At 66.2% G+C, this 108,764-nt stretch carries 112 protein-coding genes, 1 tRNA gene, 1 pseudogene and 1 riboswitch (2 of these 115 only partly in view); of the genes and pseudogenes, 42 read left to right on the forward strand and 72 right to left on the reverse strand.

Translation table 11 applies throughout. The features are described 5' to 3' along the window. Window positions 1-277 carry the 3' end of a GGDEF domain-containing protein gene (locus ACYZGB_RS08220; RefSeq protein WP_462387769.1) on the forward strand. The gene continues 1,142 nt to the left of window position 1, outside the view, so 277 of the gene's 1,419 nt are visible here — the last part of the coding sequence; the start codon falls outside the window, past its left edge; its stop codon occupies window positions 275-277. 175 nt (window positions 278-452) lie between these two features. Here the strand turns inward: ACYZGB_RS08220 and ACYZGB_RS08225 are convergent, their stop codons facing one another. From ACYZGB_RS08225 to ACYZGB_RS08255, 7 genes are all read right to left on the reverse strand, one after another. Continuing rightward, complete coding sequence (locus ACYZGB_RS08225) at window positions 453-1,889, reverse strand: FAD-binding oxidoreductase (RefSeq protein ID WP_462387770.1); 1,437 nt, start codon at window positions 1,887-1,889, stop codon at window positions 453-455. Continuing rightward, window positions 1,889-2,944, reverse strand: a complete 1,056-nt coding sequence (locus ACYZGB_RS08230) for a serine endopeptidase (protein WP_462387771.1) — start codon at window positions 2,942-2,944, stop codon at window positions 1,889-1,891. Before ACYZGB_RS08230 ends, ACYZGB_RS08225 begins: the two co-directional genes overlap by 1 nt. Window positions 2,945-3,021: 77 nt before the next feature. After that, window positions 3,022-3,831 (reverse strand): DUF2145 domain-containing protein, encoded by an 810-nt coding sequence (locus tag ACYZGB_RS08235; RefSeq protein ID WP_462387893.1) that lies wholly within the window; start codon window positions 3,829-3,831, stop codon window positions 3,022-3,024. A 137-nt stretch (window positions 3,832-3,968) separates the two neighbouring features. Continuing rightward, complete coding sequence (locus ACYZGB_RS08240; RefSeq protein WP_462387772.1) at window positions 3,969-4,454, reverse strand: hypothetical protein; 486 nt, start codon at window positions 4,452-4,454, stop codon at window positions 3,969-3,971. Window positions 4,455-4,576: 122 nt separating this feature from the next. Continuing rightward, window positions 4,577-5,065, reverse strand: coding sequence for a YiaA/YiaB family inner membrane protein (locus tag ACYZGB_RS08245; RefSeq protein ID WP_462387773.1), 489 nt, complete (start codon window positions 5,063-5,065; stop codon window positions 4,577-4,579). Between the two features lie 187 nt (window positions 5,066-5,252). After that, on the reverse strand, window positions 5,253-6,905 hold the full coding sequence (locus tag ACYZGB_RS08250) for a patatin-like phospholipase family protein (protein ID WP_462387774.1): 1,653 nt from the start codon (window positions 6,903-6,905) through the stop codon (window positions 5,253-5,255). A 115-nt stretch (window positions 6,906-7,020) separates the two neighbouring features. Further along, on the reverse strand, window positions 7,021-7,695 hold the full coding sequence (locus ACYZGB_RS08255) for a hypothetical protein (RefSeq protein WP_462387775.1): 675 nt from the start codon (window positions 7,693-7,695) through the stop codon (window positions 7,021-7,023). A gap of 369 nt (window positions 7,696-8,064) precedes the next feature. On the opposite strand from ACYZGB_RS08255, the gene ACYZGB_RS08260 reads away from it, so the two are divergent. After that, on the forward strand, window positions 8,065-9,249 hold the full coding sequence (locus ACYZGB_RS08260) for a saccharopine dehydrogenase family protein (protein ID WP_462387776.1): 1,185 nt from the start codon (window positions 8,065-8,067) through the stop codon (window positions 9,247-9,249). A gap of 103 nt (window positions 9,250-9,352) precedes the next feature. After that, on the forward strand, window positions 9,353-10,255 hold the full coding sequence (locus ACYZGB_RS08265) for an EamA family transporter (RefSeq protein ID WP_462387894.1): 903 nt from the start codon (window positions 9,353-9,355) through the stop codon (window positions 10,253-10,255). 15 nt (window positions 10,256-10,270) lie between these two features. Here ACYZGB_RS08265 and ACYZGB_RS08270 read toward each other — a convergent pair whose 3' ends face one another. After that, on the reverse strand, window positions 10,271-10,786 hold the full coding sequence (locus ACYZGB_RS08270) for an Lrp/AsnC family transcriptional regulator (RefSeq protein WP_462387777.1): 516 nt from the start codon (window positions 10,784-10,786) through the stop codon (window positions 10,271-10,273). A gap of 161 nt (window positions 10,787-10,947) precedes the next feature. On the opposite strand from ACYZGB_RS08270, the gene ACYZGB_RS08275 reads away from it, so the two are divergent. Together ACYZGB_RS08275 and ACYZGB_RS08280 are read left to right on the forward strand one after the other, a co-directional pair. Further along, entirely contained in the window at window positions 10,948-11,964 is a 1,017-nt protein-coding gene (locus ACYZGB_RS08275; RefSeq protein WP_462387778.1) for a 1-aminocyclopropane-1-carboxylate deaminase, read from the forward strand. Between the two features lie 112 nt (window positions 11,965-12,076). Beyond that, a complete protein-coding gene (locus tag ACYZGB_RS08280; RefSeq protein ID WP_462387779.1) occupies window positions 12,077-13,075 on the forward strand; it encodes a Bug family tripartite tricarboxylate transporter substrate binding protein in 999 nt (332 codons plus the stop codon). Between the two features lie 15 nt (window positions 13,076-13,090). Here the strand turns inward: ACYZGB_RS08280 and ACYZGB_RS08285 are convergent, their stop codons facing one another. Both ACYZGB_RS08285 and ACYZGB_RS08290 read right to left on the reverse strand, forming a co-directional pair. Then, window positions 13,091-15,049 carry an MFS transporter gene (locus tag ACYZGB_RS08285; protein ID WP_462387780.1) on the reverse strand — a complete coding sequence of 653 codons (1,959 nt, stop codon included), beginning with the start codon at window positions 15,047-15,049 and terminating at the stop codon, window positions 13,091-13,093. Between the two features lie 55 nt (window positions 15,050-15,104). Beyond that, window positions 15,105-15,947 carry a hypothetical protein gene (locus ACYZGB_RS08290; RefSeq protein WP_462387781.1) on the reverse strand — a complete coding sequence of 281 codons (843 nt, stop codon included), beginning with the start codon at window positions 15,945-15,947 and terminating at the stop codon, window positions 15,105-15,107. A gap of 152 nt (window positions 15,948-16,099) precedes the next feature. Between ACYZGB_RS08290 and ACYZGB_RS08295 the strand changes: the two genes are divergently transcribed. From ACYZGB_RS08295 to ACYZGB_RS08325, 7 genes are all read left to right on the forward strand, one after another. Then, window positions 16,100-16,831 (forward strand): helix-turn-helix domain-containing protein, encoded by a 732-nt coding sequence (locus tag ACYZGB_RS08295; protein WP_063462411.1) that lies wholly within the window; start codon window positions 16,100-16,102, stop codon window positions 16,829-16,831. A 182-nt stretch (window positions 16,832-17,013) separates the two neighbouring features. Continuing rightward, entirely contained in the window at window positions 17,014-17,862 is an 849-nt protein-coding gene (locus tag ACYZGB_RS08300; protein WP_462387782.1) for a TetR/AcrR family transcriptional regulator, read from the forward strand. Continuing rightward, window positions 17,859-18,434 (forward strand): DUF2867 domain-containing protein, encoded by a 576-nt coding sequence (locus ACYZGB_RS08305; protein WP_462387783.1) that lies wholly within the window; start codon window positions 17,859-17,861, stop codon window positions 18,432-18,434. Before ACYZGB_RS08300 ends, ACYZGB_RS08305 begins: the two co-directional genes overlap by 4 nt. Beyond that, complete coding sequence (locus ACYZGB_RS08310; protein WP_462387784.1) at window positions 18,421-19,761, forward strand: ABC1 kinase family protein; 1,341 nt, start codon at window positions 18,421-18,423, stop codon at window positions 19,759-19,761. The genes ACYZGB_RS08305 and ACYZGB_RS08310 overlap by 14 nt, the downstream gene beginning before the upstream one ends. Before the next feature lie 37 nt (window positions 19,762-19,798). After that, a complete protein-coding gene (locus tag ACYZGB_RS08315) occupies window positions 19,799-20,206 on the forward strand; it encodes a DUF6463 family protein (protein WP_462387785.1) in 408 nt (135 codons plus the stop codon). Window positions 20,207-20,236: 30 nt separating this feature from the next. Then, window positions 20,237-20,617, forward strand: coding sequence for a hypothetical protein (locus ACYZGB_RS08320; RefSeq protein ID WP_462387786.1), 381 nt, complete (start codon window positions 20,237-20,239; stop codon window positions 20,615-20,617). Between the two features lie 159 nt (window positions 20,618-20,776). Continuing rightward, window positions 20,777-21,232 (forward strand): YXWGXW repeat-containing protein, encoded by a 456-nt coding sequence (locus tag ACYZGB_RS08325; RefSeq protein WP_462387788.1) that lies wholly within the window; start codon window positions 20,777-20,779, stop codon window positions 21,230-21,232. An 82-nt stretch (window positions 21,233-21,314) separates the two neighbouring features. Here ACYZGB_RS08325 and ACYZGB_RS08330 read toward each other — a convergent pair whose 3' ends face one another. After that, a complete protein-coding gene (locus tag ACYZGB_RS08330) occupies window positions 21,315-22,109 on the reverse strand; it encodes a 2-keto-4-pentenoate hydratase (RefSeq protein WP_462387789.1) in 795 nt (264 codons plus the stop codon). Window positions 22,110-22,334: 225 nt separating this feature from the next. Further along, window positions 22,335-22,447: riboswitch (glycine riboswitch) on the forward strand. A gap of 91 nt (window positions 22,448-22,538) precedes the next feature. On the opposite strand from ACYZGB_RS08330, the gene ACYZGB_RS08335 reads away from it, so the two are divergent. After that, the gene (locus ACYZGB_RS08335) at window positions 22,539-23,858 is read left to right on the forward strand and encodes a D-amino acid dehydrogenase (RefSeq protein WP_462387790.1); all 1,320 of its coding nucleotides are present in this window, start codon (window positions 22,539-22,541) and stop codon (window positions 23,856-23,858) included. Window positions 23,859-23,911: 53 nt separating this feature from the next. Here ACYZGB_RS08335 and sorU read toward each other — a convergent pair whose 3' ends face one another. Then, window positions 23,912-24,250: a SorU family sulfite dehydrogenase c-type cytochrome subunit gene (sorU, locus tag ACYZGB_RS08340; RefSeq protein WP_462387791.1), complete on the reverse strand. Its 339-nt coding sequence runs from the start codon at window positions 24,248-24,250 to the stop codon at window positions 23,912-23,914. Window position 24,251: 1 nt separating this feature from the next. Further along, a complete protein-coding gene (gene sorT / locus ACYZGB_RS08345; protein ID WP_462387792.1) occupies window positions 24,252-25,466 on the reverse strand; it encodes a SorT family sulfite dehydrogenase catalytic subunit in 1,215 nt (404 codons plus the stop codon). 235 nt (window positions 25,467-25,701) lie between these two features. Here sorT and ACYZGB_RS08350 point away from each other — a divergent pair, with 235 nt between their 5' ends. Together ACYZGB_RS08350 and ACYZGB_RS08355 are read left to right on the forward strand one after the other, a co-directional pair. Then, window positions 25,702-26,889 carry a rhodanese-like domain-containing protein gene (locus ACYZGB_RS08350; RefSeq protein ID WP_462387793.1) on the forward strand — a complete coding sequence of 396 codons (1,188 nt, stop codon included), beginning with the start codon at window positions 25,702-25,704 and terminating at the stop codon, window positions 26,887-26,889. Between the two features lie 90 nt (window positions 26,890-26,979). Beyond that, window positions 26,980-28,305, forward strand: coding sequence for a hemolysin family protein (locus ACYZGB_RS08355; protein ID WP_462387794.1), 1,326 nt, complete (start codon window positions 26,980-26,982; stop codon window positions 28,303-28,305). 29 nt (window positions 28,306-28,334) lie between these two features. Here ACYZGB_RS08355 and ACYZGB_RS08360 read toward each other — a convergent pair whose 3' ends face one another. The 6 genes from ACYZGB_RS08360 to ACYZGB_RS08385 form a co-directional block, all read right to left on the reverse strand. Next, entirely contained in the window at window positions 28,335-29,666 is a 1,332-nt protein-coding gene (locus ACYZGB_RS08360; protein WP_462387795.1) for an FIST signal transduction protein, read from the reverse strand. Between the two features lie 78 nt (window positions 29,667-29,744). Next, window positions 29,745-30,617 (reverse strand): PhaM family polyhydroxyalkanoate granule multifunctional regulatory protein, encoded by an 873-nt coding sequence (locus tag ACYZGB_RS08365; protein WP_462387796.1) that lies wholly within the window; start codon window positions 30,615-30,617, stop codon window positions 29,745-29,747. Window positions 30,618-30,717: 100 nt separating this feature from the next. Next, window positions 30,718-31,215, reverse strand: a complete 498-nt coding sequence (locus ACYZGB_RS08370) for a copper chaperone PCu(A)C (protein WP_462387797.1) — start codon at window positions 31,213-31,215, stop codon at window positions 30,718-30,720. 67 nt (window positions 31,216-31,282) lie between these two features. After that, the gene (locus ACYZGB_RS08375) at window positions 31,283-31,843 is read right to left on the reverse strand and encodes a YcnI family copper-binding membrane protein (protein ID WP_462387798.1); all 561 of its coding nucleotides are present in this window, start codon (window positions 31,841-31,843) and stop codon (window positions 31,283-31,285) included. 14 nt (window positions 31,844-31,857) lie between these two features. Continuing rightward, complete coding sequence (locus ACYZGB_RS08380) at window positions 31,858-34,176, reverse strand: TonB-dependent receptor (RefSeq protein WP_462387799.1); 2,319 nt, start codon at window positions 34,174-34,176, stop codon at window positions 31,858-31,860. Between the two features lie 80 nt (window positions 34,177-34,256). Further along, window positions 34,257-34,625, reverse strand: coding sequence for a DUF2946 family protein (locus ACYZGB_RS08385; protein ID WP_462387800.1), 369 nt, complete (start codon window positions 34,623-34,625; stop codon window positions 34,257-34,259). A 123-nt stretch (window positions 34,626-34,748) separates the two neighbouring features. Here ACYZGB_RS08385 and ACYZGB_RS08390 point away from each other — a divergent pair, with 123 nt between their 5' ends. The 4 genes from ACYZGB_RS08390 to ACYZGB_RS08405 all read left to right on the forward strand — a co-directional run bounded on the left by ACYZGB_RS08390 (window position 34,749) and on the right by ACYZGB_RS08405 (window position 36,921). Further along, on the forward strand, window positions 34,749-35,396 hold the full coding sequence (locus ACYZGB_RS08390) for a glutathione S-transferase (RefSeq protein WP_462387801.1): 648 nt from the start codon (window positions 34,749-34,751) through the stop codon (window positions 35,394-35,396). A gap of 107 nt (window positions 35,397-35,503) precedes the next feature. After that, window positions 35,504-35,875: a TraR/DksA family transcriptional regulator gene (locus ACYZGB_RS08395; protein ID WP_462387802.1), complete on the forward strand. Its 372-nt coding sequence runs from the start codon at window positions 35,504-35,506 to the stop codon at window positions 35,873-35,875. 42 nt (window positions 35,876-35,917) lie between these two features. After that, window positions 35,918-36,331, forward strand: coding sequence for a VOC family protein (locus tag ACYZGB_RS08400; protein WP_110961797.1), 414 nt, complete (start codon window positions 35,918-35,920; stop codon window positions 36,329-36,331). Beyond that, entirely contained in the window at window positions 36,328-36,921 is a 594-nt protein-coding gene (locus tag ACYZGB_RS08405; protein ID WP_462387803.1) for a MarC family protein, read from the forward strand. Before ACYZGB_RS08400 ends, ACYZGB_RS08405 begins: the two co-directional genes overlap by 4 nt. Window positions 36,922-36,960: 39 nt before the next feature. Here the strand turns inward: ACYZGB_RS08405 and ACYZGB_RS08410 are convergent, their stop codons facing one another. After that, on the reverse strand, window positions 36,961-37,509 hold the full coding sequence (locus ACYZGB_RS08410) for an Rrf2 family transcriptional regulator (RefSeq protein WP_462387804.1): 549 nt from the start codon (window positions 37,507-37,509) through the stop codon (window positions 36,961-36,963). Between the two features lie 171 nt (window positions 37,510-37,680). On the opposite strand from ACYZGB_RS08410, the gene nhaR reads away from it, so the two are divergent. Beyond that, complete coding sequence (gene nhaR / locus ACYZGB_RS08415) at window positions 37,681-38,577, forward strand: transcriptional activator NhaR (protein WP_063462386.1); 897 nt, start codon at window positions 37,681-37,683, stop codon at window positions 38,575-38,577. A gap of 283 nt (window positions 38,578-38,860) precedes the next feature. Here nhaR and ACYZGB_RS08420 read toward each other — a convergent pair. The 25 genes from ACYZGB_RS08420 to ACYZGB_RS08540 all read right to left on the reverse strand — a co-directional run bounded on the left by ACYZGB_RS08420 (window position 38,861) and on the right by ACYZGB_RS08540 (window position 56,025). Then, window positions 38,861-38,937, reverse strand: a tRNA-Met gene (locus tag ACYZGB_RS08420). 22 nt (window positions 38,938-38,959) lie between these two features. After that, the gene (gene rplQ, locus ACYZGB_RS08425) at window positions 38,960-39,352 is read right to left on the reverse strand and encodes a 50S ribosomal protein L17 (protein WP_063462385.1); all 393 of its coding nucleotides are present in this window, start codon (window positions 39,350-39,352) and stop codon (window positions 38,960-38,962) included. A 167-nt stretch (window positions 39,353-39,519) separates the two neighbouring features. Next, on the reverse strand, window positions 39,520-40,512 hold the full coding sequence (locus ACYZGB_RS08430) for a DNA-directed RNA polymerase subunit alpha (protein ID WP_005793666.1): 993 nt from the start codon (window positions 40,510-40,512) through the stop codon (window positions 39,520-39,522). A 113-nt stretch (window positions 40,513-40,625) separates the two neighbouring features. Then, entirely contained in the window at window positions 40,626-41,249 is a 624-nt protein-coding gene (rpsD, locus tag ACYZGB_RS08435; RefSeq protein WP_026435318.1) for a 30S ribosomal protein S4, read from the reverse strand. Window positions 41,250-41,341: 92 nt separating this feature from the next. Then, window positions 41,342-41,746 (reverse strand): 30S ribosomal protein S11, encoded by a 405-nt coding sequence (rpsK, locus tag ACYZGB_RS08440; protein ID WP_005793662.1) that lies wholly within the window; start codon window positions 41,744-41,746, stop codon window positions 41,342-41,344. A 16-nt stretch (window positions 41,747-41,762) separates the two neighbouring features. Next, the gene (gene rpsM / locus ACYZGB_RS08445) at window positions 41,763-42,128 is read right to left on the reverse strand and encodes a 30S ribosomal protein S13 (protein ID WP_008906516.1); all 366 of its coding nucleotides are present in this window, start codon (window positions 42,126-42,128) and stop codon (window positions 41,763-41,765) included. Window positions 42,129-42,151: 23 nt separating this feature from the next. Continuing rightward, window positions 42,152-42,265 (reverse strand): 50S ribosomal protein L36, encoded by a 114-nt coding sequence (gene rpmJ, locus ACYZGB_RS08450; RefSeq protein WP_005793651.1) that lies wholly within the window; start codon window positions 42,263-42,265, stop codon window positions 42,152-42,154. 146 nt (window positions 42,266-42,411) lie between these two features. Further along, a complete protein-coding gene (gene secY / locus ACYZGB_RS08455) occupies window positions 42,412-43,731 on the reverse strand; it encodes a preprotein translocase subunit SecY (RefSeq protein ID WP_462387805.1) in 1,320 nt (439 codons plus the stop codon). A 24-nt stretch (window positions 43,732-43,755) separates the two neighbouring features. Then, window positions 43,756-44,187, reverse strand: coding sequence for a 50S ribosomal protein L15 (rplO, locus tag ACYZGB_RS08460; protein WP_056420309.1), 432 nt, complete (start codon window positions 44,185-44,187; stop codon window positions 43,756-43,758). Between the two features lie 10 nt (window positions 44,188-44,197). Then, window positions 44,198-44,380: a 50S ribosomal protein L30 gene (rpmD, locus tag ACYZGB_RS08465; protein ID WP_063462383.1), complete on the reverse strand. Its 183-nt coding sequence runs from the start codon at window positions 44,378-44,380 to the stop codon at window positions 44,198-44,200. A 14-nt stretch (window positions 44,381-44,394) separates the two neighbouring features. Beyond that, on the reverse strand, window positions 44,395-44,913 hold the full coding sequence (rpsE, locus tag ACYZGB_RS08470) for a 30S ribosomal protein S5 (protein ID WP_034711783.1): 519 nt from the start codon (window positions 44,911-44,913) through the stop codon (window positions 44,395-44,397). 17 nt (window positions 44,914-44,930) lie between these two features. Then, entirely contained in the window at window positions 44,931-45,296 is a 366-nt protein-coding gene (rplR, locus tag ACYZGB_RS08475) for a 50S ribosomal protein L18 (RefSeq protein ID WP_005793639.1), read from the reverse strand. Between the two features lie 11 nt (window positions 45,297-45,307). Next, entirely contained in the window at window positions 45,308-45,841 is a 534-nt protein-coding gene (gene rplF, locus ACYZGB_RS08480) for a 50S ribosomal protein L6 (RefSeq protein WP_063462382.1), read from the reverse strand. Between the two features lie 25 nt (window positions 45,842-45,866). Beyond that, entirely contained in the window at window positions 45,867-46,262 is a 396-nt protein-coding gene (rpsH, locus tag ACYZGB_RS08485; protein WP_008906523.1) for a 30S ribosomal protein S8, read from the reverse strand. Between the two features lie 20 nt (window positions 46,263-46,282). Next, window positions 46,283-46,588 carry a 30S ribosomal protein S14 gene (gene rpsN / locus ACYZGB_RS08490; protein WP_462387806.1) on the reverse strand — a complete coding sequence of 102 codons (306 nt, stop codon included), beginning with the start codon at window positions 46,586-46,588 and terminating at the stop codon, window positions 46,283-46,285. Window positions 46,589-46,596: 8 nt separating this feature from the next. Continuing rightward, a complete protein-coding gene (rplE, locus tag ACYZGB_RS08495; protein WP_063462381.1) occupies window positions 46,597-47,136 on the reverse strand; it encodes a 50S ribosomal protein L5 in 540 nt (179 codons plus the stop codon). A gap of 9 nt (window positions 47,137-47,145) precedes the next feature. Continuing rightward, the gene (rplX, locus tag ACYZGB_RS08500) at window positions 47,146-47,466 is read right to left on the reverse strand and encodes a 50S ribosomal protein L24 (protein WP_462387807.1); all 321 of its coding nucleotides are present in this window, start codon (window positions 47,464-47,466) and stop codon (window positions 47,146-47,148) included. 9 nt (window positions 47,467-47,475) lie between these two features. Next, window positions 47,476-47,844, reverse strand: coding sequence for a 50S ribosomal protein L14 (rplN, locus tag ACYZGB_RS08505; protein WP_007861702.1), 369 nt, complete (start codon window positions 47,842-47,844; stop codon window positions 47,476-47,478). Between the two features lie 195 nt (window positions 47,845-48,039). Beyond that, complete coding sequence (locus ACYZGB_RS08510; protein WP_462387808.1) at window positions 48,040-49,632, reverse strand: glycerol-3-phosphate dehydrogenase/oxidase; 1,593 nt, start codon at window positions 49,630-49,632, stop codon at window positions 48,040-48,042. 183 nt (window positions 49,633-49,815) lie between these two features. Continuing rightward, window positions 49,816-51,549, reverse strand: coding sequence for an ABC transporter substrate-binding protein (locus tag ACYZGB_RS08515; RefSeq protein ID WP_462387809.1), 1,734 nt, complete (start codon window positions 51,547-51,549; stop codon window positions 49,816-49,818). Window positions 51,550-51,684: 135 nt separating this feature from the next. Continuing rightward, window positions 51,685-51,993 (reverse strand): DUF2160 domain-containing protein, encoded by a 309-nt coding sequence (locus ACYZGB_RS08520; protein WP_063462377.1) that lies wholly within the window; start codon window positions 51,991-51,993, stop codon window positions 51,685-51,687. 12 nt (window positions 51,994-52,005) lie between these two features. After that, entirely contained in the window at window positions 52,006-52,818 is an 813-nt protein-coding gene (locus ACYZGB_RS08525; protein ID WP_055395662.1) for a carbohydrate ABC transporter permease, read from the reverse strand. Beyond that, window positions 52,811-53,707, reverse strand: a complete 897-nt coding sequence (locus ACYZGB_RS08530) for a carbohydrate ABC transporter permease (protein ID WP_462387810.1) — start codon at window positions 53,705-53,707, stop codon at window positions 52,811-52,813. The genes ACYZGB_RS08525 and ACYZGB_RS08530 overlap by 8 nt, the downstream gene beginning before the upstream one ends. Window positions 53,708-53,855: 148 nt before the next feature. Beyond that, window positions 53,856-54,932, reverse strand: a complete 1,077-nt coding sequence (locus ACYZGB_RS08535; RefSeq protein WP_462387811.1) for an ABC transporter ATP-binding protein — start codon at window positions 54,930-54,932, stop codon at window positions 53,856-53,858. A 1-nt stretch (window position 54,933) separates the two neighbouring features. Further along, window positions 54,934-56,025 carry an ABC transporter ATP-binding protein gene (locus ACYZGB_RS08540; RefSeq protein ID WP_462387812.1) on the reverse strand — a complete coding sequence of 364 codons (1,092 nt, stop codon included), beginning with the start codon at window positions 56,023-56,025 and terminating at the stop codon, window positions 54,934-54,936. Window positions 56,026-56,222: 197 nt separating this feature from the next. Between ACYZGB_RS08540 and ACYZGB_RS08545 the strand changes: the two genes are divergently transcribed. The 3 genes from ACYZGB_RS08545 (at window position 56,223) to proC (ending at window position 59,709) form a co-directional block, all read left to right on the forward strand. After that, complete coding sequence (locus ACYZGB_RS08545) at window positions 56,223-56,987, forward strand: DeoR/GlpR family DNA-binding transcription regulator (RefSeq protein WP_462387813.1); 765 nt, start codon at window positions 56,223-56,225, stop codon at window positions 56,985-56,987. Between the two features lie 192 nt (window positions 56,988-57,179). Then, entirely contained in the window at window positions 57,180-58,673 is a 1,494-nt protein-coding gene (glpK, locus tag ACYZGB_RS08550) for a glycerol kinase GlpK (protein WP_462387814.1), read from the forward strand. A 190-nt stretch (window positions 58,674-58,863) separates the two neighbouring features. After that, complete coding sequence (proC, locus tag ACYZGB_RS08555; protein WP_462387816.1) at window positions 58,864-59,709, forward strand: pyrroline-5-carboxylate reductase; 846 nt, start codon at window positions 58,864-58,866, stop codon at window positions 59,707-59,709. Between the two features lie 94 nt (window positions 59,710-59,803). Here the strand turns inward: proC and ubiA are convergent, their stop codons facing one another. The 8 genes from ubiA to recG form a co-directional block, all read right to left on the reverse strand. After that, a complete protein-coding gene (ubiA, locus tag ACYZGB_RS08560; protein WP_462387817.1) occupies window positions 59,804-60,691 on the reverse strand; it encodes a 4-hydroxybenzoate octaprenyltransferase in 888 nt (295 codons plus the stop codon). 112 nt (window positions 60,692-60,803) lie between these two features. Further along, entirely contained in the window at window positions 60,804-61,439 is a 636-nt protein-coding gene (locus ACYZGB_RS08565) for an SGNH/GDSL hydrolase family protein (protein WP_462387818.1), read from the reverse strand. A gap of 9 nt (window positions 61,440-61,448) precedes the next feature. Beyond that, on the reverse strand, window positions 61,449-61,952 hold the full coding sequence (locus tag ACYZGB_RS08570) for a Dps family protein (protein WP_063462452.1): 504 nt from the start codon (window positions 61,950-61,952) through the stop codon (window positions 61,449-61,451). A 119-nt stretch (window positions 61,953-62,071) separates the two neighbouring features. Next, the gene (locus ACYZGB_RS08575; RefSeq protein WP_462387819.1) at window positions 62,072-63,817 is read right to left on the reverse strand and encodes a dipeptidase; all 1,746 of its coding nucleotides are present in this window, start codon (window positions 63,815-63,817) and stop codon (window positions 62,072-62,074) included. Between the two features lie 156 nt (window positions 63,818-63,973). Further along, window positions 63,974-64,939, reverse strand: a complete 966-nt coding sequence (locus ACYZGB_RS08580) for a LysR substrate-binding domain-containing protein (RefSeq protein WP_094290364.1) — start codon at window positions 64,937-64,939, stop codon at window positions 63,974-63,976. An 18-nt stretch (window positions 64,940-64,957) separates the two neighbouring features. Beyond that, the gene (locus ACYZGB_RS08585) at window positions 64,958-65,275 is read right to left on the reverse strand and encodes a hypothetical protein (RefSeq protein WP_462387820.1); all 318 of its coding nucleotides are present in this window, start codon (window positions 65,273-65,275) and stop codon (window positions 64,958-64,960) included. Window positions 65,276-65,433: 158 nt separating this feature from the next. After that, entirely contained in the window at window positions 65,434-66,207 is a 774-nt protein-coding gene (locus ACYZGB_RS08590) for a ubiquitin family protein (RefSeq protein WP_462387821.1), read from the reverse strand. A gap of 76 nt (window positions 66,208-66,283) precedes the next feature. Further along, window positions 66,284-68,440 carry an ATP-dependent DNA helicase RecG gene (gene recG, locus ACYZGB_RS08595; protein ID WP_462387822.1) on the reverse strand — a complete coding sequence of 719 codons (2,157 nt, stop codon included), beginning with the start codon at window positions 68,438-68,440 and terminating at the stop codon, window positions 66,284-66,286. 99 nt (window positions 68,441-68,539) lie between these two features. Here recG and ACYZGB_RS08600 point away from each other — a divergent pair, with 99 nt between their 5' ends. The 4 genes and pseudogenes from ACYZGB_RS08600 (at window position 68,540) to ACYZGB_RS08615 (ending at window position 72,958) form a co-directional block, all read left to right on the forward strand. Continuing rightward, the gene (locus ACYZGB_RS08600) at window positions 68,540-69,817 is read left to right on the forward strand and encodes an HD-GYP domain-containing protein (protein WP_462387823.1); all 1,278 of its coding nucleotides are present in this window, start codon (window positions 68,540-68,542) and stop codon (window positions 69,815-69,817) included. 57 nt (window positions 69,818-69,874) lie between these two features. Beyond that, window positions 69,875-70,831, forward strand: coding sequence for a 1-phosphofructokinase family hexose kinase (locus ACYZGB_RS08605; protein ID WP_462387824.1), 957 nt, complete (start codon window positions 69,875-69,877; stop codon window positions 70,829-70,831). Between the two features lie 90 nt (window positions 70,832-70,921). Further along, entirely contained in the window at window positions 70,922-72,067 is a 1,146-nt protein-coding gene (gene queA / locus ACYZGB_RS08610; protein ID WP_462387825.1) for a tRNA preQ1(34) S-adenosylmethionine ribosyltransferase-isomerase QueA, read from the forward strand. After that, a pseudogene (locus tag ACYZGB_RS08615) lies at window positions 72,064-72,958 on the forward strand (DMT family transporter). The gene queA and the pseudogene ACYZGB_RS08615 overlap by 4 nt, the downstream one beginning before the upstream one ends. 77 nt (window positions 72,959-73,035) lie before the next feature. On the opposite strand, the gene ACYZGB_RS08620 reads toward ACYZGB_RS08615, so the two are convergent. Together ACYZGB_RS08620 and ACYZGB_RS08625 are read right to left on the reverse strand one after the other, a co-directional pair. Further along, window positions 73,036-74,649 (reverse strand): gamma-glutamyltransferase family protein, encoded by a 1,614-nt coding sequence (locus ACYZGB_RS08620; RefSeq protein WP_462387826.1) that lies wholly within the window; start codon window positions 74,647-74,649, stop codon window positions 73,036-73,038. A gap of 143 nt (window positions 74,650-74,792) precedes the next feature. Beyond that, window positions 74,793-75,776: a Bug family tripartite tricarboxylate transporter substrate binding protein gene (locus ACYZGB_RS08625; protein ID WP_462387828.1), complete on the reverse strand. Its 984-nt coding sequence runs from the start codon at window positions 75,774-75,776 to the stop codon at window positions 74,793-74,795. Window positions 75,777-75,931: 155 nt separating this feature from the next. Between ACYZGB_RS08625 and ACYZGB_RS08630 the strand changes: the two genes are divergently transcribed. Then, a complete protein-coding gene (locus ACYZGB_RS08630; protein ID WP_462387829.1) occupies window positions 75,932-76,843 on the forward strand; it encodes a LysR family transcriptional regulator in 912 nt (303 codons plus the stop codon). A 27-nt stretch (window positions 76,844-76,870) separates the two neighbouring features. Here the strand turns inward: ACYZGB_RS08630 and ACYZGB_RS08635 are convergent, their stop codons facing one another. From ACYZGB_RS08635 to trpE, 7 genes are all read right to left on the reverse strand, one after another. Next, window positions 76,871-77,587 carry a uracil-DNA glycosylase gene (locus tag ACYZGB_RS08635; protein ID WP_462387830.1) on the reverse strand — a complete coding sequence of 239 codons (717 nt, stop codon included), beginning with the start codon at window positions 77,585-77,587 and terminating at the stop codon, window positions 76,871-76,873. A gap of 69 nt (window positions 77,588-77,656) precedes the next feature. Next, window positions 77,657-78,457, reverse strand: coding sequence for an indole-3-glycerol phosphate synthase TrpC (trpC, locus tag ACYZGB_RS08640; protein WP_462387831.1), 801 nt, complete (start codon window positions 78,455-78,457; stop codon window positions 77,657-77,659). A gap of 22 nt (window positions 78,458-78,479) precedes the next feature. After that, window positions 78,480-79,520, reverse strand: a complete 1,041-nt coding sequence (trpD, locus tag ACYZGB_RS08645; protein WP_462387832.1) for an anthranilate phosphoribosyltransferase — start codon at window positions 79,518-79,520, stop codon at window positions 78,480-78,482. Window positions 79,521-79,537: 17 nt separating this feature from the next. Beyond that, window positions 79,538-80,203 (reverse strand): LysE family translocator, encoded by a 666-nt coding sequence (locus ACYZGB_RS08650; RefSeq protein WP_462387895.1) that lies wholly within the window; start codon window positions 80,201-80,203, stop codon window positions 79,538-79,540. Further along, on the reverse strand, window positions 80,203-80,787 hold the full coding sequence (locus tag ACYZGB_RS08655; protein ID WP_462387833.1) for an aminodeoxychorismate/anthranilate synthase component II: 585 nt from the start codon (window positions 80,785-80,787) through the stop codon (window positions 80,203-80,205). Before ACYZGB_RS08655 ends, ACYZGB_RS08650 begins: the two co-directional genes overlap by 1 nt. Continuing rightward, window positions 80,784-81,131 (reverse strand): chorismate mutase, encoded by a 348-nt coding sequence (locus ACYZGB_RS08660; protein WP_462387835.1) that lies wholly within the window; start codon window positions 81,129-81,131, stop codon window positions 80,784-80,786. The genes ACYZGB_RS08655 and ACYZGB_RS08660 overlap by 4 nt, the downstream gene beginning before the upstream one ends. Next, entirely contained in the window at window positions 81,128-82,627 is a 1,500-nt protein-coding gene (trpE, locus tag ACYZGB_RS08665; RefSeq protein WP_462387837.1) for an anthranilate synthase component I, read from the reverse strand. Before trpE ends, ACYZGB_RS08660 begins: the two co-directional genes overlap by 4 nt. 365 nt (window positions 82,628-82,992) lie before the next feature. Between trpE and ACYZGB_RS08670 the strand changes: the two genes are divergently transcribed. Both ACYZGB_RS08670 and ACYZGB_RS08675 read left to right on the forward strand, forming a co-directional pair. Beyond that, complete coding sequence (locus tag ACYZGB_RS08670; RefSeq protein WP_462387838.1) at window positions 82,993-83,580, forward strand: chalcone isomerase family protein; 588 nt, start codon at window positions 82,993-82,995, stop codon at window positions 83,578-83,580. A 262-nt stretch (window positions 83,581-83,842) separates the two neighbouring features. Further along, complete coding sequence (locus ACYZGB_RS08675) at window positions 83,843-85,492, forward strand: methyl-accepting chemotaxis protein (RefSeq protein ID WP_462387896.1); 1,650 nt, start codon at window positions 83,843-83,845, stop codon at window positions 85,490-85,492. A gap of 37 nt (window positions 85,493-85,529) precedes the next feature. Here the strand turns inward: ACYZGB_RS08675 and gph are convergent, their stop codons facing one another. From gph to ACYZGB_RS08695, 4 genes are all read right to left on the reverse strand, one after another. Further along, entirely contained in the window at window positions 85,530-86,234 is a 705-nt protein-coding gene (gph, locus tag ACYZGB_RS08680) for a phosphoglycolate phosphatase (protein ID WP_462387839.1), read from the reverse strand. 81 nt (window positions 86,235-86,315) lie between these two features. Continuing rightward, window positions 86,316-86,615, reverse strand: a complete 300-nt coding sequence (locus ACYZGB_RS08685) for a putative quinol monooxygenase (RefSeq protein ID WP_462387840.1) — start codon at window positions 86,613-86,615, stop codon at window positions 86,316-86,318. 51 nt (window positions 86,616-86,666) lie between these two features. Continuing rightward, a complete protein-coding gene (locus ACYZGB_RS08690) occupies window positions 86,667-88,187 on the reverse strand; it encodes an SH3 domain-containing protein (protein ID WP_462387841.1) in 1,521 nt (506 codons plus the stop codon). A 2-nt stretch (window positions 88,188-88,189) separates the two neighbouring features. Beyond that, a complete protein-coding gene (locus ACYZGB_RS08695) occupies window positions 88,190-89,536 on the reverse strand; it encodes an SPFH domain-containing protein (protein ID WP_462387842.1) in 1,347 nt (448 codons plus the stop codon). Between the two features lie 229 nt (window positions 89,537-89,765). On the opposite strand from ACYZGB_RS08695, the gene ACYZGB_RS08700 reads away from it, so the two are divergent. Further along, window positions 89,766-90,464 (forward strand): response regulator transcription factor, encoded by a 699-nt coding sequence (locus tag ACYZGB_RS08700; RefSeq protein ID WP_462387843.1) that lies wholly within the window; start codon window positions 89,766-89,768, stop codon window positions 90,462-90,464. After that, a complete protein-coding gene (locus tag ACYZGB_RS08705; protein WP_462387844.1) occupies window positions 90,461-92,647 on the forward strand; it encodes a sensor histidine kinase in 2,187 nt (728 codons plus the stop codon). The genes ACYZGB_RS08700 and ACYZGB_RS08705 overlap by 4 nt, the downstream gene beginning before the upstream one ends. A 45-nt stretch (window positions 92,648-92,692) precedes the next feature. On the opposite strand, the gene rpe is transcribed toward ACYZGB_RS08705, so the two are convergent. Then, window positions 92,693-93,376, reverse strand: a complete 684-nt coding sequence (gene rpe / locus ACYZGB_RS08710; RefSeq protein WP_063462344.1) for a ribulose-phosphate 3-epimerase — start codon at window positions 93,374-93,376, stop codon at window positions 92,693-92,695. Between the two features lie 89 nt (window positions 93,377-93,465). On the opposite strand from rpe, the gene apaG reads away from it, so the two are divergent. The 4 genes from apaG to ACYZGB_RS08730 all read left to right on the forward strand — a co-directional run bounded on the left by apaG (window position 93,466) and on the right by ACYZGB_RS08730 (window position 98,511). Continuing rightward, window positions 93,466-93,873 (forward strand): Co2+/Mg2+ efflux protein ApaG, encoded by a 408-nt coding sequence (apaG, locus tag ACYZGB_RS08715; RefSeq protein WP_462387845.1) that lies wholly within the window; start codon window positions 93,466-93,468, stop codon window positions 93,871-93,873. Window positions 93,874-93,955: 82 nt separating this feature from the next. Further along, window positions 93,956-95,965, forward strand: a complete 2,010-nt coding sequence (locus tag ACYZGB_RS08720; protein ID WP_462387846.1) for a site-specific recombinase — start codon at window positions 93,956-93,958, stop codon at window positions 95,963-95,965. A 172-nt stretch (window positions 95,966-96,137) separates the two neighbouring features. Then, on the forward strand, window positions 96,138-97,397 hold the full coding sequence (locus tag ACYZGB_RS08725; protein WP_462387847.1) for a cation:proton antiporter: 1,260 nt from the start codon (window positions 96,138-96,140) through the stop codon (window positions 97,395-97,397). Continuing rightward, window positions 97,387-98,511 (forward strand): YbdK family carboxylate-amine ligase, encoded by a 1,125-nt coding sequence (locus tag ACYZGB_RS08730; RefSeq protein WP_094290392.1) that lies wholly within the window; start codon window positions 97,387-97,389, stop codon window positions 98,509-98,511. Before ACYZGB_RS08725 ends, ACYZGB_RS08730 begins: the two co-directional genes overlap by 11 nt. 188 nt (window positions 98,512-98,699) lie before the next feature. Here the strand turns inward: ACYZGB_RS08730 and ACYZGB_RS08735 are convergent, their stop codons facing one another. After that, complete coding sequence (locus ACYZGB_RS08735) at window positions 98,700-99,098, reverse strand: tautomerase family protein (protein WP_462387848.1); 399 nt, start codon at window positions 99,096-99,098, stop codon at window positions 98,700-98,702. Beyond that, entirely contained in the window at window positions 99,080-99,301 is a 222-nt protein-coding gene (locus tag ACYZGB_RS08740) for a hypothetical protein (protein WP_462387849.1), read from the reverse strand. The genes ACYZGB_RS08735 and ACYZGB_RS08740 overlap by 19 nt, the downstream gene beginning before the upstream one ends. A gap of 112 nt (window positions 99,302-99,413) precedes the next feature. On the opposite strand from ACYZGB_RS08740, the gene ACYZGB_RS08745 reads away from it, so the two are divergent. From ACYZGB_RS08745 to ACYZGB_RS08760, 4 genes are all read left to right on the forward strand, one after another. Then, the gene (locus ACYZGB_RS08745) at window positions 99,414-100,322 is read left to right on the forward strand and encodes a LysR family transcriptional regulator (protein WP_462387851.1); all 909 of its coding nucleotides are present in this window, start codon (window positions 99,414-99,416) and stop codon (window positions 100,320-100,322) included. 45 nt (window positions 100,323-100,367) lie between these two features. Then, complete coding sequence (gene thiL, locus ACYZGB_RS08750) at window positions 100,368-101,342, forward strand: thiamine-phosphate kinase (RefSeq protein WP_462387852.1); 975 nt, start codon at window positions 100,368-100,370, stop codon at window positions 101,340-101,342. A 126-nt stretch (window positions 101,343-101,468) separates the two neighbouring features. Then, window positions 101,469-101,672, forward strand: coding sequence for a YgaP family membrane protein (locus ACYZGB_RS08755; RefSeq protein WP_462387853.1), 204 nt, complete (start codon window positions 101,469-101,471; stop codon window positions 101,670-101,672). 168 nt (window positions 101,673-101,840) lie between these two features. Then, window positions 101,841-102,392: an RNA polymerase sigma factor gene (locus tag ACYZGB_RS08760; RefSeq protein WP_462387854.1), complete on the forward strand. Its 552-nt coding sequence runs from the start codon at window positions 101,841-101,843 to the stop codon at window positions 102,390-102,392. 23 nt (window positions 102,393-102,415) lie between these two features. Here the strand turns inward: ACYZGB_RS08760 and ACYZGB_RS08765 are convergent, their stop codons facing one another. From ACYZGB_RS08765 to ACYZGB_RS08775, 3 genes are all read right to left on the reverse strand, one after another. Beyond that, window positions 102,416-103,732, reverse strand: a complete 1,317-nt coding sequence (locus ACYZGB_RS08765; RefSeq protein ID WP_462387855.1) for a ferredoxin reductase family protein — start codon at window positions 103,730-103,732, stop codon at window positions 102,416-102,418. Between the two features lie 153 nt (window positions 103,733-103,885). Further along, entirely contained in the window at window positions 103,886-105,073 is a 1,188-nt protein-coding gene (locus tag ACYZGB_RS08770; RefSeq protein ID WP_462387856.1) for an Acg family FMN-binding oxidoreductase, read from the reverse strand. 42 nt (window positions 105,074-105,115) lie between these two features. Beyond that, window positions 105,116-106,165: an NAD-dependent epimerase/dehydratase family protein gene (locus tag ACYZGB_RS08775; RefSeq protein WP_462387858.1), complete on the reverse strand. Its 1,050-nt coding sequence runs from the start codon at window positions 106,163-106,165 to the stop codon at window positions 105,116-105,118. A 131-nt stretch (window positions 106,166-106,296) separates the two neighbouring features. Between ACYZGB_RS08775 and ACYZGB_RS08780 the strand changes: the two genes are divergently transcribed. Together ACYZGB_RS08780 and ACYZGB_RS08785 are read left to right on the forward strand one after the other, a co-directional pair. After that, window positions 106,297-107,181: a LysR family transcriptional regulator gene (locus tag ACYZGB_RS08780; protein WP_462387859.1), complete on the forward strand. Its 885-nt coding sequence runs from the start codon at window positions 106,297-106,299 to the stop codon at window positions 107,179-107,181. A gap of 136 nt (window positions 107,182-107,317) precedes the next feature. After that, window positions 107,318-108,764, forward strand: partial view of a DUF4139 domain-containing protein gene (locus tag ACYZGB_RS08785; RefSeq protein WP_462387898.1) — the 5' portion only. The gene runs 173 nt beyond the window's last position; 1,447 of the gene's 1,620 nt are visible here — the first part of the coding sequence; it begins with the start codon at window positions 107,318-107,320; the stop codon falls past the right edge of the window.

Here is a 108,764-nt window from a genome sequence, read left to right on the forward strand (position 1 = left end):
CCGCCTGGGCGGCGAGGAGTTTGCGGCAGTGCTGCCCGAGGTGTCGCCCGCCGAAGCCCACGCCATGGCCGAGCGCCTGCGCAGCGCGGTGGAGCAGCAGCCTTTTGCCACCGCCCCCGGCGACCAGGGGCCCACCCAGCGCGCCACCGTGAGCATTGGCCTGGTGCACAGCGCCACCATGGGCGGCAACGCCGACATGGACATGCTGCTGCTGGCCGCCGACGCCGCGCTCTACCGCGCCAAGGCCGAGGGGCGCAACCGGGTGGCGCTGGCCTGAACCATCGCCCCAGGGATGTCCTGCATAACCCTCGCGGAGCGGTGGTAGTGCGGATCGGGATGGGGCGCAAGGCGTCTTTTTGCAGCCAATAGCCCAGCTATTGGCAAAAAAAGCAACGCAGCGAACCGCCCGAGGCCGCGCTATCACCGACCGCAGGGAGTTGTGCAGGACATCCCTAAAGATACTGCGCCCAGAGCATGTTGCGCATGCGCCCCTGTGGGTCCCACACCGCCTTGGTGGCGCGAAACCGGTCGGCCTGCGGGTAGGCCGCCGCAAACTGCGCCTGCGTGGCATGGCGCTGGTACGGCAGGTAGTAGGCGCCGCCGTGCTGCAGGGCCAGGTCGATCAGCGCACGCGTCCACAGGCCCACAGCCTCCTGCGCCTCCGTGCTGGTGCCCTGTTTGTAATACAGCACCCACGAAAACACCTCCTCGCGCGCCCAGGCCATCACGGCATCAGGGTCGGGTGGTGCGTGGCGCACCGAGATGTTGAGCACCTGCGCCCCATGCTGCTGCAGGATGCGGGCCAGCCCCCGCGTGAAGGCGGCGAAGCGGGCCACCGGCACAAAATATTCCTGCAGCACATAGGTGGACTGCGCGCGGCTGGCGGGCTCCAGCGAGGCGGCATCCAGGCTGGCCTCGTGGTTGCGCCACACCACCGGCTGGCCGCGCAGCAGCGCCGGTCGCACCACCTTGTGCTGCAGCTGGTGGCCGCCCGGCAGCTCGGTCAGGGCCCAGATCACGGTTTTGTCCAGGTCATAGCGCTGGCCGCGTGGCACCAGGCGTTCGGGCACTGTCACGGGCTTGTCGGTAGTCGCCCAGGTCACGGCGGTGGCGCGGTCAAAGTGCGGGGGCAGCAGGTCGGCGTTGTGCATCACGGCCCGGGTGTTGGCGCGCACCTTGGCAGCGAAGAAGCCGGGGTAGTCGTCCAGCGCCACCTGGGCCACGCTGCGCTCCATGGCGGTGTTGGGGTCGAGGTCCAGTTCCACCTCGGTGATCACACCCAGCCCGCCGTAGCCACCCAGGGCCGCGCAGAACAGGTCGGGGTGCTGCTGGCGGCTGGCTTCGCGCACCTCACCGCTGGCCAGCACGATCTGCAGCGCCCGCACCGATGCGCCGATGGGGCCGTGCCCCACATAGCGGCCATGCACGTTGACAGACACCGACCCGCCGACGGTGAAGTTCGAGTAACTCTGCATGGTCCGCACCGCGAGGTCGTGCGGGTCCAGGTGGTCCTGCAGATCGCGCCAGCGCATGCCGGCTTGCACGCGCACCGTGTGGGACTTGGCGTCCAGCCACACCAGGGCGTTCATGCGGCGCATGTCGATGTGCAGGCCACCCTCCACTCCAATCTGCCCGCCCATGCTGTAGCGCCCGCCCCCCACGGCCACGGCGCCGGGCCAGTGCTGCACGGCCTGCACCACCTCCTGCACGCGGGTGGGCACCACCACCCGCGACACCCGCACGGGGTACAGGCGGGTCACGTTCTCGATCAGCGCGCCGGGGGCGCTGTGGGCGGGCCAAGGCACGGCGCCCAGCAAGCCTGCGGCAGCCAGCGCGCCCAGCAGTTCACGGCGGCGCAGCCCCTGGGGCACGGTGCTTACACCCCCCATCAGTCTTCGCGCGCCAGCTTGACGCCGGCACCCGTGCCACAGGCGTGGCAAAACCGTGCGAAGGCGCTCTTGCGGGTGCTGCAATGGCCGCAGTGGTCAAACAGGCCGATACCACAGTGCGGGCAAAAGTCGATCTTCTCGTTCTTCAAATCCACGGGCCGCTCGCAGCCCGGGCACACGTTCTTCGCCAGGCGGGCCAGGGCCACGTCGTAGCTCAGTTCCTTGCGGCGCTCCTGGTCGGGCAGGGCCTCGGCCAGCTTCTGGCGCTCCAGGTAGCGGTTGAGCGCCTGGATGGCATAGCGCCCCACCACGGCCGTCACGGCAATGCCCACCACGTAGCGCACGTAGCCGCCATAGCTGGGCAGGTAGGGCACCAGTTCGACGAAGAAGGCAAACAGCGCGAAGAAGATAAAGCCCCACACAAACGGCCAGTAGGTGCTCTTGCGCTGCTTGGCGAACAGCCAGCCCGCAATGGCCAAGAGCGGCAGGGTGAGGGCCAGGCGGTAGAGGAACACGCGCAGCTCGACCTTGCGGCGCTCGGACGCAAGCTTCTCGTAGCCGTCGGACTCCATGCGGCGCAGCTGCTCCTGCCGGGCGGCTGCGGCCTGGCGCGCATCCAGCGCAGCCTGCTGCTGCGCCTCGACCGCCTGCTGGGTCTTGCGTTCGGCGAGCTTGAGCACGTCCAGCGCCTGGGTGCGCGCCAGCACCTCGGGGTCCTGGTCGGCGCGCTGCGTGGCGCTGCGGGTGGACAGCCAGTTGTTGAAGCTGTCCCTCTCGGCCTGCACCTCGCTGCGCACCTTGCTGCGCTGCAGCTGGGCCTGCTCCAGCGCGGTCTGCGCATCTTGCTCGGTCTGGCGCGCGGCCTTGACTTCGGCGCGCAGCTTGTCGGCAGCGGTTTTGTCGAGGAAGTCATCCACCCGCAGCGGGGTTTCGACCTTGGGCAGATCGCCCACGATGGTGCCGCCCAGGCCGATGAGGAAACTGGCAAACACCAGCGCCACCAGCCACAGGCCCCGGCGGAACCATTTTTCGGACAAACGCAGCGATTTGCTCATGGTGATCCCTCTCCTCAAACACTACTGATTTGATAGCTAAAACCACTTACCAGACAGGCGCAGAGGCCGGTTTTTATTCAGTTTTTCAGTACAAGCACCACCGAAGGCGTTGCCAGCTGGGTGCGCTGCAGCCAGGCCAGCACCGAGTCCACCGTGACAGTCTCGATGCGGTCCGAGAAGCGCTTTTCGCCCGGGTGGTCGTCAAACGCAATGTTGGCCGAGCCCACCCGCCCACCCATGCGCGTGAGCGGCCCGAGCTTGAGCGCAGTGGGCTCATAGCCCTTGAACTGCAGCCAGGCCTGCGCCTGGTCGCGTGTGCGCACGGTGCTGGGCTCCATGGCCATCGCCAGGGTCTCCAGCGCCCACTGGTTGGACTGCTGGTATTTGCGCCCCCACGCATAGCTGACCATGCTGTATGGCAGGTGCTGCAGCGCCTTGGTGCGGCCTTTGTCCTGCAGCACGGCCAGCAGGCGCTGCTGCACCTCGGGCGTGGGCACGGCATAGACGGCTTCGTAGCGCCACAGGTCGTCCAGGAAGAACTCCCCCAGGCCCTGGCGGTACAGGTGCCCCACGGCGGTGCCACATTCGTTGAGCTTGTGCGCCACGCGCCAGGGGCCTTCGGCCGTCTTGTAGGCCCAGCCCATGTGCGAATAGCGCAGACCGTATTTGGAGAGGTCCTGCCCCGCACGGGCCAGCGCCACCACCTGTGCGCCCGACCTGGCGTGCTCGGCATCCAGCGCGGCCGAGGTCTGCTCGGCCAGTTTCATGCCGCGCTCGATCACCTGCGGGGGCACGGGCTTGCGGGATTCGCAGGAGCGCCCAGCGTGGGCAGGAACGGTTGCCACGATCGCGACAACAGCAGTCAGTACCGCGAGCCCATGGCCCATGAAACTGGCGCGACCAAGGCGAGGGATGCCGAGCAAGGGCCGCCCCGCAGTGAGGGCATCGTCCCCCTTCCCGTAGCGCGCAGCGCGTAGAGAGAAGGGGGAAGCCGCGCAGCGGCTCAGGGGGTTGTACTTCATATTCACAGGCGCTCGTTGTGCAGCAGCGCACGGCCGATGGCGTTGGGCACAAAGGCAATGGCCTCGCCCGCCGCCGACAGGATCACGCCCGTGCCGATCACGCTGCAGGTCACCACCGTGCCCACCGCATAGGCCGAGCCCGCCACGCCACGACCGACCACTTCCACGCTCACCTGGGCGCCGTCCGAGGCACGCTCCAGCAGGTACACCGTGCCCACGGCCGAGGCCTCCACCGCCCGCACCGTCAGCACCGCGCCACCCACCGACAACGCGGCTGGCACCGTCACCACCGCACCTGCGGCGGCCGACGCGACAGACGCCGTGCCCACCACCGAGGCCAAGGGCAGCAGCGACAGCGCGGCAGAAGCCTCGCTTTGCGCCCGGGCTGGGGCGGCAACCACCAGGGTCGCACACACCAGGCTGGCGGCCAGCAGGGCGCGGGGCAGGCGGGCAGCAAAGCCCCACGAGGAAAACTTGGCATTCATCATCATTCACTCCTCAAGGTACGGCCCGCCCACACACCCAAGGTACGGAACAGACCGGGTCGAAAGACCAGAAAGAAATTCATCCACAACGGCGGCTGGTTGCCGCCTGCGCATACCGGTTGCGATCAGTTCGCGCTGTGGTTCTGGGCGGCTGCCTGGGCAGCTTCGCGGCGGCCTTGCAGGCGGGCTTCCATCAGATCGGCTTCGTGGCGGTCACGCAGCATCTTGGCCAGCGTGAAGGCGGTGGTGATGAGGTACAGCCAGCTCACGCCCAGAAAGGCCTTGTAGGTCACGTTGATGTCCATGCTCAGCAGGCCCCAGCCCGTGAGACCCATGGCCACCGCAAAACCGCCCCACACCACCAGCTTCCACATGGGGGTGTCGCCACCGCCCCGGCGCGAGGCGCTTTCGTTGTCCCGCACAAACTTGGCCAGCACAAACGCGGCCGAGAGGCAGAACACATAACCCATCACCATGAACGCCTGTTCCAGCTGTTCGCCGGGCAGCCACGCCAGGCCCACGGCACACAGAAAAATTGCGATGCCGAACGAGACCCACACCTGCAGCTGCCAGGCCTTGGTGTCACGCTGAACAACGATGGGAGAAGAAGACATTGCTGTGGTGCCCCGGGGGGCGTTGGTTGAACACGGCCCGGATGATGCAGGCAACCGCCGACCAACCCGCCTCCCGAACGTCAAAGTACCCGCCCTAACGCCAAAAAGTAGCGAAATCCGATACCAGATTGCCGCCAGAGGCTGTTCAGACTTCGCCAGCAGCGCCTGGTCAGCCCACCGCACGGCGTCAACGCATCAGCAAAGGCTCCGGCAGGGCCACGGGCAGGCGCCCACCGGCCGGACCGGACGCGCACTTCACGAACCGGTCGGTGTTCTGCTCAGACTCGGTCAAATTCAACGGACGGCGTATGGGGGTGACCGCCAGCTCGGGGCGGAACAGGGGCTCGTCCTCCAGACGGCACTGGCCACCTTGGTCCAGCCCGCGTTGCCCGAACCATCCACATACATCGACCAGCGACATCCGGTCTTGCCGCACGGCGATTCGCGCTGCGTCGTAGAGGAGGTCCTGAAGCTGGGCCTGGCTGCAGTTGGGCGCGCCACTGAGGCGGTAGCTGGTGGCCACCTGGCTGATCAGGCGCCCCAGGCGGGAGCGGTAGGCAAATACCTCCTTGTCCGCTTCCACGTTCAGATCCAACGGTTTGCCCTCTCCCCCCTGAACCCGCCAAGGCACGATGGCTTGTATGTCGTCCAGTGCGATGTGCCACACCTGGCAATCAAACTGGCGCCGCTCGGGCATCCTGGCGGCCGACAGGTCCAGCGCGTTGGCCTGTGTGAAGTAGCGCGCATCGGTGAAGGCCCGGCCGTCCAGGTGGTAGTAATCAACCGGGAACTGGCTGATGCGGCGATAGGGCCGGATCTTGTAGTCCCACAAGCCAGGCGCCAGTTCTACGTTGAATTGTCCTTGGGGCGCGTCCCGCCGGATGCCCATCTGCGACAGGGTCTGGTCCCGGCGGTTGGACAGCATCGCGTCGATGGCGTCCAGGAAGTTCAGGTCTATCAACACCGAGCCGAAGTTGCGCCGGTCCGACTGACGCATCTCCGTCACCCCGGCGTTGGGCACGTGCGAGTCCACCATCATGATCATGCAGCCTTGCGAAGGCTGCCCCGCGTTCAGGCGGTTGACATGGTGTTCACGGGCCAGACGGATCAGGGTTTCAACCCCCAGGTTGTCGCTGGGCCCGCCATCGATCAGGTGCAGGTAGCGCTTGTCGCCAGGGTCGTCCCCACCTTCCCGGCGTTTCACCGGGTCCAGGCTGTAACGGCGCAGGGTCACCGAGTTGAACACCCCCGGAAATGCCCCGGAAGATGCCATGGCCCAGGCAATAGGAAACTGGCTGAGATCGGAGCCCGTGGAGCGGAGAAATTGCCGGTCGCTGAAAACAAAACGGACACCACCATTGGTGGTGTCCGTGGCATTGAAGTACACCGCTGGGCGGCGCGGCCCGCGTGGCCCCAGGTCGGCAAAAGTCACCCGTTTGCCATCAAAGAGCTTTTCCTCGAACAGCTCGGCGAGATGGTCGCTGCGGTCCAGATCCGAGAAAGTCGTCGCCATCAGGTTGACGGGGTTGAGCAACTTTCCGATGAGGGGCATGGCGAAGTCTGTCGACGCCATCTGGCGTCCTTGCTCTGCCCAATCCGGCTTTTCGCCATGGATCGCAAAGTAAGCCGCAGGGATCGATCCGCCGCTGACGGCAGAGACCGCGTCCACATTCCCCAGGATGCCCAGCTTGTCCAGCTCTTCCAGGGCCGCCATGCCGAAGTTGGCCGAGCGGCTGCCTCCGCCGCTGAGGGCCAGACCCACGAACTGGGGCCGGTCAGCCACCCATTCAGTGGCCGCACGCGGGACCGGCACCTGCGGGCGCACAAAGGAGCGCCCCATGTCCGGCTCATTGCGATAGCTCAGCCCAGGGCGGCTACCCACCACTGTGCAGCCCGCCAGGCAGGCGGCCGCGAGCAGAACGCACCAGGCGGCGCGCCAACGTGTCCCCCACCACTCAATCATGGAAGAACGTCAGCATCACGGCGTTGGTGCTGAGGTTGGTCACCACCACACGCACGTCCGGGGCTTCACCCGATACCCATTCACACAGCAACTCCCCTCCTGCGTGGGCAGGCTCGCAAAGGGCCTCGTTCTTGGGCCCTTTGACGGACAACGCGATGTCCTGCATCCGGTCGCTGGCAATCCCGAAGAAGGCTTTTTGCCCGGGCTTGTAGGACAACAGGATGGGTTTTGTATCCCGCGCACCCATGAGGATGGGCTGAACCTGCGGGCCGATCAGCGTGCCACGGCTGCGGCGCGCTGCCGATGCCTCGTCAATCAACGCCAGCAGCTCAGGCCGCCCCTGGGCCAGCTTCTTCGCCTGGGCCAGCAGGCTGGCTGCGTCCGTTTGATCCACCATGCCCCCGCGGTCTCCGTCCACACGCGCCTTCGAAGGCTGCAAGCCCGAGGCGCGCTGCAGTCTCGCAGCTGCCAGCAAGGCCTGGGGGTCGTTCTGCGCAAGACCGTAGCGACCCAGCTCCTGCCCCAGGCGCCACTGCTGCAGCATCAATGGCGTGACTGGTGCCGCCGTCTGTGCGGCGGCCGGTAGCACCAGGCCACTGGCCGCAAACGCCACCAGGGCGCCCGCCAGCAGGCGCCGGGGATACAGGGTCCTGCAAAGGTTTCTCATCGCTTGGTTTCTCCAGAGTGAGTCAATCTGACCAATCCAATCTACCGCCACACATGCCGACCACGGATTCGGGCTTTTCCGAATGACCTGGCGGCCCCGCTGCCGATGGTAGTTTGCCTTGGCTTCTGCCGCAGACAACCATCCATTGCAATCCCGTCGCCCATGGGTTGAGCATGGCGCACATGATCCTGCACGAAATCCCCGCCCCCGTGGCAAAGCCTGGGAGAACCATCCAGCACCCTGTCAAGTATCGAATTTCTGTACTTTCGATACTCACACCAACTGCCAAGTCTGCACTTGCGCGACACCACATGCTTCACTCGCCCATCACAATCCATGCCCAATTCCCCTTACCGCCATTCAGCCTCCATGTCTCAGAAACCCTTTGACCTCGTCGTGCACGGCGCCACCGGCTTCACCGGCCGCCTGGTGATCGAATACCTGCTCCAGCGCTACCCCGCAGGCAGTGGCCTGCGCTGGGCCATGGGCGGACGCAATGCCGACAAGCTCGCCGCCGTGCGCGACGAAGTGGGCGCCCCGGCCGACACCCCGCTGGTCGTGACCGACACCAGCAACCCCGCCAGCTTGCAGGCGCTGATGGACGCCACGCGCCTGGTGCTGACCACCGTGGGCCCGTACCAGCTGTATGGCAACGAACTCGTGGCCGCCTGCGCGAAGGCTGGTGTGGACTATGTGGACCTGTGTGGCGAGCCCGCCTGGATGCGCCAGATGATCGACGCGCACGAAGCCACGGCCAAGGCCAGCGGCGCGCGCATTGTGTTCTCGTGCGGGTTCGACTCCATCCCGTTCGACCTGGGCGTGTTCCTGCTGCAAAAAGAATTTGCCCAGCGCTTCGGCCACCCCGCCCCGCGCGTGCGCGGCCGGGTGCGCAAGATGAAGGGCACCTTCTCTGGGGGCACGGCCGCCAGCCTCAAGGCCACCATGGCCGCGGCTGCCACCAACCCTGCGGTGCTGGATCTGCTGAAGAACCCGTTCTCTCTCACGCCCGGGTTTGAAGGGCCGCGCCAACCCACCGGCAACAAGCCCATGGTGGACGAGACGCTGGGCGATGGAGTCTGGGTGGCGCCGTTCGTGATGGCCGCCATCAACACGCGCAATGTGCACCGCTCCAACTTCCTGCTGCAGCACGCCTACGGCACAGACTTTGTCTACGACGAAATGCTGATCACCGGCCCCGGTGAAAAGGGCGAGGCCATCGCCAACGCGGTGGCGGGCGACAAGTCGCTGGGCTCGGACAAAGGTCCCAAGCCCGGCGAAGGCCCTTCGCGCGAAGAACGCGAGAACGGGTTCTACGACGTGCTGTTCCTGGGCACCGACGATGCGGGCAACAGTTTGCGCGTGGGCGTGAAGGGTGACCGCGACCCGGGTTATGGCTCCACATCCAAGATGATCACCGAGGCGGCTGTATGCCTGCTGCAGGATGCCACGGCGACCCCGGGCGGCATCTGGACCACGGCGCCTGCGCTGGGCGACAAGCTGATCGCGCGACTGCAGGCCAACGCCGGGCTGGGCTTCGCCGTCGAATCGGCGTAACGCCCCAGGCTCGGCCGGTTTGTCCGTTTTTGCACCAGGACGGTCCTGAAACGCACGGCCGCCCGCCCGGTGGTCCCGCAAAATGCAGGGCATGAACACTGCTCTGCGCCCCCGTGACCTGGCCCTTGCCCTGCTTGTCATCGTCGTCTGGGGGCTGAACTTTGCGGTGATCAAAGTCGGTGTGGCCGATGTGCCGCCCATGCTGCTGGGCGCGCTGCGCTACCTGCTGGCAGCCTTCCCGGCACTGCTGTTCGTCAAGCCACCCAAGGTGCCGCTCAGGCTGTACCTGCTGTATGGCATGACCATGGCCGTGGGCCAGTTTGCGCTGCTGTTCACCGCCATCCACATCGGCATGCCTTCGGGCATGGCTTCGCTGGTGCTGCAGGCGCAGTCGTTCTTCACCCTGCTGCTGGCGGCCTGGTGGCTGCGTGAGAAATGGCAGGGCAACCAGGTGGCCGGCCTGGTGCTGGCGGGCGTGGGGCTGGTGCTGATTGGCAGCGCACATGGTGCCTCGATGCCGTTGGCAGGTTTTGCACTGACCGTGGCGGCCGCTGCGCTGTGGGGCTGCGGCAATATCGTCACCCGCGCCGTGGGGCGTTATGGGCCGATGAACCAGTTTGCCTTTATCGTCTGGTCCAGCGTGGTGGCGCCACTGCCTTTCGTGGCACTGTCGCTGTGGATCGACGGCCCGGGTGCCGTGCTGTCCGCCGTGCAGCACCTGTCGCTGAAATCCATGGCCGCCGTGGCCTATATCGCCTGGATTTCCACGTTGCTGGGCTTTGGCCTGTGGACCTACCTCATGTCGCGCTACCCCGTGAACCGCGTGGCGCCCTTCACGCTGCTGGTGCCCGTGGTGGGCCTGACCACGGGCTGGGTGGTGTTTGGCGAGCAGTTGCTGCCTGTGCACTTTGCGGGGGCCGGGCTCTTGATGGCAGGGTTGGTGGTCAACGTGTTTGGGGGGCCCGCCTGGGCGGCCGTGATGGTGCGGCTGCGCGGCGCCCAGTGAATCCGTCCACGGCCGCTACACGGCCAGCGGCAACTCGGTGGTCGAAAGCACATTGCGCAGCACCATGAACGAGCGTACCTGGCGCACCCCGGGCAGGTAGAGCAGCTGCTCGGCATGCAAACGGTTGAAACTGTCGTTGTCGCGCGTGCGCACCAGCATGAAGTAGTCAAACTCGCCGGTGACCACATGGCATTCCATGCAGCCGGACACCCTGGCCGCAGCCTTTTCAAACTCGGCAAATGAATCGGGCGTGGAGCGGTCCAGCACCACGCCAATCATCACCAGCATGCCCGCGCCCACGGCCTGGGGGTTGAGCAGCGCCACCACCTTGTCGATGAGCCCCAGGCGCCTGAGGCGCTCTACCCGGCGCAGGCAGGCAGGCGGGCTCAAGTGCACCTTCTCGGCCAGGGCCACATTGGACAGCGACGCATCGCGCTGCAGCTGGCGCAGGATGGTTTTGTCGGTGCGATCCAGCTCGGCCGACACATCGGCCTGCGGCACATTCTTGGGACGAACTTTTGTTGCGCACATTGTTTTTTCTAAAAAATATTAGTCAACATCATTCTGATCCAGAAGCAAATATCTCCGAAATTTCACCAAACTTTGCAACCACGTGATGCGTGTGTTTTTCTACGATGAAGGCACTGCAAGCCCTGCGCTTGCGCCCCTTCTTCATCGACCGGAACACCGCCTTGAATCTGCAAAAATTCCCCCGCCACCCGCTCACCTTTGGCCCATCGCCCATCACGCCGCTGCCTCGCCTGTCGGCGCATCTGGGCGGCAAGGTGCACCTGTATGCCAAGCGCGAGGACTGCAACTCAGGCCTCGCCTTTGGCGGCAACAAGACGCGCAAGCTCGAATACCTGATCCCCGAAGCCATTGCGGGCGGCTACGACACGCTGGTGTCGATTGGCGGCATCCAGTCCAACCAGACGCGCCAGGTGGCCGCCGTGGCCGCACACCTGGGCATGAAGTGCGTGCTGGTGCAAGAGAACTGGGTGAACTACTCCGACGCGGTGTACGACCGCGTGGGCAACATCGAGATGAGCCGCATCATGGGCGCCGACGTGCGTCTGGACGCTGCAGGCTTCGACATCGGCATCCGCCCCAGTTGGGAGCAGGCCATGGACGACGTGAAGAAGGCCGGTGGCAAGCCCTTCCCCATTCCCGCAGGCTGCTCCGAGCACCCGTACGGCGGCCTGGGCTTCGTGGGCTTTGCCGAAGAAGTGCGCCAGCAAGAGAAGGAGCTGGGCTTCCAGTTTGATTACATCGTCGTGTGCTCGGTCACCGGCAGCACGCAAGCAGGCATGGTGGTGGGCTTTGCGGCCGACGGCCGGGCGCGCAAGGTGATTGGTATCGACGCCTCGGCCAAGCCCGCACAAACCCACGCGCAAATCCTGCGCATCGCCCAGAACACCGCGAAGCTGGTGGAGCTGGGCCAGGAACTCACCGCCGAGGACGTGGTGCTGGACACGCGCTACGGCGGCCCCGAGTACGGCCTGCCCAGCGAGGGCACGCTCGAAGCCATCCGCCTGTGCGCACGCCAGGAAGGCATGCTCACCGACCCGGTGTACGAAGGCAAGTCCATGCACGGAATGATCAACATGGTGCGCAAGGGCGAATTCCCCGAAGGCTCCCGCGTGTTGTATGCGCACCTGGGAGGGGTGCCGGCGCTCAACGCCTACAGCTTTCTTTTTCGCAACGGCTGATGCGTCCAGCGAGCAGCACCGGCTGGCACAGCTGGCCGGGCTGTCGCTGATCTGAAGAGGCCCTTGCCGCTAGGCGGGGGGCCCGCCCATTCCCCCGATCCAAGGAGTCCCCATGAAGTGCTTGCAGCTTGTCAGACGGCGTCGCGTGGTCCTGTTGGCGGCAGCCCTCGCTGGGCTGGGGCTGGGCCCGCTGCAGCTGGCCCATGCCGATGGCTATCCCGCCAAACCGGTGCAGCTCGTCGTGCCCTTCCCGCCGGGGGGCGCCGTGGACATCGTGGGCCGGACGATCAGCAAGAAACTGGGCGACCGCCTGGGCCAGCCCATCGTGGTGGAGAACAAGGCGGGCGCGGGCACCGTGGTGGGCGCGGCCTATATGGCCAATGCGCCTGCCGATGGCTATACGCTGCTGATCAGCTCCGGCTCCACCTTCACCGTGAACCCTGCGTTGAACGCCAAGCTGCCCTACGACCCCGTCAAAAGCTACGAGCCCGTGGGCCTGGTCGCCCGTGTGCCGCTGATTCTGCTGGCCCACCGCGATGTGCCTGTGAACAACCTCCGGCAGCTGATCGCCGCCGTACAGCGCACGCCCGACAAATTCTCGTACGGCTCGTTCGGCAACGGCACCACAGGGCATTTCGCGGCCGAGCTGGCCTGGTCGGCAACTGGCATCAAGCTGATGCACGTGCCCTACCGGGGCAGCGCCCCCGCCATGGCCGACCTGATGGGCGGGCAGATTCCCTTCACCATCGACACCGTGGCGGCAGCGTTGCCACAGCTCAAGGCGGGCAAGATCAAGGCCATTGCCGTCACGGGTGCAACGCGGGCCACGCAGCTGCCCGACGTGCCCACGGTGGCGGAAAGTGGCTTCCCCGGGTTCTCGGCCGACTCCTGGCTGGCCGTGGTTGCGCCACGCGGCTTGCCCGCCGAGGCCAAGGCCAAACTGCACAAGGCCCTGGCCGACACCCTGGCGGACACGGAGGTCCGCAGCAAGCTCATCGCCGTCGGGCTGGAGCCGTCGTACGCCACGGGCGGTGCCGTGCTTACGCAGATCGAAGACGAGTTGCCGCGCATGCGCGCCATTGCCCAGCGCGCGCAAATCCGGGCGGACTGAACCCACCCGGGACCGTCAGGCCGCCAGCAGCTTCTGCACCCGCTCGCGCAGCAGCGTGGGCTGCACCTCGGTCGGGGCCACGGCAGAGCCCACATTCAGGCCCACGCGGCTGTAGAAGCCCCGGCGGAACGGCCGTACCATGGCGCCGCCCTGCTCAATGCGGCTGAAGTACGAGCCCCACAGGTTGGTCAGTGCCATGGGGATCACGGGGGCCTCGATGCCCTCGGCACGCGCGCGCTCGATGATCTTCATGATGCCGCCCTTGAACTCCTGCAGCTGCCCGTCCTTGGTGATGCCGCCTTCGGGGAAGATGGCGAGCAGGTCGCCCTCGCGCAGCACCTGGGCTGCACGGTCAAAGGCCGCTTCGTAGGTCTTGGGGTCTTCTTTGTAGGGCGCAATCGGGATCGCCTTGGCCAGGCGGAACAGCCAGCCCAGCACGGGCACGCGGAAGATGCGGTGGTCCATCACGAAGTAGATGGGGCGTGGGCTGGCTGCCATGAGCAGCACGGCATCCACAAAGCTCACATGGTTGCAGGCCAGAATGGCGGCGCCCGCTGAAGGCAGGTTCTCGTCGCCCTGCACCTTGAAGCGGTAGACGAAACGCGACGACACCCAGGCTACAAACCTCAGCAGGTACTCGGGCACCAGCATGAAGATGTAGAACGCCACCACCGCGTTGGCGATGCCGGTGAACAGGAAGATCTGCGGCACCGTGAAGCCCGCGCCCAGCAAGGCGCCTGCGATGAGCGAGCTGGCGATCATGAACAGCGCGTTGAGGATGTTGTTGGCCGCGATGATGCGTGCGCGGTGCGTGGGCTGGCTGCGCATCTGGATCAGCGCATACATGGGCACGCTGTACAGCCCCGCAAACAGGCTGAGCAGCAGCAGGTCCATCATCACGCGCCAGTGGGCGCCCTGGGCCATGAAGGCGGCCAGGCCCATGATTTCAGACGGCGGCAGGCTGCGCGACGCAAAGTACAGGTCGATGGAGAACACGCTCATGCCGATGGCGCCCAGCGGCACCAGGCCGATCTCCACATGCCTGCGCGAGAGCACCTCGCACAGCAGCGAGCCGATGCCGATGCCAATCGAAAACACCACCAGCAGCAGCGAAGCCACCTGCTCGTTGCCATGCAGCACGTTCTTGGCGAGGCTGGGGAACTGGCTCAGGAACACCGCACCAAAGAACCACATCCAGCTGATGCCCAGCAGCGAGCGGAACACCACGATGTTGCCGTGCGCGAGCTTGAGGTTGCGCCAGGTTTCGGTGAAGGGGTTCCAGTTGATGGTGAGGCCAGGGTCGGTGGCAGGCACCGAGGGGATGAAATGCGCCACCGCGCGCCCAACCAGTGCCGCCAGTACACAGGCCACGGCCACCGTGGTGTGGCCAATGCCAGGGATGGCCACCAGCAGGCCGCCCGCCACATTGCCCAGCAGGATGGCCACAAAGGTGCCCATCTCGACCATGCCGTTGCCACCCGTGAGTTCGCGCTCGCTGAGCACCTGAGGCATGTAGGCGAACTTGACCGGTCCAAACAGCGTGGAGTGCACGCCCATGAGGAAGGTGCACAGCAGCAGGATGGGGATGTTGCCGCCGATGAAGCCCACGGCCGCCACCAGCATGATGGCGATCTCCATGTTCTTCACGAAGCGGATCATCTTCGTCTTGTCGTACTTGTCGGTGAGCTGGCCCGACGTGGCCGAGAACAGCAAAAACGGCAGGATGAACAGCGCACCAATCACCAGCCCGGCCATGGCGGGCGGCAGCCAGTCCACGCTGAGCTGGTAGGTCACCATCACGGTGAACGCGAACTTGAACAGGTTGTCGTTGGCCGCGCCGGAGAACTGCGTCCAGAAAAACGGGGCGAACCGCCGCTGGCGCAGCAGGGCAAACTGGTTCGGGTCCTCATGGGTCTGCGTGGGCGTTGGCACGGATGCTGGCGCCGCGCTGGCTGAGGGGGTCTCGGGATGCATGCGTTTCTCCTCGTTTCCGATGGGTTGGCTTATTGGAATTTTCCGCGCCCGCGCTTCACACACGTGAACTGCGGGCGACACCCACGGCGTGGGCGCCATTCTGCACAAACAGCGTGACTTGCGGACCGCCGGATGCCGGGCGGGGGTGCCGTGCCGCCAGAGCCGTCAACACGGGCCAGGCCGCACCTGCGGCAAACAGGTGCTTGAGGCTGTGGCCCGACACCGCCTGGTAGGTAGCGTCGAACACCGAGTGGTCTGCCGCCTCGAACAGCTTGGCCACGGCATACAGGCCGATGACCGCGCCCAGGTGCACCGCCAGCGCGCCATCGCGCCGGGGCAAACACGCCAGGGCCAGCACCACCAGCATGCCGCCCAGCTGCACCACGGCCCAGGGCAACAGGTTGCCGGTGTGCGCCCACCACACCACGGCCAGCGGCCCGGCCAGCAGCACCACACCGGCGGCGGCCCACCCGGCGCGCTCGCTCACGCGGCTGGTGGCCGCCAGCCCCAGCAGGCCTGCAAAGGGCAGCACCATGCCCAGCCTGTCCCACAGCAGGCCCGCGTCGTGTGGCTGCCAGTGGTACAGCATGGAGCCCGCTGCCGTGCACAGCAGGCCCGCAAAAAACAGCCCGGCCAGCCACCGCGAGGCCCCGTCCAAGCCCACCGCCCGGCGCAGCGCCACCAGCCCCCAGACACCGGCCAGTGCAAACAGCAGATTGCTCAGCACATCGAGTGCGCAGGGAATCCCCAGCCACACCCGCTGGTCGGCAAACGCATGCTGGTGTTCGCTGGCGGGCAGCACCGGCCCCCAGACGGCCAGGGCGATCAGGGCAGCAGCGCCCAGCAACAAGCCAGTCTCGGCCCGGTTGAGAGGAGTTGCGGAAGAAAACAACGGCATGGCGGAAATCCTGCGGGGTTGGAATGCCGCGCAGTGTGGGCAGGCCATCGCGTCTGGGCCCCGTAAAAGTCGCACAAAGGGCTACCCATGCCACCCTGGGTATTGATAATTGATACCTAACACCCACCAATACCCGCCAACCGCCCCCAGCCATGAGCACCACCGCCGACCTCGTCACCGCCCTGAAAAAGGAACTGAAAACCGCGCAGATGACCTACGCCGACCTGGCCCAGGCGCTGGGCATGGCCGAGTCCAGCGTCAAGCGCATGCTGGCCAAGGGCGACATGCCGCTGTCGCGCATCGACGCCATCTGCCGCGCACTGGCGCTGGACTTTGCCGACTTGGCGCGGCGCGTGGCCGATGCGCAGCCGCTGCTCAAGGAGCTGAGCCAGGAGCAGGAAAAGGCCGTGGTGGGCGACAAGAAGCTGCTGCTGATGGCGATCTGCGTGCTCAGCCAATGGACGCTGGAGCAGGTCGTCACCACCTACCGTCTCACCGAGGCCGAGGGCATCAAATACCTCGCGCAGCTCGACCGCATCGGCATCATCGAGCTGCGGCCGCTCAACCGCTACCGCCTCAAGCTGGCCAAGACCTTCCGCTGGCGGCCCCATGGCCCGGTGATGAACTACTTTCGCGAGCACGCGCTGCTCGACTACTTTGCGGGCGGCTTTGACGGCACGGGCGAAGGCGTGCTGCTGGTGCACGGCAACATCAGCCGCAGCCTGGCCCCCGCCTTCATGGAGCGCATGCAGCGCGTGGCCCAGGACTTTGCCCAGCAGCACCTGGCCGACCAGAAGCTGCCCGAACGCGAGCGCGAGGGCTACACCCTGCTGCTGGCCATGCGCAGCTGGGAGTTCGAGGCGTTCTCCAGCATGCGCAGGTAGCCGAATGCTCACTTATTGATAGCTTAATCCGCTTTACCCATGCGCGGAGAAGGCCAAAAAAGTGCATCAAAAGGAGCCTCACAGGCTCTCAAAACAAGCCACAGCGGCCCACGAGGCTTGACCCCTCAAAGAGAAACAACTATTCTTTAAATAACAAATTTTGTTAATTTAAAGATAGTCAAATGAAAACCACCCGCCAGCAACAAGATGCCACGCGCCGCCAGATCGTGGCCAGCGCGGTGGACCTCATGACCCGCCAGGGCTTTGACGGCACGACGATGAAGGACATCGCGCGTGCCGCAGGCATTGGCGACGCGACCATCTACAAATACTTCCCCACCAAGGACCGCATCGTGGTCGGCTACCTGGACGACACCGTCCAGCAGGCGCTGGCCGACACGCTGCAGACCCCGGGGTTTGATGGCTACGGCCTGCAGGAAAAGCTGCAGCGCCTGACCGACGCGGTGCTGGAGCGCCTGTTGGCCGACCGCGAGTTCGTGGCCCAGGTGCGCGGGCTGGCGCGGCGCTCGCCGCTGTCGATGCTGGCCGAGCCCCTGGCGGCGCGCCAGGGCCTGCGCGATGCGGTGAGCAGTTTTCTGGAAGCCGCCGAGGCCAGCGGCGAGATCGAGCCCTGCGACTTCAAGGGCCTGGCGGGCAGCCTCTATACCGATTACCTCGCGGGCGTGGTGAGCTACTGGCTGGCCGACACCTCCGACGAGTTCGCTGACACCACGCAGCTGGTGGACCTGTCGCTGGGTGTGCTGGTGCAGGCGCTGCGCGTGGGCCTGGTCAACCGCGTGGCGCAGCTGGGCGGCTTTGTGCTGCGCAGCCAGATGGCGCGCATGGCCCAGCACGGAAGCGGCCTGCTGGGCATGCTGCAACTGGCGCGGCAGACGCTGGGCAGTGCCCCGGCTGCCCCATCCGCGCGCAGCCCCGAGCCCCCGGCGCCGCCCCCACGCCGCGCCACACGCGCGCCCCGCACCCCGGCGGCGGCACCCGCCGCCACCCACAAAAAGAAGAGCACACCATGAATTCGCCCGCCGCTATCGCAGCCCCCACCACCGCGCGCGCCACCCAGGTGCCACAGGGCACGGCCATCCACGCCACGCTGCCCGGGGCCGATTTTTTTGACGCCTACGAGGTGACCGACCGACACCCCGCACGCTCGGCCCTGCAGTCGTGGCTGGATGTGGCGGCCCGCACCCCGGCATGGACACGCGCCCTCATGTTTGTGCGCAACAAGGCCGTGCGCCTGGTGGGCCTGAAGGACCTGGGCCAGTTGCACGACGGCCACCCGCCCGCCAGTGGCCGCGCACTGCGCGACGCGCGCAGCTACCGCGTGGGCGACCGGGTGGGCATCTTCCGCATCCGGCACCTGAGCGACACCGAGGTGGTGATGGGCCAGGACGACAAGCACCTGGACGTGCAGGTGTCCATCTGCAAACAGCCCGCGGCTCCCGGCGCCGCGCCCCGGGTGGTGCTGAGCACGGTGGTGCACATCCACAACACACTGGGCCACGCGTACATGGCGGTGATCACGCCGATCCACCGCGTGATTGCACGCGGCACGGCGCAGCGCCTGGCAAACCATGGCCAAAACTGAAACGGACGCCCCGCGCACCGGCAAGCTGGCCCGCAGCGCCATCACCGGGCTGGCGGCAGCGCGCATCGGCATGGCCGAGCTCTCGCACCGCACGCGCAAGCGTTCAGCCCAGGCGCAGGCCGAGCACGAGGCAGCGCTGGGCCGCATCTTGTTCGGCGCGCTGGGGCAGTTGCGGGGTTCGGCGCTCAAGGTGTCGCAGCTGCTCAGCATGCACCCGCAGCTGCTGCCCGAGGGCGTGCGGCGCGAGCTGGCCCGCGCCCACCACCAGGCCCCACCGCTCAACCGCGCACTGGTGGGCCGCGTGTTCCGCCAGGCCTTCGGGCAAGAGCCCGAGGCGCTGTTCGACCACTTCGAGCCCACCGCATTTGCCGCCGCCAGCCTGGGCCAGGTGCACCGCGCACAGCTGACGGGCCACGGCACGGTGGCCGTGAAGGTGCAGTACCCCGGCATCGCCGCCACCATTGCCAGCGACATGCAGCTCATGCGTGCCGCGCTGCGCGCACTGGCCCACACCGATCTGCCCCTGCCCACCGACGCGGTGATGGACGGCGTGATGGCCGAGATCGAAGCCACCCTGCTGCGCGAGGTGGACTACCTGCAGGAGGCCGAACAGCTGCAGTGGTTTGCAGAGCACGCCGCGCAGCCGGGGGTGGTGATGGCCCGGCCCATCCTGTCGCACACCCGCGCCCAGGTGCTCACGCAGCAGTTTCTGCCGGGCCAGCCGCTGCAGGCCTGGCTGGCCACCCAACCCACGCAGGTGCAGCGCGACCAGGCCGGGCAGCACCTGTGGGACTGGTTCATGCACTGCCTCTTTGTGCTGGGGCGGGTGCATGCCGACCCGCACCCGGGCAACTTTGTGTTTGCGCCCGATGGCACGGTGGGCGTGCTGGACTTTGGCTGCACGCGCAGCCTGTCCGCAGGGTTTCGCGCCCAGGTGGCGCAGGCTTGGTCGGCGCTGCTGCGGCCTGCGGACGACCCGCAGCGCCATGCACTCGTGCTGCAGGCCTACCAGGCCCTGGGTCTGGCCGGGGCCGATGTGAGCCTGCCCACCTACTGCACTGACCTGGCCCCCGCGCTGGCCGAGATGCAGGCCTGGCAGATCGAGCCCTTCACACAGGCGGTGTTTGACTTTGGCACCAAGACCCCACCGCCGCTGACCCCACCCGCCGACCAGCGCGTGCTGGGCCGCCACCTGCAGCAAGTGCCCTGCGAAATGCCCGCGTTCGAGCGCATGTGGATGGGACTGATGCACCTGCTCACGCAACTGGGCGCACGGGTGCACACCCGGGGCGCGCACTGGCTCGCCCGCACCACCGCCAAGCCCTGACCACCTGACCATGCCCCCTTCACGGAGCTTGCCCGCCATGACCCTCACCCCCCCACCTCCTTTTACGCTTCGCACCGCCTGGAAGGGCCTGTGGCTGCTCGCCGTGGCCGCCATCCACACGCTGTTTGCCGCCATCGTGTTCCCGCCCCAGTTGGAGGAGATCGTTCGGCGCGGCGTGATCGACAGCGTGGGCACCGACCCCATGGCGGGCGCTGTGGCCTGGTTCGTGCTGTTTGGCGCCGTGCTGGCCCTGCTGGGCTGGGCCGTGCTGCTGATCGAGCGCCATGCGGCGCCAGCCCCCGGCTTGCTGCGTCCACTGGGTCTGGGGGTGCTGGCCCTGGCACTGCTGGGCATCGCGCTCATGCCCGCATCGGGCTTCTGGCTGGTGCTGCCACCCGCGCTGGCAATGTGCTGGTCCCCCGGCCAACGGACCCTGGCCGCCTGAGCAGTGCCCAGTCCCAAGAGGAGACAAAACATGAACACTTCGCTGGTGCTTGCAGCCGTGGGCCTGGCCCTGGTGGGCGCCGTCCATTCCGTGCTCGGAGAAATCCTGGTGTTCCGCACCCTGCGCCTGCGTGGCGTGGTGCCCACAGGCGGCCAGCCCGTGCTGCGCGAGCAGCATGTGCGCATCCTCTGGGGCAGCTGGCACCTGGTGACGGTGCTGGGCTGGGCCTTCAGCGCCCTGCTGTGGCGCCTGGGCATGGTGCCCGTGGACGCGGGCCTGGGCGCCTGGGTAGCGGATGTGGCGGCAGGCGCCACGCTGGCCTGCGGGCTGCTCGTATTTTTTGCCACCGAGGGGCGGCACCCCGCATGGGTAGCGCTGATGCTGCTGGCGGTGGTGATCTGGTGGCGCTGAGCCCTGCCGCGAGCGTGACAAAAATCACACTCCTCCCATGCGCCTCCGCCCCAGGAAACACAACTTCACAAGACTTCGCAATCCGACTACACCGGCTTGACGCAGGGCCCGCAGCATCAAGGCTCCGGTTCCGACAGGGACCATTTTTAGGAGTTCACCATGGCCCGCAATGCACTCGCCGCTGTATCCATCGCCCTGCTGACGCTGGCTGCCGCCACGGCAGCGCACGCGCAGCACACCAGCGCCACCGTTGTCATCGGTGCGGACGCGCCCCGCTACCACGGCCCGGCGCCTGTGGTGGTGCAGTACCAGGCGCCCCCACCACCCCGCCATGAGGCCGTGCCCCACCCACGCCGGGGCATGGTCTGGGTGCCCGGCCACTGGGAGTGGCGTGGCCACCGCCATGTCTGGCAGCAAGGCCACTGGGTCAAGGCCCGCCCCGGGTACCACTACCGCGAACCGCGCTGGGTGGAACATGGCGGCCGCTGGGACATGCAGCGTGGCGGCTGGGACCGCGACCGGGATGGTGTGCCCAACCGCCACGACCGGGACCGCGATGGCGACGGTGTATCCAACCGCCACGACCGCAGCCCCGACAACCCTTACCGCAACTGAGAGCCTGTTTACGATCTCGCAGGAGATCACAAACAGGCGCTGAAAGGCGCGGCGGACTGGGGCAGCGTTGGCTGGGTGCTGTTCAGTCGAACACCAGCTCCGCCAGGCCCAGGCCCGGGAAATCCGCCACCACCCGGGTGCCCGGCGCCACCAGCACGGTGCCGGTGCACGAGCCCGTCGTCACCCACTGGCCTGCGCGCAGCCCGCCCAGGCTGTGTGCGCCTTCGTTGGCCAGCCACACCAGCAACCGCAGCGGGTCGCCCGCCGGGTTGCCCCAGGTGGTGTGCTGCACGGCCACCGATTCGTTCACCCACAGCCTCACCCCTTGCGCCAGCGGCTGCACTGCCGCTAGATCGGCCGTCCCGGCGCCCACCACCAGGGCGCCATGGCAGGCTTGATCGGCCAGGCGGCTCCATTCGCCCTGCTGGGCCCAGGCGGCAAAACGGGTGTCGCACACCTCGATGGCAGCGCGCACCGACACCAGGGCCGCACGCACCTCGTCCAGGCTGTAGGGCGCGGCGCGCGGGGGCAGATCGGCGCCCAGTTCGTAGGCCAGTTCCGCCTCCACCCCCAGCACCACAAAACCGGCGGCGGGCAGGTGCACAGCGGCTTGCCCGGCGTGCTGGGCCTGCGCCACCCAGACCGAATCGCGGGTGAGCGCCGCGCGCGCGGGCAGTGCATCGGGCGATGCCGCGCCCACCTTCCAGCCCGCGACCTCGCCGCGCTCGCGCACCACCGCGTCCTGCACCGCATAGGCTTGGGCCGCGTTCTGCGGGCGCAACCCAGCGGGCAGGTCCAGCGGGCGGGGCGTGCGCCCCTGGCGGGCCATGGTGAGCACGGCGGCACTGGTCTGCGGGTCAAAGGCGGTATCGGGCATGGGGCGGTTCCAGGGTCAGGGAGATCGGCAAATTATGGCCACCAGCCACCGGGGGCCCACGGCCCCAGCATCAGCAACGATTGCGGCCCATTAGCGCACAGGAGTCGGTTTTCGCGTGTCGTGCGCTCCTAGAATGGCCCCCGCAGGAGAGCGCAGTGGCACCGCCCGCTGTGCACCGAAGGCGCAAACTCCCATACACGCTCAGGTTCCGTACTGCACCATTTTTCAAAGCCGTCTGGAGAGCCGCTTCGCGCAACGCGAAGCGCACCGAAGGAGCAAGCCGCAGCCCGGGTGGGATGGCGGTGAATCTCTCAGGTACCAAGGACAGGGGGAGCGGCAGCCTGGCGGACATGCGCCAGCTGCTTGCTATTGATTTAGTAGCTGCAATCGCATACCCATCAGGCGCAGACCCCTTAAAAGGCTTCAAAAATGCGCGTGATCGTTCTCGGCGCCGGCTTGCTCGGCGTGACTTCGGCTTATTTCCTCTCGCAACTCGGTCACGAGGTGACCGTCATCGACCGCCAGGGTGCGCCCGGCGCCGAAACCAGCTTTGCCAACGGCGGCCAGATCTCGGTGAGCCATGCCGAGCCCTGGGCCAACCCCAGCGCGCCGCTCAAGGTGCTGCAGTGGCTGGGCAAGGAGGACGCGCCTCTGCTGTTCCGCATCCGAGCCGACATGCGCCAGTGGCTGTGGGGCCTGTCTTTTTTGCGCAACTGCACGCCCGCGCGCACGCGCCACAACATCGAGCAGATCGTGCGCCTGGGCACCTACAGCCGCGACACGCTGCAGCAGCTGCGCGCGGCCACCGGCCTCCAGTACGACCAGCGCACGCAGGGCATCCTCCACTTCTATACCAACCAAAAGGAATTCGACGGCGCACTGGCCCCGGCCGAGCAGATGCGCCAGCTGGGCTGCGAGCGCCAGGTCATCAGCGCCGACGAGGCCGTGCGCCTTGAACCCGCGCTGGCCCACATCCGCCCGCAGCTGGCGGGCGCCACCTACACGGCCGAGGACGAATCGGGCGATGCCAACCAGTTCACGCGCGAGCTGGCCAAGCTGTGCGAGGCGGCGGGCGTGCAGTTCCGCATGGGCCACCACATCACCGCACTGCGCGAGGCAGGCGGCCGCATCGACCACGTGGAAGTGACCAACGCCGAGGGCCGGTTCGAGCGCGTGCGCGGCGATGCGTTTGTGCTGGCCATGGGCTCGTTCAGCCCGCTGCTGGCACAGCCGCTGGGCATCCAGCTGCCCATCTACCCGGCCAAGGGCTACTCGGTGACGATGCCGGTGAAAGACGCCAGCAAGGCGCACCAGGTGAGCCTGACAGACGACGAGTTCAAGCTCGTGTTCTCGCGCTACACCAGCGAACGCGGCGGTGATCGCCTGCGCATTGCAGGCACGGCCGAGCTGAACGGCTACGACCGCCACCTGAACCAGGTGCGCTGCGAGGCCATCGTGCGGCGTGTGGAACAGCTTTTCCCTGGCGCGGGCGACGCGAGCCAGGCCCAGTTCTGGAGCGGACTGCGCCCGGCTACACCGAGCAACGTGCCGCTGATCGGCAAGACGAAGGTGGGCAACCTGTTCCTCAACACCGGCCACGGCACGCTGGGCTGGACGCATGCCTGCGGCTCGGGCAAGGCCCTGGCCGACATCGTGAGCGGCCGCGTGCCCGAGGTGGACTTTGCGTTCCAGGGCTTGCAGGGGCGTGCGGCGGGCGCGGCGTTGGTGCCGTCGCGCACGGCGGCCTGAAGCAGCGCGCGGTTGCAGCGAGGCAGCGCTGCAACCGCCACGAAAGCCCGCGCCTACTTGGCCGCGCCCGTGGCGTGCGCCACAAACTGCGCCACGGCCAGCATGTCCTTCTCGCTCATGCGCTCGGCATACGAGGGCATCACGCCGATGCCTGCCTTCAGCGCGCGCAACACGCGGCCCGCGTCGGGTTTCAGCTCATCCAGCACCGGGCCCACCTGGCCCTCGGCCCCAGCGGCCTGCAGCGTGTGGCACACCGCGCAGGCGGGCTGGATCTTGGTGAACAGCTCCTTGCCACGCGCCAGTTCGGCAGGGTCGGCGGCCCAGGCCGCCGCACAGGCACCGACAGCCCACAGCGCCACCCCGAGGTGGCGCGCTCGGTTCCACCGCCCCATGTCAGGCGACAGCCACCGTGACAGCGTGGTCGCGCCAGCTGGCGTTGTTGTAGCCGCCCAGGTTTTCCTCGCGCTGCTCGGCCTGCACATTGCCCGCCGTGTCGGTGGCGCGGCTGGCCAGCACATGGCTGCCTGCCTCCAGACGCACGGGCAGCGCAAACTGCCGCCAGGCAAACGGGCCCAGGTCGGGGCCGATGAGCTTGGCCGCCAACCAGGTTTTGCCACCATCGACCGAGACTTCCACACCCTTGATGCCGCGTGTGCCGCCAAAGGCCACGCCATGCACCTGCACCTGCCCGGGCTTGAGCGCGCCCTTGTCGGGCAGCGGCCCGTTGATCCAGGACTTGACGCCCATCTCCCACACCGAAGGCTGGTCGGGGCTGGCCTTGCTGCCGGGGGGCGACATGCGGTAGCCGTGCGACATGATGCGTGCCTGTGACTGTGCGCTGGTAAACGCCACGCGCTTGACGTACTTGATGTTGTTCACGCCCTGGTAGCCCGGCACCACCAGCCGCAGCGGGCCGCCGTGCGCGAGCGACAGCAGCTCGCCATTCATCTCCCAGGCCAGGAGAGCGTCATCCAGTGCCTTCACGGGCACCGAGCGCTCCACCAGCACGGTGAGCGGGTCCACGCCCTCGGGCAGTTTTTCGCCGCCCGTGCCGGTCAGGTAAGCAGCACCATCGGCCAGGCCACCCAGGGCCGCCACCACGTTGCGCAGCGGCACACCGCTCCAGACCACACAACCTGCCGCACCCACCTGCCAGGGTGTGCCGCTGGGCTTGCTGGGGAAAAAGCCCCGCCCATTGCCCGAGCACTGCAGCACCGTGGCCACGGTTTCCACGCCCAGGGTGCGAAGTTCGGCCAGCGTCAGGCTGCGCGGGTTTTTCACCCCTTCGACGGATACGCTCCAGGCATCGCGGTTGTCCAGAATGGCCGCGTCGGGCGCAGGCAGGTTGTTACGCACGTACAGCTGGTTGGACGGCGTGATGACGCTGGTGCCGAATGCAGAGCGGCGCGTCTCCAGCGTGCTGGTGCTGTGCACGATCAGGGCTTCGGGCGTCTTCCAGCCTGCATAGGCGGGCAGCGGCTTGGCGGCCGGGGCAGCGGCCGCCTGGGCCCGGGCGTTGCCCGTCCACCCTGCCAGGCCCAGCGCGCCCAGGGCGGCGGCGCTTCCAGCCAGCAGGTGGCGGCGCGGCAAGGTCGTGGAATGTGTCATGGGAGGGTCTCCAAACTAGGGGGGGTGGGATGGGCAGGCAAGGGGGCCCGGCCCGGTGGCAGCCCCCTCTGGCCGATGGAGGCAGCCCGCATTCTGTGGGGCAGCTCCGGCCCGGCGCACGCAACATTGCGTTAACAGAAGTAACAGATACAAAACATCCGAAACATCTGCACGCATGTCAGATGGCGTGGGCATATTCGCCGCTTCGGAGAGAGAACGAAGAAAGGGCGACACCATGAACATCCAGAAAAAATCCAAAGCCCACCGTGCGAGCGCCCAGCTGGCCGTGCTGCTCTGCTGGGGCCTCGGCTGCAGTTCGGCACTGGCACAGCTCACGGCCATGGTGGCGGTGGAGCCCACCGCGCGCAAAGCCGCCCATTCCATCCTGCGCACGGCGGCCGAGTCGGGCCTGGCCAAGGCCTCGGGTCAGTCTGTGGCCCTGGCCACCAGCGACGACATGGCCGATGTGATGCGCGCCACCCGCAGCGCGGGCTACGACATCTTCATCGGCCCGGCGCAGGTGGCAGCCTCGGCGCTGCAGCGGGGCTATGAGCTGGTGGGCGCCACGCACAAGTCCGACAAGTACCTGCTGGTGGGGCTGGCGCAGATCGACGCCGTGCCCGCCATGAAGGGCCGCCGCCTTTACCTGCCGCAGCAGGACTCCATCTACACCTACATGGCGCGCGGCATGCTCAACGAGGCTGGGCTGTCGTTCCAGGACCTGCGTGCGGTGCAGTATGAAAAGTTTCCCCAGGCCGGGCTCACGGCCCTGACCCTGGGCTCCACCGACGCCACCGTGGTGCGCGAGGACGACTGGGCCGAGTGGGCAGCCGCACACCCCGGCACCGCGCGTGTGCTGGCCACCTCGCAACCCGTGCCAGGAGGGTTTTCGGTGGTCGTCAAGAAGGACCTGCCCACCGATGCGCGCAACCGGCTGGCCCAGTGGTTTGGCGCCACGCCGGCATCCACCGGCCTGCCGCCCGTCACCCTGCGCCCCGAAGCCACCGAATACCGCCGCGTGGCCGAGCTGGGCCTGTTCACCCCCACCAGCCTGCCGGGTGTGAGCCGCATCACCGCACGCGAGGCCCAGACCCTGCTGGCGCAGGGCGCCACCCTGGTGGACACGCGCACCGAGAAGGAATTCAAGGCCAAGCGCATCCGGGGCGCGGTGTTTGCGGCCTATGTGGAAAAAAGCCTCAAGGACGTGGCCTTCAATGCGGCGCAGGACGACTTCCAGGCGCTGGACAAGCTGCCGGGTCTGGACAAGGCCAAGCCGGTGATCTTTGCCTGCAATGGCGCCGAATGCTGGAAGTCCTACAAGGCGGCCAAGGTGGCGGCCGCCAAGGGCTACAAGTCGGTGTACTGGCTGCGCGGCGGCCTGCCCGAGTGGGATGCCACCGGCCTGCCCACAGAGGGCGGTTGAGCACTCCGCAACGGAACAACCGGGGCTTTTGCCCCGTTCCGTACAATCACTTGCAACTCAACACCCAAGGGCGCGCAAGGCGCCCTTTGTATGGAAATAGCAATACTGTTCGCCCTCATCTGTCTCAATGGCCTGTTTGCCATGTCAGAAATTGCACTGGTCACGGCCCGCAAGGCCCGGCTGCAAAAGCTGATTGATGAGGGCGATAGCGGCGCCGCCGCAGCCGTGAAGCTGGGCGAAGACCCCACGCGTTTTCTCTCCACCATCCAGATCGGCATCACGTCGATTGGTGTCCTGAACGGTATCGTGGGCGAGGCCGCGCTGGCCGCCCCGCTGGCGGCCTGGCTGGAACGCCTGGGCGTGCCCCTGCCCTACGGTGGCTACGCGGCCACCGGTCTGGTGGTGGTGCTGATCACCTACTTCTCCATCGTGGTGGGCGAACTGGTGCCCAAGCGCATCGGCCAGTCGTACCCCGAGACCTTTGCCCGCCTGGTGGCGCGCCCCATCAACCTGCTGGCGCTGGCGACCAAGCCGTTTGTGCTGCTGCTGTCCACCTCCACGCGCACGCTGCTGCGCCTCCTGGGCGTGAAGGAAACCAGCGGCAGCCCGGTGACCGAAGAAGAAATCCACGCCATGCTGGTGGAGGGCACCACGGCCGGTGTGATCGAGTCGCACGAGCACACCATGGTGCGCAACGTGTTCCGGCTGGACGACCGCCAGATCGGCTCGCTGATGGTGCCGCGTGGTGATGTGGTGTGCCTGGATGCCGATGCGTCGTTTGAAGACAACCTCAAATGCATCGAAGAATCCGACCATGCACGCTTTCCGGTGGTGCGCGGTGGCATGGACAACATCCTGGGCGTGATCAACGCACGCCAGTGGCTGTCGCGCACGCTGCGCGACAAGGCGCGCGGCAGCCTGGCCGACCAGCCGCTGCAGACCGCGCTGTATGTGCCCGAGACCATCACCGGCATGGAGCTGCTGGACAACTTCCGCCTGTCGGATGTGCACATGGCATTTGTCATCGACGAATATGGCGAGGTGCAGGGCATCGTCACGCTGCAGGACCTGATCGAGGCAATCACAGGCGAGTTCCAGCCGCGTGACCCGGAAACCTCCTGGGCGCTGCAGCGCGAAGACGGCAGCTGGCTGCTGGACGGCCACATCCCCGTGCCCGAGCTGAAGGACCGCCTGAACCTGGACGCCGTGCCCGAGGAAGAGCGTGGCCGCTACCACACCCTGAGCGGCATGATCATGCTGCTGACGGGCCGCCTGCCCAAGGTGACCGACACGGTGCAGTGGGAAGACTGGAAGCTGGAAGTGGTGGACATGGATGGCAAGACCATCGACAAGATCCTGGCCACGCGCCTGACGCCCGAGGAAAAGGCCGAGGCAGAGGACAGCCCGGTCTCCTGACCGGGGCCGGGCCCCGCAGTGCAGGGCGCTCAGCCCTGCGGCCCGTTGTCCACAAACACGGTGAGCACCCCGGTGTAGCCGTAGAGGTGGTGGTGGGCGATCTCGCCGCCCGCAAAAAATCCGGCCAGCGGCACATCACCCAGCGCATGGCGCACGATCTGCAGCTCGGCGCTGGGCCCGCCAAAATGCGGCCCTCCCCGGCCCGAGCAGCTCACATAGATCGCGCCACAGATGCGCCGCCCGGTCTGGGGCAACACCCCGGCGCCGGGCGTTCCGGGCGCCGGAGCGGGTCCGCCCCGCGCCTCGGATGACGATTCCAGCGGCGCGGGCTCCAGCTCTTCGGGCGACAGCTCCTCGCGGATTTCGGCGCAGATGCGCATGAGGTCGGCACGCGCGGCCGCCACATTGCGCTGGCAGAACGCCAGGTGCATGCCCGGCTCCACCTGGTCAGCCAGGGCCACGCCCCGGCGGCTGCCGTCCAGCCCCACGATGTGGCGCACACGCGTATCGGTGCCAAAGTGGCCCGTGCGGCGCTGGCCCTGGGGTTGTTCGCCCGCACTCACCAGCCCGGCCAGTGTGGCGCGCACCTTGCGCAGCGCGGGCTGCGGGTCGCCGCCATCGAGCGACACCTGCAGCGTGTCGAGCAGCACATCGAGCGCGGGCTCGCCGTCGAGCGTGAGCACGACGTTGTCCTGCGCGGCGGTGATGGTGTGCAGTGCGCCCACGGGCTGGCAGCCCTGCGTGACACGCGACACCAGGGCCACCCCGGCATCAAACGCCACGCCCGACAGGCCGCCATCAAACACCCCGCTGGCGCCGCCCTGGCCGGCCATGTTGCCGTCGCCACCCACGGCAAACTGCACGCTGGCCGTGCGGCTGGCGCTGAGGCCGCCAAACAGGTAGCCGGACTCGGTGCGCGCCGCCATCTCGGCCAGCAATTCAGCCAGCTCGGGTGTGTGGCCGTCGGCATGCACCAGCGCCGTGTGCGCCACAAAACCGCTGCCCGGGCGGGGGGCATGCGCGGGCAGCGGCGCCACGCCCGAGAACACGCGGTACTGGTCGGCGGGCACATCCAGAAGCATCACCGACAGCGCGGGCTCGTCAAAATACTCGGCGTTGTTGGCCGACACGCCCACGCCCACGGTGCCGCTCCAGTCGGTCACCTCGGGCAGCTCGGCGCTCAGGTGGTCGAGCAGCGCCTGGGCATCGTTGCCGTAGTGGTCGGTGATGTAGAGCAGGCCCAGCGTGGGCGCCGAAGCGTATTCGGGCAGCGCCATCTGGGCGCGCAACTGCGCCAGCACCAGCGCAGCGGCCATGCGCCACTGCGGGTGGGTGGCATGGCCGGTGGGAAAGAGTTTCATGGTGATGGTCTCCGTGCCAGAGCGGGGGTGGGCCAATGTGGCGCCACCTGCGTGCTGCCGCACCCGCCCGGGTTGGCGTCAGCCCGCCCGCTTGCGAGCAGCCGGGCTGCGGGTGCTGCTGGCCTTCTTGGCGGCGGGTTGGGTGGTGGTTTTGCGGGCTGCGGGCTTTTTGGCAGCAGCGGCCTTTTTGGCGGTACCCGCTGACGATGCTGCCGCCCGCTTGGCACCGCCCTGCATGGTCTGCATGCCCTTGGCCGCAAACTGGCTGGCCATGCCGGTGGCTGTCTTGAGGGCTTCCTTGGCGAGGCCGGTGGCCATGTTCTTGGTGGTGTCGATGGCAGTCTGCTTGGCCGCGTCCTTCATGGCGTTGGCGGCGATCTGCTGGAACTGGCTGGTGAGTGCGCCCCACCACTGCATCGGGTCCACCACGGCGGGTTCGGGCGTGTCAGCGGCCTTGCCCTTGGCTTTGGGCCTGGCTTTCGCAGCGGGTGCGGGCTCGGCATCGGCCTCGTCGGGCGCTTCCTCTTCGGCGGCGGCACGGCCCGTCACGCGGGCGGCGGCGCTGGTCACCGCCTCGGCTGCACCGGTGACGGTGTCGGCGGCTTTCTGCACGCCGCTCATCACGGTGTCGGCGGTCTTGAGCTTGAAGGCGTTGGCCACGTCGCCCATGCTGAAGTTCATGCCCTTGAGCGTGGCCAGGGTCATCTTCTGCACCTCCAGCGCCTGGATGGTGGCGGACAGCGCACGCGAGTTCTGCTCCAGCCAGAACTGCACGGCCTTGAGCTCCTCGATGCGCTTTTCCAGCTCTTCCACGCTGATGGTGGGCGCCACCCAGTTGGAGAGGTTGGGCAACTGCGGAATGCTGCTGGACGCCCCCTTGGCCAGGCTTTGCAGAAAGTCAAAACCGGGGACGAATTTGCCGAAACCGAAGTTGTTGGATGTGTCGCTCATGGCCGCTCCGCAAGAGGTGGGTCTGTGATGGGGTCACAGCTTACTCCAATGTGCTGCGGCCGGAAGGGGCAGATTCCCGCCCCGGCATGCTCAGTCGCGCTCAGTGCTTGTGGCCGTGCCCGTGGCCTGCCGGTGCAGCGCCGCCCGGGGGCGTGGTGGCCACGGGCACGCTGATGTTGAGCTTGCTCTCGGCGCCCTTGGCATCCTGGAACACCAGGGTCAGGGGCACGGCGGTGTCCTTGGCCAGGGGGGCTTTCAGGTCCAGCAGCATGACGTGGTAGCCGCCGGGCTTGAGTTCCACCGTCTTGCCTGCGGGCAGGTCCAGGGCGGGGACGGCGCGCATCTTCATCACGTCGCCTTCCATCTTCATCTCGTGCACTTCGGTCACGCCTGCGGCGGGCGATTCGGCGCGCACCAGGCGGGCACCGTCTGGGGCCGTGAGGCGCATGAACGCGCCCGTCCCCTTCTGGCCCTGCACGCTGGCGCGGGCCCAGGCGCCCTCGACCTTGACAGCGGCGGTCTGCGCCCATGCGGGGGCGCTGGCAAAGGCAGCCACCAGCGTGGCGGCCAGGGCGGTGGTGTGGAGCAGTCTTTTCATGGTGAAGATTCCTTGTTCAGCGGAAATGGGGAGGCGGCAGGAAGACTGCCTCTTTATCTGGGGTCAATCAGTGATTGTGTGCACCGGCGCCCGCGCCGGGCAGGATTTCCAGCGCGGCGGCGGGGGACTTCAGATCCGACAGTTTCTGCCCGGCCTTTGGCATATCCACCCAGTCGTTGCGGCCTTCGGCGCAGGCCTGGCGCACGGGCCAGTACACGGTGCCCGCCTGTTCGGGCACGGTGGCGACCAGCACGAACTCGTCGTAGTGGGCACTCTGCAGCATGTCGTCTGCGGTCTTGGCCGTCCAGGTCACGCGCACCACGTCTTCGGTGATGTTGCGGCCGTGGCTGGTATAGGGCTGGGCGAGTTTTTCACGCTGCACCTCCAGCGTCCAGCCCGGCTTGGGCATGGGGCGCGCGCCGCGCATGCCTGCCGGGATGTCCACCGCAATCTGCCGCGTGGGCGAGGCACCGCAGCCGTGACCCACTTTGAACGTGGCCTTGTAGCTGGAGCCCGCCGGGGCGACCTGGTATTCGAGCACCACATGGGCGGATGCAGAGCCAAAAAGGCCTCCTGCGCCTGACAGCAAAGCGATTACAGCTATCTTTTTCATAGTATTGAGAGACATGGGATGAATTCCTTTCAGAGACTGACCTTGAGCTCAGCGAGGTAAGTACGCTGCGGGTAGGGGTGAAAGTTCCAGAACTGGTAGTTGTTCAGGTTGTCGATGCCCACGGCGGCGCTGACCTGCTTGGTGATCTGGTAGCGCACGCGTACATCGGTGGTGAAATAGCGGCTCGCGCCCTGGTAGGCAAAACCGTTCACGTCGGTGTTGTCGAGCGTGCCGTACTGCTTGCCGCTGTAGCGCGCGCCCAGGGTGTACGACCAGGTGTCGTCCGGCCGGTAGGTGGCCACGGCAGTGGCGCGCCACTCAGGGATGCGCGGTTGCCACTTGCCCACGCTGGCGGGGAATTTGTCGTTGCGCGTGATCTTGGAATCCGTCCAGGTCAGGCTGCTGCCCAGCTCCAGCCCGCGCACGAAGACGTTGGCGGCCTGGTACGACAGCTCCAGCCCCTTGGTGCGGATGGCGTCCACGTTCTGCACGTTGGTCACGTTGGGCGTGACGAGCACATTGGTCTGGGAGTACAGCGCGTCTTTGGTGCGCTCAAAAAACGCGGTCAGGCGCAGCAGCCCGTTGCCCATGTCGCGCTCCGCCGTCAGCTCCGTCGTCCAGCTCTTTTCGGGCCGCAGATTCGGATCGTTGTTGATGAGCGTGCCGCTACCGCTGATGCCACCCTGGTACAGCTCGGCCACGGTGGGCATGCGCACGGCGCGGCCGGTGGATGCCTTGAGCACCCACAGGTCGCTGGCCTGCCAGGCCACGGCAGCCTTGGGCGAGAAGTAGGTTTCGTTGCGCTCGGGGTGGCTCAGCGTGGTGGTGGCGTTGCCGGTCTGGCCGTTGCTGGCGCTCCAGCGTTCGGCGCGTGCGCCGAGCACGGCCTTCCACTTCGGCGCAATCTTCCAGGTGTCTTGCGCCCACAGGCCAATGAGCTGGGTGTCGCCGTTGAAGGCCTGGTTGCGGGCGCCTGCATCACCGCTGATCCAGTTCGTCGTGGCGTTCTCCACGGTGCGCAGCTGGTAGCTGTCGCGCTGCAGCCCAAAGTCCACGATGTGCGCGCCCTGCACCCCATCGGGCCGCCAGGTGCCTTTGGCGGCCAGCGTGTTCCATCCCGTGCCCTTGCTGTTGACGATGCGGCCCGCGCCGCCATTCAGCGCTGCAGGCAGCGCCACGGTGGCGGCGCGCAGGGTGTCGGTTTGGTAGTCGTACAGGCTGGCGGCCACCTCCCAGTCGAAAACGCCCTTGGTGTGGCTTTTGACCGAGAGCCCGTGCATAAAGTGCGTGAGGTTCTCGTTGGACACATTGAAGTCGCTGGTTGCCAGCGTGTACGAGCGGCCGTTGATGTTCACGGCACCCGTATACACCGCGTTGCCATTGGCATCGCGCAGGTAGCTGGTGGGCCGCCCTTCAGATTCGTTGTGCCACCAGCCCAGGGTGTAGGCCGCCCGCACAGTCGGCGAGAAGTCGTAGGCGATCTTGGCCTTGATGTGGTCTTGCTGTGTGTGGTACTGCGTGGCCGTGCCCAGCAGGTACCAAGGCTGGTTGCTGCGGTTGTTGCCCAGCACCGCGCCCGTCACCGGCGTGCCTGCATTGCCCACGGCGCCTGCAGACACAAGGCGCGTGGGGAAGGTGAGCGGCTGGCCCTCGCTGTCGGTCTTGTTGAAGTTGAGGAACCAGGACCAGTCGCCGTTCTTGTTGCCGACGGACGCGCTGACCTGCTTGCCTGCGTAGGTGGCGTTGGTGCCGTACAGGTCAAAGGGTTGGTGCTGGACGCTGACCTGCCCGTGTGCCTCGAACTTTGTGGGCATGCGCGTGACGTAGTCCACCACCGCGCCCACCGAGTTGCCTGCGTAGGCGGCCGAAAACGGGCCGTAGAGCACGTCCACGCGCTCGATCTCCTCGGGCGTGACCAGCATCCAGCGCGGTGCGTTGGTGGGGCCGTTGCCCAGATAGTTGCTCAGCAAAATGCCGTCGGCAAACACCATGGAGCGTGCCGGGTTGCCCGTGCCCGAGGCGCGCGTGGACAACACGGCGTGGTTGTAGTCGCCGATGTAGCGCTTGCGCACCAGCAGGCTGGGCAGGTACTTGAGGGCGTCTTCGCTGTCGGTGGCGTTGATCGAATGCTCGATCTGCTCGCGCGTCACGCCTTCGATGGTGGTGGGGATCTGCGTGGGCAGCGAGGTGGGCTGGCCACCGCTGATGGTGACCACGCCCAGTTCCTTGACGGGGGCATTGCTGGGCCCAGCGGGTTGGGCGAACGCCGGGGCAGCCCCGGTGAACGTGCAACCCAGGACGATGGGAAAGGCACTGGCCACGGCCAGCGCCATGCGGCTTTTGCGCATGGAAACTCCTGAATTTCAAGCCAAATAGGCCGTCTGCGCGCGATGGATAAGCGCAAACAGCTATCAAATAAATAGCAAAATCAGGAGAATGCCGGGGGCCCGCGCGGCGGCAGCGGCGCGGCTGTGCGCGCAGCAATGTGCGCGGCGGGGATGGGGCGCAGGGCATGCGCCAGCGGGTGGACCACAGGCAGCGGGGCCTGCGAGGCAGGGGGAGGTGCGCTCACCTGCGCGCACAGGGGGCAGTCCAGTGTGTGGCTCTGCATCTCCTGGGCGCCATCGTCGGTCTTGACCAGCAGCTTGATCGCGCCCGAACCCGAGCAGATCAGCTCCATGGCCTGCGGGTTGACCAACGGCGACGCCACGGCCACGCCCATGGACACCACAAACCACGCCAGCACCAGGCGGGCGAGCCAGTGAAGGCTGCGGAGGGTTTGCAGGGAGGACCACATGAGGACCCGATTGTAGGTGGCAGCATCCACGGGGCCTTGACCAGGGTCATCTGCGCGACGGACGGCGCCCCCGCCCACACCTAGGATGTACGCTGCATTCACCACTACAACGGAGACCCCACCATGCTCACACTCTGCGGCTTTTCGGCCAGCAACTACTACAACAAGGTCAAGCTCGCCCTGCTCGAAAAGGGCCTGCCGTTCACCGAGGAACTGGCCTGGGTGGGCGAAACCGACCGCAGCGCCAGCCCGCTGGGCAAGGTGCCCTACCTGCGCACCCCCCAGGGCCCGCTGTGCGAATCGGCGGTGATCGCCGACTACATCGAGGCCGCCCACCCCACGCACCCACTGATCCCCGCCGACCCCTACCAGGCCGCCAAGGTGCGCGAGCTGATCACCTTTCTGGAGCTGCACCTGGAGCTGGTGGCGCGCAACCTGTACCCGCAGGCCTTTTTTGGCGGCACGGTGAGCGATACCGCCAAAGAAAAGGTGGGCGCGCAGCTCACCAAGAACATTGCCGCCTTCGCCCAGCTGGCCAAGTTCAGCCCCTTTGTGGGCGGTGACAGCTTCACGTTGGCCGACTGCGCGGCCATCGTGCACCTGCCGCTGGTGGCCTCGGCCACCAAGATCGTCTATGGCCGCGACTACCTGGCCGACCTGCCCGTGCGCGAGTACCTGACCCGCATGGGCGAACGGCCCCATGTGCAGCGCGTGAACGCAGACCGCAAGACCAACACGGCGGAGATGCTGGCGCGGCCGCCCAAGCGCTGAACCCGCCCCCCCCAGCGCAGGGTCTTCATCCCTTGACCTTGGTCAACCGAGGTCGTCGCGCACAGGCGCACCATGCAGGCATCCGATCACCCTTGAGGAGACACCGCATGGACAAGACCCAGGCCGCCCCATTCCTCCAACAATTGCGGGCCCAGCAATCCGAGTTGTTGGCCCAGCTGGCCGCCCAGCGCGGTGGCACCATCGGCCGGGCCGAGGCCGCTGCAGCGCATTTTGGCCAGCCCGAAGACCCGCGCGCCCAGCTGGCCACCGAACGTGAACTGGCGTTCGCGCTGGACGAGCACGAAACCGCCCACCTGGCCGCCGTAGCGGCGGCCCTGGCCCGCATCGAGGCTGGCACCTACGGCGAGTGCACGGACTGCGGCGCCCACATCACCGCCGCCCGCCTGCACGCCACCCCCGAGGCGGCACGCTGCGTGCACTGCCAGGAGAAGGCCGAGCAGCACCGGCGTGCGGCCTGAACGCCCTCCCGAAGCAGTGCACCGGCTGCTATCCTTTGCGGGATGCGCAGCCTCTTTCACCTCGCCTTCCACGTCACCGATCTCGATGCCGCCCGCCGCTTCTATGGCGGTGTGCTGGGTTGCCAGGAGGGGCGGAGCACTGACACCTGGGTGGACTTCGACTTCTTCGGACACCAGATCTCGCTGCACCTCGGCACCCCTTTTGCCAGTGCCCGCACCGGCCATGTGGGCGACCACCTGGTGCCCATGCCCCATTTCGGCGCCATCCTGGAACTGCCCGACTGGCATGCGCTGGCAGCGCGCCTGAAGGCGGCGGGCACGGCCTTTGTGCTGGAGCCCCAGGTGCGCTTTGAAGGCCAGCCGGGCGAGCAGTGGACGATGTTCTTCCACGACCCCAGCGGCAACCCCATCGAGATCAAGGGCTTCCGTTCCCTGGACGCGGTGTACGCCACATGAGCTACACCTTCGCGTCGGCCACCATATTGCTGCTGCTGATCACTGATCCGCTGGGCAACATCCCCATCTTTGCCAACGCGCTGCGCGGCGTGGCGCCCGAGCGGCGGGCGCGGGTGATCCTGCGCGAGGTGCTGATCGCGTTTGCGCTGCTGCTGGTGTTTCTGTTCTTCGGGGCGGAGTTTCTGCGGGTGATGAACCTGAGCGACCTGTCGCTGCAGATTGCGGGCGCGGTGGTGCTGTTCCTGATCGCGCTGCGCATGATCTTTCCGTCGGCAGACGGTCCGCAGGCGGAGCTGCCGGGCGAGCCGTTGATCGTACCGCTGGCCATCCCTGCGCTGGCAGGCCCGTCGGCCCTGGCCACAGTGATGCTGCTGGTCGCCCAGGCACCAGAGCGCAAGCTCGAATGGGTCGGCGCTCTGTGCGTGACCATGGCAGTGTGCGCCATCGTGCTGCTGATGGCCGAACGCATCCAGCGCTTGGTGGGCGAACGCGTGGTGATGGCGTTTGAACGCCTGATGGGGCTGATCCTGGTCGCCATCTCGGTGGAGATGCTGATACGCGGCATCAAGCAGCTCGCGCTGCAGCTGTAGCCCACAACACCCCCCGGGGTGCACTGCCCCGGGGCCGGTTCAACGCCGTTGCAGCAAGGGCATGGAGCCCAGCGCGAACACCGAGTTGGGCACACCCACCCGGGCCATCAGGGGGCGCGGTTTTGGGGTGAGTTTGGGCTTGGCAGCCACGGCAGGTGCAGCGTCTTCCAGCGCCCCCCCTTTTTCGAGCTGCTGGGCCACCAGGTCCTGCAAGGTCACCGACTGCAGGTACTCCATCACGCGCAGGTTGAAGGTGGACCACAGCTCGCCGGTCATGGACTTCACCTGTGCAGCCTGGCCCGCGCCCAGGCTCTGCAGGTCGTCGGCCTTGAGGTTCTCGACCGCCAGGATGATTTCAGCCACCGACACCTGGTCCGCCCGGCGCGCCAGCGTGTAGCCACCACCGGGCCCGCGCGTGCTGTCCACCAGCCCGGCACGGCGCAGGGCGCTGAACAGCTGCTCCAGGTACGAAAGGGACGTGCCCTGGCGCGCACTGATGGTGGACAGGGCCACCGGCCGCATTTTCTGGCGCAGGGCGAGGTCGGTCATGGCCGATACCGCAAGTTGTCCTCTGGTAGTGATACGCATCGTTGCTACTCCTTAGAACAGGTTCTCAAGAACGCTGACAGTTCCTTCCCGGGCGCAACGCGCCACGGACAAGGGCCAAGCCTGCAATGTATAGATTTTGACACTTCGCGTATATTCGTTTTATTGAGTTTTATTGCTCGCTTTTTTCGAAGTGTTTCACTGAATCGCACCATGAACTTCAAGCACCTGCGCTATTTCTGGACGGTGGCCAAGGCGGGCGGCGTGATGCGCGCAGGCGAGCAGCTGCACACCACGCCCCAGACGCTTTCCGGGCAAATCAAGCAGCTGGAGGAATGGCTGGGCCACGACCTCTTCAGAAAGCGTGGCCGGGGCCTGGAGCTGACCAGCGAAGGCAGAGTGGCCCTGGGCTATGCCGAGCAGATCTTTGCGCTGGGGGATGAGCTGGAGAAGTCCATACGCCTGTCGCGCGGCCAGGAGAAACCGCTGGAGTTCCGCGTGGGGGTGGCCGATTCGATTGCCAAGTCGGTGGCCTACCACCTGCTGGAGCCCGCTTTGGGCATGCCACAACGAGTGCACATGACCTGCCACGAAGGCAAGTTTCCCGAGCTGATCGCGCAGCTGAGCCTGCACAAGCTCGACCTGGTGCTGGCAGACGAGCCGGTATCCAAGAAGATTGGTGTGAAAGCCTTCAACCACCCGCTGGGCACCAGCGGCATGAGCTTTTTGTGCGCTCCCAGCCTGCGCGCCCAGCTGGAAGGGCCCTTTCCGCAGTGTCTGCATGGTGCACCCATGCTGATCCAGGGGCCCATGTCGTCGGTGCGGCAGCAACTCGACCATTGGCTCAACAAACACCACCTGCAGCCCCGCCTAGTCGGCGAGTTCGACGACAGTGCGCTCATGAACGCGTTTGGCCGCCAGGGCCGGGGCATTTTCACGTCCCCCACGGTACTGGACGAGGAAACCACCGCCCAGTTCGGCGTGGAGGTGATAGGCCGGTCTACCGAACTGGTGGAAGAGTTTTTCGCAATTTCCGTCGAACGGCGGATCACACATCCCTGCGTTGTTGCGATCACCAAGGCGGCCAAGGCCGATCTTTTCGCCCGCTGAAGGAGACGTTTCACGTTTTCCCGCTGAACGGGCGATCAGAACGCCTCCGGATTGAGTGCCCAGAAGAACGTCGCGTGGATGGGCGGACTAGGTACTTTCAGGCCCCGTATGCGGCCCTCCATCCTCGAAGTCACCCCGAAGCCGATGGGGATACATGCGCTGCAACGAGCCCATGGCAGTGAGCGCAAGGCCGAAAAAGAACAGCCTGATCCGAGATAGCACCGGCAAAAACAAAAACGCCCACTAAAGAGTGGGCGTTTTGCAAAGCGGAGACCGCTGTATTTGGTTGCGCGAGAAGGATTTGAACCTCCGACCTTTGGGTTATGAGCCCAACGAGCTACCAGACTGCTCCATCGCGCGGTAAGAAATAAATTATACCCTATTATTCGGCAGCTGCCGAATTATTTTCGGTTTCTGCAGCGCGATCGACCAATTCGACCAGTGCCATGGGCGCGTTGTCACCCACGCGGAAACCCATCTTCAGAATGCGGGTGTAACCACCGGGACGCACCTTGAAACGGGGGCCCAGGTCGTTGAACAGCTTGGTCACGCTGTCGCGGTCGCGCAGGCGGTTGAAAGCCAGACGGCGGTTGGCGACGGAGTCTTCCTTGGCCAGGGTGATCATGGGTTCGATCACGCGGCGCAGTTCCTTGGCCTTGGGAACCGTGGTCTTGATGGCCTCGTGCTCGATGAGCGAGTTCATCATGTTCTGCAGCATCGCGAGGCGGTGCGAGCTGGTGCGGTTGAGTTTGCGGAGGCCGTGTCCGTGGCGCATGGTGCTTTCCTTCTACTGTCTGTGTAATTAAATCGGACAGCCGTGTCAGGTACTGTCCGAGGCACTGTTCCCTTTGGCGTCTTGCTTCCAGGGAACAAAAAGTCCCCCTTGCGGAGGACTGAAAAACCGGGCTCCCATTTCGGGAAACCCAAGATTATAACGCTCGCTCAGCGCTTGTCCAGGCCAGCTGGTGGCCAGTTCTCAAGCTTCATGCCCAGCGTGAGGCCACGCGAGGCGAGCACTTCCTTGATTTCGTTGAGCGACTTGCGGCCCAGGTTAGGTGTCTTGAGCAGCTCGTTCTCGGTACGCTGGATCAGGTCACCGATGTAGTAGATGTTCTCGGCCTTCAGGCAGTTGGCGGAACGCACGGTCAGTTCCAGCTCGTCCACAGGACGCAGCAGAATAGGATCGAACGTGGCATTGCCGCGCGGGCCTGCGGGCGCGTCGAACGCAGCCAGCTCGCCACCTTCCAGCTGTGCAAACACAGCCAGTTGTTCCACCAGGATCTTGGCCGATGCACGCACGGCATCTTCAGCGGTGATGGCACCGTTGGTTTCGATCTCGACGACCAGCTTGTCCAGGTCGGTGCGTTGTTCCACGCGGGCGCTTTCCACGGTGTAGCTCACGCGCTTCACAGGGGAGAACGATGCGTCCAGCACGATGCGGCCAATCGACTTGGTCGATTCGTCGGCATAGCGGCGCAGGTTGCCCGGCACGTAGCCACGGCCTTTCTCGACCTTGATCTGCATGTCCAGCTTGCCGCCAGCAGACAGGTTGGCGATCACGTGATCAGGGTTCACGATTTCGACATCGTGAGGGGTCTGGATATCACGGGCCGTCACCACGCCTTCGCCGTCCTTGCGCAGGCTCAGCGTGACTTCGTCGCGGTTGTGCAGCTTGAACACCACACCCTTGAGGTTCAGAAGGATGTTGACCACATCTTCCTGGACACCATCGATCGACGAGTACTCATGCAGAACGCCTGCAATGGTGACTTCCGTCGCTGCGTAACCCACCATGGACGAGAGCAGGACGCGCCGAATGGCGTTGCCCAGCGTGTGGCCGTAACCACGCTCGAACGGCTCCAGTGCGACCTTGGCACGGTTGTGGCCAAGCTGCTCGACATTGATCGCCTTGGGTTTCAGCAAATTGGTTTGCATTCAGACTTCCTCTCAATACCCCCAGCTCGTTACACCGGTAAGGCTGGTGAAGCACCTAAACCGCGATGCCTCGCGGTTCAGGGACGGTTTTCTTGACTTACTGACTCGACCGATTAGCGCGAGTACAACTCAACGATCAGCGATTCGTTGATGTCGGCACCGAATTCATCACGGTCCGGCGTCTTCTTGAAGATGCCTTCTGCCTTGTCGGCGTTCACTTCCACCCATGCAGGCATACCGACTTGGGCTGCCAGTTGCAGGGCTTCCACAACGCGGGCTTGCTTCTTGGACTTTTCACGCACGGCCACCACATCACCGGCCTTGACCAGGTAAGAAGCGATGTTCACGGACTTGCCGTTCACGGTGATCGCCTTGTGGGACACCAGTTGACGCGCTTCAGCGCGGGTCGAACCGAAACCCATGCGGTACACGACGTTGTCCAGACGCGATTCCAGCAGGAACAGCAGGTTGGCGCCGGTGTTGCCCTTCTTGCCATCAGCGGCTTCGAAGTAGCGGCGGAACTGCTTCTCCAGCACGCCGTACATGCGTTTGACCTTCTGCTTTTCGCGCAGTTGCAGACCGTAGTCGGACGTGCGAGCACCAGAGGTGCGGCCATGTTGGCCAGGCTTGGAGTCGAACTTGGACTTGTCGGCGATCGAGCGGCGAGCGCTCTTCAGGAACAGGTCCGTGCCTTCACGGCGGGAGAGTTTGGCCTTGGGGCCGAGGTAACGTGCCACTTGAGCTTCCTTTGTGTCATCTGCCGCAAACCATTGCGGGAGCCGCCTGAGGCGCTTGCGCGTTCACAGGCGGCGGTGGGCTTAGAGAGAAATTAGATACGACGACGCTTTTGAGGGCGGCAGCCGTTGTGGGGCACAGGCGTCACGTCAGAGATCGACGTGATGCGAATGCCCAGTGCGCCCAGAGCGCGCACCGAGGATTCACGGCCAGGACCAGGGCCCTTGATTTCGACGTCAAGGTTCTTGATGCCTTGGTCGATGGCAGCGCGACCTGCAACTTCCGAAGCCACCTGGGCTGCGAAAGGAGTGGACTTGCGCGAGCCCTTGAAACCTTGGCCACCGGACGAAGCCCATGACAGAGCATTGCCCTGGCGATCGGTGATCGTGATGATGGTGTTGTTGAACGAGGCGTGCACGTGGGCAATGCCGTCCGAAACGTTTTTCCGGACCTTCTTGCGAACGCGCTGTGCTGCGTTATTGGCAGGAGACTTAGCCATGATGATCTTTCAATCTTTATTTCTTCAGTGCAGCAGCACCCTTGCGCGGACCCTTGCGAGTGCGTGCATTGGTACGGGTGCGCTGACCACGCATTGGCAGACCGCGGCGATGGCGGAAGCCACGATAGCAGCCGATGTCCATCAAACGCTTGATGTTCATCGTGGTTTCGCGGCGCAGGTCACCTTCAATGGTGAACTGCTCGATTTGCTCGCGAATTTTTTCCAGATCGCCGTCCGTCAGATCCTTGATCTTCTTGGAGTAAGCGATACCAGTTGCTTCGCAGATCTTGCGAGCGCGGGTGCGACCAATGCCAAAAATGGCGGTCAAACCGATTTCCGCGTGCTTGTGCGGCGGAATGTTAATGCCAGCGATACGTGCCATATGCGTCCTCTAATACTTTCCAATCAACCTTGGCGCTGCTTGTGACGCAGATCCGTGCAGATCACACGCACCACACCCTTGCGGCGGATGATCTTGCAGTTGCGGCAGATTTTTTTGACCGAAGCCGAAACTCTCATTGCATTCTCCTAAAACTTTTCCATCCGTCCCGGCTGCTTCGCACGGAACACAATTTGTGCCCGCGAAAACTCGTGGGGCGCCAACTTAATCGACATTCAGTCGTTTGCAAGCGGCACCGCCATGCGGCTACCGCTTTCCGTCATCCTCAACCGCCAGGATTGCCCTTGAAATTGGCTTTCTTGAGCAGCGATTCGTACTGTTGCGACATCATGTAGTTCTGGACCTGGGCCATGAAGTCCATGGTCACGACCACAATGATCAGCAGTGATGTTCCGCCGAAGTAAAACGGAACGTTGTACTTCAAGATCAGAAACTCTGGCAGCAGACACACGAAGGTGATATACACAGCACCGGCCAAAGTCAGGCGGACCAGGATTCTATCGATGTAGCGTGCGGTCTGCTCACCTGGGCGAATGCCCGGGATGAACGCGCCACTCTTCTTCAAGTTATCTGCAGTCTCACGGCTGTTGAAAACCAGAGCCGTGTAGAAGAAACAGAAGAAGATGATCGCTGCGGCATAGAACATCACATAGATGGGCTGACCAGGAGTCAGCGCACCCGAAATGTCCTTCAACCAACGCATCGACTCACCAGCACTGAACCAGTTCACCACCGTTGCAGGCAACAGGATGATCGACGAGGCAAAGATCGGAGGAATCACACCTGCCATGTTCAGCTTGAGAGGCAAGTGCGACGATTGACCACCGTACACCTTGTTCCCCACCTGACGACGGGCGTAGTTCACCAAAATCTTGCGCTGACCACGTTCAACGAACACCACAAAGTAGGTCACCAGACCGACCACGAGGACGATGAAGATAGCAGCCAGGATGCTCATCGCGCCAGTACGCACCAGTTCCAGCAGCCCACCGATCGAACTCGGCAAGCCCGCAGCGATGCCAGCAAAGATGAGGATGGAAATACCATTCCCCAGACCGCGCTCGGTGATTTGCTCACCCAGCCACATCAAGAACATCGTACCGGCGGTCAAACTCACCACAGCCGTCAGACGGAAACCAAAGCCAGGGCTCAACACCAAACCGGCCGAGCTTTCGAGCGCCACAGCAATGCCCAGCGACTGGAACAGGGCCAGGCCCAGGGTTCCGTAACGGGTGTACTGCGTGATCTTCCGACGACCGGCTTCACCTTCTTTTTTCAGCTGCTCAAACGCGGGCAACACGTAGGTCATCAGCTGCATGATGATCGATGCCGAGATGTACGGCATGATCCCCAGAGCAAAAACCGTGAAGCGCGACAGAGCCCCACCCGAGAACATGTTGAACAGGTTCAGGATGCCGCCTTGCTGGCCGCTGAAAAGCTGCTGAAGTTGGGCTGGATCGATACCGGGCACAGGGATATGAGCCCCGATGCGATACACGACCAGCGCAAGCAACAGAAAAACCAGACGACGACGCAGGTCGCCGAACTTACCGGTCTTTGCAATTTGAGCCGCGCTAGTAGCCACAGGTGCCTTCCTTCAGTGCCGGACTCAGGCGACGCTGCCGCCAGCAGCTTCGATGGCTGCCTTGGCACCTGCCGTAGCGCCCACACCGTTCAGCTTGACTGCCTTGGTGAGGGAACCGCTCTTGATCACCTTGACCACCTTGGCCAGCTCGCCGATCAGGCCAGCTTGCTTGAGCGCCAGGACATCCACTTCGGCCAGGCCGAGTTGGTCCAGAGCCGTCAGCGTCACTTCTGCATTGAACTTGAGCAGGTGCGACTTGAAGCCGCGCTTGGGCAAGCGACGTTGCAGAGGCATTTGACCGCCTTCGAAACCCACCTTGTGATAACCACCGGAGCGGGACTTCTGACCCTTGTGACCACGGCCAGCGGTCTTGCCCAGGCCGGAGCCGATACCACGGCCTACGCGGCGCTTGGCATGCTTGGCGCCGTCTGCGGGCTTGATGCTATTGAGTTCCATGATCTATCTCTCAGACGATTTTGACCAGGTAGCTGATCTTGTTAATCATGCCGCGCACTTCGGGCGTGTCCTGCAGTTCGCTCACGCTGTTGAGCTTGCGCAGGCCCAGGCCACGAACGGTGGCGCGGTGCGATTCCTTGGTGCCAATCGGGCTGCGCACCAGTTGAATCTTGACGGTTTGTTGCGTAGTCATATTCAAACTCCGGTTCAGGCGAAGATGTCTTCGACCGTCTTGCCGCGCTTGGCAGCAACATTCGACGGAGTGGTCGAATTGACGAGCGCATCGAACGTGGCGCGAACCATGTTGTACGGATTGGACGAGCCATGGCTCTTGGCCACGATGTCGGTCACACCCAGCACTTCGAAGACTGCGCGCATAGGGCCGCCAGCGATGATACCGGTACCCTTGGGGGCGGGAGCCATCATCACAACAGCGGCGCCGTGATGGCCCGTCACATTGTGGTGAATGGTTCCGTTCTTCAGGGACACCTTGACCATGTTGCGGCGGGCTTCTTCCATCGCCTTCTGCACAGCAGCAGGCACTTCCTTGGACTTGCCTTTGCCCATGCCAACGCGGCCGTCACCGTCGCCAACCACCGTCAGTGCGGCGAAGCCGAGAATACGGCCACCCTTCACGACTTTGGTCACGCGGTTGACCGCGATCATTTTTTCGCGCAGACCGTCGTCTTGACCTTCGCTCTGCACTTTGGGTTGAAATTTAGCCATTTTGTATTCCGCTCCGCTTAGAACTGCAGGCCGGCTTCACGGGCTGCGTCGGCCAGGGCCTTGACGCGACCGTGGTAGGCAAAGCCTGCGCGATCAAATGCAACCTTCTCGACGCCTGCTGCCTTCGCCTTTTCAGCGATGCGCTTGCCGATGATCTGGGCTGCAGCGGCATTGCCACCCTTGCCCGAACCGCCGAGCGACTTGCGCACATCGGCTTCGGCCGTGGAAGCGCTGGCCAGCACCTTGCTGCCGTCGCCGGAAATCACACTGGCGTAGATATGGAGGTTCGTACGGTTCACGGTGAGACGCGCCACGCCTTGCTGTGCAATGCGGATGCGGGTCTGACGCGAACGACGAAGACGCTGCTCTTTCTTGGTCAACATGTTGCAGCTCCTTATTTCTTCTTGGTCTCTTTGATCGTGATCTTTTCGTCCGCATAACGGATGCCCTTGCCCTTGTAAGGCTCGGGAGGACGAACAGCACGGATCTCGGCAGCGATTTGACCGACGCGTTGACGGTCAGCACCCTTGATCACCACTTCCGTGGGGGTAGGGGTAGCCACCGTGATGCCAGCGGGCATTTCGATGTTGACCGGATGCGAGTAACCGACAGCCAGGTTCAGCTTGGAACCCGAAGCGGCGGCCTTGTAGCCCACACCGACCAAGCTCAGCTTCTTCTCGAAGCCCTTGCTGACACCGACCACCATGTTGTTGACCAACTGGCGAATCGTGCCGCTCATGGCATTGGCTTCGCGGGAGTCGTTGACGGGCTCGAAGCTGAGCTTGCCGTCATTGCTCGACACCTTCACCAGCACGTTTTGTGCGAGCGACAGGGCGCCGCCAGAACCCTTCACAGAGATCTGGTCATCTTTCACGGACACATCCACACCTGCGGGGATGGTCACGGGCATTTTTCCTACTCGGGACATTTCAGTTTCTCCTCAATGCCGCGGGTTAGGCCACGTAGCACAGCACTTCGCCACCAACACCGGTAGCGCGCGCCTTGCGGTCGGTCATCACGCCCTTGGGCGTCGTGACGATTGCCACACCCAGACCGTTCATGACTTGTGGAATGGAATCACGGCCTTTGTAGACACGCAGACCAGGGCGGCTGACACGCTCGATGCGCTCAATCACGGGACGGCCTGCGTAGTACTTCAGGGCAATTTCGAGTTCCGACTTGCCAGCTTCGGTTTTCACCTGGAAGCCGTCGATATAACCTTCGTCCTTCAGCACTTGGGCGATGGCGATCTTCACTTTGGAAGAAGGCACCAGAACCGTGGCCTTGGCGACCATCTGTGCATTACGGATGCGGGTCAGCAAGTCAGCGATAGGATCACTCATGCTCATGTTTAATCTCTCCTGCCTGCTTACCAGCTGGCCTTGGTGACACCGGGGATGTCGCCTGCAAAAGCCAGTTCGCGGATCTTGGCGCGAGCCAGACCGAATTGACGGAAGGTGCCACGTGGACGACCGGTGATTTCACAACGATTGCGCTGACGCGTGGGGTTGGCATTGCGGGGGAGCTTCTGCAGGCCCAGGCGGGCTGCATCACGCTCTTCGTCGCTGCGCTTGACGTCGCCAGCGATTGCCTTCAGTTCCGCATACTTGGTTGCGTACTTGGCTGCCAGTTTTTCGCGCTTCAGTTCGCGCTGGATCAAAGCTACTTTAGCCATGCTTCGCCTCAGTTCTTGAACGGGAAACGGAAACCAGCGAGAAGCGCCTTGGCCTCTTCGTCGGACTTGGCCGTCGTGGTGATGCTGATATTGAGACCGCGCAAGGCGTCAACCTTGTCGTACTCAATTTCAGGGAAGATGATCTGTTCTTTGACGCCGATGTTGTAGTTGCCACGGCCGTCAAAGGCGCGACCAGAGATACCACGGAAGTCACGGACGCGGGGCAGAGCCACGGTCACAAAACGGTCCAGGAACTCATACATCTGCACGCCACGCAGCGTGACCATGCAACCGATGGCCTGGCCTTCGCGGATCTTGAAACCGGCGATAGCCTTCTTGGCCTTGGTCACCACAGGCTTCTGACCAGCAATCTTAGTCAGGTCGGCCACGGCGTTGTCCATCACCTTCTTGTCCGACACGGCTTCACTCACACCCATGTTGAGGGTGATCTTGGTCAGACGTGGAACCTGCATGGGCGAGGTGTAACCGAACTGCTTGGTCAGCTCGGGGGCGACTTTGTCGCGGTAAATGTCTTGCAGTCGTGCCATGTTTACCCCTTAGGACGCCTTGATTTCAGCGCCGCTGGACTTGAACACGCGAACGCGCGAACCGTCAGCCTGCACCTTGATGCCCACGCGATCAGCCTTGCCAGTAGCGGCATTGAAGATAGCCACGTTGGACTGGTGGATCGGCATTGCCTTTTCAATGATGCCGCCAGTCGTGCCCTTCATGGGGTTTGGCTTGGCGTGCTTCTTGACGAGGTTGATGCCGTCGATGACGAGGTGGGAGTCATCTTTGCGCAGCGACACAGTGCCGCGCTTGCCTTTGTCACGGCCGGTCAGCACGATGACTTCGTCGCCCTTGCGAATCTTGTTCATGGCGCGTCCTTAGAGAACTTCAGGAGCCAGGGACACGATCTTCATGAACTTCTCGGTACGCAGTTCACGCGTCACGGGTCCAAAGATGCGGGTGCCGATGGGCTCCAACTTTGCATTCAGCAACACGGCTGCGTTGCCATCGAATTTAACGAGCGAACCGTCGCCACGGCGAATACCCTTCGCCGTACGAACCACCACTGCGCTGTAAACCTCGCCTTTTTTGACGCGGCCACGTGGAGCGGCTTCTTTGATGCTCACCTTGATGATGTCGCCCACGCTTGCATAGCGACGCTTCGAGCCACCCAGCACCTTAATGCAAAGGACGGACTTGGCGCCGGTATTGTCGGCAACCTCTAACCGAGATTCTGTCTGGATCATTTCAATATTCCCAACTTGCACCAGAAGACAACAGCCCCAGAGAACTTCTCAAGGGCTGCAGATCAGCCAGTCAGTCTTGGGCCCGTCGTCCGCACCGCAAACCATTTGCAGCACTTCCCGCTGGGCAGAAACTTCACGCTTTGAACGCGAAGCCCTCGATTATGGCAAAGGGCTTTTACGAAGTCAAGCGCTCTATCACAAAGGAACGTGCAGATACTGCTGCGCCAAGGCCAGGAAGACCTCCAACTGGGGGTCGCCCCCCAATTCTTCACGCAGGATGCCTGCCACCACAGGCGCCAGCTGGATGGCCTGGCGCGCATCCAGGAACAGCAGCCGGGAGCGGCGTGCCAGCACGTCTTCGACCGTGCAGGCGTACTCATACCGCGCGGCGAAACGCACCATCGCCTCGGTCAGGCCGCCGCCAAGCACTGTCTGCGCCCCGGGGATCGCCTGTACGGCGGCCGCCTCGCTGCCATATGAATGCAGCCCCTGTGCATCGCTGATGCGGTGCTGCACAGGCGCCTGGGGAGTGCCCACCAGGGGCAGCTGGTTGGTCACACCGGCGGGTTTTGCAGGGAGCAGGCCCGTGGCGAAGCATTTTTGCAACACATCTTCGGCCATGGCGCGGTAGGTGGTCCATTTGCCCCCCGTCACGGTAATCAGCCCACTGCGGCTGGCCAGCACCGTGTGTTCGCGGCTGATCTTCTTGGTGTTGTCGCCATCGTCGTCCTGAGGCTTCACCAGAGGGCGCAGCCCCACCCAGATGCTGCGGATGTCCTCGGCCTTGGGCGCACGGGTGAGGTAGCGGGCGGATTCTTCCAGGATGAAACGTACCTCTTCCCGGAACGGTTCCGGCTCCCGCACGATGTCCTGGCGCGGGCTGTCGGTAGTGCCCAGGATGAGTTTGCCCAACCATGGCACTGCAAACAGCACCCGGCCGTCGGCGGTCTTGGGCACCATCAAGGCGTGGTCAGAGGGCAAAAACTCGCGGTCCACCACGATGTGCACACCCTGGCTGGGCGCCACGATGGGCTTGGCGGGGCGGCCAATGGCCTCGCCGTCCATCTGGCGCAGGGTGTCCACCCACACGCCCGTGGCGTTCACCACCGTGCGGGCGCGCACCGTGAACTGTTGCCCACTGTCCGCGTCCTCGCACACAAAACCGGCCACCTTGCCGGCTTCGTGAACCAGCGCGCGCGCGGGGCAATAGTTGACCACCAGGGCGCCCAGGCTGGCCGCCGTGCGCGCCAGAGCCAGGGCCAGACGGGCATCATCAAACTGACCGTCCCAGTATTTGACGCCGCCCTTGAGCCCTTCGGTGCGGGCCGTCGGCAGGCATTCGAGGGTGCGGGCACGGCCCAGGAACTGGGTGGCGCCCAGCCCCGCCTTGCCCGCCAGGGCGTCGTACATCATGAGCCCGATGCCGTAGAACGGCGTCTCCCAAAAACGGTACGACGGCATGACAAACGGCAAGGGCTGCGCCAGATGGGGCGCGTTGTGCAGCAAGGTGGTGCGCTCGTGCAGCGCTTCGCGCACCAGGGCGATGTTGCCCTGCGCCAGGTAGCGAACCCCGCCATGCACCAGCTTGGTGGCGCGGGACGAGGTCCCTTTGGCAAAGTCGTGCGAATCCACCAGGACCACGCTGAAACCGCGCGCCGCCGCATCCAGCGCAACCCCCAGCCCCGTCGCCCCCCCGCCGATCACGGCGAGGTCATAGTGGTGCGGCTGGGCCAGGCGGGCCAGCAGGTCGGCGCGTTGCGTAGGAAGGGGGGCGGAGGCAGTGGTCATGGGGGTGATTGTCCATGGATGGAGCAAGAATTAAGGGTTTACCCTCGAATTCTTGACACTTCCGGGGAGGAAACCGCCCTCGACGTTCTGGCCATCGGGGGCGGTATGGAGTGAAAAAGGCAGCCAGAGACCTTGTGAGCCCTGGCTGCCTGTGGAGGTTGTCAAAACGCGGAGGTCACAGACTCAACGCGTTTTGCCATCCTTCCAAGCCTGCAGCAACTTGCCATAGGCAATGGTTTCGCCCTTGGGCTTTTCGTTGGCCAGCTTGGCCCATGGGGCCTGCTTGTCGCTCAGCCACTTGGCGTTGTCGCTCTTGGGGTTGAGCTTGGGTGCGCAATGGGCCATGCCAGCGCGCTCCAGGCGGGCCATCACCTGGTCCATTTCGTCGGCCAGCGTGTCCATGGCACCCTGTGGGGTCTTTTCACCCGTCACGGCCTGGGCCACGTTCTTCCACCAGAGCTGGGCCAGCTTGGGGTAGTCAGGCACGTTGGTACCGGTGGGCGACCATGCCACGCGGGCGGGGCTGCGGTAGAACTCGACCAGGCCACCCAGCTTGGGCGCCATGTCGGTCATGGCCTTGGACTGGATGTCGGACTCGCGGATCGGCGTCAGGCCCACCATGGTCTTCTTCAGCGACGTGGTCTTGGCGGTCACGAACTGGGCGTAGAGCCAGGCGGCAGCGGTCTTGTTGGCATCGTGGTCCTTGAAGAAGGTCCAGCTGCCCACGTCCTGGTAGCCGTTCTGCATGCCTTGCTTCCAATATGGACCATTCGGGCCGGGCGCCATGCGCCACTTGGGCGTGCCGTCGGCATTCACCACGGGCAGGCCGGGCTTGGTCATGTCGGCCGTGAAGGCGGTGTACCAGAAGATCTGCTGCGCGATCTGGCCCTGGGCGGGCACAGGGCCGGCTTCGCCGAAGGTCATGCCCGTGGCTTCCTTGGGCGCGTACTTCTTCATCCAGTCCACGTACTTGGTCAGCGCGTAGACGGCTGCGGGCGAATTGGTGGCGCCGCCACGGGACACCGAGGCGCCCACGGGCGTGCACTTGTCGTCGGCCACGCGGATGCCCCACTCGTCGATCGGCAGGCCGTTCGGTGCGCCGATGTCGGCCGTGCCAGCCATGGACAGCCACGCGTCGGTGAAGCGCCAGCCCAGCGAGGGGTCTTTCTTGCCGTAGTCCATGTGGCCATAGATCGGCTTGCCGTCGATGTTCTTCACGTCGTTGGTGAAGAACTCGGCGATGTCTTCGTAGGCGCTCCAGTTCAGCGGCACGCCCAGGTCGTAGCCATACTTGGCCTTGAACTTGTCCTTGATGTCCTTGCGGTCGAACAGGTCGGCGCGGAACCAGTACAGGTTGGCGAACTGCTGGTCAGGCAGCTGGTACAGCTTGCCGTCAGGACCGGTGGTGAACTTGGTGCCGATGTAATCCTTGAGATCAATGCCGGGGTTGGTCCACTCCTTGCCTGCGCCGCCCATGTAGTCGGTCAGGTTCATGATCTTGCCGTAGCGGTAGTGTGTACCGATCAGGTCCGAGTCCGAGATCCAGCCGTCATAGATGGACTTGCCCGACTGCATGGAGGTCTGCAGCTTCTCGACCACGTCGCCTTCCTGGATCAGGTCGTGCTTGACCTTGATGCCCGTGATTTCCTCAAAGGCCTTGGCCAGCGTCTTGGATTCGTATTCGTGCGTGGTGATGGTTTCGGACACCACCGAAATTTCCTTCACGCCCTTGGCCTGGAGTTTTTTGGCTGCGTCGATGAACCACTTCATCTCGGCCATCTGCTGGTCTTTATTCAGCGTGGATGGCTGGAATTCGCTGTCGATCCACTTCTTGGCCTCGGCCTCGCCGGCCCAGGCAGCCTGCCCCATCGCCAGAGCCGCGGCGGCGAAAGCGATCGCCTTGAACTGCATCTTCATTGCTGTCTCCTCTCAGATTGAGACCCCCATTGGTAGACCGGCACCAACCCGGGGGGGAACCAGGCCAGGCCTTCGACACTACAAAAACAATAGCCAAAAATGCTTACCTATCAGGCGCAAACGGTCATTTCTGCCTTAACCCTTGCGCATGATCAGCGCCAGCAGCGCCATGGACACCACAAAGCTGATCCAGATCGACGGGTCGCCCTGCAGGCTGAACCACTGGGCCAGCTTGCCGCTGATGCCCACAAAGATCAGGTTCACGTAGGCGGCCGACAGCAGCCCGATAAAAAGCCGGTCGCCGCGCGTGGTCTCCAGGGGCAGGAAACCCTTGCGCATGGTCGTGGGCGACTTGATCTCCCACACCGCCATGCCCACCAGCATCAGCACGATGCACGTAAAGAACACTGCCACCGGCAGCGTCCAGGCCATCCAGTCAAACATGTCGCTGCCTCCTCAAACCCGGCCCATCGCGAAACCCTTCGCGATGTAGTGCCGCACAAACCAGATCACGATGGCACCCGGCACGATGGTCAGCACACCCGCCGCCGCCAGCGTCGCCCAGTCCATGCCCGACGCACTCACGGTGCGCGTCATGGTGGCCACGATGGGCTTGGCGTTCACGCTGGTCAGCGTGCGGGCCAGCAGCAGCTCCACCCAGCTGAACATGAAGCAGAAGAACGCCGCCACGCCCACACCAGCCTTGATCAGCGGCAGGAAGATGGTCATGAAAAAGCGCGGGAAGCTGTAGCCATCGATGTAGGCCGTCTCGTCGATCTCGCGCGGGATGCCGCTCATGAAGCCTTCCAGAATCCACACCGCCAGTGGCACGTTGAACAACAGGTGGGCCAGCGCCACGGCAATGTGCGTGTCCATCAGCCCCACGGTGGTGTAGAGCTGGAAGAACGGCAGCAAAAACACGGCCGGGGGTGTCATGCGGTTGGTCAGCAGCCAGAAGAACACATGCTTGTCGCCCATGAACTGGTAGCGGCTGAACGCATAGGCTGCCGGCAGCGCCACGGTGAGTGAGATCACCGTGTTGATCGCCACATAGATCAGGCTGTTGATATAGCCCGAGTACCACGACGCATCGGTGAAGATGGTCTTGTAGTTGGCCCAGGTGAAGTTCTGCGGGAAGAACGAGAAGCTCGACAGGATCTCCTCGTTCGTCTTGAAGCTCATGTTGACCATCCAGTAGATGGGCAACAGTGCGAACAGCAGGTACGCAATCAGGAACAGCGTCCGCTTCTGGAAACGTTTTTCATTCATGGCCGGCTCCTTCGTCGCTGACGGTGCCCACGCGCTGCATCCAGTTGTAGAGGATGAAACACAGCAGCAGGATGATGAAGAAATAGATCAGCGAGAACGCTGCGGCAGGGCCCAGGTCGAACTGGCCGACCGCCTTGGTCGTGAGGTACTGGCTGAGGAACGTGGTCGCATTGCCCGGTCCGCCCCCCGTGAGCACGAAGGGCTCGGTGTAGATCATGAAACTGTCCATGAAGCGCAGCAGCACCGCAATCATCAGCACACCGCGCATCTTGGGCAGCTGGATGTAGCGAAACACCGCGAACTTGCTCGCACCGTCGATGCGGGCCGCCTGGTAGTACGCATCGGGGATGGAGCGCAGCCCGGCAAAGGCCAGCAGCGCGACCAGCGGTGTCCAGTGCCACACATCCATCAGCAGCACCGTGAGCCAGGCCTGCGTGGCATTGCCGGTGTAGCTGTACTCGATGCCCGCCTCCTGCAGCATGCGGCCCATCAGGCCGATGTCGGCACGGCCATAGATCTGCCAGATGGTGCCCACCACGTTCCAGGGGATCAGCAGCGACAGCGCCACCACCACCAGCACGGCCGACGACTTCCAGCCCTGCGCGGGCATGGACAGCGCGAGCAAAATGCCCAGCGGTATCTCTACCGCCAGCACCGCCAGCGAGAAGGTCAGCTGGCGCCACAGCGCCGCGTGCAGCTCCTCGTCGCGCATCACGGCGGCAAACCATTCGGTGCCGACGAACACGCGCCGCTCGGGCGAGATGATGTCCTGCACCGAGTAGTTCACCACCGTCATCAGCGGCAGGATGGCCGAGAAGGCCACGCACAGAATCACGGGCAGGATCAGGAACCAGGCTTTCTGGTTGACGGGTTTAGTAGTCGCGCTCATGCCAGAGACTCCAAAAGACTGATGCCAGCCACAGCGCATGGCACGGGCACAGCGCCATCAGCGGGACGCCCAGCAAGGGCCGCCCCGCAGCAAAGGGCGTCGTCCCCCTCGCAGGGGGAAGCCGCGCAGCGGCTCAGGGGGTGGGCCGTCATGCCAGCAACTCCTCATTCTTGTAAAAACAGGTGTGCTCACCCAGCACCTGCAGCCACGCCGTGTCACCGGCCGATGGCAGACGGGTCTCGGGCGCGAAACGCGCCTTGACGGTGTGCTCGCCCACCTTGGCAGTCAACATCAGGTAGGTGCCGATGTCCTGCACCTGTACCACCGTGCCGGGCAGCGCGCCCGCTTGCTGCGGCTGGGCCAGGGCCAGGTATTCGGGCCGTATGCCCACCTGCAGGGCGCCATCGGGCAGCGCGCGGCCCACGGGGCTGGCCAGGCGGTGCCCGGCCACCGAGAGGCTCTCGCCATCGCGGTGTGCGGGCAGAAAGTTCATGCCCGGCGAGCCAATGAAGTGCCCCACGAAGGTGTGTGCGGGCCGTTCGAACAGCGCGTCGGCCGAGCCGACCTGCACCGCCTTGCCACGCGTCATCACCACCACCTGGTCGGCAAAGGTCAGCGCCTCGACCTGGTCATGCGTCACATAGATCAGCGTGAGCTTGAGTTCGTGGTGGATCTGCTTGAGCTTGCGCCGCAGCTGCCACTTGAGGTGCGGGTCGATCACCGTGAGCGGTTCGTCGAACAGCACCGCCGCCACGTCGGCGCGCACCAGGCCACGGCCCAGCGAGATCTTCTGCTTGGCGTCGGCCGCCAGGCCTGCGGCGCGCTGGTTGAGCTGGCCGCTCATCTCCAGCATCTCGGCAATCACGCCCACACGCTGCTTGATCTGGTCCTCGGGCACCTTGCGGTTGCGCAGCGGGAAGGCGAGGTTCTCGGCCACCGTCATGGTGTCGTAGATCACCGGGAACTGGAACACCTGCGCAATGTTGCGTTCTTGCGGGCTGGCGCGCGTCACGTCGCGGCCATCAAACAGCACCTTGCCATGCGATGGCACAAGCAGCCCCGACATGATGTTGAGCATGGTGGTCTTGCCACAACCCGAGGGGCCGAGCAGCGCGTAGGCACCACCGTCCTCGAACTCCATCTTCAAAGGCAGCAGCGCGTAGTCGCTGTCCTGCTGGGGGTTGGGCTTGTACGAATGCGCCAAGTCCAGACTGATGCGGGCCATCTCAGCGACCTCCTTGTGCGGTAACGGGCCGCGCGGGCGCCCGGGCCAGGCGGCCATCGGCACCAAACACATAGGCCTGGGCCGGGTCCAGGTGCAGCGTGATGGCCGTCCCCAATTCAAAGTAATGCACACCGGTGAGCTGTGCCACCAGATCGCCCCAGGGCGTAGAGGCATGCACAAAGGTGTCAGAGCCCGAAATCTCCGCCAGCTCCACCACCCCGGCCACGCTCACGTCGCCGGGGCGTGCATGCACCCGCAGCGCACTGGCGCGCACGCCCACCGTCAGTCCGGCCGCCGTGGCCACGCCTTGTGGCAGGGGCAGCGTCAGCTCGGCCCCGCCTTGCAGGCGCACGCCCTGTGCGGTGGCCGAGGCCGCCATCAGGTTCATCGGCGGGTCGCTGAAAGCGCGCGCCACGCGCAGCGAATTGGGCGCATGGAACACCTCGGCCGTGGGGCCGTACTGCAGCAGCTGGCCTTCGTCCAGCACCGCCGTGTAGCCGCCCAGCAGCAGGGCCTCGCCCGGCTCGGTGGTGGCATACACCACGGTGGATTGACCGGCGGCAAACAACTGAGTCAGCTCTTCGCGCAATTCTTCGCGCAGCTTGTAGTCCAGGTTCACCAGGGGTTCGTCCAGCAACATCAGCGGCGCGCCCTTGGCCAGAGCACGGGCCAGTGCCACGCGCTGCTGCTGGCCGCCCGACAGCTCGGCAGGGTAGCGGTCCAGGAACATGTCGATGTGCAGGCGGCTGGCGATCTCGCGCACCCGGGCGTCGATGTTCTTTTCGCCGCGCAGCTTGAGAGGCGACGCAATATTGGCCGCCACCTTCATCGAGGGGTAGTTGATGAACTGCTGGTACACCATGGCCACGTTGCGGTCGCGCACGGGCATGCCAGTCACGTCCACGCCATCCACCGTCACGCGCCCGGCCGTGGGCGTGTCGAGCCCGGCCATGATGCGCATGAGGCTGGTCTTGCCCGCCTGCGTGGCGCCCAGCAGCACCGTGACGGCGCCGCTATGGAGCGCCAGGCTCATGTCATACAGCCAGGTCTGCGCCCCCACCTTCTTGCTGATGCTGTCCAATGCCAGCTGCATCACGCAACCTTTCGTTTGTGCCCCTGGGGCAAGTGAAGAATCCTGCGCCGCTGCGATCAGTGACGCAGGCAGCCCTCTCGGTTTTCGATTGCGTTCATTTTTGTTCTTTTTTGATCGTATCGAATCAAGGTTTACCCTTAACGGGTTCCTTTTTGTTCGATTTAAAGTATCCCTCACCCAACGTTGCCCCCATTCGCGTGAATACGAACCCCCGACAACTGCTGCTTCTGGAAGAAGTCCGTGCGCGCAAGTCCGCCACGGTGGAACAACTGGCCGACACCCTGGGCGTGACGCTGCAGACGGTGCGCCGCGACGTGCAGCGCCTGGCCGAGTCCGGCCTGCTGACGCGTTTTCACGGCGGCGTGCGCGTGCCCAGCTCCACGGTCGAAAACCTGGCCCACACCCAGCGCGAAACGCTCAATGCCGAAGGCAAGGCGCGCATTGCGCGCGCCGTGGCCGAGCAGGTGCCCAACGACTGTTCGTTGATCCTGAACATCGGCACCACCACCGAAGCCATCGCCAAAGCGCTGCTGCACCACCGCGGCCTGCGTGTGATCACCAACAACCTGAACGTGGCCGCCATCCTGAGCGGCAACCCCGAGTGCGAAGTGATCGTGGCCGGCGGCGTGGTGCGCGCCCGCGACCGGGGCATCGTGGGCGAGGCAGCGGTGGACTTCATCCGCCAGTTCCGGGTGGACATCGCGCTCATCGGCATCTCGGGCATCGAGCCCGACGGCTCTCTGCGCGACTTCGACTACCGCGAAGTGAAGGTGGCGCAAACCATCATCAAGCAGTCGCGCGAGGTCTGGCTGGCGGCCGACCACAGCAAGTTCAACCGTCCGGCCATGGTGCAGCTGGCCACGCTGGGCCAGATTGGCCGTCTGTTCACCGACGCACCACCACCCGAGCCCTTCCCTGCCTTGCTACAAGATGCTGGCGTGGTTTGCACTGTCGCTGCATGAATCAGGACAACCCCCTGTGGCGCTTCGCGCCGTCCCCCTTCTCTCGAATTGCTGCGCAATTCGGGAAGGAGGACACCGCCAGCGCGGCGGGGCGGCCCTTGCGCGGCGGTCGCTGGCTTGAGCAGCACCCGTTCATGGGCCGGCTATCCAACTTAAGGGCCAATCCAACGGCCTGACATAACCTGCTTACCTATGACCTACCTGCTCGCCCTCGACCAAGGCACCTCCAGCTCCCGCAGCATCGTGTTTGACGAACGCGGCCACATCGTGGCCCAGGCGCAGCTGGAGCTGCCGCAGATCTACCCCCAGCCCGGCTGGGTGGAGCACGACCCGCTGGAGATCTGGCGCACCCAGCTCGCCACCGCGCGCGATGCGCTGGCCAAGGCGGGCATTGCGGCCAGCGCCGTGCGCGCGGTGGGCATCACCAACCAGCGCGAAACCACGGTGCTGTGGAACCGCAAGACGGGCCAGCCCGTGCACCACGCCATCGTCTGGCAGGACCGCCGCGCCGAGCCCGCCTGCGCCCCACTGCGCGAACAGGGCCACGCCGCCACCATCCAGGCCAAGACGGGCCTGCTGGTGGACGCCTACTTCTCGGGCACCAAGCTGCAGTGGCTGCTGGACCATGTGCCCGGCGCACGCGATGCGGCCGAGCGCGGCGAGCTGGCCTTTGGCACGGTGGACAGCTGGCTGATGTGGAAGCTCACCCACGGCCAGGTGCATGTGACGGACGTAAGCAACGCCTCGCGCACCATGCTGTTCAATGTGCACACCAACCAGTGGGACGACGAGCTGCTGGCGCTGCTGCGCATCCCCAAGGCGCTGATGCCCGAGGTGCTGCCATCAAGCGCCCACTTTGGCGACACGGCGGCCAACCTGCTGGGCCACACCATCCGCATTGGCGGCGTGGCGGGCGACCAGCAAAGCGCGCTGTTTGGCCAGGCCTGCTTCACGGCGGGCATGGCCAAGAACACCTATGGCACAGGCTGCTTCATGCTCATGCACACAGGCGGCACGTTCCAGACATCGCAAAACGGCCTGCTCACCACCAGCGCGGCGCAGCCGGGCACGCAGCCAGAATTCGCCATGGAAGGCAGCGTGTTTGTGGGCGGCGCCGTGGTGCAGTGGCTGCGCGACGGCCTGCGCGCCATCTCGACCAGCGGCGAGGTCGAGTCGCTGGCGCAAAGCGTGCCCGACTCGGGCGGCGTGATGATGGTGCCCGCCTTCACCGGCCTGGGCGCTCCGTACTGGAAACCCGACTCGCGCGGCACCATCACCGGCCTCACACGCGGCACCACGCTGGGCCACATCGCCCGCGCGGCGCTGGAAAGCATCGCCTACCAGAGCGCCGCCCTGCTGCTGGCCATGAGCCGCGACGCCGTGGCCGCTGGCGGTGCGCCAGTGAGCGAGCTGCGTGTGGACGGCGGCGCCTGCATCAACGACCTGCTGATGCAGTTCCAGGCCGACCTGCTGGGCATTCCGGTGGTGCGCCCGGCCGTCATCGAGACCACGGCCCTGGGCGCCGCCTACCTGGCGGGGCTGTCGAGCGGCGTGTACCGCAGCACGGATGAACTCTCGCAGCTGTGGCGCGCCGACCGCCGCTTTGTGCCCACGCTCAGCAGCGCGCGTGCGCAGGAGCTGATGGCGAACTGGGAACACGCGGTGCGCCAAACAGTAGCTGAGTAGCTCCCCCTGAGGCGCTGCGCGCCTTCCCCCTCTCTGCTTCGCTTTGCTCGCGGAGGGGGACGCTCCCAGCGCGGCGGGGCGGCCCTTGCGCGGGAGCACTGGCATGGGCCGCGCCAGTTGCGCAGGCCATTCGGACAATCACAGGTCTCCGGCGCTACCATCGGCTCTCCCTTTCCAGCCTGCCCGCAAAATGACCTCCCCCGCTCCAGCCACAGCAAACTCCTCCCTCCCCACCATCGCCTTCATCGGCGGCGGCAACATGGCCAGCGCCATCATTGGCGGGCTGATCCGCCAGGGCCACCCGGCCAGCCAGATCGAGGTGGTCGAGCCCTACGCACCCACGCGCGAGGCGCTGCTCAAGAACTTCGGCCTCACGGCGCAGTCCGAGGCGGGCGCCGCGCTGCAGCGCGCCAGCATCGTGGTCTGGGCCGTCAAGCCCCAGACCTTCAAGGACGCCGCCGCGCAGGCCCAGCCGCACACCCAGCAGGCCCTGCACCTGAGCGTGGCCGCAGGCATCCGCTCGGACAGCATCGCGCAGTGGCTCGCCACCGAGCGCGTCGTGCGCACCATGCCCAACACGCCCGCGCTGGTGGGCAAAGGCATGAGTGCAATCTACGCGCGCCCCGCCGTGACCAGCGCCGAGCGCCAGAGTGTGGAGGCCATCATGGCGTCCACGGGCGAGTTCCTGTGGGTGGAGAGCGAGACCCAGCTGGACGCCGTCACCGCCCTCTCGGGCTCGGGCCCGGCCTACGTGTTCTATTTCCTCGAAGCCATGACGCGTGCCGGGGTGGGCATGGGCCTGTCCGACGCGCAGGCGCACCAGCTGGCCGTGGGCACCTTTGTGGGCGCCTCGGAGCTGGCCCGCCGCTCCGACGAGCCCCCGGCCGTGCTGCGTGAGCGCGTCACCTCCAAGGGCGGCACCACCTATGCCGCCCTGCAGTCGATGGAGGCCAGCGGCGTGTCGCAGGCGTTCGAGGCCGCCATGCGCGCCGCCGAAAAACGCGCCAACGAACTCGGCAACGAGTTCGGGGCCTGACCCCAGGCACCCTGTTCACGGCGCGGTGGGGAACCGTGAACATTTTTTATGGCTTTTTGGCCTTCTCCGCGCTCCCATCAAGCGTTGATAGCTATCAATTTGTGAGTATTGACCGCACCAGGTAGCTGCCTGCAATGCCCGCAAACACCGTGGCGCCCAGCCAGTGGTTGATGCGGAAGGCCTTGAAACAGCCCTCGCGGGTGCGGGTGCGGATCAGGGTGAAGTGCCACACGGCCTGAGCGAGTGCAGCGGCAATAGCTATATAAAAAATAGCACCCAAGGCATAGGGGGCGAGCGCAAAGCCCCAAATAGCCAAGAAAAGCAGGTAGAAGACCACAATCCCCGCCACATCGAAGCGCCCCAGCGTGATGGCCGAGGTCTTGATGCCGATCTTGAGGTCGTCGTCGCGGTCCACCATGGCGTATTCGGTGTCGTAGGCCAGCACCCAGAACAGGTTGCCCAGCCACATCCACCAGGCAACAAAGGGCACGCTGCCCTGCACGGCGGCAAACGCGATGACGATGCCGAAGTTGAACGCAATGCCCAGCACCGCCTGCGGCATGGAAATGAGGCGTTTGGTGAACGGGTAGGCAATGGCCACCAGCACGGCGGGCACGGACCACAGGATGGCGGCGGTGTTGGTGGTGAGCACCAGGCCAAACGACACGATGGCCAGCACGGCGCCCAGGCCCAGCGCCTCCTTGACCGACACGGCGCCCGTGGTCACAGGCCGTTGTGCTGTGCGCTTGACGTGTTTGTCAAAGTCGCGGTCGGCCACATCGTTCACACAGCAGCCCGCGCTGCGCATGAGGATGGTGCCCAGCACAAACACCACCAGCAGGTGCCAGCCCGGAAACCCATCGGCCGCGATCCACAGTGCCGACAGCGTGGGCCACAGGCACACCAGCCAGCCGGCGGGCCGGTCCCAGCGGATGAGGTCGAGGTACAGGGCGAGGCGGCTGCGCGGGGTGACGGACGGCATGCGTTGGCGGGTGCGGAAGGGTTAAAGAAACCCGCCGAACGTGCGGGCGCACCGAATGTAGCAGCAGCGTCTACCAGTCCCGCCCACCGGGCGGGGCTGGTATTGGAAGAGGCTAAAGGAGGCGCGCGACCACCGGGGTCAATGCCTGCGCCAGCCGCGCATGCTGGTCTGCATCCAGGTGCACGCCGTCCACCGGGCTGGCCGTGACCACCTGGCCAGCATCCAGGAAATGGCAGTCCAGCGTGCGGGCGACTTCCTCCAGGGCGGCAGCCATACCGACGCACCGCAGGTCACCTCCCTCGAACTTGGGCGTGACCGGGCCATGCGCCTCCCTGATGGGTGGCGGCGCCACCACCAGGATGGGCGGCACGGGCATACCGGGCTCGATGGGCGCCTGCCGGATCGCGGCCACCAGCTCGGCCAGCCCTTGCGCGGAATGCCAGGCGCTGTTCTGGTGGGTGGACTGAAAGTCGTTCGTGCCCAGCATGAGCACCACCAGCGCCAGCGGGGAATGGACCTCGATGCGCTGGGCCAGGCCCTGCAGGCCATTGCGCCCAGGCTTGAAGGGATCCTCCCATACTGTGCGCCGGCCATTGAGGCAGTCTTCGATCACCCGCACCTGGCGGCCCTGCTGAAGCAAGGCCAGCTCCATCGCTCCCGGCCAGCGCTGCTCGAAGGGCAGTCGCTGGCGGGTTCCGGGCACGATGCCCCACGACAGGGAATCGGCGTACACCAATACGTGCTGCACGCCGGTGCCTCACTCTTCCAGCAGCGAACGCAGCATCCACGCCGTCTGCTCATGCACCGTGAGGCGCTGGGTCAGCAGGTCGGCCGTGGGCTCGTCGCTGGCCTTGTCGGCCAGGGGGAACAGGCTGCGTGCGGTGCGGGCCACGGCCTCGTGGCCTTCGACCAGCACACGCACCATCTCCAGTGCCTTGGGCGGCTTGGCGGGCGCATCGGGCACCGTGGCCAGCTTGCCGAACTCGGCATACGAGCCGGGGGCAACATGGCCCAGCGAGCGGATGCGCTCGGCGATCGGGTCCACCGCGTTCCACAGTTCGGTGTACTGCGCCATGAACATGGTGTGCAGCGTGTTGAACATGGGGCCCGTCACGTTCCAGTGGAAGTTGTGGGTGGTCAGGTACAGCGTGTAGGTGTCGGCCAGCAGGCGCGACAGGCCCTGGGCGATGGCGGCACGGTCCTTGTCGCTGATGCCGATGTTGATGCTGGGGGCGGCGGTGGTCTTGGCGGCTTTGGCCATGGAGGCTCCTTCGTTGGCAGAAAAACAATCGATGGATCTGCCCCGCAGCGCCCCCGGCAGATGCCCCGGGGGCCGCGGCGTGGCGGCTCACGGCCACTGTAGCGCAGCGGCCTCCGCCGTTATTGCATCTGGCTCAAATTCCCGATGCGCACCAGCATCTCGGTGAACATCTGCATGTCGGCGTCCAGGTCCACCACTTCCTTGAACTCCTTGGCGTTGTGGGCCGTGTACTTCTTGCCCGGCATGGCGGGGCCGAAGTTGATCGCGTTGGGCATGAGCTTGGCCGTGGTGCTGCCCGCCGTGGGCACGGGCTTGGCTTCCAGGCCCGTGGTGTCGCCAAAGGTGTTGAGCAGCGTGGCCAGCCAGGCGCCCTTGGGGTCGCGCGCCATCCAGTTGCCCTGCTGGTGGTCCACCTCCACCGCCACACCGGCCTGGGCGCCCCATGCCTTGAGCTTGGCCGAGGTGGCCTGGGTCAGCGCCTCGGGCGTGCTGCCACGGGGCATGCGCACGTTCACCAGCACATCGACCTTGCCATCCTTCTCGCGGATGAGGTTGGGCGACATGGTGAGCGGGCCCATGAAGTCGTCGCTGTAGGCCAGTCCCAGGGTGCGGCCCAGGTAGTCCACGCCGTACAGGTCGGTGAGGTAACGCACGGCCTGCGCGTAGCCATTGGGGGCCAGCGCCACGCCCGACTCCTTCAGGAACAGCGCCAGGCGCGGCAGCGGGTTGACGCCCTCTTCGGGGCGCGAGCCATGGGCCGATGCGCCCGTGACCTTCACGGCCACGGCGGCGCCGTCTTGCGTGACGTCAATGCGGAAGGCGCCGCCCTGGGGCTGGTACTTCTCGACGAACGCCGCCTTCGCAGCGTTCAGGCGCGCCGCCACGTCGGCGGTGTTGCCGCCCTGCAGGCGGGCCGTGGCGGTCTGCGGCACGGCGTTGGTTGAAGCAGCCCCGGCCATGGCGGTGATCGCCGTCGCGCCGGTATTGGCAGCAGGCTGCAGCGGGAACGAGGCGCGCAGCGCGCCCGAGCCCTTTTCGGCCACCACGGCGGGGTACTTGCTGTCGAGCACGATGTTGTACTCGGGCAGCGCGGTCTTGGCGCGGTAGTACTTCATCGCGTCGCCACCGGTTTCCTCGGTGGTTTCGATCATGAGGCGGATGGTGCGTGCCAGCGGCAGGCCGCTGTCCTTCACGGCCTTCATCGCAAACAGCACGGTGGCGATGGAGCCCTTGTCGTCGATGGAGCCTCGGCCATACAGATTCCCGCCCACGCGGGTCAGCCTGAAGGGGGCGAGCTTGGTGCCGTCGTCCAGCACCCATTCGTCGGCCACCACGGGCACCACGTCGGCATGGGTGAGGATGCCGAACTCTTCGGGGCCGCTGCCGGGCAGCTTCACTTCAAAGATGCGGTTGTCCACGTTGCGGTACTGCAGGCCGAAGTCGCGCGCCATGCCTTCGACCAGGGTGCCGAAGGCAATGATGGCCGGGTCTTCATGCGGCGGCACCTTGGCAGACCGCACGGTGGGGATGGCCACCATCTTCGCGGTGGCATCGATCACGGCCGCCTGGTTGCGCAGGCGGTTGTGCAGGCCGAGCAGTCGGCTGATGTTGACCAGGTCATCGCCCGCCAAGGGCTTTTTCGCTGCATATGCAGCCACGGCGGGTTGCAGCTCGGGCTGCATCTGCGCGGCCAGCGCCAGGAACTGGCGGAAGTCCGCCGCAGCGGCTGCGCTGGGCGTGGCCGCGATGCGGTCGAGTGTGGGCTTCTTCAGCGTGGCGGCCGTGGTCGCCGTCGTGGAGGGGGGAATGGACGAGCACGCCGTCAACGCGGCGGCCAGGGTGGCGGTCAGCCAGAGCTTCTTCATGGGAACCTTCTGTAGAAAGCGGGGCGCAGCCGGACGATGGTCTGCGGACACTGCGCAACATGCATGCCCCAGCTGCACTGGCCAGGTCGGCCAACTCAGGGGCGGCGCGAGTGTAGCGCCGATTCCCCGTGGCAAAACCGCGGCCGCAGGGCCGGTTCAGGACAGGCGGTTCACGCCCGGCAGCTCGCAGGCGTAAATGGCGTTGCGCAGGGCGGCGATGGCCTCATACCGGGTGAAGCTGCGGCGCCAGGCCAGCACCACGCGGCGCATGGGCGGAGGGCTGCCGTCTTCCTCGCGGATGGGCAGATAGCGGATGTAGGTTTCGTCGCTTTTGCGGCGGCGCGACACGGTGAGCAGCGCGTCGCGCGGCACCGACAGGCGCGGCACCAGCGTCACGCCCATGCCGGCGGCCACCATGTGCTTGATGGTCTCCAGCGACGAGCCCTCGAACGACTTGCGGATGCCCTCGGCATTGCTGGCAAAGCGTGCGAACTCGGGGCAGACCTCCAGCACATGGTCGCGGAAACAATGGCCCGCGCCCAGCAGCAGCATGGTCTCGCTTTTCAGCTCGGCCGCCGTGACCGAGCGCTGCGCCGCCAGCGCATGCGTGCTGGGCACGGCCGCCATGAAGGGCTCGTCATACAGCGGCGCCATGGCCAGGCCCGTGTCAGGGAAGGGCTCGGCCAGGATGGCGCAGTCGATTTCGCCCGTGCGCAGCATCTCCAGCAGCTTGACGGTGAAGTTCTCCTGCAGCATCAGCGGCATTTGCGGCGTGCGCGTGATGGACTGGCGCACCAGTTCGGGCAGCAGATAGGGGCCGATGGTGTAGATCACCCCCAGCGTGAGCGGCCCGGCCAGCGGGTCCTTGCCACGCTTGGCGATTTCCTTGATGGCCGCCGCCTGCTCCAGCACGCTCTGCGCCTGGCGCACGATGTCCTCACCCAGCGGGGTCACCGTGACTTCGCCCGCGCTGCGCTCGAACAGCTTCACGTCCAGCTCTTCTTCCAGCTTCTTGATGGCCACCGAGAGCGTGGGCTGCGACACATAGCAGGCATCGGCCGCATGGCCAAAATGTTTCTCGCGGGCCACCGCAACGATGTATTTGAGTTCGGTGAGGGTCATGGTGAATTGCCAGCAGTGCTATTCATCCAGGAGGTGTTTTTGCCCCCCATTGAACCAGGCAGCATCAAAACCTTCCGCCAGGACAATTGCCTGCGCTGATGCTTGACCTTGGTCGCGGAGTCTTCCCAGGTACTTCACCAGGGTGTTTGAATCTTCGGTGAGGATGTGTGTGATGGACTCGCACACCATTTGCGCCAGCAATTTGACGTCGTCCTTCACGGCCACACGGTCGTCGCCCGTGTCACGCGACAGTACACGCATGAAATTACCGGAGGTCATGGCGTGATCGATGTTGAAGGGCAGTACATGAAAATTGCGCAAAGGGAGGTCGCTCACAGGTTGTCCCACTTGAAACTCTGACGCAACCACGGCAGACAAGTACAAAGGACAGCCCTGAGCCAAGGCCTCGCGCAGATAACACTTGGCTGTCTCGTGGTGCGCGCGCCCTGGGTCTGCCAGCGTGATCAAGTAACTCGTATCCAGAAGAATCGAGATCAAGCCGCACCTCCCCGCAGGGAGTCCACCCAATCGCTCGCATTGGGCACATCCCGCCAGGCCTTCGCACCTCGCTCCGTCAAGCGGCGCAACTGCGCTTCGTCCAAAGTCTGCTGATGCTCTTCAAAACCGAGCAAACGCGCATTGCGGTACTTTCGCGTCACCACGTTGTACTCCGCGCTGATGCGGGCCATAGCGACCTTGTAAAGGCGATTGACTGTATCGCTGCGGAAGAACTCGCGATCCGACTCCACAGGAATCAAAGTGCCATCGGGCAAACGAATATGCGCATTGACCTTTTTAAGTCCGCCCATTTCGACAATCTCACCCTGTAGGTAGCGCTCAACCTGGACCCACTGGTCTGCGTCGTCCGCATGGAAGTCGGTAGCAGCGCTGATGCTGATGTCCCGTTGCGGAATGCCTGGGACGGCAATTCGAAACACACAGCGGCGCGCCCCTCGCGCGAGTTTTTGCCACCGCTCCACTACTTCCCGACGCTTTTTGTCGAGACCATCCAAACGCTCGGAGGCCGCAAGCTGCAGCAGATCCCGCAGAAGGCCTGGCGACGACACAGGGGCCGTCTGGATCGCCAGCGAGCCTTTGACAACCCCTACATCCAGCGCCTGCAAATCCACTTCGGCGCCATCTCCTCGAAGGAACTCCTCCACGTCTTTTACAAAAGTTCGCAAGATTGCCAAGGGCACTCTGTCCGGGGATATCTCATATCCGGCAGACTCGTCGTGCAAGCTAATGAAAAGGGGCTGTGCGTCCATCCAGCAATTCTAGGCACTTACCGTACTGTCCGCAGCTCTCATCGAGATCCGCTGGCACACAACAGGTGCGAGCGTCTCAGGCCTTGAGGTAATCGGACTTGCCACCCAACCAGCGCGCCACGTGTTTTGCGGCAAGCTCAGGATACCGATCCAGCATCTGCGGCGCCAGTTCACGCGCCCATTCGAGCAAATGCGTGTCGGTGGCCAGGTCGGCAAACCGCAGCAGCGCATCGCCCGACTGGCGGGCGCCCAGGAACTCGCCGGGGCCTCGGATCTCCAGGTCGCGCCGGGCGATCTCGAAGCCGTCGTTGGTCTCGGCCATGGCGCGCAGGCGCTCCTTGGCGGTTTCGCCGACGCGGCCGCTGTCGTTGGTGGCATACAGCAGCACGCAGGCCGAGGCCGCCGCGCCGCGCCCTACCCGGCCGCGCAGCTGGTGCAGCTGGCTCAGGCCAAAACGCTCGGCATGTTCGATGACCATGAGCGAGGCGTTGGGCACGTCCACGCCCACTTCAATCACGGTGGTGCTGACCAGCACGCCCATCTGGCCGCTGGTGAAGAGCGCCATCACGGCCTTCTTTTCGGCGGTGGGCATGCGCGAGTGCAGCAGGCCAACCATGCAGCCCGGCAAGGCCTCGCTCAGGTCGGCATGGGTGGCCGTGGCATTGCTCAGGTCCAGCGCCTCGCTTTCTTCAATCAGCGGGCACACCCAGTAGACCTGCCGCCCGGCCTCGACTTGCGCGCCGATGCGCTCGATCACTTCGTCCTTGCGGCTGTCGGCAATGAGTTTGGTGACGATGGGCGTGCGGCCTGGCGGCAGCTCGTCGATGACCGACACGTCGAGATCGGCGTAGTAGCTCATCGCCAAGGTGCGCGGGATGGGCGTGGCGCTCATCATCAGCATGTGCGGCTCCATGCCGTGGGCCGCCAGCTTTTGCCGCAGCGCCAACCGCTGCGCCACGCCAAAACGGTGCTGCTCGTCGATGATGGCCAGCGCCAGGTTCTTGAACTGCACCTGCTCCTGAATCACGGCGTGGGTGCCCACCACCAGCGCGGCCTCGCCGCTGGCCACCAGGGCCAGCATGGCGGTGCGGTCCTTTTTCTTTTGCCCGCCCACCAGCCAGGCGACCTTACGGCCGCGCGCGGCCAGCAGGGGTTCGAGCCAGCCGATCATCTTGGCGAAATGCTGCTCGGCCAGGATTTCGGTGGGCGCCATCAGCGCGCACTGCCAGCCAGCGTCCATGGCCAGGCAGGCGGCCAGGGCCGACACCACGGTTTTGCCCGAGCCCACATCGCCCTGCAGCAGCCGGTGCATGGGCACCTGGCGGGCCAGGTCCACGGCGATTTCTTCACCAACGCGGCGCTGGGCGGCGGTGAGGCTGAAGGGCAGCACGGCCAGCAATTGTTCGTGCAGGGGCAGCGTGCCCGCCTTGGCCTTGGCGGGGCGCAGCACCGGGGCGCGCAGCCGGTCGCGCTCGCGCCGCGACTGGTACTGCGACAGCTGCTGGGCCAGCAGTTCCTCGGCCTTCAGGCGCTGCCAGGCGGGGTGGCTGTGGTCCTCCAGCGTGGACAGCGCCACGTCGGGCGCGGGGTGGTGCAAAAAAGTGAGCGCCTCACGCAAGCTGAACGCGCGGTGGAGGCCATTTTGGCCATAAAACCGCGCCCAGGGCGGCTCGGCGCCGGGGGGCAGTGTGTCCGACAGGTCCACCCGCGCCAATGCACTGACCACGGCGCGGCGCAGGTAGGGCTGGGGCAGCCCGGCCGTGGTGGGGTAGACGGGCGTGAGCGCGGCGGGCAGCTCGCCGCCTGCCACACGGAAGGCCGGGTGCAGCATCTGCCGCCCCCAGAAGCCGCCCTTGACCTCGCCCCGGATGCGCAGGCGTGCGCCCACAGCCATCGTTTTTTGGTGCGAGGGGTAGAAGCTGAAGAAGCGCAGCTCGCAGCTGCCGCTGCCGTCCTCCACCTGCACCACCAGCTGGCGGCGCGGACGCAGCTGCACCTCACTCGCCACCACGGTGGCTTCGATCTGGGCGATCTGCCCGTCGCGGGCGTTGGCCAGGGGAATGATGCGCGTTTCGTCTTCGTAACGCAGGGGCAGATGCAGGGCCAGGTCGATGTCGCGCCGCAGCCCGATTTTTTGCAGCGCCTTCTGCGCCACCGAGGCCCCGCCTTTGGCCGCTGCGGGGGCCGCCGGGGCCTTGGCACTAGGGGAAACTCTGGAGGCGGCAGGCGGCATGTAAAAGGCTTTTCGAACGACAGTACTAGAGCAAAAAGGCTACCATGGTTACCGTTAGTCAGCCTAAAGACGGGCGGTTCTTCGGGGCTCAACCACACCATGCTCAAGCGCATCCAAATCCAACATCTCACACTGGGCATGTACCTGCACGAGTTCTGCGGGTCCTGGATGGAGCACCCATTCTGGCGCGCCAAGTTTGTACTCAAGGACCCCAAGGACCTCGAACGCATCAAGGCCACCGCCATCCACGAGTGCTGGATTGACACCTCCAAGGGCCTGGACGTGGCCACCGGCACCACCTCGGTCTCGCGCGAAGAGGTGGATGCCAAGATAGAGACCGACTTCAGCCGCCTGGAAGACCTGCCCCCCATCCAGGTGAGCTTGCCCGTGCCACCGCCCCCTGTGCGCAACCGCAACCCCACCGACATGCAAGGTGAACTCAAGATGGCGGCGGACATCTGCGGCCGATCCAAAAAGGCCGTGGTTTCGATGTTCAATGAGGCCCGCATGGGCCGTGCGGTGGACTCAGCGGGGGCACAAAGCCTGGTGGAGGAAATCTCCGACTCCGTCACCCGCAACCCGGGTGCGCTGATCAGCCTGGCGCGCCTCAAAACGGCCGACGACTACACCTATATGCACTCGGTGGCGGTGTGTGCGCTGATGGTGGCGCTGGCGCGCCAGCTCAAGCTCAACGACGAGCAGACGCGCCTGGCGGGCATGGCGGGCCTGCTGCACGACCTGGGCAAGGCAGCGATCCCGCTTTCGGTGCTCAACAAGCCGGGCAAGCTCACCGACAAGGAATTCACCGTGGTGCGCAGCCACCCGCTGGAGGGCTTCCACATGCTCAAGGAAGGCGGCAATGTGCCCGACGCCGTGCTCGACGCCTGCCTGCACCACCACGAAAAAATCGACGGATCGGGCTACCCCGACAAGCTGAAGGGCGAGGGCATAAGCGTCATCGCGCGCATGACGGCCATCTGCGACGTGTACGACGCCATAACCTCCGACCGCCCCTACAAAAGCGGCTGGGACCCGTCCGAATCCCTGCGCCGCATGGCCGAATGGACCAACGACCACTTCGACGCGCGGCTGTTCCAGGCCTTCGTCAAGAGCATCGGCATCTACCCCGTGGGCTCGCTGGTGCGGCTGACCTCGGGGCGCATCGGGGTGGTGACCGAACAGGCCCCCACGGCCCTCACCACGCCCATCGTCAAGGTGTTCTTCTCGACCAAGTCCGACCTGCGCATCCCGCCCGAGCTGGTGGACCTGGCCGCCCCGGGCTGCAACGAGAAGATCGTGGCCCGCGAAGACCCCGAGAAATGGCGCTTTCCGGACATCAATGAACTCTGGTCGGGGTTTGCCGAAAAGGCCTGGTAGCCCTGCCCGGCTGATCTGGCCACCGCACCCGCCCCTGCCCTGCCCCGCGCTTCCTCCGTGCCCGCCCTGATCACCCTGACCCTGAACCCCGCGCTCGACCTGGCGACCACAACCGCCCAGGTCGCGCCCACGCACAAGCTGCGCTGCGGCCCGGTGCAGCGTTTTGCGGGCGGTGGCGGCATCAACGTGGCCCGCGTACTTCACCGGCTGGGCGCCGATGTGCTGGCCTGGGCCCTGGCGGGCGGCGCAGCGGGCGCACAGGTGCAGCAACTGCTGGCCAGTGAAGGGGTGCCCACGGCACTGCAAACCATTGCGGGCGATACGCGCGAGAACTTCTCGGTGGTCGAAACCACCACCGGCCAGGAGTTTCGGTTTGTGCTGCCCGGCCCCACGCTGCAGGCAGCCGAATGGCAGGCCTGCCTGGATGCGCTGGCCGCCTTGCCCACGCCGCCCCGCTGGCTCATTGCCAGCGGCAGCCTGCCACCCGGCACGCCAGACGACTTCTATGCCCGGCTGGCCCAGGCTCTGTCTGGCCGGGGCGTGCGGGTGGTCGTCGATACCTCGGGCCCGCCGCTGGCCGCTGCGCTGCAGGCGGGCGTGGCCCTGGTCAAGCCCAGCCTGCGGGAGCTGCGCGAGCTGGTGCAGCAGCCGCTGGAGCAGGCAGCCGACTGGTGCGCCGCCGCCCAATCGCTGGTGCACAGCGGCGCGGCCGAGACCGTGGCCCTGTCGCTGGGCGAACAGGGCGCCGTGCTGGCGACCCGCGCGGGTGTGTGGCAGGCCCCGGCGCTGAACGTGCCCGCCACCACCGGCACCACAGGCGCGGGCGACTGCTTTCTGGCGGCGCTGGTCTGGGCACTGGACCGGGGCGACGCCCCTGCCGAAGCACTGCGCTGGGGCGTGGCGGCGGGGGCTGCGGCCTTGCTGCACCCGGGCACCACCCTGGCCCAGGTGAGCGACGTGCAGCGGCTGGTGCACAGCGTGCCTGCGCCCGTGGCCGTCACCACACAGCCATAGCCCGGCCCCGGCGGGCGGCACAGGCGCGTGGGACAATCGCGACCTTCGCAATTTTTACCTTGGCACGGGCCCGTTCGGCCCTCAAGCACGATGACTGATTTTTCCCCCGGCGCAGCCAGCGCGCCCCACGCTTCCCGCGTGTTCACCCTCAGCGACTTCGACTTCTCGCTGCCCCCCGAACTCATTGCCCAGCACCCCGCGCCCGAACGCAGCGCCTCGCGCCTGCTTGACGGCCGCGCCATGCAACCGGTGGACCGCATCTTCCGCGAGCTGCCCGGCCTGCTGCGCGAGGGCGATTTGCTGGTGTTCAACGACACGCGCGTGGTCAAGGCGCGCATCTTTGGCGAGAAGGCCAGCGGCGGCAAGCTGGAACTGCTGATCGAGCGCGTGCTGCCCGCCGAGGCCGGCGGCCAAGGGAACGAAGTCGTGGCCCACATGAAGGTCAGCAAGAAGCCCCTGCCCGGCAGCGTGGTGCACATGGCCGGTGGCCGCCGGGCGGGCGGCTTTGACGCCCAGCTGCTGGGCCGCTGGCCCACCGAGGACGGCCCGCTGTTCCGCTTTGCGCTGCACGGCCCCGCAGGCGAGTCGCCCTGGGAGCTGATGGACCGCCACGGCCACCTGCCGCTGCCGCCCTATATCGAGCGCCACCAGAACACCGACCACGACCCTGACGAGGCCGAGGACAGCCAGCGCTACCAGACCGTGTTTGCGCGCAACCCCGGCGCCGTGGCCGCACCTACCGCCGCGCTGCACTTTGACGAAGGCGTGCTGGCCGACCTGGCGGCGCGCGGCATTGAGCGCGCGAGTGTCACGCTGCATGTGGGCGCGGGCACCTTCCAGCCCTGCAAGACCGAAAACCTGGCCGAGCACCAGATGCACAGCGAGTGGTACGAAGTGCCCCTGGCCACGCTGGCCGCGCTGGAGCGATGCCGCCAGCGCGGCGGCCGCGTGGTGGCCGTGGGCACCACCACCGTGCGCACACTCGAATCCTGGGCGAAGACGGGCCAGGCCTCTGGCGACACCAACATCTTCATCACGCCAGGCTTTTCATTCCAGGTGGTGGATTTGCTGGTCACCAACTTCCACCTGCCCAAAAGCACGCTGATGATGCTGGTGAGCGCGTTTGCGGGCTACGCCCACATCATGGGCCTTTACCGGCATGCGATTGCGCAGCAGTACCGCTTCTTCAGCTACGGCGACGCGATGCTGCTGGAGCGTGCACGCAGCCAGCCGTGAGCCCTGCCGCCCCCACGCCCGCCGTCCGCCTGCACGCAGCGCTGGCGGGCATCGCACTCGCCGTGGCGGCCTGCGCTTTTTTTTGCTGTGCTGGACACCGCAAGCAAGCTGGTCAGCGCGAGCGTGCCCATCGTCATGGCGCTGTGGATGCGCTATGTGTTCCAGTCGCTGCTGACCACGGCCTTTGTGCTGCAGCGCGCGGGGCGCTCTGCGCTGCGCACCACACAGCCCCGCTTTCAGGCCCTGCGCGGTGCGCTGCTTGCCATGACCAGCCTGTTCGGCTTCATCAGCCTCACGGCCCTGCCGCTGGCGGAGTTCACGGCCATTGTGGCCACCGTGCCGCTGTGTGTGACGGTGGTGGCGGCGCTGTGGCTGCACCAGCCTGTGAGCCCTTTGCGCTGGCTGCTGGTGGTGACCGGCCTGGCGGGCACGCTGGCCATCATCCGGCCCGGCGGTGAGGCCTTCACCTGGGCGCTGCTGTGGCCGCTGTGCATGCTGGCTGCGGGCACGGGCTACCAGGTGCTGAGCAGCAAGATGGCCGGGCACGAGAGCCCCGCCACCACGCAGCTCTACACCAGCTGGATCGCCACCGCGCTGGTGTCGCTGGGTGTGCCGTTTTTCTGGCAGCCGGTGAACAACCCGTGGCTGTGGGCGGGCATGCTCACCATGGGCCTGTCGAGCGCGGTGGGCCATATGCTGCTGCTCAACGCCTATGCGCGCACCACGCCCGTCGTCATTGCACCGTTTTTGTATTCACAGATCGGCTTTGCGATGCTGGCGGGCTGGCTGGTGTACCGCCATGTGCCGGATGCCTGGTCGATGGCGGGCATTGCGGCCATCGTGCTCAGCGGCGCGGCCAGCGCGTGGCTGACCGTGCGCGAGACGCGGTAGGCGCCACTTTATAAGCAAAAACAGGGCTTTGCGCGCGACCACAAAGCGTTATCAGCTCCTGTTTTTATAGCAAACGCTCAGTACGCCACGGCATGCCCGTCCTTGCGCGGGTCGGAGCCTGCGATGTAGCTGTTGCCGTTCTTCAGCACCAGCTGCGCGCCGCCAAAGGCGAACACGCCGTTGCCCTCTTCCACCGTCACCTCGTGCCCGCGCGCGCGCAGCGCGGCGACCACGGCCGGGTCAAAGCCCGGCTCCACGGCCACGCCCTTGCCACCCGTCACGCGCCAGCGGGGGGCATCGGCCGCCGCCTGGGGGTTCTGGCCGTAGCGCAGCACGCGCAGTGCCATCTGGGTGTGGCCCTGGCTCTGCATGGGGCCGCCCATCACGCCAAACGCCATCTGCGGCGTGCCGTCGGCATGCATGGCAAAGGCCGGGATGATGGTGTGCGAGGGGCGCTTGCGCGGCGCCACCTGGTTGGCATGGCCCGGGATCTGGTTGAAGCCGTGGCCCCGGTTTTGCAGGCTGATGCCCGTGCCCGGCACCACCACGCCCGAGCCAAAACCCATGTAGTTGGACTGGATGAAGGACACCATCATCCCCGAGGCATCCGCCGCCGCCAGGTACACCGTGCCGCCGGGGCGCGGCGCGCCATGGCCGGGGTCGCCCGCGCGGTCGGTGTCGATCAGCTGGGCGCGGCCTGCGAGGTAGGTCGCATCCAGCAGGTGCTGGGGCGCCACGGCCTGCATGGCGTCGATGTCGGCGTTGTACTGGTGCAGGTCGGCCAGTGCGAGCTTCATGGCCTCGATGCTGGCGTGCACGGTCTCCACACTGTCGAGCGGATGCTTGCCAATGCCATGCGCGTCCAGCATGCCCAGCGCCATCAGCGCGGCAATGCCCTGGCCGTTGGGCGGGATCTCGTGGACCACCGAATCGCCAAAACGCTGGTGGATGGTGCCCACCCAGTCGGCCTGGTGCGCAGCCAGGTCGGCCAGCGTCATCGCGCCGCCGTGGGCCTGGGAATGGGCTGCGATGCGCTCGGCGATCACGCCCCGGTAAAAGGCCTCGCCCTCGGTCTCGGCGATCAGCTCCAGCGTGCGCGCATGTGCTTCGCTGCGGAAGATTTCGCCCGCCCGGGGCACCCGACCGCCCAGGTACTCGGGCAAGAAGCACTCGGCAAAACCCGGCTGCGTGCCCAGCTTGGCCGCGCCCAGCGCCCACAGGTGGGCGATGGTGGGCGACACCGGAAAGCCGTTGCGCGCGTAGTCGATGGCGGGCTGCGCCAGCTGCGCAAACGGCAGCTTGCCCAGGCGCTTGGAGAGCGCCACCCAGGCCGAAACGGCGCCCGGCACGGTGACGGCGTTCCAGCCGGTTTCAGGGATGCCGCCGAGCTTCTCGAAGTATTCAGGCGTCCACGCCGCAGGCGAGCGGCCGGAGGCGTTCAGGCCGTGCAGCTCCTTGCCGTCCCACACAATGGCAAACCCGTCGCTGCCCAGGCCGCAGCCCGTGGGCTCCACCACCGTGAGGGCCATGGCAGCGGCAATGGCGGCATCCACCGCGTTGCCCCCGGCCAACAGCATGCGCAGGCCTGCCTGCGCGGCCAGCGGCTGCGAGGTGGAGACCACGTTGCGGCCCATGACCGGACTGCGGTGGGAGGCGTAGGGAAGGGACCAGTCGAGGGATGGGGTGTTCATAGCGTTCTGACTCTGTTGCTAGCAAGGTGTCGCGGTGCGTGAAACTGGCGCGGCGCAAAGCGAGAGACACCGAGGAAGGGCCGCCCCGCACCGAGGGCGTCGCCCCCCTTCAAGGGGGAAGGCGCCGAAGGCGACTCAGGGGGTTACTCCACCGTTATCTTGTGTTGGCGAATCACCGTCGCCCAGCGGTTGCTGTCCGCCTGCACCATGGCACCAAACTGCGCGGGCGTGCGCGGCGCGGCGGGCTCTACGCCCAGCTTGGCCAGGCTCTCGGCCACTTCCGGCGCCTGCACGGCCTTGGCAAAGGCCTTGTGCACTTTCTCGACCAGCGCAGGCGGAGCGCCTGCAGGCAGGTACACACCAAACCAGGTCACCGACGAATAACCGGGCAGGCCGGATTCGGCCAGCGTGGGCAGCTCGGGCGCCAGGGTGCTGCGCTTTTCGCTGGTCACGGCCAGCGCGCGCAGGCGCCCGGCTTTGGCGTGGGGCATGCCCGTAGGCAGCGAGTCAAACAGCACATGCGTCTGCCCGGCAATCAGGTCGGGGATTGCCAGCGCCGTGCCCTTGTAGGGGATGTGGGTCATATCCACACCCGCCTGGGCGCTGAAGGCCGCAGTGTTCAGGTGCACGATGGTGCCGTTGCCGCTGGTGGCGTAGTTGAGCTTGCCGGGGTGGGCCTTGGCATACGCAATCAGCTCGCCCACAGTCTTGGCGGGCAGCGAGTTGGTGACCAGCAGCACGCTGGGCGCGTCGGCCACGTGGGCCACGGGCACAAAGTCCTTGCGCGGGTCGTAGGCCAGCTTGGGCATGAGGTGGGGCGAGATGGCATGTGTGCTGCTGGTGGTCAGCAGCAGGGTGTAGCCGTCGGGTGCGGCCTTGGCCGCCTCGGCCGTGCCCAGGGTGCCGCCCGCGCCGGGCTTGTTGTCCACCACCAGCTGCTGACCCAGGTCGGCCGCCACACGCTGCGTGACCACGCGGGCCACCAGGTCGGTTGCGCCGCTGGCGGGAAAGGGCACGATGACCCGCACAGGGCGGTCCGGCCAGTTGGCTTGCGCATGCGCCGCCGCCGACACCACCAGCAGGCCCGCCAGGCCCCAGACACCACGGCCCCAGGAAAGTAGACGCATACGCAGCACTCCAGCCAAGAAGTTGAACAACACACAGAGAGAGTGGGCCATCTTAGGAATCTGCGCCTTGCTTGACCACCAGCATTTCGGCAAGCTGCTTTGCCACAACGGCAAACCGGCGCATACTGCAGCCTCGTTTGGAGAACCCGCCCCCGATGCGCGCCCACCTGCTGCAAGACACCACGCTGCGCTACTTTCTGGAAGTGGCGCAGAGCGGATCGCTCACCGAGGCGTCGGCGCGCCTGCATGTGGCCGCCTCGGCCCTGAGCCGCCAGATTGCGGGGCTGGAGGCGCAGTTGGGCACGCCGCTGTTCGAGCGCCACCCGCGCGGCATGGTGCTCACGGCGGCGGGCGAGATCCTGGCCGTGCACGCGCGCCGCGCCGTGCTGGACGCCGAGCGCGCGCTGGGCGAGATCGGCGCACTGCAGGGCCTGCGCGCCGGGCAGGTGCGGCTGGCCACCTCCGACGCGTTTGCCAACGAGCTGGTGCCGCGCCTGTGTGTGGAGTTTCAGCGCACCCACACCGGCATCCAGTTCAGCGTGATTGCGCTGCCCACGGCCCAGGTGCCCGACGCGGTGCGCAGCGGCGCGGCCGACATCGGCCTGTGTTTCAGCCGCGCGCCGCACAAAGACATCGAGGTGGCCTACCGCCAGACCGCGCCCGTGCTGGCCCTCGTCCCTCCCGGCCACCCACTGGCGGGCGCTGGCAGCGTCACGCTGGCCCAAATGGCCGACTACCCGCTGGCCCTGCCTCCGGCCGAGACCACGGTGCGCCAGATGATCGACATCGTCTGCAGCCGCCAGGGCCTGCAGCTGGAGGCGGTGCTCATCAGCAACCACGCCAAGACGGTGCTCAACTTCGTGGCGCACGGCGGCGGGCTGTCAGTGGCCAGCGAAATCGCGGCGCGCCACCTGGTGGCCGAAGGCGCCATCGTGGCCCTGCCCATCAGCGACCCGGGCATGGACCTGCGTGACCTGGAGGTGCAGACCCTGGCGGGCCGCAGCCTGCCGGTGGCCGTGCAGGCGTTTGTGGATTTATTGAAGGAGCAGTTGCCGGAGCGCTGGTAGCCCCTCCTGGGGCGATTCGCCCCCGGCTCAGTACCCGTGTTCTTCGCGAAACGCGCGCGCCTTGCCAAAGTGCCCGTTGCCGATGAACGGCACGGGCGGGCGCAGCGCCGACAGCGGCGAAGGGTGGTTGGACGTGAGCACCAGGTGCCCCCGGTCCTGCGGGATGAAGGCGCGCTTGGACTGCGCGTGCGAGCCCCAGAGCATGAACACCACCGGGCGCGGGCCTTCGGCCACATGGCGGATCACGGCGTCGGTCAGCGCCTCCCAGCCCTTGCCCGCGTGGCTGGCGGGCTGGCCCTCTTCCACCGTGAGGCCAGTGTTGAGCAGCAGCACGCCATTTTTCGCCCACGTCACCAGGCTGCCGCCCGGCTCGGGCATGGGCGGAAAGGCCGTGCCCAGATCGCGCTGCATCTCCTTGAAGATATTGCGCAGCGACGGCGGCAGCGGCACACCCGGTGCGACAGAGAACGCCAGCCCCTCGGCCTGGCCCCGGCCGTGGTACGGGTCCTGGCCCAGGATGACCACCCGCACGGCGTCGGGCGGCGTCAGCTCCAGCGCGCGCAGCGGCTGGGGCGGGAACACCACCGCCCCGGCGCTGAGCCGCTCCTGCAGAAACCCCTGCAACGCCTGGCCCCGCGCGCCCGCAAAGAAGGCGTCCACCACCGGCTGCCACCCAGGCGCCACGGGCCATGCGACCGGATCGGCGCCCTGAAGCTGGGTGGGGGTTTGTGCGGGTGAATTCATGGTCAAAATGGCCTTCTGCGCGCTATGGGCAAGCGCTAACAGCTATCAAAACAATAGTACCCAATTCCCTCAGGCAAACAGCTTGGCGAGCGCCAGGCCCGGGTCGTCCGCCCGCATAAAGGCCTCACCCACCAGGAAGGCATGCACACCCGCGTCGCGCATCGTCTTCACATCGGCGGGTTTCAGGATGCCCGACTCGGTGACCAGCAGGCGGTCGGCGGGCACGTCCTTCAGCATGGAGAGCGTCGTGTCCAGCATGACCTCGAAGGTGCGCAGGTTGCGGTTGTTGATGCCCACCAGCGGGGTCTTGAGCTTGAGCGCCCGCTCCAGTTCGGCGCAGTCATGCACCTCCACCAGCACGGCCATGTCCAGGCTTCGAGCGATGGCCTCGAAGTCGGCCATCTGCGCGTCATCCAGGCACGCGGCGATCAGCAGGATGGCATCGGCACCCATGGCCCGCGATTCGTAAATCTGATACGCATCCACCATGAAATCCTTGCGCAGCACCGGTAGCAAGGTGCTGGCGCGGGCCTGCTTCAGGTAATCGGGCTGGCCTTGAAAGAACTGCCTGTCGGTCAGCACCGACAGGCAGGCCGCGCTGACCTTGCCGTCGCCTTCCATGTAGCTCTGGGCGATGTCGGCGGGCTCGAAATCGGCGCGCAGCACGCCCTTGCTGGGGCTGGCTTTCTTGACCTCGGCAATCACGGCCGCCTGGCCTTTGGCGATCTTGGCGCGCAGCGCGCCTTCAAAGTCGCGGGTGAGCACACGGCTCTCGGCATCGGCACGCATGGCGTCGAACGGCAGGCGCTTTTTGGCGGCGGCCACTTCTTCGTGCTTGACGGCCACGATTTTGTTGAGGATGTCACTCATGGGGAAACCTTGTTGGTTGTTGTCACGCGGCAGCGCCGGCCAGCGCATGCGTGCGCGTGACCAGCTGCTCCAGCTTGGCCAGCGCGGCACCCGAGGCAATCGCCGCACGGGCCTTGGCAAGCCCTGCAGGCACCGAATCGACCACATTGGCCGCATACAGCGCCACACCGGCGTTCAGGCAGACGATGTCTTGTGCGGCGCCGGGCTCGCCCTTGAGCACGCCGATCAGCATTTCGCGCGACTGCTCGGGCGTTTCGACCTTGAGCGCGCGGTTGCTCGCCATCGGCAGGCCGAAGTCCTCGGGGTGAATTTCGTATTCAGTGATCTGGCCGTTTTTCAGCTCACCGACCAGCGTGGCAGCGCCCAGACTCACTTCGTCCATGCCGTCACGGCCATAGACCACCAGCGCATGTTCGGCGCCCAGGCGCTGTAGCGCGCGCACCTGGATACCGACGAGGTCGGGGTGGAACACGCCCATGAGGATGTTGGGCGCACCGGCCGGGTTGGTGAGCGGGCCCAGGATGTTGAAGATGGTGCGCACGCCCAGCTCCTTGCGCACGGGGGCCACGTTCTTCATGGCCGGGTGGTGGTTGGGCGCAAACATGAAACCGATGCCCACCTCGGCGATGCACTGGGCGATCTGCTCGGGCTTGAGGTTGATGTGGATGCCCAGGGCCTCCATCACGTCGGCGCTGCCGCTTTTGCTGGACACGCCCCGCCCACCGTGTTTGCTGACCTTGGCGCCCGCTGCGGCGGCCACGAACATCGAGCAGGTGGAGATGTTGAAGGTGTTGGCGCCGTCGCCGCCCGTGCCCACGATGTCCACCATGTGGGTCGCGTCCTTGACGTGGACCTTGGTGCTGAACTCGCGCATCACCTGCGCGGCGGCGGTGATCTCGCCGATGGTTTCCTTCTTCACGCGCAGGCCGGTGATGATGGACGCGGTCATCACGGGCGAGAGTTCGCCATTCATGATGAGGCGCATCAGGTGCAGCATCTCATCGTGGAAGATTTCGCGGTGCTCGATGGTGCGCTGCAGCGCTTCCTGGGGGGTGATGGGCATGGAATGTCTCCTGGTATTTAAGCGGAGGGCTGGTCCGTCAGGGCCAGCTTGAGTCCGAAGCCGATGAACATGGCACCCGCCACGCGGTCCAGCCAGTGCATGCTGCGCTGGATCACTGTGGCGCGCCGCGCCATCCACGAGGCGGCCAGCGCCCAGCCCACATTCACAGGGATGGCGTTGATGTTGAACAGCACACCCAGCAGCACAAAGGCCAGCGCCTTGTTGTCGGTGCCCGGCGCGATGAACTGCGGCACAAAGGCCAGGAAGAAGATGGCGACCTTGGGGTTTAGCACATTGGTCCAGAAACCGCCCAGGAACACCTTGCGCAGCGGTGTGTGCTGCGCAGGGGCCGCCTGCGCCGCCGCCAGGGCAGCACTGTTGCCGCCATCCGCACCAGGCTTGGACAGCAGCATGCGCACGCCCATCCACATCAGGTAGGCCGCGCCGATCCACTTGAGCACCGTGAACGCCGTGGCCGAGGTGGCAAGCAGCGCGCCCACGCCCACGGCGGCCGCAAAGATGTGCACGAAACAACCGGCCGTGATGCCCAGCCCCGCCACGATGCCCGCGCGGGTGCCGGACTTGAGCGCGTTGGTCACGATGTAGAGCACATCGGGCCCAGGCGTGAGGTTGAGCAGCCAGCCGGCCGCGATGAACATCACCAGCTGGTGGGTGTCGATCATCATGTACGCTGCTCCAGAAAGTTCTTGAGCATGGCGTGGCCGTGTTCTGTCAGGATACTCTCGGGGTGGAACTGCACGCCTTCGATCGCCAGCGTCTTGTGGCGCACGCCCATGATTTCACCGTCGTCGGTCCAGGCGGTCACTTCGAGCACATCCGGGCAGGTGGCGCGCTCGATGGCGAGGGAGTGGTAACGGTTGACGGTGAATTGCTCCGGCAGCCCGGCAAACACGCCCTTTTGCGTGGTGGTGATGACGCTGGTCTTGCCGTGCATCAGCTCCTGTGCGCGGATGATGTTGCCGCCGAAGGCCGCACCAATGCTCTGGTGGCCCAGGCACACGCCCAGGATGGGCAGCTTGCCGGCAAAGTGCTTGATCGCGGTCACCGAGATGCCCGCTTCCGCAGGGGAGCAAGGCCCGGGTGAAATCACCAGGCGGTCGAGCTGGCCCGCGTTGAGGCGCGCCTCGATCTCGGCCACGGTGATCTCGTCGTTGCGGAACACCTCGACCTCGGCACCCAGTTCACCAAAGTACTGGACGATGTTGTAGGTGAAGCTGTCGTAGTTGTCGACCATCAAGAGTTTCATGCGGCGCTCCCGGCAAGGGCGGGCTCGCGCAGACGGGCGAACTCGCGGTGTTCATAGGCAATGCAGGCTTCCATGAGGCTGCGGTAGATGGCTTCCATCACGTCGGCGTCGCCGCCTTCGGCCTGGGCGCGTTCGCGCACGCGGGCTACGATGGCTTCGATGCGGGCTTCGTCGCGCACCTGTTCCACGCCCTGCTTGATGCGAGCGGCCTGGGTCATGTAGCCCACGCGCTCGACCAGCAGGGGCACGAGCACGTCGTCCAGCGCGTTCACTTCACGGCGCACGTCCTGCATGGTGGCGCAGTCCTTCACTTTGGCAATGGCCTTGGTTTCAGAGGACGTCATTCCAGGCCCTCCTCAACCAGCTCGGCGGCGCGCAGTAGCGCGCGGGCCTTGTGCTCGGTTTCTTTCCACTCCAGCTCGGGCACCGAATCGGCCACCACACCCGCGGCAGCCTGCACATAGAGCGTACCGTTCTTGATGATGCCCGTGCGGATCGCGATGGCCACATCCATGTCGCCCGCATAGCTCAGGTAGCCACAGGCGCCGCCATACAGGCCGCGTTTGGTGGGTTCGAGCTGGTCGATGAGTTCCATGGCGTGCACCTTGGGCGCGCCGGTGAGCGTGCCTGCGGGGAAGGTGGCCTTGAGCACGTCCATGCTGGTCATGCCCTCGTTCAGGATGCCTTCCACGTTGCTCACGATGTGCATCACGTGGCTGTAGCGCTCCACGGCAAAGGCCTCGGTCACCTTCACGGTGCCAGTTTGGGCGATGCGGCCGATGTCGTTGCGCGCCAGGTCGATCAGCATCACGTGTTCGGCACGCTCCTTGGGGTCATTGATGAGTTCGACCTCGGTGGCCTTGTCCTTCTCGGGCGTGGCTCCGCGCGGGCGGGTGCCGGCCAGGGGGCGGATGGTGACCTTGGTGCCTTCGTCGGTCTTCTCCTGGCGCACCAGGATCTCGGGGCTCGCACCCACCACGTGGAAGTCGCCGAAGTCATAGAAGTACATGTACGGCGACGGGTTCAGCGAACGCAGCGCACGGTACAGCGACAGGGGCGATTCGGTGTAGCGCTTGTGGATGCGCTGGCCCACCTGCACCTGCATGAAGTCACCGGCAGCAATCAGCTCCTTAGCGCGGTGCACGGCGGCCAGGTAGTCGGCCTTGGCAAAGTCGCGCTGGGCGGGGTGGCTTTCGGTGGCCTTCACAACGGGCGCGCTCACCGAATACTTGAGCTGCTCTTTCAGCTCACGCAGGCGCTTCTTGGCGCGGGTGTAGGCCTCGGGCTGGGCCGGGTCGGCGTAGACGATGAGGTAAAGCTTGCCCGAGAGGTTGTCGATGACCGCCAGCTCCTCGCATTGCAACAGCAGGATGTCGGGGCAGCCCAGGGTGTCGGGCGGGCAGGTGTTTTCGAGCTTTTTTTCGATGTAGCGCACCGCGTCGTAGCCAAAGTAGCCCGCGAGGCCGCCACAAAAACGCGGCAGCCCGGGGCGCAGGGCCACCTTGAAGCGCTTTTGGTAGTCGGCAATGAAGTCGAGCGGATTGCCCTGGGCGGTTTCGACCACCTGGCCGTCCGTCACGACCTCGGTTTTGGCCTGCGCCCCAAAGCCACTGGCCCGCAGCAGCGTGCGCGCGGGCAGGCCGATAAAGCTGTAACGCCCGAAGCGCTCGCCGCCGACCACGGATTCGAGCAGAAAGCTGTGCTTGCCGCCGTCCTTGGTGTGCGCCAGCTTCAGGTAGAGCGAGAGCGGGGTTTCCAGGTCCGCAAAGGCCTCGACCATGAGCGGAATGCGGTTGTAGCCTTCGCTGGCCAGGCTTTTGAATTCAAGTTCTGTGATCACGGGGAGAGCTCCCAGCTGTCGCAGCGCGTGTCCCTGTGCAGTAGAAAGGGGCGCTGCGGTCCATTCAATCGGCCTCACCGCATCGGGGTGGAGGCCACGGGTGCACGCTGGGGCGTCGTCGGCCCAGGTGCCATCAGGCGTTCAAAAAGACAGGCTGACGCCAGGGCCAGGCTCCCCGGTCGCTGCAACCTGTGATGAACACGTGGTGAATGAACATGGGCCAAAGTGTAGCAAAGCTTTTTTGGCGGCCCGATTTGACAGGCCGCAAGGCCGAGATCGCACAACCGCTCGAAAACCCTGTTGCGGGCGGCAGGGAGCGCTGCAACAATTAGAAACGAACGACCGTTCTTTTTTAGGAGCTGTGCATGAACTTTCTCCAGCGATGCGCTTTGGTGGCCGGAGCCTGCCTGCTGGCGGCCACCGCTGCCGCCCAGCCCATCACCGTGTCCGATGTGAAATACGAAGAGACCGCCAGTCTGAGCGGCAGCACCCTGCAACTCAACGGCGCAGGCGTGCGCTACAAGGCCGTTTTCAAGGTCTACACGGCGGGCCTGTACCTGGAGAAGAAGGCGCACACGCCCCAGGACATCGCGGCCCTCAAGGGCCCCAAACGCATGAGCATCACCATGCTGCGCGAGATCGACTCCACCGAGCTGGGCAAGCTGTTCTCGCGCGGCATGGAGGACAACATGGACCGCGCAGCGTTTTCCAAGCTGATCCCGGGCGTGCTGCGCATGAGCCAGATCTTCTCGGACCACAAGAAGCTCGTCGCAGGCGACCAGTTCCAGATCGACTGGATCCCCGGCACAGGCACGGTGATCACCGTCAAGGGCAAACCGCAAGGTGAGCCCTTCAAGGAGCCAGAGTTCTTCAACGCGCTGTTGGGCATCTGGCTGGGCAACACGCCCGCCGACTGGAAGCTCAAGGACGCCCTGCTGGGCAAGCCCGCATAAGGCATGACCCCCGTCAAGCCGGGACGCCCGGCTACGGACAAACCCCCACGCCCACAGGCACCTGGCTGTCACTCGCCCGACACCCACAAGCCGGGCCGGGGCGTACGCTGAGATCTGTCCGCAAACCTCTTTTTGTCCTCGCAGCCCGCCCTTCATTTCTCTTTTTTGCCCACCGCAGCGCAGCCGCCAGCACCGGCTTGCAAAACGTGGGCTGAATCGCCTTCGCCCCTTGCTCCAAGCCCCTCCCGCGCCTGACATGACCATGAAACTCAGCAACCTCTCCGTCGGCCTGCGCCTGGGCGCATCCTTTGGCGCCATCCTGCTCATCACTGCCCTCATCGCGGCCACCGGCATGTGGCGCATTGCCAGCCTGCAAAACGCGAGCGAGCGCGTGGCCACGCAAGAAATCGAGCAACAGACGCTGGTTGAAGACTGGGCCTCGGACATCCGCCTGAACTGGGTGCGCACCGAGGCTTTCCTCAAGGCCATCGACCGCGACTACATGGACAAGCTCACGGCCGACACCCAGGCCACCGCCACGGGGATGGAAGCCAAGGTCAAGCGCATCGAGGCCCTGGTGCAGGGCGAGCAGGCGCGGGGCCTGCTGGCCGCCATTGCCACGGCCCGCCAGGCCTACAACGACAAGCTCGCAGAAATCCGTGAACTGCACCGGGGCGGTGAACCCAATGTGCCCGCCATGGTGGACAAGGACCTGCGCCCGCTGGCCGACAAATACCTGAAGTCGCTGGATGACCTGCGCCGTGCCATGGGCACCCAGCTCGCCGAAGGCCAGGCCGACACGTCGGCACTGGCCAAGGCCAGCCAGGTGTTGCTGGGCGTGGGCACGCTGATTGCCGTGGCGCTGGGCGCGTTGCTGGCCTTCACCGTCACGCGCTCCATCGTGCGCCCTGTGCAACGGGGCAAAGAAGCCGCAGAAAACATCGCCGACGGCGACCTGACCCACCCCATCGAAGCCAACGGCAACGACGAAACCGGGCAACTGCTGCAGGCGCTGGCCACCATGCAGTCGCGCCTGGCCTCCATTGTGGGCAACGTGCGCCACAACGCCGAGGGCGTGGCCACCGCCAGCACCGAGATCGCCTCGGGCAACAACGACCTGTCGGCCCGCACCGAACAGCAGGCCAGCGCACTGCAAGAGACGGCCGCATCGATGGAGCAACTGGGCTCCACCGTGCGCCAGAACGCTGACAACGCACGCCAGGCCAACCAGCTCGCCATGAATGCATCCACCGTGGCCCAGCAGGGCGGCGACGTGGTGGCCGAGGTGGTGACCACCATGAAAGGCATCAACGACAGCAGCAAGAAGATTGCCGACATCATCAGCGTGATCGATGGCATCGCCTTCCAGACCAACATCCTGGCGCTGAACGCGGCCGTCGAAGCCGCGCGCGCAGGCGAACAGGGTCGGGGCTTTGCGGTGGTGGCGGGCGAGGTGCGCAGCCTGGCCCAGCGCAGCGCCGAGGCCGCCAAGGAGATCAAGGGCCTGATCGGCACCAGCGTGGAACGCGTGGAGCGCGGCACGGCCCTGGTAGACAAGGCGGGCGCCACAATGAGCGAAGTGGTCGCCTCCATCCGCCGCGTGACCGACATCATGGGCGAGATCAGCGCCGCCAGCAGCGAGCAGAGCCAGGGCGTCAGCCAGGTGGGAGAGGCCATCACCCAGATGGACCAGGCCACGCAGCAGAACGCCGCCCTGGTGGAACAAAGCGCCGCTGCGGCCGACAGCCTCAAGACCCAGGCGGGGCAGCTGGTGGATGCGGTGGCGGTGTTCCGGCTGTCAGCCCACGCAGCCCGCCAAGGCGACGCCATACCCGCCCCCGCGCGCAGTGGTGGCACCAGCGCATCGCGGCTGGACTACCGCGCCGTGGCGCCGCGCCAGTTGACGGCCTGAGAGAAAAGAAGGAAAAAAGAGGACAGAAAAGGCGCGCTCAGGCCAGCTGCGCCAGCGTGTCCACAAACCCATCGGCATCCACGGCCCGCACCGGCTGGCCATGGTTGTAGCCATAGGTGACCAGCACCACAGGGCAGCCTGCCGCCCGCGCGGCCTGCGCATCGTTGCTGGAGTCGCCCACCATCAGCGTGCGTGCTGGGCTGGTGCCCAATGCCTCGCAGGTCTTGAGAAGCGGCAGCGGATCGGGCTTCTTACGCTCGAACGCATCGCCGCCAAACACGTGTTCAAAGTACCCGGCGAGCCCCTTCAGCTCCAGCAAAGGCAGCGCAAAACTGGTGGGTTTGTTGGTCAGGCAGGCAAGGCGCAGCCCCCGGGCGTGCAGCGCTTGCAGCCCGGCCTCCACGCCGTCGTACACCCCGGCAAACTGGCCATTGATCGCGAGGTAGTGGCGCTGGTAGCTGGCCCAGGCCGAGGGATAAAGCGATTCAATTTTGATAGCAACATCATCAATACCATCGCGCGGAAGCACATGTTTTAGCACTGAACGCAGCAAATGTTCGGAGCCTTTGCCCACCATGGACTCGATCGAGCCAGCATCGATGGGCGGCAGGCCCAGGTCCTGCAGCATGCGGTTGAGCGCTTCGCTGAAGTCGCCCAGCGTGTCCACCATGGTGCCGTCCAGGTCGATGATCGCAGCGTCCACGCAGGACGGGGGGAGCGGAATGAAGTTCACAACGGCCAAGGAAGAAGTTTGGAATGCCGTGCATGGTAAGGGCGCCAATGCCCCCGGGGCCGGTGGTGGCACACACGGCCACCGGCCTCGTCAACCTGTGTGAAGGGCTTCGGCCTGGTAGATGGTCATCTGCGGGCTGGCTTCGCAGAGTTCTGTGATGGCGTGCGCAAACTTCCGCGAAGCCTCCAACCGGAAGTGGGCCTGCAGGGCCGCCATGTCGCTCCAGCGCTCCACAAACACGAAACGCAGCGGCTGCAGCACATCGCGGCTCACGTCGTGGGACACGCATCCCGGCTCCGCGCGGGAACGCAGAACATGCTCTACAGCGAGGCGCTCAACGGCGGCTTCGGTTTCCTTTCGGGCGATGGCATGGCCGGTAACGAGGATCATGGTGTGCCTTGTGGTGGATGGGGATGAGCGGATTATTCCGCGAGCCCACATCTACCGCAGGCTCAGCGTCTGCCGCTTCCAGGCCGGGTCTTGCCAGCGCTGGAACAAAGGCAGCGCTGCCACATCGCCTGTCACGCGCTCGGTGGTCAGGCCCTCCAGTCGCACCACCTCAAAACTTTTGCGGTAGCGGCCCTGGCCCCGGGCCTCGCGGGCCACCAGCATTTGCTGGCCACCGGGCACCCAGCCCGCCCACTCGGCCACGCCGGTTTCGGGCGTCGCGGCGGCGGGCGGCAGCACATCGGCCAGCCAGCCGCCTTCCGTTTTGCGCAGCACCCACAGCTCGCGCCAGCCTTCCATGGGTTGCACCGCCAGGGCCACGGCCGTGCCCTCGCGGTTGGTGTTGGCCGATGCGGCCCACACCACGCCGTAAGTGCAGCGGCGCAGCAGTGGGGCCTTGGCGCTGTGCTGCTCGTCCACCAGCAACACGCAGGTTTCGCCGGGGGCGCCGGGCTCGGTCAGCAATGTGGGGCGATTGCCCGCAGCCGCCACCAGGGCCGCAGCAGGCACCAAGGCCCAACGTACAGCACTCACGCGCATGGCAGCGTCGTTGTAGACGCTCTGGTCTTCGTCGGGCAGCTCGGCCTTGCTCACGCCGCTGAGTTCCGTCAGGGCGCGTGCGGCGGTAGCGGCCACCGCCGGGTCGGTTGCGTTCTTGCGCGCCTGCTGAAAGGCGGCGGCGCCCCACACGCTGGCGCGGCGCATTTGCACGCGGTTGCGCAGGTAGCCGGGCAAATTGGCCACGTCCACGCGCTCCAGCACCTCGGCCTGCCAGGTGATGACCTTGGCACGCTCGTGTGCAGGCAGGTCGGGGTTGATGCACTCAGGGCGGGTCAGCGCCAGGGCGGCGCGGGCGCGCTGCTCGGCATCGGCCACCGGCATGGCCAGCAGGCGGCGAAACGCCTCGCCCTCGTAGCAGACCTGCATGCGGCCTTCGACCTCGTAGGTGGCAAAGCGCACGCCATAGCCATTGGCCACATCCAGGTGGGCCGATAGCGTGGCGCCCGAGGCCTTGCCCGGCACGGCCACCGAGGCGCGGCGGGCCAGCCGATCGGCAAAGGTGCCCAGTGCATCGAAGGCCTGCGCACCCTCCATGCCAGCCAGCGCCTTGGCGGGCGCGGCCTGCAGGTAGGCAGCGGTGAGGCCAATGCCCAGCGCTTCGGCGCCCGGAGTGTCCTGCACAAAGCGCATCACAGCCAGCAGCGCGGGGCCTTCTGCCTCGGTCATGGCCACGCGGCGCACATCGCTGGCGCGGATGAAACCACCGCGCTCGCGCTTGTGGTCCCACACCTGCAAATAGTCGAGGCGCTCGCCGCGCACTTCGAGCACTTCGCCCTGCCACAGGCTGGCCTGCTGCTGGGCTCCGTCACGGGGGGCAGCGCGCAGGTTGGCCTGGTCTTGCACCACGATGGCGCTGCCCTGGGCGCTGGGCGATGGCTGGGGGGCGGCCTCGGCCGCCACGGTCACTGCAGCGCTGGCCACGGCTGCCAACAAAGTTGCGAAGGTGGCGTTCATGTTCACTGCTCCACGGCTTGGGTGGTGGTGGCGTCGTCGGCCACGGCCGCAGCCTGGGCTGCACCGGCCTGGGCGTTGCGGTTGCCGCCCAGCAGCGCAGCACCGATGAAGTCGCCGTTGGTAGGCGGGGGCGCGATGATGACCTGGATCTTGTCCGAGAGCTTGTCAGCCAGCGTCTTCTGAATGAGCAGGGGGTGTTTGGTCACCAGTGCGCCTTCGCGGGCCATTTGCTCGGCGTTGACCTTGCCCACGCGGTCCATGCGGTAGGCCTCGGCCTCGGCCAGCTTCTGGCGGGCGTCGGCCTCGCCGTTGGCTTCGATGCGGCGGGCCTGGGCACTGCCTTCAGCGGCTTTGACGCGGGCCACACGTTCGGCTTCAGCTTCGAGCTGGCGCTGCTCAATCTGCCGCTGCTTGAAGGGCAGCACATGCTTCATGGCTTCTTCCTGGGCCTTGGCGGCGATGACTTGCTCACGCGCAGCGGCTTCGGCGGCCACTTCGCGGCGCACCTTGTCGGCGTTGGCGTCCAGTTCGGTTTCACGCACGCGCTTGTCTTTCAGCTCCAGCGTGTAGCGCATTTTTTCGGACGCCAACTCTTCGGCCAGCAGGCTGTCCATGCCCCGGCGGTACTCGGCGGGCAGGTCCACCTTGCCGATCTGCAGGCTGCGCAGCGTCACGCCATCGGCCGCCAGGCGGGCGCGCAGTTCGGTTTCGATGATCTGCGCAATCTCGGCGCGCTTGGACGAGAAGATTTCACGCACCGTGTAGCGGGCAAACACCTTGTAGACCAGGCCTTGCACGGCGGGCTCCACGATGTCGACGCCCACGTTGTCGGGCAGGTTGCCGGCCTTGACGGCGGGCGAGTTGGGGTCCAGTGCGTAACGCACGCTCAGGTCCAGCCCCAGCGACAGGCCCTCTACCGACTGCAGCGGCGCGCTGCCCGTGGCCTGGCGCATGGCTTCAGGGCGGTAGCTCTGGTCGCGCAGGGAGAACACCCGCACCGTGTGCAGGCCGGGCACCACCCACACGCTGCCATCACGCCACAGGCTCACGGCACCGGTGAACTGGTTCAGGCGCAAACCCAGGTCGCCTTGCGCCAGGTGTTGCACCGGGGGGTTGCGGTACACCATCAAGCCTGCGGCGGCCACCACCGCGCCAGCGGTCAGCCAGCGCACGGTGCGGGCGGTGGGCAGCAGGTAGGCCCAATTCAAGGGGGCTGCCGAAGCGGGTTCCGCCGTGGGTGTGATGTCTTGCAGATCAGCATCCAGCACGGGTTCTGTACCGGCTTCGGGCAAGGAGCTAGAGCGACGGCCCTTCAGGGTCTGCACGATGCGGTTCCAGGTGGCTTTCATGGTGTTTCTCTCTCAGGTTGGTTCGGTGTTGTTGTCGTTTCTGAGCCGCCGCTGTGGCTTGCTCATTGAGGACCGATTGTTCGGATCCACCCCGGAAGCAACAACGCAGTGCAGCCCCCAATGCGCTCACACCGCCCGCACGAACCTTCCGGCCCCGGAAGAAAAACTCACACCGCCCAGAACGGGGCGCCGGGATAATCCGCCCACCCCACTACTGCCCCGCCAGCCCATGACCCGCATTGCCGTGATCGAAGACGACCTGCCCACCAGCAACCAGTTGGCCGGGTGGATACGCAGCGCCAAGAGCGGCATCATCATCGACCAGTGGTTCACCCGCGACGAGGCCGAGGCCGCGCTAGCCCGCGAGCACTACGACGCGGTGGTGCTGGACATCGAACTGGGCCGCGAGCGCCATGCAGGCGTGGCCCTCATCAACGCCATCAACAAGCTGCGCCAGGGCACGCCGGTGCTGGTGGTGTCTGCCATGCCTGCGGCCATCTACCGCAGCATCATGAAGGCCCTGGACGCGTGGGACTACCTGCAGAAAACCACGTTCGAAGAGGCCGACTTCATCGAGACCTTTCTCGACATCCTGCGTACTACACAGGCCCAGGCCCCAGCCAGCGCGCCCCCCGCCCCCGTGGGTGATGCGCTGGTGCTGGACCCGCTGTGGCAGCGCACCCCCACCTGGCGCGGCGAGCGCATCAACCTGCCGCTCACGGCCCAGCGCATTCTGGCCACGCTTCACCAGCGCAGTGGCGAGGTGGTGTCGTATGACGAACTGTTCGAGGTGGTGAAAAGCGGCCGCAACCGCGACAACGTGCGCAAGCATGTGAGCACCATTCGCGAGGCGCTGCGTGAAGTCGATCCTGGATTTGAGGGAATAGAAAACGTGCCCATGCGCGGCTTCCGCTGGGTCGGCAAATGAAGCGCCTGCTACGCCCAGCGCTCGAAATCTCCCGTCTGGAGATGCCCCGCCTGGGCCTGCCCGCGTTCCGCCTGCGCATTCTGGTGCGCGGGGTGTTCGTGCTGCTGGCCCTGGCCACGGTGGCGCTGAGCGTGGTGGTGCTCAAGGACGAAAAGGAGCGCGCCTGGCAGGCCTACCAGCACGGTTTTGTGCGCAGCCAGGCCGAGGTCATGGCACGGCTGCGCCACCCCTCGGGCCAGTTGGCGCTGCTCAATGCCAGCCACCTCGGCCAGGGCGTGACGCCGCTGGCGCCGCTGCTGCTGCCCTACGCCGCCATCGACTTTGACGACCCCCAAAAATCGCAACAGGCCGTGGAGATGGCGGGCTGCTCGGTGCAGTACCCCGATGGGGCCTCGGTTTGCGCGGCGATTGGCAACAACCCCTATGCGGGCGGCTTCATTTACCTGGTGGGCAGCTTTTACGCGGGCGAGCTGATACCCCGCGAGCGCGGCGCATTGGTGCCCGCCGAAGCACACCGTGCGCGCATCAGCCTGGACATGCGGGGCACCACCTACCGCTGGATTGCGCCGTACGAGGCCATGCCCCCACAGGGCAGCGCGGCCGTGCGCGGGCGCCTGACGGGGTTTGTGGACAACGGCACGCCGCAGCTCGACGCCCGCGCGCGGCCGGTGCGCGACTTTCGCGGCTGGCTGTGGCAAAACGGCCAGTGCCGCGACCTGCCGCCCCCATCGGCCAGCTCGCCCGCTGGCGAGGCCACCACCACTGACTGCCTGCGCCGCACCCACTACTCCATCCGCCTGCCGGTCGAACTGTTCCGCGAGGCGCTGTTTCGCAAGGACGAGCGCTTGGTCTGGCCGCCGGAAGACTTGGGACAGATGCGGGTGCGGGTGGAGATGCTGGCACCAGGCGATGACACCAAGCCCTTGTTCGACAGCGACGCACCCGGCGCACAGCTGGCCGCATCGCTGGGCGACCTCTCGCGCAGCCTGCTGCCGGGTGAGCGTGTGCAGATCCGCAAAATGGGCAGCGACGAAGCCAGCGCCATCACCCTCAAGGGCATTGAGGTACAGGCCGAGCCGTCCGCGCCCTGGCTGCTGCGCCTGATCCGCTGGCTGCCGCTGGAGGCCGCAGGCGTGGGCCCGGCAGCAGCCACGCCCGCCGCGCCCACTGCCCTGGACATTCTGGACACGCCCACGGGCAACTACGTGGTGAATTTCACCGGTCACCTGCGCGGCGTGGAACAAGGCCTGGCCGCTGTGGCCACGCGCCTGTCCTGGTACCTGGGCGCCATGCTGGGCGCCATTGCGCTGGCCTGGCTGGTGGTGGAGGTGGGCCTGATCCGCCGCGTGACGGCCCTCACCCGCCGCGCCGCCGCTGTGTCGTACAACGTGCAGCCCGGCCACACCGGGCCCCGGCTGGGCGACATGGACGTGTCGGACCTGCGCGGCTCGGACGAGCTGGGCATTCTGGCCGGGGGCCTGGCCGACCTGCTGCAGCGCGTGAAGGACGACCTGCAGCGCGAGCAACTGCGCGCCCAGCAAGAGCGCGACATGTGGCACGCCGTGGGGCACGAGATCATGTCGCCCCTGCAGTCGCTGATGGCTCTGAACGGCCCGCAAGACCCCGGCCACCGCTATGTGCAGCGCATGCAGCAGGCCATCCATGTGCTGTATGGCACGGCATCGCCCGCCGAGGCGCTGCAGGCCGCCAATGTGCCCGAGGGGCGGCTGGACCTGGATGCATTCCTGCGCAACGTGGCCGACAACGCCCACTTTGCGGGCATCCTGGATGTGGTGTATGCCCCGGGTTCAAGCAACGCAGGCCCGGTCATCGTGCGGGCCGACGAGTTTGCGCTCGAAGACGTGGTGACCCACATTTTTCGCAATGCCGACCGCTATCGACCCACAGGCAGCCCCATCAGTCTGACGCTCACCGCGTCGGAATCCACGGCCAGCGCCACGCTGCACAACCAAGGCTCGACCATTGCCGAAGACTTGTTGGAGCGGATTTTTGAATTGGGTGTATCAGACCCCGAGAGCCCCACCCCGCTGGGCGAGGGCGAGCATCGGGGCCAGGGGCTGTTTGTGGCCAAGACCTACATGGCCAAGATGGGCGGCACCATCAATGCACGCAACACCGAGGGTGGCGTGGCGTTTGTGCTGACGTTTCAACGGCTGGGGTAGCCCCACCAGCCGTGGTGGGCCACCCCGCCCGCCATCAAGCGCCCCTTATGCAGCCAGCTGCACGCGCATGGCGTCGATCACGCCCTTGTAATCGGGCTTGCCAAAAATCGCGCTGCCCGCCACAAAGGTGTCGGCACCCGCATCGGCCACACGGCGGATGTTGTCAGCCTTGATGCCGCCGTCCACCTCCAGGCGGATGTCCTTGCCCGAGGCATCAATGCGCTTGCGCACGGCTTCGATCTTGCGCAGGGCCGAGTCGATGAAGCTCTGGCCGCCAAAGCCAGGGTTCACGCTCATGATGAGGATGAGGTCGATGTCGTCGATCACCCAGTCCAGCACATCCAGCGGTTCGGCCGGGTTGAACACCAGGCCGGGCTTCACGCCCTTGGAGCGGATGGCCTGGATGCTGCGGTGCACATGGCCCGAGGCATCGGGGTGGAAGCTGATGTAGTCCGCACCCGCGTCGGCAAATGCGGCGGCCAAGGCGTCCACCGGCTGGATCATCAGGTGCACGTCGATCGGTACGGCCACGCCCGCAGGCGTTTTGGCATGCGGCTTGAGGGCCTGGCACACCATGGGGCCGAAAGTGAGATTGGGCACGTAATGGTTGTCCATCACGTCGAAGTGGATCCAGTCGGCGCCAGCGGCAATGACGTTGCGCACTTCTTCGCCCAGGCGGGCAAAGTCGGCAGAGAGGATCGAGGGGGCGATTTGGAAGGTGCGGCTCATCTCCCGATTGTCGCAAAGCGCAGAAAGAGTGGGGGTTTTGGCGGCTGCATGCCCCCTGAAAACGGGCTTGCAGCGTTACCATTCGCCCCATGCCAAAGCACCAGTTTGACGTGGAAGTGCTGCCCGAATACCTGCCCGAGCAGTCCGCGCCGGACTCCGGGGTGTTCAGCTTCGCCTACACCATCACCATCACCAATTCCGGGGAAGAGCCTGCGCAGCTGATCTCCCGACACTGGATCATCAGCGACGCCCGGGGGCACACCGAAGAGGTCAAGGGCCTGGGGGTGGTGGGGCAACAGCCCCTGCTCAAACCCGGCGAGTCGTTCCAGTACACCAGCGGCTGCCGGCTGCGCACCGGCAGCGGCACCATGCATGGCACCTTCCACTGCGTGGCCGAAGATGGTGCGCCCTTCAACACCCCGGTGCCCCTGTTTGTGCTGGAAGCGCTGGGCCACGGCCCTTCAGGCAACCCTCTGAGCGGACGGGTGCTCCATTGAAAAACTATTACCCCCACGCGCCCCACTCCGTGTGGTCGCTGCCCCCCGAGGGGGCCGCTTTTCATCTTGGGGCGGCCCGGCGATGAAAATAGGCGCAGCCCCCAAAGACCTGGCCAGCCTGCTCGCAGCGCTGGACCCCGCAGCCGACCTGGCCCACCGCCACCTGTGGCTCATCAATCTGCTGGACTGGGTGCGCGGCCAGCGCAACTCGGTGCCCGCGTCGCTGGAGCGGGTGCAGCTGTTCCTCGACACGGTGGCGGCCCGGCCCGACACCCAGCAGCGGCTGCAGGCCTGGTGGTCCACGCTGGTAGACCAAGTGGACATCACCACCTTGCTGGCCGACTTTGGCTTTGCCCCCCGCACGGCCCTGGTCAGCGAGGTGGCCGAGCGGCTGCGCACCAAGCTGCTGCCGGGCAGCCCTGAGACCATCGATGCGTCCGAGCTGTTCATGCTGGCGCTGCCCAGCGCCTTTGATGCCCAGTGGCTGGCCGCACTGGACGAAACCCAGCTCAACCGCCTGGTCGGGCTGCTGGCGCCCGCCGATGCCGAGGGCCCCACGGGGGGGGCCACGCTCTGGCACCGGGCCTTGCTCGATGCCATCACCTACTGCGCAGGCCAGATCCTCTCGACCGGTTTTGCCCCCGAGCTGCGGCTGCGCATGAGCGAAGCCGCACGCGAGGGCCAGCCGTTCCATGCGCTCATCCGCGATGTGGAAAGCCTGCGCGTGGAAGTGCTGCACGCGCTGCGCACGCCAGACCGCCTCAACGAATGTGCCCAGCGCCTGCGCGAGCGGCTGGAGGCCTGCCGCGCGGCAGCGGCGACCGTGTACGCCCACTTTGAACAGAACGGCATCTCGGTGGGACTGGTATTCCGCCTGCGGCAGCTGCGCGAGCGCATCCTGCGTGTGCGCGAGCTGCTGGACTGCCTGCTGTCGCCCAAACCGGCGGTCACCGCCGCGCGCCTCATGGCGCACCTGGTGATGGTGGGGCAGGAACGGCGCAGCCTGCGCGCGCTGTTTGCCGCCAACTCGTCACTCCTGGCCGCCAAGGTGGCCGAACGCAGCGCCGAAACCGGCGAACACTACATCACCCGCACTAGCGCCGAATACCGTTCCATGCTCAGGAAGGCGGCGGGCGGCGGTGCCTTGATGGCCTTCACCACGATGGCCAAGTTCGGCCTCTATGCCCTGGCGCTGTCGGCGTTCTGGGGCGGGTTCATGGCGGGCATCAACTACGCCGTGAGCTTTGTGCTGATCCAGCTCCTGCACTTCACCGTGGCCACCAAACAACCGGCCATGACAGCGCCCGCCATGGCAGCCAAGCTCAAGGAGCTGGGCACGGGCGACGCCATCGAGTCCTTTGTGGACGAGATCACGCACCTGGTGCGCTCGCAAGTGGCGGCCGTGCTGGGCAATGTACTGGTGGTGTTCCCCGCCGTGCTGGTGCTGGCAACGGCGATTGCGCTGGCCACCGGCGCCCCGGCCATCAACGAGAAGCAGGCCGAACATGTGTTCGAGTCCCTGCACCTGCTCGGGCCTTCGCTGTTTTTTGCAGCCTTCACCGGGGTGTTGCTGTTTGCGTCGAGCATCATCGCGGGCTGGACGGAGAACTGGTTCGTGCTGCACCGCCTGGACTCGGCCATGCACTACAACCCGCGCATCACGCGGCTGCTGGGGGCCGAGCGCGCCGCGCGCTGGGCCCGGTTCCTGCGCGAAAACCTCTCGGGGTTTGCGGCCAACATCTCGCTCGGTTTCATGCTGGGCCTGGTCCCCGTCTTTGCCGCATTCTTCGGGCTGGGGCTGAACGTGCGCCACGTCACGCTGTCCACGGGCCAGATTGCGGCCGCCAGCGCCACGCTGGGCCTGCAGGTGCTGCACATGCCCGCATTCTGGTGGGCCGTGGCCTCGCTGCCGTTCCTTGGCGCCTTGAATGTGTCGGTGAGCTTCTACCTGGCCTTCCGTCTGGCACTGCGCGCCCAGAACGTGAGCGGCGTGGACCGTTCGCACATCTACGCGGCCATTCGCGCACGCCTGCGCACATCGCCACTGAGCTTCTTCAAACCCGAGCGCAGCGCATCCACGGTCGCGGCATAGCGGCAGGCCGACTGCAGCAACCACCGCCCCTGTCCTACATGGGCGATGTGTTTCCGCCTGTAAATTCGGGGGCCTACCCCCAGCGCACCCCCTCCCATTGGCGGAGGGCTTGTGTGCCTGCCCTTCACACCACCGGGCACCCGTTGCCCGTCTGACGCAGAGGTCCCATGACATGAATGAAATCCTGAGCTTTTGGGCGCAGTGGCTGCGCCCCTCGGCCGGGCTGCCCACGGTGCAATGGTCGCTGCTGCTGGCAGTGGCCGCCATGGCGGGCTACCTGACGCAGCGCCACACCGGCCTGCCCAAGGTGGTCGGTTACTCGCTGGTGGGCACGGCGGCGGGCCTGGCGGGCTTCAGCGGCGCCGTGTGGCCGCTGCAGGGCATCGGTCTGTTCCTGCTGGAGCTGGGTGTGGCCATCGTGCTGTTTGAATGTGGCGGGCGCATACCTCTGCGCTGGTTCCGCCACAACCCCATGGTGCTGGTGCAGAGCATTGCCGAATCGGTGCTGACCTACTTTGCCGTGTACTGGGTGCTGGTGTGGCTGCAACTGCCCACCCAGGTGGCCGGGCCGCTGGCGCTGGTGGCGCTGGCCGCGTCGCCCGCCGTGCTCACCCGCGTGGTGGCCGACACGCGCGCCGCCGGCCCGGTGACAGAACGCGCCATCGTGCTCACCACGTTGTCCACGCTGTATGCGCTCACGCTGGGCAGTGCCAAGGCCGAACTCATCAACCGCCAGAGCCTCACCGTGCTCGAAACCGTCTCGCCCGTGGTGGTGGTGCTGGGGGTGTCGATTGTGGTGGCGGCTGTGCTGTCGCTGGTGCTGCGCATGGCGCTGCGTTTCATGAGCCCCACGAGCGAAAACACCTCCATGCTGTTCCTGGCCCTGGTCGCCGCAGGCACGGCCGTGGCTGCGCACATGGGCGGCTCCGCACCCCTGGCAGCGCTGCTGGCGGGCATGTTGCTCAAGCAGCTCAACCCCCGCCCCTGGGCCTGGCCGCGCCAGCTGGGCAATGCGTCGTCGCTGCTCACCATGCTGATGTTTGTGCTGGTCTCCACCGTGGCCGCGCAGGCCGACTGGAGCGCCCCCGTGGCGGGCGTGGTGCTGGCTCTGATTGCCGTGCGCCTGCTGGCCAAGGCCACCGGTGTGGCGCTGGGCAACGTGGGCAGCGGCGCGAGCTGGAAGCAGGCGCTGTGGGTGGGCTGCGCGATGACGCCCATGTCCTCCATCGCCCTGCTGATCGCCTCGCAGTTCGTGCTGGCGTCGCCCTCCACCGGCCATGTGATTGCCGGGGTGGCGTTGCCCGCCATTTTGCTGATGGAAGTGTTTGGCGCGGTCATCGCCACCCTGGCCATCTACCGTGCGGGCGAAAGCTCGAAACCCTGGGCGCCGCTGACCCGCGCCAACCATGGAGACAACCACCGTGAGTCTTGAAGCCTTCAACCATTCCGAACCGCTGACGCTGGGCGTGGAGCTGGAGCTGCAGCTCGTCAACACCAACGACTACGACCTCGCGCCCTACGCCGAGGACATGCTGCGCCTCATGAAGAAGACCCCGCTGCCCGGCAGCGTGGTGCCCGAGATGACAAACAGCATGATCGAAATCTCCACCGGCATCTGCCACTCGGCCAGCGAGGTGCTGGGCCAGCTCACGCCGATCCGCGATGCGCTGGTAAAAAGCGCCGACAAGCTCAACATCGCCGTGGTGGGCGGCGGCACGCACCCCTTCCAGCAATGGCACGAGCGCCGCATCTACGACAAGCCGCGCTTCCGCGAGCTGTCGGAGCTGTATGGCTACCTGTCCAAGCAGTTCACCATCTTCGGCCAGCATGTGCACATTGGCTGCCCCGACGCGGATGCCGCGCTCTTGATGCTGCACCGCATGTCGCGCTACATACCGCACTTCATCGCGCTGTCTGCCTCCAGCCCCTACGTGCAGGGGCAGGACACGGCGTTCGATTCGGCGCGGCTCAATTCGGTGTTCGCGTTTCCACTGTCAGGCCGCGCGCCCATGGCGCTCACCTGGACGGATTTCGAGGCCTACTTCGACAAGATGACGCGCACCGGGGTGGTGAAGAGCATGAAGGACTTCTACTGGGACATCCGCCCCAAGCCCGAGTTCGGCACCATCGAGATCCGCGTGTTCGACACGCCGCTCACCATCGAACGCGCAGCAGCCCTTGCAGGCTACGTGCAGTCGCTGGGCGCCTGGTTCCTGGCCGACCAGCCCTTCATGCCCGAGGAGGACGACTACCTCGTCTACACCTACAACCGCTTCCAGGCTTGCCGCTTTGGAATGGACGCGGTGTATGTGGACCCGGCCACGGGCGACCACATGCCGCTGCGCGAACACATCCTCAAGACGATGGACAAGATCGCCAGCCACGCCGCCATGCAAGGGGCATCCAGCGCCATGCACATGCTGCGCACGGAAGTCGAAGCCAGCCAGAACGACGCACGCTGGCTGCGCCAGCGCCAGAGCGAAGAGCAGTTGCTGGCCGAGGTTAGCCGCCAGGCGGCGCAGCGTTTTCGCGGCGCGCCTGCCTGAAGTGAAACGCCCCCTGAGTCGCTCCGCGCCTTCCCCCTCTCTCGCCTTGCTGCGCAAGGCGGGAGGGGGACGCCCCCGGTGCGGCGGGGCTGCCCTTGCACGGGGGCGCTGGCTCGGGCCGCGCCGGTTTCATCAGCTGCGGGTGGCGCGCAGCGTCATGGATTTTTGAACGCGTACCGGTATGAGCGTCATGCCGCCAGCGCCAGCTTTCGTGCCTGCTGCGTGCGGCCGCCATAGCCCCAGTCGCTGGCGGGCAGTTCCCGCACCACCACGTAGCTGGCCGGAGCCAGCGTGCCGTCACCGGCCAGCTGGCGCTGCAGCTCGGCAAACGCGGCCTGGATGAAGGCGGCCTTCTCTTCCTGCGTGTTCGTGCCCTGCGTGATGCTGATCTCCAGCAAGGCCGTGGGCTGCGCCACGGGCGCACCACCGATATGCCAGCGGGCGCTGGGCAGGTCGTCGATGACCACGGCCGTCACCTCGCGGCGTTTGCCGAGTAGCTGAACCGTGAGGTCGGTGAGCGCGCTGGCGAGCTGCCGGTAGCGCTCGGGGTTTTGCAGCGGAGCCAGTTTCAGAACGAGGGTTGGCATGGTGTCGGGGCCTTCGGAGTCAATGGGGTTGTGGGTGCGGACCGGGCCCGCAGGGAGTGAAAAACCCGTCGGGTCATTTGCAGGAGCCACTGCGCCACCCAGGCATGGGCTTCGCGAATCGCCTCCTGGCGCAACTGCATGGCATGGCGCTTGGCTGCGTCACGCAGGCGCTGGTAGTCGTCGGGGTGCAGGTGGGGGTCCATGGCATTCCTTTCTGGATGGAGCCACTGTAGGCAGCGCAGGGCGCGGCGGAAACGGCCCGTGGTGCAAGACGGCTTTGCACGGATTGCAAAGCCCCGCCGTTACCATTGCCCGATGCGCGATATCCGCTTTGAAGACATGCACCTGTTCGCCCGCGTGGCCGATCTGGGCTCGCTGTCGGCCGTGGCGCGCGAGCGCGACGTGCCCGCGAGCCAGGTCTCGCGCACGCTGGCGCGCATCGAACAATCCTGTGGTGCGCGGCTGGTCCACCGCAGCACGCATGGACTCACGCTCACGGCCGAAGGGCTGACCTTTCTGGACTACTGCCGCCGCATTACCGGCACGCTTGACGAGCTGGAAGGCGAGTTCGCCCAGCAAAGTGGCCAGCCCAGCGGCTGGGTGCGCGTGGCCTGCAGCTCGGTGGTGGCCGAGCACCTGCTGATTCCCAGCTTCGAGAGCCTGCAACACAAGCACCCACAACTGCGCGTGGAGCTGCTGGTGGACGACCGCATGGCCGACATGGTGCAGGGTGGCATCGATATCGCCATCCGCACCGGCCCGCCGCTGACCGACACCGTGGTGGCACGCCCGCTGGGCACGCTGGCCCGCGCGCTGTATGCCACACCCGGCTACCTGCAGGCCCATGGCATGCCCCAGCACCCTGACGAACTGCGCCAGCACCGGCTCATCACCAACAGCGCCGTGGCCTTCCTGAACCACTGGCCCTTCCTGATCGACGGCGAGCCCCAGGTGCGGGTGGCTGACGGCCACTGGCGCTCAGGCAGCACGGCCATCACCGCGCGTTTGGCGCTGCAGGGCCTGGGCATTGCGCGCCTGGCGACGGTGGTGGCCGATCCCCTCGTGCGCCAGGGCCAGCTCGCGCCCGTTTTGGCTGCGTTCGTGGACCTGCAGCCCAGCCCCATCCACGCCATCACCCTCACCCGCAGGCACCGGCTGCCCAAGGTCCAGGCCTGCATCGACCACTGGGCGCAGTGGTTTTCTCCGCAAGAAAGCCGTGCCTGATGCCTTTGATGCTCCGTTTTCCCCATTTGATTGCCGAACACTGCCATGGGTGAGTTCGACCTGATTGCCCGCTACTTCACCCGCCCCGTGCGCCGCGCCGCCCTGGGCGTGGGCGACGACTGCGCGCTGCTGGCGCCCGCACCCGGCATGCAGCTGGCCGTCTCCAGCGACATGCTGGTGGAGGGCCGCCACTTCTTCGCCGATGTGGACCCCGAAGCCCTGGGCCACAAGGCGCTGGCCGTGAACCTGTCGGACCTGGCGGCCTGTGGCGCGCGCCCGCTCGCGTTCACCCTGGCCTTGTCGTTGCCCCGGGTGGATGAAGCCTGGCTGGCGGGCTTCTCGCGCGGGCTGCTGGCGCTGGCTGATGCCCACGGCTGCGAGCTGGTGGGCGGCGACACCACACAGGGCCCGCTCAACCTCTGCATCACCGTGTTTGGCGAAGTGCCCACCGGCATGGCCCTGCTGCGCAGCGGCGCACGGCCTGGTGACGACCTCTATGTGAGCGGCACGCTGGGCGATGCCCGGCTGGCGCTGGAGGCGCTGCTGGGCCACACCGCCCTGCCCGCCGAGGTGCTGGCCCGCGCGCGCCAGCGGCTGGAGCGCCCCACCCCCCGCGTGGCCCTGGGCCAGGCCCTGCGCGGCATTACCAGCAGCGCCATGGACCTCTCCGATGGCCTGCTGGGTGACCTGTCGCACATCCTCAAAGCGTCGGGCGTGGGTGCGCACATCGACACCCACATTACTTCCAATTTGATAGCTGAAAAGGCTTACCTATCGGGCGGAAACGGCCATTTTGGCCTTGAATTTGTCCGCCAATGCACCCTGGCGGGCGGTGATGACTACGAGCTGGCTTTCACCGCGCCCCCGGCCCGGCGCGATGCCGTGGCTGCCGCTTCGCAGGCCAGCGGCACGCCCGTCACCCGCATCGGCACGGTGCTGGCCGAGCCCGGCCTGCAGCTGGTGGATGCTCAGGGGCAGGCGGTGGAGCACCGCTATGCCTCGTTCGACCATTTCCGCTGATGGGCAGCAGTGACGGGCAGCGACTTTTTTTCGCGAACCATGAATCCTTTTGCGAAACCCGTCGCTCTTGGTAGGGGCGGCGCCCTGTGCTGGCACCTTCATCCCCCCACCAAGGAGCTTTTCACCATGCTGTACCGCAAGAACATCACCCGCCCCGAAAGCCTGCTGCGCGTTGTCGGCGGGGTCGCCCTCATCGCCGCCGGCCTGTGGTGGCTGGCCGCTTCGCCCCTGGGCCTGGCGCTGGCCGCCTCGGGCGTTGGCAGCATCCTGAGCGGGGCCTTCGGCTACTGCCCCGCCTGCGCCATGGTGGGCCGCAAGCCCGTGAAATGAAAAAACACCCCCCTGAGTCGCTTCGCGCCTTCCCCCCGCTCTCACGCTGCGCGTGGGCAGGGGGACGCAGCCAGCGCGGCGGGGCGGCCCTTGCGCGGCTGCCCGCGCATGGGCGGCGCCAGTTTCGCAGGCTGCGGGTGGCGCCATGCGCTGTGGAGAACTGAAAAGATGAGCCTCCCCAGTCCAGGATCCACACTCGCCCAACTGCTGCCCGCCGCGCGCAGCGGCGACGCCGTGGCGATGGAACAGCTGCTGCGCCTGACGCGCCCCGACATCCGCCGCTATGCCCTGCGCCACTGCGCGGCCACCACCGCGACGGACGACGTGGTGCAGGAGGCACTCATCATCGTGTACCGCCGCGTGGGCGCGCTGCGCGAGGTGGCGGCGTTTGGCGGCTGGGTGGTACGCATCGTGCAGCGGCTGTGCATGCGGCCCATGCTGGCCTGGCTCCGGGGCGAGCCGCTGGCGCAGGTCGAAGACAACCTGGCCTGGTCGCACCGCCCCGACCACGAACTGCGCCATGACCTGGCCCTGGCCATCGACTCGCTGCCGCCCCTCTACCGCGAGGCGCTGCTGCTGCGCGACTTCGAGGAGCTGACGATTGAGGAGATGAGCGAACGCCTGGGCGTGACGCGCGAGGCGGCCAAGAGCCGCCTGCACCGCGCGCGGGCGCTGGTGCGGGAGTACCTGGTGCCCACGGACCGCACCGGCACCACGTAGCGTTGCAGCGCGGAGAACCCGCCTCAGCGCATCTGGAACAGCTCCTGGTGAAAGCGCGCAGACGGGCGCCCCAACTGCTCCATGCCATGGCGCACTGCCTCGGCAAAACCCTGCGGCCCGCAGAACCACACACTCGCCGCCGGGCTCGTGCCTGCCAGCAACGCTGCCGGTGTCACGGGCCCGGCGTTGTCGCTGTAGTGAATCTCCAGCGTCACGCTGGGCAAACACGCGCACAGCGCGGCCATGCGGTCGGCAAACACCGCCTCGGCCGCATGGCGCACGCAGTAGTGCAGGTGCACCCGGGGTGCCAGCGCAGGTGTGGACTGCAGGGATTCGAGCCAGGCCATGAACGGTGTGGCGCCGATGCCGGCAGCCACCCACACCTGCTCGCGCGCACTGTCGCTGCGGAAGTCAAAGCAGCCATACGGCCCCTCGATGTCCACCCGCTGGCCCGGCTGCAGTTGCAACGGCAATCGCCCCGTGTGGTCGCCCAGCGCCTTGATTGCAAAGCGCAGCGTGCCGTCGCCTTGGTCGGCGTTGAGCAGGGTGAAAGGGTGCGCGCCCTCAGCCTTGCCAAACGCGACAAACGCAAACTGCCCCGCCGTGTGCCGCCAGGCGCTGCCAGGGCTGACCTGGCAGCTCACCTCCAGCACGCTGGCCCCTTGTGGCAACACGCTGACCACGCGGGCCGCATGGCGGCGGCTGCGCCCGATGGCCCCGGCCAGCGAGCGCACGGCACACAACACCCCCATCAGCGAGCACAGGCCCACCAGCACGCCCGCTGGCTGCGCCCACCAGGCGGGCGGCGTGAGCATCACGGCATGGAAGGCCAGCACCAGATACACCACGGCCAGCAGCTTGTGCAGGTAGCGCCAGACGTGGTACGGGAACCGCTGCCACAGCGTGATGACCAGCATGGCCGCGAGGAACCACACGGCCCACTCCCCCATCTCCTCGGCCAGGTGGCGGAAGGTGTTGAGCCACCAGTCTGCGCGCGGCGTGCGCACCGGGCGGCCCACCCAGGCGGCCAGCAGGCTGCGCGAGAGCTGCAGCCCGTAGTGCGCCAACCCCAGCACAATCGCGCCAATGCCCGCCCACTTGTGCAGGCGGTAGCTCTTGTCCAGGCCGTCCAGCGGTTTTTCCAGCCACGCGGGCCGCACGGCCAGCACCATGATCAGCGACATCAGCGCCCAGGCCCCCACCCCGGTAAGCAGGATCAGCTGGTTGCGCCACCACCAGACATCGCCCCATGCGGCCGGCGCAGGCTGGGGCACCCACAGTGCCAGCAGCCACGCTGTGAATGCCAGCGCCAGAGAGCCTCCCAAAACCTTCTTCCACATCACCAGCCCCAACTATTTGTTGCAATGCAGCAAATATAGAAACCCGCGATGAACGCCACCTGAACGGAGTGTGAAGGGGCGGCAAAGCGTGGCAGCTTGTGGCCGGAGGTTGATCTGCATCAGCCCGCTGCGCGGGTGCCGACCTCCCCGCAATCAAGTCTGCACAAAACGCGCGAGAGGCCGGCGCGGCGTGGCAGGCACCTCGCCCTGCGGGTAGCCCATGCGGCAGAACATCTGCACAGTGGGCTCCTGGGGCGTACGCGGCGCGGGCCGCCCCAGCACCAGCTGGTGCACACACTCGTAGTGCGGCGCCATCTCGGCAAACTCCTGCACTGCCTGGCTCATGGGATGCATGCCCACACCCAGGGCCGTGGCCTGCAGCTGCAGGCGCACATAGGCGCGCCCGGCCTGGATCTGGTCGCTGCGGGTGTTGGGGCCGGTGATCCACACAAAGCCCATGGCCGTGCGGCTGTGGCCTTCGAAGCGGCCCATGGCGCTTTTGTAGGCAGCGCTGCCTTCGGCCGGGGGCTGGGTGCGGTCGAACATGCCCAAGGCGGTCACGGCGCGCACAAACGGGGTGTTGATGGAGATGCCATCGCGATGCTGCAGGATCTCGGCCGGGCCCACGCGGGTGAGATGGATGCTTTCCATCATGGTGCGGGGCGTGAGCAGCTCGACCTGGGCAGCCTCCCAGCACAACGTGCGCAGTGCAGGCAACTGCTCGGCAGCGACGGTGCCGCCGATGTGCAACCGGGGCTGCGGGGTTGCGGGGGCGCTTGCCAGCAGGCGGGCCAGCTGTTCGGGCGCCACAGGGCGGGTGGTGTCGAAGTCGGTCTTGGGCGTGCGGCGCTGCAGCACCTGGGCGAACAGCGGGTCGGGCTGGCCGCCGGGCTCAAGAGTGATGCGCGCCACGGGGCGGTCGTCCCAGTCCCTCAGCGCCGGGGGCAGCTCGCCCTGCGGCCACAGCTGCACCTGGCTGGCCACGCCCTGCTGGGCCAGCGCCATCACCAGCAGCTCCAGAAACGCGCCATGGCCTATCAGGATCTGGCGGCCCAGCGGGTCGGTGTGGGGCAGCACGCGCTCGCGGTCGGTGCGCAGGGTGATCACCCCCTCCTCGCGCAGGTCCACCAGCCAGGGCTGCAGGTTGTGCGGGTTGGGGGCGGTGATGGCGTAGGCCACGGCGCGGCGCCGCGCCTCGGTGTGGCCCACGGGGCCTTGCCAGGCCTCCACGGCTTCGGCGGGGTAGTGGGAGCCCACCGCGCCGCAGGCGGCCAGCGTGCCCACGGTGGCGGCGGCGATGGTGCCACCACCGGCCAGGCGGATGAAGTTGCGTCGGTTCATGGATGTGCTCCGGGGATAGACAAGGGGATGTGGATGGAGGGCTCAGGCAGCGGCCACTTGCGCAGATGCGGCACGCGCCCAGCCCAGATCAGTCAGCGCCCGGTGCACGGCGGTGTCGAACGGGGTGTGCGGCTCGTCGCCAATCAACGCGGTGAGGCGGGTGTTGTCCAGCCGGTGCGGGGTGCGCCACAGGTAGCGCATGGAGGCCACGGCCTGCAGCATGGGCACCAGCAGCCCCACCAGCTGCAGCAGCGGCCAGGGCGTGGCGCCCACACGCAGCGCACCGGCAGGCGGCAGCCAGCCCTGCGTGGCTGCCACCGCCGCCAGCGCCTGCACCCATTGCCGGCCCGTGGCCTGGTGCCCGGCAAAGTGCAGGGTGTCAAACGCGGCCAGGTGCTGGCGCTGCTCGGCCACGCACACAAAGGTGCGGGCCAGGTCGGGCAGGTAAGCCCAAGGCGTGGCCACGTCGGCCGGGCCCGGCAGGGTGACGCGGCCCTGCGACAGGCGCTTGGCGATGACCTGGTCGAGCAGGCCGCCCGCGCCGCCGCCAAAAAAATCGCCCGCACGCAGCACCACGGCACGCATGCTGCCGTCCTGCGTGGCGGCCTGCAGGCGTTGCTCCATCTGCACGCGCAGGCGGCCCTTGGTGCCGGTGGCAGCCTGGGGCGTGTCCTCGCGCAGCACGGCGTGCATCGCTTCGCCAAAGTTGTAGACATTGCCCGGCAGCATCAGCGTGGCGCGCAGCTGGCGGGTGACTGCGATGGCGGCCTCCATCAACGCGGGGGCCTGCGTGCGCCAGGCCTGGTCGGTATAGGGCGGGTTGAGGGCGTGCACCACCACCTGCGCCCCCTGGGCCTGGGCGGCCAGTGCGGCCGTTTCATGGACTGCCACCGGCATCCACCACACCCCGGGGATCGCGGGCAAGGCTGCTCTGCCCGCGCCACCTGAAGGGGGCCGCACCTGCGCCAGCACCTGCCAGCCCGCCTGGGCAAATGCACGCGCAGCGGCCAGGCCCAGGCGGCCCCGTGCACCCAGGATCAGCACAGTGCGGGGGCTGTGTGCTGGGGGGTTGGGAAGGGGGAAAGAGGTCATGTGGGCACTCCGTTCGAAAGGGATGGAGTGATTGTGGAAACGTGCGCACCGTTACACAATTGCCTAACCATTCATACCTGCAATGCAGATTTGAATACCTAAAACCCTCCCGCTGCGGGCACGCTATCGCCATGAAACCCACCTTTGACTGGAGCCTGGTGCAGTCCTTCCTGGCAGCGCTGGACCAGGGCAGCCTGCTGGGCGCGGCGCGCGTTCTCAACGCCAGCCAGCCCACCATTGGCCGCCACATTGCCGAGCTGGAGTCGCAACTGGGTGCGGTGCTGTTCGAGCGCACGGGACGTGGCCTGCTGCCCACCGCCACCGCGCTGCGACTGGCCGAATCGGCCCGCGCCATGGAGGCCGGGGCACACCAGCTGGCACGCAGTGTGTCGGGCGCCGAGGCAGGCGTGAGCGGCACCGTGCGCATCACCGCCAGCCAGCCCGTGGCCTGCGTGCTGCTGCCCCCGGTGCTAGCCCGCATGCGCCAGGTGCTGCCCGAGGTGCAGGTGGAGCTGGTGGCCAGCAACCAGGTCACCAACCTGCTGCGGCGCGAGGCCGACATCGCCCTGCGCATGGTGCGCCCCGACCAGGCCAGCCTGGTGGCCAAGCGCATCGGCGCGGTCACGCTGGGCGCCTACGCCCACCGCGACTACCTGCGCCGCAAGGGCACGCCCCAGCAGCCGCCCGACCTGCTGCAGCACGAGCTGGTGGGCAACGACCGGCACGAGGACATCGTGCAAGGCTTTGCCGCCATGGGCTACCCCGTGGAGCGCGAGCAGTTCGCGTTTCGCACCGACGACCTCATGGCCTACTGGGAGGCGGTGCGCGCAGGGTTGGGCATCGGCTTTGTGGGCAACTACCTGGCCCGCACCGATGCCAACGTGGTGGCCGTGCTGCCGCAGCTGCCGCTGCCCGAGCTGCCCATCTGGCTCACGGTGCACCGTGAGATCCGCACCAGCCGCCGGATTCGCGCGGTGTATGACTTTCTGGCGGCGGAGGTGCCAGGGGCGTTGTGAACCCGAGCAGCAGACCGCCCGGCTGCTAGCATCCCAGTCCCTTTGTCCAACGCGCCCAAGGAGCCCCGTGATCCACTCCCCCACAGCCTTGCACTTGCGCCCCCCACACCTGCTGCGGCCCTTGTGCCTGGTCGGCATGGCCCTGCTGTGCAACGCAGCCTCGCCAGCCCTGGCCCAGGACACCTCCCGCATCGCCCGCGTCACCGTCTACCCCGGCAGCGCCACGGTGGAGCGTGTGGCCAAGGTGGCTGCGGGCGCGCGCAGCCTCACACTGGCCTGCTTGCCAGCATCGCTGGATGTGCAAAGCCTGCAGATCAACGCCGACCCCGCCGTGCGCGTGGGCGAGTTCAACGTGCTCACCGAGGACCGCGATGTGGCGGCGGGCTGTGCGAGCCCGCTCGACGGCCGCATCCGCGAGCTGGAGGACCAGATTGCCGGGGTAAAGGCCGAGGCTTCGGCCCTGCAGTTGGTGGACGGCTATCTGCGCAGCGTGGCCCAAATCGGCTCGGGCCCGGAGGCAGCGGCGCCTGCCAGCACCGCCCCCCGTGCCGCCACGCCAACGCCTGCACAGATCACCGCCACTGCCGAGGTGCTGCGCAAGTCGGGCCAGGACAGCTTTGCGCGCGCGCACCAGCTCCGGCGCAAGCAGGAGATGCTGGAGCTGGCTCTCAAACCCCTGGCGGCCGAACGCGACCGCGTGGCCAGCCAGCGCGCGCGGGTGGTGTCGGTCACCATCAACCTGGCCGCCGAGCGCGAGGCCGAGCTGCGCCTGTCCTACCAGGTGCGCGGCCCCGGCTGGCAACCCAGCTACCGCGCCACGCTGGACGCCGCCAAATCCACGGTGCTGATCGAGCGACAGGCGCTGGTGGCGCAGAACAGTGGCGAGGACTGGAGCGGCGTGCAACTCACACTGTCCACCGGCCAGCCGGGGCGCGCCACCCAGGGCCAGCTGCCGCGCCCCTGGTGGCTGAACGTGGCGCCACCACCGCAAGGCGCGGGCGCACAGGCAGCCGCCGTGGCGATGGCGCCCGCGCCAGCGCCTGCCATGGCGCCGCTGTCCAGGTCCCGCAATGCCGCCGAGGAAGCCATGCCCACGTTTGACGTGAGCGCCCTCGACAAAGGGTTTGCCACCGAGTTCGCCGTGCCCCAGCGCATCACCGTGCCATCGAGCGGCCAGCGGGTGACGCTGGCGCTGGGCAGCCACACGGCGCCCGCCACATTGCTCACGCGCACGGCACCGGCCGTGGAAGAAGCGGCCTATCTGGTCGCGCAGATTGCCCAGCCGCCCGGCGTGTGGCCGGCAGGCGCAGCAGGCCTGTACCGCGACGGCGCTTTTGTGGGCAATGGCCGCATCGACTTTGGCGCGCCCAGCGCGGGCGCCCCGGCGGGCAGCACCAGCCTGTCTTTTGGCCGCGATGAGCTGGTAACGGTGCGGGCCGAGCCCGAGCAGGACGTGACGGGCAGCAGCGGTTTTGTCGGCTCGCGCGTGGAACGCAAGACACGCCGCGCCTACAGCGTGGAAAACCGCCACAAGACCGGCATCACGCTGCAGGTGCTGCATGCAGCGCCGGTGTCGCGCAACG

Source organism: Acidovorax sp. Q11 (genome assembly GCF_054950075.1).

What these genes read in the sequence shown, in the direction of transcription:
- ACYZGB_RS08755 (WP_462387853.1), top strand. Translation starts at nt 101,469, where the DNA reads ATGCTGTACCGCAAGAACATCACCCGCCCCGAAAGCCTGCTGCGCGTT.
- ACYZGB_RS08320 (WP_462387786.1), top strand. Translation starts at nt 20,237, where the DNA reads ATGAACACTTCGCTGGTGCTTGCAGCCGTGGGCCTGGCCCTGGTGGGC.
- rplE (WP_063462381.1), bottom strand. Translation starts at nt 47,136, where the DNA reads ATGGCACGACTGCAAGACATTTACCGCGACAAAGTCGCCCCCGAGCTG.
- rpsE (WP_034711783.1), bottom strand. Translation starts at nt 44,913, where the DNA reads ATGGCTAAATTTCAACCCAAAGTGCAGAGCGAAGGTCAAGACGACGGT.
- ACYZGB_RS08405 (WP_462387803.1), top strand. Translation starts at nt 36,328, where the DNA reads ATGAGCTACACCTTCGCGTCGGCCACCATATTGCTGCTGCTGATCACT.
- ACYZGB_RS08740 (WP_462387849.1), bottom strand. Translation starts at nt 99,301, where the DNA reads ATGGACCCCCACCTGCACCCCGACGACTACCAGCGCCTGCGTGACGCA.
- ACYZGB_RS08635 (WP_462387830.1), bottom strand. Translation starts at nt 77,587, where the DNA reads ATGAATTCACCCGCACAAACCCCCACCCAGCTTCAGGGCGCCGATCCG.
- ACYZGB_RS08325 (WP_462387788.1), top strand. Translation starts at nt 20,777, where the DNA reads ATGGCCCGCAATGCACTCGCCGCTGTATCCATCGCCCTGCTGACGCTG.
- ACYZGB_RS08260 (WP_462387776.1), top strand. Translation starts at nt 8,065, where the DNA reads ATGTCTCAGAAACCCTTTGACCTCGTCGTGCACGGCGCCACCGGCTTC.
- rpsH (WP_008906523.1), bottom strand. Translation starts at nt 46,262, where the DNA reads ATGAGCATGAGTGATCCTATCGCTGACTTGCTGACCCGCATCCGTAAT.
- ACYZGB_RS08725 (WP_462387847.1), top strand. Translation starts at nt 96,138, where the DNA reads ATGAATGAAATCCTGAGCTTTTGGGCGCAGTGGCTGCGCCCCTCGGCC.
- ACYZGB_RS08255 (WP_462387775.1), bottom strand. Translation starts at nt 7,695, where the DNA reads ATGAGAAACCTTTGCAGGACCCTGTATCCCCGGCGCCTGCTGGCGGGC.
- ACYZGB_RS08250 (WP_462387774.1), bottom strand. Translation starts at nt 6,905, where the DNA reads ATGGGGCGCTCCTTTGTGCGCCCGCAGGTGCCGGTCCCGCGTGCGGCC.
- ACYZGB_RS08590 (WP_462387821.1), bottom strand. Translation starts at nt 66,207, where the DNA reads ATGGACGCACAGCCCCTTTTCATTAGCTTGCACGACGAGTCTGCCGGA.
- rpmD (WP_063462383.1), bottom strand. Translation starts at nt 44,380, where the DNA reads ATGACTACGCAACAAACCGTCAAGATTCAACTGGTGCGCAGCCCGATT.
- ACYZGB_RS08580 (WP_094290364.1), bottom strand. Translation starts at nt 64,939, where the DNA reads ATGACCCTCACCGAACTCAAATACATCGTTGCGGTGGCCCGCGAGAAA.
- ACYZGB_RS08400 (WP_110961797.1), top strand. Translation starts at nt 35,918, where the DNA reads ATGCGCAGCCTCTTTCACCTCGCCTTCCACGTCACCGATCTCGATGCC.
- ACYZGB_RS08375 (WP_462387798.1), bottom strand. Translation starts at nt 31,843, where the DNA reads ATGTCTCTCAATACTATGAAAAAGATAGCTGTAATCGCTTTGCTGTCA.
- trpD (WP_462387832.1), bottom strand. Translation starts at nt 79,520, where the DNA reads ATGCCCATCACCCCCCAGGAAGCGCTGCAGCGCACCATCGAGCACCGC.
- ACYZGB_RS08570 (WP_063462452.1), bottom strand. Translation starts at nt 61,952, where the DNA reads ATGGCCAAAGCCGCCAAGACCACCGCCGCCCCCAGCATCAACATCGGC.
- ACYZGB_RS08760 (WP_462387854.1), top strand. Translation starts at nt 101,841, where the DNA reads ATGAGCCTCCCCAGTCCAGGATCCACACTCGCCCAACTGCTGCCCGCC.
- ACYZGB_RS08765 (WP_462387855.1), bottom strand. Translation starts at nt 103,732, where the DNA reads ATGTGGAAGAAGGTTTTGGGAGGCTCTCTGGCGCTGGCATTCACAGCG.
- rplR (WP_005793639.1), bottom strand. Translation starts at nt 45,296, where the DNA reads ATGTTGACCAAGAAAGAGCAGCGTCTTCGTCGTTCGCGTCAGACCCGC.
- ACYZGB_RS08240 (WP_462387772.1), bottom strand. Translation starts at nt 4,454, where the DNA reads ATGATGAATGCCAAGTTTTCCTCGTGGGGCTTTGCTGCCCGCCTGCCC.
- ACYZGB_RS08280 (WP_462387779.1), top strand. Translation starts at nt 12,077, where the DNA reads ATGAAGTGCTTGCAGCTTGTCAGACGGCGTCGCGTGGTCCTGTTGGCG.
- proC (WP_462387816.1), top strand. Translation starts at nt 58,864, where the DNA reads ATGACCTCCCCCGCTCCAGCCACAGCAAACTCCTCCCTCCCCACCATC.
- ACYZGB_RS08330 (WP_462387789.1), bottom strand. Translation starts at nt 22,109, where the DNA reads ATGCCCGATACCGCCTTTGACCCGCAGACCAGTGCCGCCGTGCTCACC.
- ACYZGB_RS08370 (WP_462387797.1), bottom strand. Translation starts at nt 31,215, where the DNA reads ATGAAAAGACTGCTCCACACCACCGCCCTGGCCGCCACGCTGGTGGCT.
- ACYZGB_RS08650 (WP_462387895.1), bottom strand. Translation starts at nt 80,203, where the DNA reads ATGATCGACACCCACCAGCTGGTGATGTTCATCGCGGCCGGCTGGCTG.
- rpmJ (WP_005793651.1), bottom strand. Translation starts at nt 42,265, where the DNA reads ATGAGAGTTTCGGCTTCGGTCAAAAAAATCTGCCGCAACTGCAAGATC.
- ACYZGB_RS08380 (WP_462387799.1), bottom strand. Translation starts at nt 34,176, where the DNA reads ATGCGCAAAAGCCGCATGGCGCTGGCCGTGGCCAGTGCCTTTCCCATC.
- ACYZGB_RS08525 (WP_055395662.1), bottom strand. Translation starts at nt 52,818, where the DNA reads ATGAATGAAAAACGTTTCCAGAAGCGGACGCTGTTCCTGATTGCGTAC.
- ACYZGB_RS08575 (WP_462387819.1), bottom strand. Translation starts at nt 63,817, where the DNA reads ATGAAGAAGCTCTGGCTGACCGCCACCCTGGCCGCCGCGTTGACGGCG.
- ubiA (WP_462387817.1), bottom strand. Translation starts at nt 60,691, where the DNA reads ATGCCGTCCGTCACCCCGCGCAGCCGCCTCGCCCTGTACCTCGACCTC.
- rplO (WP_056420309.1), bottom strand. Translation starts at nt 44,187, where the DNA reads ATGGAACTCAATAGCATCAAGCCCGCAGACGGCGCCAAGCATGCCAAG.
- ACYZGB_RS08395 (WP_462387802.1), top strand. Translation starts at nt 35,504, where the DNA reads ATGGACAAGACCCAGGCCGCCCCATTCCTCCAACAATTGCGGGCCCAG.
- ACYZGB_RS08510 (WP_462387808.1), bottom strand. Translation starts at nt 49,632, where the DNA reads ATGACCACTGCCTCCGCCCCCCTTCCTACGCAACGCGCCGACCTGCTG.
- ACYZGB_RS08630 (WP_462387829.1), top strand. Translation starts at nt 75,932, where the DNA reads ATGCGCGCCCACCTGCTGCAAGACACCACGCTGCGCTACTTTCTGGAA.
- ACYZGB_RS08520 (WP_063462377.1), bottom strand. Translation starts at nt 51,993, where the DNA reads ATGTTTGACTGGATGGCCTGGACGCTGCCGGTGGCAGTGTTCTTTACG.
- ACYZGB_RS08515 (WP_462387809.1), bottom strand. Translation starts at nt 51,549, where the DNA reads ATGAAGATGCAGTTCAAGGCGATCGCTTTCGCCGCCGCGGCTCTGGCG.
- queA (WP_462387825.1), top strand. Translation starts at nt 70,922, where the DNA reads ATGACTGATTTTTCCCCCGGCGCAGCCAGCGCGCCCCACGCTTCCCGC.
- ACYZGB_RS08655 (WP_462387833.1), bottom strand. Translation starts at nt 80,787, where the DNA reads ATGAAACTCTTGATGGTCGACAACTACGACAGCTTCACCTACAACATC.
- rplQ (WP_063462385.1), bottom strand. Translation starts at nt 39,352, where the DNA reads ATGCGCCACGGACACGGCCTCCGCAAACTCAACCGCACCAGCTCGCAC.
- ACYZGB_RS08270 (WP_462387777.1), bottom strand. Translation starts at nt 10,786, where the DNA reads ATGTGCGCAACAAAAGTTCGTCCCAAGAATGTGCCGCAGGCCGATGTG.
- ACYZGB_RS08535 (WP_462387811.1), bottom strand. Translation starts at nt 54,932, where the DNA reads ATGGCCCGCATCAGTCTGGACTTGGCGCATTCGTACAAGCCCAACCCC.
- ACYZGB_RS08540 (WP_462387812.1), bottom strand. Translation starts at nt 56,025, where the DNA reads ATGCAGCTGGCATTGGACAGCATCAGCAAGAAGGTGGGGGCGCAGACC.
- ACYZGB_RS08355 (WP_462387794.1), top strand. Translation starts at nt 26,980, where the DNA reads ATGGAAATAGCAATACTGTTCGCCCTCATCTGTCTCAATGGCCTGTTT.
- ACYZGB_RS08430 (WP_005793666.1), bottom strand. Translation starts at nt 40,512, where the DNA reads ATGCAAACCAATTTGCTGAAACCCAAGGCGATCAATGTCGAGCAGCTT.
- thiL (WP_462387852.1), top strand. Translation starts at nt 100,368, where the DNA reads ATGGGTGAGTTCGACCTGATTGCCCGCTACTTCACCCGCCCCGTGCGC.
- ACYZGB_RS08410 (WP_462387804.1), bottom strand. Translation starts at nt 37,509, where the DNA reads ATGCGTATCACTACCAGAGGACAACTTGCGGTATCGGCCATGACCGAC.
- ACYZGB_RS08285 (WP_462387780.1), bottom strand. Translation starts at nt 15,049, where the DNA reads ATGCATCCCGAGACCCCCTCAGCCAGCGCGGCGCCAGCATCCGTGCCA.
- ACYZGB_RS08700 (WP_462387843.1), top strand. Translation starts at nt 89,766, where the DNA reads ATGACCCGCATTGCCGTGATCGAAGACGACCTGCCCACCAGCAACCAG.
- ACYZGB_RS08625 (WP_462387828.1), bottom strand. Translation starts at nt 75,776, where the DNA reads ATGCGTCTACTTTCCTGGGGCCGTGGTGTCTGGGGCCTGGCGGGCCTG.
- ACYZGB_RS08350 (WP_462387793.1), top strand. Translation starts at nt 25,702, where the DNA reads ATGAACATCCAGAAAAAATCCAAAGCCCACCGTGCGAGCGCCCAGCTG.
- sorU (WP_462387791.1), bottom strand. Translation starts at nt 24,250, where the DNA reads ATGGGGCGGTGGAACCGAGCGCGCCACCTCGGGGTGGCGCTGTGGGCT.
- ACYZGB_RS08660 (WP_462387835.1), bottom strand. Translation starts at nt 81,131, where the DNA reads ATGACGTCCTCTGAAACCAAGGCCATTGCCAAAGTGAAGGACTGCGCC.
- rplF (WP_063462382.1), bottom strand. Translation starts at nt 45,841, where the DNA reads ATGTCCCGAGTAGGAAAAATGCCCGTGACCATCCCCGCAGGTGTGGAT.
- ACYZGB_RS08235 (WP_462387893.1), bottom strand. Translation starts at nt 3,831, where the DNA reads ATGGGCCATGGGCTCGCGGTACTGACTGCTGTTGTCGCGATCGTGGCA.
- ACYZGB_RS08225 (WP_462387770.1), bottom strand. Translation starts at nt 1,889, where the DNA reads ATGGGGGGTGTAAGCACCGTGCCCCAGGGGCTGCGCCGCCGTGAACTG.
- trpC (WP_462387831.1), bottom strand. Translation starts at nt 78,457, where the DNA reads ATGAGTGACATCCTCAACAAAATCGTGGCCGTCAAGCACGAAGAAGTG.
- sorT (WP_462387792.1), bottom strand. Translation starts at nt 25,466, where the DNA reads ATGACACATTCCACGACCTTGCCGCGCCGCCACCTGCTGGCTGGAAGC.
- ACYZGB_RS08745 (WP_462387851.1), top strand. Translation starts at nt 99,414, where the DNA reads ATGCGCGATATCCGCTTTGAAGACATGCACCTGTTCGCCCGCGTGGCC.
- ACYZGB_RS08385 (WP_462387800.1), bottom strand. Translation starts at nt 34,625, where the DNA reads ATGTGGTCCTCCCTGCAAACCCTCCGCAGCCTTCACTGGCTCGCCCGC.
- rplX (WP_462387807.1), bottom strand. Translation starts at nt 47,466, where the DNA reads ATGAACAAGATTCGCAAGGGCGACGAAGTCATCGTGCTGACCGGCCGT.
- ACYZGB_RS08620 (WP_462387826.1), bottom strand. Translation starts at nt 74,649, where the DNA reads ATGAACACCCCATCCCTCGACTGGTCCCTTCCCTACGCCTCCCACCGC.
- rpsN (WP_462387806.1), bottom strand. Translation starts at nt 46,588, where the DNA reads ATGGCTAAAGTAGCTTTGATCCAGCGCGAACTGAAGCGCGAAAAACTG.
- ACYZGB_RS08735 (WP_462387848.1), bottom strand. Translation starts at nt 99,098, where the DNA reads ATGCCAACCCTCGTTCTGAAACTGGCTCCGCTGCAAAACCCCGAGCGC.
- ACYZGB_RS08300 (WP_462387782.1), top strand. Translation starts at nt 17,014, where the DNA reads ATGAAAACCACCCGCCAGCAACAAGATGCCACGCGCCGCCAGATCGTG.
- ACYZGB_RS08600 (WP_462387823.1), top strand. Translation starts at nt 68,540, where the DNA reads ATGCTCAAGCGCATCCAAATCCAACATCTCACACTGGGCATGTACCTG.
- ACYZGB_RS08720 (WP_462387846.1), top strand. Translation starts at nt 93,956, where the DNA reads ATGAAAATAGGCGCAGCCCCCAAAGACCTGGCCAGCCTGCTCGCAGCG.
- ACYZGB_RS08685 (WP_462387840.1), bottom strand. Translation starts at nt 86,615, where the DNA reads ATGATCCTCGTTACCGGCCATGCCATCGCCCGAAAGGAAACCGAAGCC.
- ACYZGB_RS08360 (WP_462387795.1), bottom strand. Translation starts at nt 29,666, where the DNA reads ATGAAACTCTTTCCCACCGGCCATGCCACCCACCCGCAGTGGCGCATG.
- ACYZGB_RS08530 (WP_462387810.1), bottom strand. Translation starts at nt 53,707, where the DNA reads ATGAGCGCGACTACTAAACCCGTCAACCAGAAAGCCTGGTTCCTGATC.
- ACYZGB_RS08690 (WP_462387841.1), bottom strand. Translation starts at nt 88,187, where the DNA reads ATGAACGCCACCTTCGCAACTTTGTTGGCAGCCGTGGCCAGCGCTGCA.
- ACYZGB_RS08305 (WP_462387783.1), top strand. Translation starts at nt 17,859, where the DNA reads ATGAATTCGCCCGCCGCTATCGCAGCCCCCACCACCGCGCGCGCCACC.
- ACYZGB_RS08670 (WP_462387838.1), top strand. Translation starts at nt 82,993, where the DNA reads ATGAACTTTCTCCAGCGATGCGCTTTGGTGGCCGGAGCCTGCCTGCTG.
- ACYZGB_RS08295 (WP_063462411.1), top strand. Translation starts at nt 16,100, where the DNA reads ATGAGCACCACCGCCGACCTCGTCACCGCCCTGAAAAAGGAACTGAAA.
- ACYZGB_RS08315 (WP_462387785.1), top strand. Translation starts at nt 19,799, where the DNA reads ATGACCCTCACCCCCCCACCTCCTTTTACGCTTCGCACCGCCTGGAAG.
- ACYZGB_RS08695 (WP_462387842.1), bottom strand. Translation starts at nt 89,536, where the DNA reads ATGAAAGCCACCTGGAACCGCATCGTGCAGACCCTGAAGGGCCGTCGC.
- ACYZGB_RS08390 (WP_462387801.1), top strand. Translation starts at nt 34,749, where the DNA reads ATGCTCACACTCTGCGGCTTTTCGGCCAGCAACTACTACAACAAGGTC.
- glpK (WP_462387814.1), top strand. Translation starts at nt 57,180, where the DNA reads ATGACCTACCTGCTCGCCCTCGACCAAGGCACCTCCAGCTCCCGCAGC.
- ACYZGB_RS08775 (WP_462387858.1), bottom strand. Translation starts at nt 106,165, where the DNA reads ATGACCTCTTTCCCCCTTCCCAACCCCCCAGCACACAGCCCCCGCACT.
- rpe (WP_063462344.1), bottom strand. Translation starts at nt 93,376, where the DNA reads ATGAGCCGCACCTTCCAAATCGCCCCCTCGATCCTCTCTGCCGACTTT.
- rplN (WP_007861702.1), bottom strand. Translation starts at nt 47,844, where the DNA reads ATGATCCAGACAGAATCTCGGTTAGAGGTTGCCGACAATACCGGCGCC.
- ACYZGB_RS08780 (WP_462387859.1), top strand. Translation starts at nt 106,297, where the DNA reads ATGAAACCCACCTTTGACTGGAGCCTGGTGCAGTCCTTCCTGGCAGCG.
- ACYZGB_RS08245 (WP_462387773.1), bottom strand. Translation starts at nt 5,065, where the DNA reads ATGTCTTCTTCTCCCATCGTTGTTCAGCGTGACACCAAGGCCTGGCAG.
- ACYZGB_RS08675 (WP_462387896.1), top strand. Translation starts at nt 83,843, where the DNA reads ATGAAACTCAGCAACCTCTCCGTCGGCCTGCGCCTGGGCGCATCCTTT.
- ACYZGB_RS08230 (WP_462387771.1), bottom strand. Translation starts at nt 2,944, where the DNA reads ATGAGCAAATCGCTGCGTTTGTCCGAAAAATGGTTCCGCCGGGGCCTG.
- rpsK (WP_005793662.1), bottom strand. Translation starts at nt 41,746, where the DNA reads ATGGCTAAGTCTCCTGCCAATAACGCAGCACAGCGCGTTCGCAAGAAG.
- rpsM (WP_008906516.1), bottom strand. Translation starts at nt 42,128, where the DNA reads ATGGCACGTATCGCTGGCATTAACATTCCGCCGCACAAGCACGCGGAA.
- apaG (WP_462387845.1), top strand. Translation starts at nt 93,466, where the DNA reads ATGCCAAAGCACCAGTTTGACGTGGAAGTGCTGCCCGAATACCTGCCC.
- ACYZGB_RS08705 (WP_462387844.1), top strand. Translation starts at nt 90,461, where the DNA reads ATGAAGCGCCTGCTACGCCCAGCGCTCGAAATCTCCCGTCTGGAGATG.
- nhaR (WP_063462386.1), top strand. Translation starts at nt 37,681, where the DNA reads ATGAACTTCAAGCACCTGCGCTATTTCTGGACGGTGGCCAAGGCGGGC.
- ACYZGB_RS08770 (WP_462387856.1), bottom strand. Translation starts at nt 105,073, where the DNA reads ATGAACCGACGCAACTTCATCCGCCTGGCCGGTGGTGGCACCATCGCC.
- ACYZGB_RS08310 (WP_462387784.1), top strand. Translation starts at nt 18,421, where the DNA reads ATGGCCAAAACTGAAACGGACGCCCCGCGCACCGGCAAGCTGGCCCGC.
- ACYZGB_RS08290 (WP_462387781.1), bottom strand. Translation starts at nt 15,947, where the DNA reads ATGCCGTTGTTTTCTTCCGCAACTCCTCTCAACCGGGCCGAGACTGGC.
- ACYZGB_RS08335 (WP_462387790.1), top strand. Translation starts at nt 22,539, where the DNA reads ATGCGCGTGATCGTTCTCGGCGCCGGCTTGCTCGGCGTGACTTCGGCT.
- ACYZGB_RS08365 (WP_462387796.1), bottom strand. Translation starts at nt 30,617, where the DNA reads ATGAGCGACACATCCAACAACTTCGGTTTCGGCAAATTCGTCCCCGGT.
- recG (WP_462387822.1), bottom strand. Translation starts at nt 68,440, where the DNA reads ATGCCGCCTGCCGCCTCCAGAGTTTCCCCTAGTGCCAAGGCCCCGGCG.